At 56.5% G+C, this 115343-nt stretch carries 109 protein-coding genes (2 of these 109 only partly in view); 34 read left to right on the top strand and 75 right to left on the bottom strand.

Going from position 1 to position 115343, the window contains the following annotated elements; all coding sequences use genetic code 11:
* The 4 genes from ACX5K5_RS05100 to ACX5K5_RS05085 all read left to right on the top strand — a co-directional run.
* Nucleotides 1-1233 carry the end of a Pls/PosA family non-ribosomal peptide synthetase gene (locus ACX5K5_RS05100; protein ID WP_443450088.1) on the top strand. It extends 2688 nt beyond the left edge of the window, so only the last 1233 of its 3921 coding nucleotides appear in the window; the start codon falls outside the window, past its left edge; its stop codon occupies nt 1231-1233.
* 13 nt (nt 1234-1246) lie between these two features.
* On the top strand, nt 1247-2548 hold the full coding sequence (locus tag ACX5K5_RS05095; RefSeq protein ID WP_188684841.1) for a M1 family metallopeptidase: 1302 nt from the start codon (nt 1247-1249) through the stop codon (nt 2546-2548).
* 116 nt (nt 2549-2664) lie between these two features.
* Nucleotides 2665-3561, top strand: coding sequence for a polyphosphate kinase 2 (ppk2, locus tag ACX5K5_RS05090; RefSeq protein ID WP_096254535.1), 897 nt, complete (start codon nt 2665-2667; stop codon nt 3559-3561).
* A gap of 150 nt (nt 3562-3711) precedes the next feature.
* Nucleotides 3712-4167, top strand: a complete 456-nt coding sequence (locus tag ACX5K5_RS05085; RefSeq protein ID WP_346059833.1) for a VOC family protein — start codon at nt 3712-3714, stop codon at nt 4165-4167.
* 159 nt (nt 4168-4326) lie between these two features.
* Here ACX5K5_RS05085 and ACX5K5_RS05080 read toward each other — a convergent pair whose 3' ends face one another.
* The 9 genes from ACX5K5_RS05080 to infC form a co-directional block, all read right to left on the bottom strand.
* Nucleotides 4327-4539 (bottom strand): hypothetical protein, encoded by a 213-nt coding sequence (locus ACX5K5_RS05080; protein WP_188684839.1) that lies wholly within the window; start codon nt 4537-4539, stop codon nt 4327-4329.
* A 161-nt stretch (nt 4540-4700) separates the two neighbouring features.
* Complete coding sequence (gene pheT, locus ACX5K5_RS05075; protein WP_459175123.1) at nt 4701-7241, bottom strand: phenylalanine--tRNA ligase subunit beta; 2541 nt, start codon at nt 7239-7241, stop codon at nt 4701-4703.
* A gap of 3 nt (nt 7242-7244) precedes the next feature.
* Entirely contained in the window at nt 7245-8324 is a 1080-nt protein-coding gene (locus tag ACX5K5_RS05070) for a phenylalanine--tRNA ligase subunit alpha (RefSeq protein ID WP_096254468.1), read from the bottom strand.
* Between the two features lie 116 nt (nt 8325-8440).
* A complete protein-coding gene (locus ACX5K5_RS05065) occupies nt 8441-9091 on the bottom strand; it encodes an LppM family (lipo)protein (RefSeq protein WP_096254469.1) in 651 nt (216 codons plus the stop codon).
* Between the two features lie 65 nt (nt 9092-9156).
* On the bottom strand, nt 9157-9600 hold the full coding sequence (locus ACX5K5_RS05060) for a (deoxy)nucleoside triphosphate pyrophosphohydrolase (protein ID WP_096254470.1): 444 nt from the start codon (nt 9598-9600) through the stop codon (nt 9157-9159).
* 10 nt (nt 9601-9610) lie between these two features.
* Nucleotides 9611-10492 (bottom strand): TrmH family RNA methyltransferase, encoded by an 882-nt coding sequence (locus tag ACX5K5_RS05055; protein WP_096254471.1) that lies wholly within the window; start codon nt 10490-10492, stop codon nt 9611-9613.
* A gap of 112 nt (nt 10493-10604) precedes the next feature.
* Complete coding sequence (gene rplT / locus ACX5K5_RS05050) at nt 10605-11261, bottom strand: 50S ribosomal protein L20, sunset domain variant (protein ID WP_096254472.1); 657 nt, start codon at nt 11259-11261, stop codon at nt 10605-10607.
* A 103-nt stretch (nt 11262-11364) separates the two neighbouring features.
* A complete protein-coding gene (rpmI, locus tag ACX5K5_RS05045) occupies nt 11365-11559 on the bottom strand; it encodes a 50S ribosomal protein L35 (RefSeq protein ID WP_096254473.1) in 195 nt (64 codons plus the stop codon).
* Nucleotides 11560-11728: 169 nt separating this feature from the next.
* Nucleotides 11729-12385, bottom strand: a complete 657-nt coding sequence (gene infC, locus ACX5K5_RS05040) for a translation initiation factor IF-3 (protein ID WP_459175122.1) — start codon at nt 12383-12385, stop codon at nt 11729-11731.
* Nucleotides 12386-12712: 327 nt separating this feature from the next.
* Here infC and ACX5K5_RS05035 point away from each other — a divergent pair, with 327 nt between their 5' ends.
* Nucleotides 12713-13078, top strand: coding sequence for a DUF1844 domain-containing protein (locus tag ACX5K5_RS05035; RefSeq protein ID WP_096254475.1), 366 nt, complete (start codon nt 12713-12715; stop codon nt 13076-13078).
* A gap of 140 nt (nt 13079-13218) precedes the next feature.
* Here ACX5K5_RS05035 and ACX5K5_RS05030 read toward each other — a convergent pair whose 3' ends face one another.
* The 8 genes from ACX5K5_RS05030 to ACX5K5_RS04995 all read right to left on the bottom strand — a co-directional run bounded on the left by ACX5K5_RS05030 (nt 13219) and on the right by ACX5K5_RS04995 (nt 19416).
* Nucleotides 13219-14556 (bottom strand): MFS transporter, encoded by a 1338-nt coding sequence (locus ACX5K5_RS05030; RefSeq protein ID WP_459175121.1) that lies wholly within the window; start codon nt 14554-14556, stop codon nt 13219-13221.
* Nucleotides 14557-14577: 21 nt separating this feature from the next.
* Entirely contained in the window at nt 14578-15459 is an 882-nt protein-coding gene (locus ACX5K5_RS05025) for an SseB family protein (protein ID WP_346059829.1), read from the bottom strand.
* Between the two features lie 227 nt (nt 15460-15686).
* On the bottom strand, nt 15687-16424 hold the full coding sequence (priA, locus tag ACX5K5_RS05020) for a bifunctional 1-(5-phosphoribosyl)-5-((5-phosphoribosylamino)methylideneamino)imidazole-4-carboxamide isomerase/phosphoribosylanthranilate isomerase PriA (RefSeq protein ID WP_096254478.1): 738 nt from the start codon (nt 16422-16424) through the stop codon (nt 15687-15689).
* Nucleotides 16425-16446: 22 nt separating this feature from the next.
* Nucleotides 16447-16599, bottom strand: a complete 153-nt coding sequence (locus ACX5K5_RS05015) for a CG2302 family histidine operon protein (protein ID WP_170947736.1) — start codon at nt 16597-16599, stop codon at nt 16447-16449.
* Nucleotides 16600-17235 carry an imidazole glycerol phosphate synthase subunit HisH gene (hisH, locus tag ACX5K5_RS05010; protein ID WP_188684833.1) on the bottom strand — a complete coding sequence of 212 codons (636 nt, stop codon included), beginning with the start codon at nt 17233-17235 and terminating at the stop codon, nt 16600-16602.
* Nucleotides 17236-17856: an imidazoleglycerol-phosphate dehydratase HisB gene (hisB, locus tag ACX5K5_RS05005; protein ID WP_096254480.1), complete on the bottom strand. Its 621-nt coding sequence runs from the start codon at nt 17854-17856 to the stop codon at nt 17236-17238.
* A 25-nt stretch (nt 17857-17881) separates the two neighbouring features.
* The gene (locus tag ACX5K5_RS05000; RefSeq protein ID WP_096254481.1) at nt 17882-18988 is read right to left on the bottom strand and encodes a histidinol-phosphate transaminase; all 1107 of its coding nucleotides are present in this window, start codon (nt 18986-18988) and stop codon (nt 17882-17884) included.
* 74 nt (nt 18989-19062) lie between these two features.
* The gene (locus tag ACX5K5_RS04995; RefSeq protein ID WP_096254482.1) at nt 19063-19416 is read right to left on the bottom strand and encodes a LysM peptidoglycan-binding domain-containing protein; all 354 of its coding nucleotides are present in this window, start codon (nt 19414-19416) and stop codon (nt 19063-19065) included.
* Nucleotides 19417-19671: 255 nt separating this feature from the next.
* On the opposite strand from ACX5K5_RS04995, the gene lexA reads away from it, so the two are divergent.
* On the top strand, nt 19672-20388 hold the full coding sequence (lexA, locus tag ACX5K5_RS04990; RefSeq protein WP_441664481.1) for a transcriptional repressor LexA: 717 nt from the start codon (nt 19672-19674) through the stop codon (nt 20386-20388).
* 88 nt (nt 20389-20476) lie between these two features.
* Here the strand turns inward: lexA and ACX5K5_RS04985 are convergent, their stop codons facing one another.
* The 4 genes from ACX5K5_RS04985 to hflX all read right to left on the bottom strand — a co-directional run bounded on the left by ACX5K5_RS04985 (nt 20477) and on the right by hflX (nt 27008).
* A complete protein-coding gene (locus ACX5K5_RS04985; RefSeq protein ID WP_441664483.1) occupies nt 20477-21595 on the bottom strand; it encodes a glycoside hydrolase family 76 protein in 1119 nt (372 codons plus the stop codon).
* An 89-nt stretch (nt 21596-21684) separates the two neighbouring features.
* Nucleotides 21685-23382, bottom strand: a complete 1698-nt coding sequence (locus tag ACX5K5_RS04980) for a DUF222 domain-containing protein (protein WP_459175120.1) — start codon at nt 23380-23382, stop codon at nt 21685-21687.
* 67 nt (nt 23383-23449) lie between these two features.
* The gene (locus ACX5K5_RS04975) at nt 23450-25447 is read right to left on the bottom strand and encodes an ATP-dependent DNA helicase (RefSeq protein WP_096254486.1); all 1998 of its coding nucleotides are present in this window, start codon (nt 25445-25447) and stop codon (nt 23450-23452) included.
* On the bottom strand, nt 25440-27008 hold the full coding sequence (gene hflX, locus ACX5K5_RS04970) for a GTPase HflX (RefSeq protein WP_096254487.1): 1569 nt from the start codon (nt 27006-27008) through the stop codon (nt 25440-25442). The genes ACX5K5_RS04975 and hflX overlap by 8 nt, the downstream gene beginning before the upstream one ends.
* A gap of 411 nt (nt 27009-27419) precedes the next feature.
* Between hflX and ACX5K5_RS04965 the strand changes: the two genes are divergently transcribed.
* Nucleotides 27420-28025, top strand: coding sequence for a class I SAM-dependent methyltransferase (locus ACX5K5_RS04965; RefSeq protein WP_441664489.1), 606 nt, complete (start codon nt 27420-27422; stop codon nt 28023-28025).
* Between the two features lie 79 nt (nt 28026-28104).
* On the opposite strand, the gene dapF is transcribed toward ACX5K5_RS04965, so the two are convergent.
* From dapF to dapA, 20 genes are all read right to left on the bottom strand, one after another.
* Nucleotides 28105-29037 (bottom strand): diaminopimelate epimerase, encoded by a 933-nt coding sequence (gene dapF, locus ACX5K5_RS04960; RefSeq protein WP_188684823.1) that lies wholly within the window; start codon nt 29035-29037, stop codon nt 28105-28107.
* Between the two features lie 8 nt (nt 29038-29045).
* Nucleotides 29046-29966: a tRNA (adenosine(37)-N6)-dimethylallyltransferase MiaA gene (gene miaA, locus ACX5K5_RS04955; protein WP_188684821.1), complete on the bottom strand. Its 921-nt coding sequence runs from the start codon at nt 29964-29966 to the stop codon at nt 29046-29048.
* A 4-nt stretch (nt 29967-29970) separates the two neighbouring features.
* Nucleotides 29971-31479: a tRNA (N6-isopentenyl adenosine(37)-C2)-methylthiotransferase MiaB gene (gene miaB / locus ACX5K5_RS04950; RefSeq protein ID WP_188684904.1), complete on the bottom strand. Its 1509-nt coding sequence runs from the start codon at nt 31477-31479 to the stop codon at nt 29971-29973.
* Between the two features lie 885 nt (nt 31480-32364).
* The gene (locus tag ACX5K5_RS04945) at nt 32365-33129 is read right to left on the bottom strand and encodes a regulatory protein RecX (protein WP_229677054.1); all 765 of its coding nucleotides are present in this window, start codon (nt 33127-33129) and stop codon (nt 32365-32367) included.
* Nucleotides 33130-33227: 98 nt separating this feature from the next.
* Nucleotides 33228-34271 carry a recombinase RecA gene (gene recA / locus ACX5K5_RS04940; RefSeq protein ID WP_096254492.1) on the bottom strand — a complete coding sequence of 348 codons (1044 nt, stop codon included), beginning with the start codon at nt 34269-34271 and terminating at the stop codon, nt 33228-33230.
* 234 nt (nt 34272-34505) lie between these two features.
* Nucleotides 34506-34730, bottom strand: coding sequence for a DUF3046 domain-containing protein (locus ACX5K5_RS04935; RefSeq protein WP_188684817.1), 225 nt, complete (start codon nt 34728-34730; stop codon nt 34506-34508).
* Between the two features lie 76 nt (nt 34731-34806).
* Nucleotides 34807-35229, bottom strand: coding sequence for a helix-turn-helix domain-containing protein (locus ACX5K5_RS04930; RefSeq protein WP_096254494.1), 423 nt, complete (start codon nt 35227-35229; stop codon nt 34807-34809).
* A gap of 197 nt (nt 35230-35426) precedes the next feature.
* On the bottom strand, nt 35427-35909 hold the full coding sequence (locus ACX5K5_RS04925) for a CinA family protein (RefSeq protein WP_096254495.1): 483 nt from the start codon (nt 35907-35909) through the stop codon (nt 35427-35429).
* Between the two features lie 14 nt (nt 35910-35923).
* The gene (gene pgsA / locus ACX5K5_RS04920; RefSeq protein WP_188684813.1) at nt 35924-36535 is read right to left on the bottom strand and encodes a CDP-diacylglycerol--glycerol-3-phosphate 3-phosphatidyltransferase; all 612 of its coding nucleotides are present in this window, start codon (nt 36533-36535) and stop codon (nt 35924-35926) included.
* A 3-nt stretch (nt 36536-36538) separates the two neighbouring features.
* A complete protein-coding gene (locus ACX5K5_RS04915; protein ID WP_188684811.1) occupies nt 36539-39466 on the bottom strand; it encodes an FtsK/SpoIIIE family DNA translocase in 2928 nt (975 codons plus the stop codon).
* A gap of 257 nt (nt 39467-39723) precedes the next feature.
* The gene (locus ACX5K5_RS04910; protein WP_459175119.1) at nt 39724-40077 is read right to left on the bottom strand and encodes a TM2 domain-containing protein; all 354 of its coding nucleotides are present in this window, start codon (nt 40075-40077) and stop codon (nt 39724-39726) included.
* Nucleotides 40078-40401: 324 nt separating this feature from the next.
* Nucleotides 40402-41304 (bottom strand): ABC transporter substrate-binding protein, encoded by a 903-nt coding sequence (locus ACX5K5_RS04905; RefSeq protein ID WP_096254506.1) that lies wholly within the window; start codon nt 41302-41304, stop codon nt 40402-40404.
* Nucleotides 41301-42071 (bottom strand): ABC transporter permease, encoded by a 771-nt coding sequence (locus tag ACX5K5_RS04900; RefSeq protein ID WP_096254507.1) that lies wholly within the window; start codon nt 42069-42071, stop codon nt 41301-41303. Before ACX5K5_RS04900 ends, ACX5K5_RS04905 begins: the two co-directional genes overlap by 4 nt.
* Entirely contained in the window at nt 42071-42754 is a 684-nt protein-coding gene (locus ACX5K5_RS04895; protein ID WP_096254508.1) for an ABC transporter permease, read from the bottom strand. The genes ACX5K5_RS04900 and ACX5K5_RS04895 overlap by 1 nt, the downstream gene beginning before the upstream one ends.
* Nucleotides 42751-43578: an ABC transporter ATP-binding protein gene (locus ACX5K5_RS04890; RefSeq protein ID WP_096254509.1), complete on the bottom strand. Its 828-nt coding sequence runs from the start codon at nt 43576-43578 to the stop codon at nt 42751-42753. Before ACX5K5_RS04890 ends, ACX5K5_RS04895 begins: the two co-directional genes overlap by 4 nt.
* 438 nt (nt 43579-44016) lie before the next feature.
* Complete coding sequence (locus ACX5K5_RS04885; protein WP_096254510.1) at nt 44017-44508, bottom strand: hypothetical protein; 492 nt, start codon at nt 44506-44508, stop codon at nt 44017-44019.
* Nucleotides 44509-44642: 134 nt separating this feature from the next.
* A complete protein-coding gene (locus tag ACX5K5_RS04880; protein WP_459175118.1) occupies nt 44643-45125 on the bottom strand; it encodes a hypothetical protein in 483 nt (160 codons plus the stop codon).
* A gap of 81 nt (nt 45126-45206) precedes the next feature.
* Nucleotides 45207-45737 (bottom strand): hypothetical protein, encoded by a 531-nt coding sequence (locus tag ACX5K5_RS04875; RefSeq protein ID WP_141392863.1) that lies wholly within the window; start codon nt 45735-45737, stop codon nt 45207-45209.
* Between the two features lie 86 nt (nt 45738-45823).
* Nucleotides 45824-47530, bottom strand: coding sequence for a ribonuclease J (locus tag ACX5K5_RS04870; RefSeq protein ID WP_096254513.1), 1707 nt, complete (start codon nt 47528-47530; stop codon nt 45824-45826).
* 19 nt (nt 47531-47549) lie between these two features.
* Nucleotides 47550-48461 carry a 4-hydroxy-tetrahydrodipicolinate synthase gene (gene dapA / locus ACX5K5_RS04865; protein ID WP_443448348.1) on the bottom strand — a complete coding sequence of 304 codons (912 nt, stop codon included), beginning with the start codon at nt 48459-48461 and terminating at the stop codon, nt 47550-47552.
* A gap of 60 nt (nt 48462-48521) precedes the next feature.
* Here dapA and ACX5K5_RS04860 point away from each other — a divergent pair, with 60 nt between their 5' ends.
* Entirely contained in the window at nt 48522-49700 is a 1179-nt protein-coding gene (locus tag ACX5K5_RS04860) for a heparan-alpha-glucosaminide N-acetyltransferase domain-containing protein (protein ID WP_459175117.1), read from the top strand.
* A 245-nt stretch (nt 49701-49945) separates the two neighbouring features.
* Nucleotides 49946-50665 carry a hypothetical protein gene (locus tag ACX5K5_RS04855; RefSeq protein ID WP_141392864.1) on the top strand — a complete coding sequence of 240 codons (720 nt, stop codon included), beginning with the start codon at nt 49946-49948 and terminating at the stop codon, nt 50663-50665.
* 84 nt (nt 50666-50749) lie between these two features.
* Here the strand turns inward: ACX5K5_RS04855 and ACX5K5_RS04850 are convergent, their stop codons facing one another.
* Complete coding sequence (locus ACX5K5_RS04850) at nt 50750-51214, bottom strand: hypothetical protein (RefSeq protein ID WP_096254517.1); 465 nt, start codon at nt 51212-51214, stop codon at nt 50750-50752.
* Nucleotides 51211-51969, bottom strand: coding sequence for a 4-hydroxy-tetrahydrodipicolinate reductase (dapB, locus tag ACX5K5_RS04845; RefSeq protein ID WP_096254518.1), 759 nt, complete (start codon nt 51967-51969; stop codon nt 51211-51213). The genes ACX5K5_RS04850 and dapB overlap by 4 nt, the downstream gene beginning before the upstream one ends.
* Before the next feature lie 427 nt (nt 51970-52396).
* Here dapB and ACX5K5_RS04840 point away from each other — a divergent pair, with 427 nt between their 5' ends.
* Both ACX5K5_RS04840 and ACX5K5_RS04835 read left to right on the top strand, forming a co-directional pair.
* A complete protein-coding gene (locus ACX5K5_RS04840) occupies nt 52397-52582 on the top strand; it encodes a hypothetical protein (RefSeq protein ID WP_459175116.1) in 186 nt (61 codons plus the stop codon).
* Nucleotides 52583-52655: 73 nt separating this feature from the next.
* On the top strand, nt 52656-53420 hold the full coding sequence (locus tag ACX5K5_RS04835; RefSeq protein WP_459175115.1) for an alpha/beta fold hydrolase: 765 nt from the start codon (nt 52656-52658) through the stop codon (nt 53418-53420).
* 84 nt (nt 53421-53504) lie between these two features.
* Here the strand turns inward: ACX5K5_RS04835 and ACX5K5_RS04830 are convergent, their stop codons facing one another.
* Entirely contained in the window at nt 53505-54875 is a 1371-nt protein-coding gene (locus ACX5K5_RS04830) for a M16 family metallopeptidase (protein ID WP_459175114.1), read from the bottom strand.
* Nucleotides 54876-55945: 1070 nt separating this feature from the next.
* The gene (locus ACX5K5_RS04825) at nt 55946-56437 is read right to left on the bottom strand and encodes an S-ribosylhomocysteine lyase (RefSeq protein WP_459175113.1); all 492 of its coding nucleotides are present in this window, start codon (nt 56435-56437) and stop codon (nt 55946-55948) included.
* Between the two features lie 141 nt (nt 56438-56578).
* Here ACX5K5_RS04825 and ACX5K5_RS04820 point away from each other — a divergent pair, with 141 nt between their 5' ends.
* Both ACX5K5_RS04820 and ACX5K5_RS04815 read left to right on the top strand, forming a co-directional pair.
* Nucleotides 56579-57157 carry a phosphorylase family protein gene (locus ACX5K5_RS04820; protein ID WP_459175112.1) on the top strand — a complete coding sequence of 193 codons (579 nt, stop codon included), beginning with the start codon at nt 56579-56581 and terminating at the stop codon, nt 57155-57157.
* Between the two features lie 537 nt (nt 57158-57694).
* On the top strand, nt 57695-58042 hold the full coding sequence (locus ACX5K5_RS04815; RefSeq protein WP_096254524.1) for a type II toxin-antitoxin system HicB family antitoxin: 348 nt from the start codon (nt 57695-57697) through the stop codon (nt 58040-58042).
* 172 nt (nt 58043-58214) lie between these two features.
* Here the strand turns inward: ACX5K5_RS04815 and ACX5K5_RS04810 are convergent, their stop codons facing one another.
* Nucleotides 58215-60443 (bottom strand): polyribonucleotide nucleotidyltransferase, encoded by a 2229-nt coding sequence (locus ACX5K5_RS04810; protein ID WP_188684786.1) that lies wholly within the window; start codon nt 60441-60443, stop codon nt 58215-58217.
* 901 nt (nt 60444-61344) lie between these two features.
* On the opposite strand from ACX5K5_RS04810, the gene ACX5K5_RS04805 reads away from it, so the two are divergent.
* Nucleotides 61345-63753, top strand: coding sequence for a hypothetical protein (locus ACX5K5_RS04805; protein WP_459175111.1), 2409 nt, complete (start codon nt 61345-61347; stop codon nt 63751-63753).
* Between the two features lie 156 nt (nt 63754-63909).
* Here the strand turns inward: ACX5K5_RS04805 and ACX5K5_RS04800 are convergent, their stop codons facing one another.
* On the bottom strand, nt 63910-65136 hold the full coding sequence (locus ACX5K5_RS04800; protein WP_459175110.1) for a serine hydrolase domain-containing protein: 1227 nt from the start codon (nt 65134-65136) through the stop codon (nt 63910-63912).
* 325 nt (nt 65137-65461) lie between these two features.
* Between ACX5K5_RS04800 and ACX5K5_RS04795 the strand changes: the two genes are divergently transcribed.
* Nucleotides 65462-66505 (top strand): NAD(P)-dependent alcohol dehydrogenase, encoded by a 1044-nt coding sequence (locus ACX5K5_RS04795; RefSeq protein WP_459175109.1) that lies wholly within the window; start codon nt 65462-65464, stop codon nt 66503-66505.
* A gap of 136 nt (nt 66506-66641) precedes the next feature.
* Nucleotides 66642-66947, top strand: a complete 306-nt coding sequence (locus ACX5K5_RS04790) for a DUF1883 domain-containing protein (RefSeq protein WP_459175108.1) — start codon at nt 66642-66644, stop codon at nt 66945-66947.
* Here ACX5K5_RS04790 and ACX5K5_RS04785 read toward each other — a convergent pair.
* The 3 genes from ACX5K5_RS04785 to ACX5K5_RS04775 form a co-directional block, all read right to left on the bottom strand.
* On the bottom strand, nt 66936-67916 hold the full coding sequence (locus ACX5K5_RS04785; RefSeq protein ID WP_459175107.1) for an ADP-ribosylglycohydrolase family protein: 981 nt from the start codon (nt 67914-67916) through the stop codon (nt 66936-66938). The two genes, ACX5K5_RS04790 and ACX5K5_RS04785, sit on opposite strands and share 12 nt — an antisense overlap.
* Before the next feature lie 84 nt (nt 67917-68000).
* On the bottom strand, nt 68001-68516 hold the full coding sequence (locus tag ACX5K5_RS04780; RefSeq protein WP_443458615.1) for a PaaI family thioesterase: 516 nt from the start codon (nt 68514-68516) through the stop codon (nt 68001-68003).
* A 13-nt stretch (nt 68517-68529) separates the two neighbouring features.
* Nucleotides 68530-68946 carry a PaaI family thioesterase gene (locus ACX5K5_RS04775; RefSeq protein WP_443463833.1) on the bottom strand — a complete coding sequence of 139 codons (417 nt, stop codon included), beginning with the start codon at nt 68944-68946 and terminating at the stop codon, nt 68530-68532.
* A 114-nt stretch (nt 68947-69060) separates the two neighbouring features.
* Between ACX5K5_RS04775 and ACX5K5_RS04770 the strand changes: the two genes are divergently transcribed.
* The gene (locus tag ACX5K5_RS04770) at nt 69061-69537 is read left to right on the top strand and encodes a winged helix-turn-helix transcriptional regulator (RefSeq protein WP_459175106.1); all 477 of its coding nucleotides are present in this window, start codon (nt 69061-69063) and stop codon (nt 69535-69537) included.
* A 64-nt stretch (nt 69538-69601) separates the two neighbouring features.
* Here ACX5K5_RS04770 and ACX5K5_RS04765 read toward each other — a convergent pair whose 3' ends face one another.
* Nucleotides 69602-70198: a hypothetical protein gene (locus ACX5K5_RS04765; RefSeq protein WP_346058840.1), complete on the bottom strand. Its 597-nt coding sequence runs from the start codon at nt 70196-70198 to the stop codon at nt 69602-69604.
* 375 nt (nt 70199-70573) lie between these two features.
* On the opposite strand from ACX5K5_RS04765, the gene ACX5K5_RS04760 reads away from it, so the two are divergent.
* Genes ACX5K5_RS04760 through ACX5K5_RS04750 form a run of 3 tightly spaced genes read left to right on the top strand, consistent with a single transcriptional unit; the run spans nt 70574 to nt 75191 of the window.
* Nucleotides 70574-71599 carry a 3-oxoacyl-ACP synthase III gene (locus ACX5K5_RS04760; RefSeq protein WP_459175105.1) on the top strand — a complete coding sequence of 342 codons (1026 nt, stop codon included), beginning with the start codon at nt 70574-70576 and terminating at the stop codon, nt 71597-71599.
* Nucleotides 71596-74184: an alpha/beta fold hydrolase gene (locus ACX5K5_RS04755; RefSeq protein ID WP_459175104.1), complete on the top strand. Its 2589-nt coding sequence runs from the start codon at nt 71596-71598 to the stop codon at nt 74182-74184. Before ACX5K5_RS04760 ends, ACX5K5_RS04755 begins: the two co-directional genes overlap by 4 nt.
* On the top strand, nt 74181-75191 hold the full coding sequence (locus tag ACX5K5_RS04750) for an NAD-dependent epimerase/dehydratase family protein (RefSeq protein WP_188684767.1): 1011 nt from the start codon (nt 74181-74183) through the stop codon (nt 75189-75191). Before ACX5K5_RS04755 ends, ACX5K5_RS04750 begins: the two co-directional genes overlap by 4 nt.
* Nucleotides 75192-75472: 281 nt before the next feature.
* Here ACX5K5_RS04750 and ACX5K5_RS04745 read toward each other — a convergent pair whose 3' ends face one another.
* Nucleotides 75473-76216 (bottom strand): IclR family transcriptional regulator, encoded by a 744-nt coding sequence (locus ACX5K5_RS04745; RefSeq protein ID WP_346059654.1) that lies wholly within the window; start codon nt 76214-76216, stop codon nt 75473-75475.
* 277 nt (nt 76217-76493) lie between these two features.
* On the opposite strand from ACX5K5_RS04745, the gene ACX5K5_RS04740 reads away from it, so the two are divergent.
* Both ACX5K5_RS04740 and ACX5K5_RS04735 read left to right on the top strand, forming a co-directional pair.
* Nucleotides 76494-77354, top strand: coding sequence for a prephenate dehydratase (locus tag ACX5K5_RS04740; RefSeq protein WP_096254540.1), 861 nt, complete (start codon nt 76494-76496; stop codon nt 77352-77354).
* Nucleotides 77355-77700: 346 nt separating this feature from the next.
* The gene (locus tag ACX5K5_RS04735; RefSeq protein ID WP_096257834.1) at nt 77701-79101 is read left to right on the top strand and encodes a trimethylamine monooxygenase; all 1401 of its coding nucleotides are present in this window, start codon (nt 77701-77703) and stop codon (nt 79099-79101) included.
* Between the two features lie 142 nt (nt 79102-79243).
* Here the strand turns inward: ACX5K5_RS04735 and ACX5K5_RS04730 are convergent, their stop codons facing one another.
* Both ACX5K5_RS04730 and ACX5K5_RS04725 read right to left on the bottom strand, forming a co-directional pair.
* Nucleotides 79244-79915 carry a response regulator gene (locus tag ACX5K5_RS04730; protein ID WP_096257835.1) on the bottom strand — a complete coding sequence of 224 codons (672 nt, stop codon included), beginning with the start codon at nt 79913-79915 and terminating at the stop codon, nt 79244-79246.
* Between the two features lie 10 nt (nt 79916-79925).
* On the bottom strand, nt 79926-81503 hold the full coding sequence (locus ACX5K5_RS04725; protein WP_229677052.1) for a sensor histidine kinase: 1578 nt from the start codon (nt 81501-81503) through the stop codon (nt 79926-79928).
* A gap of 250 nt (nt 81504-81753) precedes the next feature.
* Between ACX5K5_RS04725 and ACX5K5_RS04720 the strand changes: the two genes are divergently transcribed.
* From ACX5K5_RS04720 to ACX5K5_RS04705, 4 genes are read left to right on the top strand one after another with little or no spacing between them, the layout of a single operon-like run.
* Nucleotides 81754-82773, top strand: coding sequence for a Bug family tripartite tricarboxylate transporter substrate binding protein (locus ACX5K5_RS04720; protein WP_346059651.1), 1020 nt, complete (start codon nt 81754-81756; stop codon nt 82771-82773).
* Entirely contained in the window at nt 82770-83273 is a 504-nt protein-coding gene (locus ACX5K5_RS04715) for a tripartite tricarboxylate transporter TctB family protein (RefSeq protein ID WP_096257836.1), read from the top strand. The genes ACX5K5_RS04720 and ACX5K5_RS04715 overlap by 4 nt, the downstream gene beginning before the upstream one ends.
* Nucleotides 83274-84896, top strand: a complete 1623-nt coding sequence (locus ACX5K5_RS04710; protein WP_443458619.1) for a tripartite tricarboxylate transporter permease — start codon at nt 83274-83276, stop codon at nt 84894-84896.
* Nucleotides 84893-85294 carry a universal stress protein gene (locus tag ACX5K5_RS04705; protein ID WP_443458620.1) on the top strand — a complete coding sequence of 134 codons (402 nt, stop codon included), beginning with the start codon at nt 84893-84895 and terminating at the stop codon, nt 85292-85294. Before ACX5K5_RS04710 ends, ACX5K5_RS04705 begins: the two co-directional genes overlap by 4 nt.
* Before the next feature lie 84 nt (nt 85295-85378).
* Here ACX5K5_RS04705 and ACX5K5_RS04700 read toward each other — a convergent pair whose 3' ends face one another.
* The 9 genes from ACX5K5_RS04700 to truB all read right to left on the bottom strand — a co-directional run bounded on the left by ACX5K5_RS04700 (nt 85379) and on the right by truB (nt 92770).
* Nucleotides 85379-85819, bottom strand: a complete 441-nt coding sequence (locus ACX5K5_RS04700) for a DUF4282 domain-containing protein (RefSeq protein WP_096257838.1) — start codon at nt 85817-85819, stop codon at nt 85379-85381.
* Between the two features lie 213 nt (nt 85820-86032).
* Nucleotides 86033-87418, bottom strand: coding sequence for a plasmid pRiA4b ORF-3 family protein (locus ACX5K5_RS04695; protein WP_459175103.1), 1386 nt, complete (start codon nt 87416-87418; stop codon nt 86033-86035).
* 76 nt (nt 87419-87494) lie between these two features.
* Complete coding sequence (locus tag ACX5K5_RS04690; protein ID WP_096257845.1) at nt 87495-88592, bottom strand: pyridoxal-phosphate-dependent aminotransferase family protein; 1098 nt, start codon at nt 88590-88592, stop codon at nt 87495-87497.
* A 254-nt stretch (nt 88593-88846) separates the two neighbouring features.
* On the bottom strand, nt 88847-89116 hold the full coding sequence (gene rpsO, locus ACX5K5_RS04685; RefSeq protein ID WP_096257846.1) for a 30S ribosomal protein S15: 270 nt from the start codon (nt 89114-89116) through the stop codon (nt 88847-88849).
* A gap of 107 nt (nt 89117-89223) precedes the next feature.
* Nucleotides 89224-90012: a class I SAM-dependent methyltransferase gene (locus ACX5K5_RS04680; RefSeq protein ID WP_346059646.1), complete on the bottom strand. Its 789-nt coding sequence runs from the start codon at nt 90010-90012 to the stop codon at nt 89224-89226.
* 3 nt (nt 90013-90015) lie between these two features.
* Nucleotides 90016-90969, bottom strand: a complete 954-nt coding sequence (locus ACX5K5_RS04675) for a bifunctional riboflavin kinase/FAD synthetase (protein ID WP_459175102.1) — start codon at nt 90967-90969, stop codon at nt 90016-90018.
* A gap of 62 nt (nt 90970-91031) precedes the next feature.
* Nucleotides 91032-91502 (bottom strand): hypothetical protein, encoded by a 471-nt coding sequence (locus ACX5K5_RS04670; RefSeq protein ID WP_170947951.1) that lies wholly within the window; start codon nt 91500-91502, stop codon nt 91032-91034.
* Nucleotides 91499-91876 (bottom strand): hypothetical protein, encoded by a 378-nt coding sequence (locus tag ACX5K5_RS04665; RefSeq protein WP_188684754.1) that lies wholly within the window; start codon nt 91874-91876, stop codon nt 91499-91501. The genes ACX5K5_RS04670 and ACX5K5_RS04665 overlap by 4 nt, the downstream gene beginning before the upstream one ends.
* A gap of 36 nt (nt 91877-91912) precedes the next feature.
* Nucleotides 91913-92770 (bottom strand): tRNA pseudouridine(55) synthase TruB, encoded by an 858-nt coding sequence (gene truB / locus ACX5K5_RS04660; protein WP_229677060.1) that lies wholly within the window; start codon nt 92768-92770, stop codon nt 91913-91915.
* 389 nt (nt 92771-93159) lie between these two features.
* On the opposite strand from truB, the gene ACX5K5_RS04655 reads away from it, so the two are divergent.
* Nucleotides 93160-93489: a hypothetical protein gene (locus ACX5K5_RS04655; protein ID WP_188684752.1), complete on the top strand. Its 330-nt coding sequence runs from the start codon at nt 93160-93162 to the stop codon at nt 93487-93489.
* Between the two features lie 100 nt (nt 93490-93589).
* Here ACX5K5_RS04655 and ACX5K5_RS04650 read toward each other — a convergent pair whose 3' ends face one another.
* On the bottom strand, nt 93590-94549 hold the full coding sequence (locus ACX5K5_RS04650; RefSeq protein ID WP_459175101.1) for an alpha/beta fold hydrolase: 960 nt from the start codon (nt 94547-94549) through the stop codon (nt 93590-93592).
* Nucleotides 94550-94675: 126 nt separating this feature from the next.
* A complete protein-coding gene (locus ACX5K5_RS04645) occupies nt 94676-95290 on the bottom strand; it encodes a class I SAM-dependent methyltransferase (protein WP_188684749.1) in 615 nt (204 codons plus the stop codon).
* A 368-nt stretch (nt 95291-95658) separates the two neighbouring features.
* Here ACX5K5_RS04645 and ACX5K5_RS04640 point away from each other — a divergent pair, with 368 nt between their 5' ends.
* The 3 genes from ACX5K5_RS04640 (at nt 95659) to ACX5K5_RS04630 (ending at nt 99354) form a co-directional block, all read left to right on the top strand.
* A complete protein-coding gene (locus tag ACX5K5_RS04640) occupies nt 95659-96438 on the top strand; it encodes an electron transfer flavoprotein subunit beta/FixA family protein (protein ID WP_188684747.1) in 780 nt (259 codons plus the stop codon).
* Nucleotides 96439-96506: 68 nt separating this feature from the next.
* Entirely contained in the window at nt 96507-97499 is a 993-nt protein-coding gene (locus ACX5K5_RS04635) for an electron transfer flavoprotein subunit alpha/FixB family protein (RefSeq protein WP_096257854.1), read from the top strand.
* A gap of 79 nt (nt 97500-97578) precedes the next feature.
* Entirely contained in the window at nt 97579-99354 is a 1776-nt protein-coding gene (locus tag ACX5K5_RS04630) for a cytochrome b/b6 domain-containing protein (protein WP_459175100.1), read from the top strand.
* 70 nt (nt 99355-99424) lie between these two features.
* Here the strand turns inward: ACX5K5_RS04630 and ACX5K5_RS04625 are convergent, their stop codons facing one another.
* The 7 genes from ACX5K5_RS04625 to ACX5K5_RS04595 form a co-directional block, all read right to left on the bottom strand.
* Complete coding sequence (locus ACX5K5_RS04625; RefSeq protein WP_459175099.1) at nt 99425-99922, bottom strand: GNAT family N-acetyltransferase; 498 nt, start codon at nt 99920-99922, stop codon at nt 99425-99427.
* Between the two features lie 28 nt (nt 99923-99950).
* A complete protein-coding gene (locus ACX5K5_RS04620) occupies nt 99951-100397 on the bottom strand; it encodes a YdeI/OmpD-associated family protein (protein WP_459175098.1) in 447 nt (148 codons plus the stop codon).
* A gap of 200 nt (nt 100398-100597) precedes the next feature.
* Nucleotides 100598-101032, bottom strand: coding sequence for a 30S ribosome-binding factor RbfA (gene rbfA, locus ACX5K5_RS04615; protein ID WP_188684743.1), 435 nt, complete (start codon nt 101030-101032; stop codon nt 100598-100600).
* Between the two features lie 95 nt (nt 101033-101127).
* On the bottom strand, nt 101128-104118 hold the full coding sequence (infB, locus tag ACX5K5_RS04610) for a translation initiation factor IF-2 (RefSeq protein WP_459175097.1): 2991 nt from the start codon (nt 104116-104118) through the stop codon (nt 101128-101130).
* Between the two features lie 167 nt (nt 104119-104285).
* The gene (locus ACX5K5_RS04605) at nt 104286-104606 is read right to left on the bottom strand and encodes a YlxR family protein (RefSeq protein ID WP_096257859.1); all 321 of its coding nucleotides are present in this window, start codon (nt 104604-104606) and stop codon (nt 104286-104288) included.
* A gap of 172 nt (nt 104607-104778) precedes the next feature.
* Entirely contained in the window at nt 104779-105762 is a 984-nt protein-coding gene (gene nusA, locus ACX5K5_RS04600) for a transcription termination factor NusA (protein ID WP_096257860.1), read from the bottom strand.
* Nucleotides 105763-105764: 2 nt separating this feature from the next.
* The gene (locus ACX5K5_RS04595; RefSeq protein WP_459175096.1) at nt 105765-106331 is read right to left on the bottom strand and encodes a ribosome maturation factor RimP; all 567 of its coding nucleotides are present in this window, start codon (nt 106329-106331) and stop codon (nt 105765-105767) included.
* A gap of 164 nt (nt 106332-106495) precedes the next feature.
* Here ACX5K5_RS04595 and ACX5K5_RS04590 point away from each other — a divergent pair, with 164 nt between their 5' ends.
* The 4 genes from ACX5K5_RS04590 (at nt 106496) to ACX5K5_RS04575 (ending at nt 109994) form a co-directional block, all read left to right on the top strand.
* Entirely contained in the window at nt 106496-107557 is a 1062-nt protein-coding gene (locus ACX5K5_RS04590) for a hypothetical protein (protein ID WP_459175095.1), read from the top strand.
* A 133-nt stretch (nt 107558-107690) separates the two neighbouring features.
* Complete coding sequence (locus tag ACX5K5_RS04585; RefSeq protein ID WP_459175094.1) at nt 107691-108089, top strand: hypothetical protein; 399 nt, start codon at nt 107691-107693, stop codon at nt 108087-108089.
* Nucleotides 108053-109264 (top strand): sensor histidine kinase, encoded by a 1212-nt coding sequence (locus ACX5K5_RS04580; RefSeq protein ID WP_096257864.1) that lies wholly within the window; start codon nt 108053-108055, stop codon nt 109262-109264. Before ACX5K5_RS04585 ends, ACX5K5_RS04580 begins: the two co-directional genes overlap by 37 nt.
* Before the next feature lie 13 nt (nt 109265-109277).
* Nucleotides 109278-109994: a response regulator gene (locus ACX5K5_RS04575; RefSeq protein WP_459175423.1), complete on the top strand. Its 717-nt coding sequence runs from the start codon at nt 109278-109280 to the stop codon at nt 109992-109994.
* 716 nt (nt 109995-110710) lie between these two features.
* Here the strand turns inward: ACX5K5_RS04575 and ACX5K5_RS04570 are convergent.
* The 3 genes from ACX5K5_RS04570 to ACX5K5_RS04560 form a co-directional block, all read right to left on the bottom strand.
* Nucleotides 110711-111538, bottom strand: coding sequence for a sulfite exporter TauE/SafE family protein (locus ACX5K5_RS04570; RefSeq protein WP_096257866.1), 828 nt, complete (start codon nt 111536-111538; stop codon nt 110711-110713).
* 25 nt (nt 111539-111563) lie between these two features.
* The gene (locus tag ACX5K5_RS04565) at nt 111564-113351 is read right to left on the bottom strand and encodes a proline--tRNA ligase (protein ID WP_096257867.1); all 1788 of its coding nucleotides are present in this window, start codon (nt 113349-113351) and stop codon (nt 111564-111566) included.
* Nucleotides 113352-113977: 626 nt separating this feature from the next.
* Nucleotides 113978-115343, bottom strand: partial view of an NAD(P)/FAD-dependent oxidoreductase gene (locus tag ACX5K5_RS04560; RefSeq protein ID WP_096257868.1) — the 3' portion only. It continues 425 nt past the right edge of the window; 1366 of the gene's 1791 nt are visible here — the last part of the coding sequence; its start codon lies beyond the right edge, outside the window — the gene reads right to left on this strand; its stop codon occupies nt 113978-113980.

Here is a 115343-nt window from a genome sequence, read left to right as displayed (position 1 = left end):
TCCATGATGGCGCTGATCGTTATCGAGGTGCGGTTGCTGTCCATCGGTCTCGTCGAGGGCTGGCACCCGGTGACCTCCAGGGTCGGTTGGCAGGCGTGGGCGACCGAACGCGTGCTGGATACCGCCCGCGATGTGCTCTTCCCGCTCTACGCTTCATTGTTCACCCCGGTATGGTTGCGGTTGCTCGGTGCGAAGGTCGGACGCGATGTGGAGATTTCCACGGTGCTGCTGATCCCGAAGATGACTACCATCGCCTCGGGCGCGTTTCTGGCCGATGACACCATGGTCGCCTCCTATGAGCTGGGCGGCGGATGGATGCACATCGCCCCGGTGCGTGTGGGCAAAAAAGCCTTCCTGGGTAACTCCGGCATCTTGCATGCCGGGCGACGAGTGCCTAAGCGCTCGCTGATCGCGGTGCTTTCGGCCACCCCACGCAAGATGAAGGCCGGCACCTCCTGGATCGGTTCTCCCCCACATAAGCTGCGCCGCACCACCGTGGACGCCGAATCTGAGCGCACCTATCAGCCGCCGATGAAGCTAAAAGTCATGCGCGCGCTGTGGGAGCTGACCCGCGCTCTGGCCGTATTCACCACCGTGGGCATCGCCGGCGGTGTGTTGTGGGCGCTGTCCGCGCTGGCCACCCACGTGAACCCGCTTACCGCGGCGCTGCTCTCCGGAGCGGTGCTGGTGGTGGCCGGAGCGGTGGCCGCACTGACCGCGCTGGCCGCCAAATGGCTGGTGGTCGGGGTGATCCGCCCGGGCGAGCACACACTGTGGAGCTCGTTCATCTGGCGCACCGAAATGGTTGACTCATTTGTCGAACTGGTCTGCGCCCAGTGGTTTGCGCGCCTGGCCTCCGGCACCCCGGCGCTGGTCTGGTTCCTGCGTGCCCAGGGCGCCAAGATCGGGCATGGGGTATGGTGCGAAAGTTACTGGTTCCCCGAGGCGGACCTGGTCACCTTGGAGGATCACGCCACGGTGAACCGCGGCTGTGTGTTGCAAACCCACCTCTTCCACGACCGCATCATGTCCATCGACACGGTCACCCTGGGTGCCGGCGGTACGCTTGGCCCGCATAGCGTGATCCTGCCCGCCGCGGTTATTTCCGAGGGCACCACCGCAGGGCCGGCCTCGCTGATCCTGCGCGGTGAACGACTGCCGGCCAATACCTACTGGCGTGGCAATCCGGCGGTACGCTGGAACATCACCACCGATCAGCCCGTGAAAGCCTAGAGGACCGCACCGCATGCCGCAGCAGCTAGATGACTACACCAAACACCACGGTTCCGAGCAGTACACCGTGGAGCACTATGACCTGGAGCTCAAGTGCAAGCTGGCCAGCAACCTGCTCGAAGGCAAGGCCGTGTTGCACATCCGCGCACTGGTCGACCTCGATGTGGTGCGGCTAAACCTGCATGGGTTGCGCGTGCTTAAGGCCACCTGCCAGGGCAAAAAGCTTGCGGCCACCAAAAGACACCACCGTATCGAGGTGAAGCTGCCCGCAATGCTGCCCGCCGGCGAACAGGTGGAACTGGCGCTGCGTTATGCCGGAAACCCGGGGGTGGATAACGGGATGTGGGGAGAGGTCGGCTGGGAGGAACTAACCGACGGGGTGCTGATTTCTGGTCAACCCACCGGGGCGGCCACCTGGTTCCCCTGCAACGATCATCCCAGCCACAAGTCCAGCTACCGTTTTTCGATCACCACCGATGCCGGCTACCGGGCGGTGGCCAATGGCGAACAGGTCAGCTACTCCCGGGCCGCGAGCGCGGACACCTGGGTCTACGAACAGCGTGAACCGATCGCCAGCTACATGGCGACCGTGCAGATCGGACGCTACAGCGAAATCCCGTTTGATACCGAAGGCCACCTGCTGGCCTACGCGGTGCCCGGCATGGATTTGGCGGTGCGTGGCGCCTTTGCCAAGCAGGGCGAGATGGCCGAGGTTTTTGAACGGCATTTTGGCCCCTACCCGTATGCCAGCTACAAGATTGTGGTGGTCGACGACGAGCTGGAAATCCCGTTAGAGGCCGCCGGGCTGAGCATTTTTGGGCGCAACCACCTATCCCTTGACTGGGAGGCACAACGGCTGATCGCGCACGAATTTTCGCACCAATGGTGGGGTAATTCGCTGACCTTAAAACGTTGGACAGACATCTGGTTGCATGAGGGATTCGCCTGCTTCAGCGAATGGTTGTATTCCGAGTCTGCCGGGCTGCTCTCGCTGGCCGATCGGGCCCGAGCGGCTTGGGAAAAGCTCGAGCAGTCCGCGCAGGACCTGGTTATCGGCGCCCCGGGGCCCGAGCTGATGTTCGATGACCGGGTATACAAACGCGGCGCGCTGGCGTTGTTCGCGCTGCTGGGCGAAGTGGGCGCCGAAGCCTTCTACGCGATGCTCAAGGAATGGGTCGCCACCCACGCCCATGGGCATGTGGACACCGCCGCGTTCCTCGCGCACGCCCAAGGGTTCGCGCCAGGCACGCTTGATGTCGCCGCGCTGTTGGAGCCCTGGCTCTACGAACAGGCATTGCCGGCCTTCCCGCGCTAGCGCACCTCCCACCACGGGTGCCACGTGGCGTAGGCTATACGTCATAAACGCCTAAGTCAATGAACGGTTAGCCAATTGTTCATGAGGTGTTCACCTGGCAAAAATACACTGGAGTCATGACGGTTGAACTCCCCCTGCTTGAAGATGCATTTCGCGGCTACCACGTGCTGGACAACGACGACGATGACCCGGTGCTGGTGCGCGCGGACGGCTCCATCGTGGACACCTGGCGCGAGGACTACCCCTACGACGCCAAAATGGAGCGGGCGGCCTACGATACGCAGAAGCGTGCGCTACAGATCGAACTGCTCAAGCTGCAAAAGTGGCTCAAGGCGCACGATCGACGGCTGATGATCGTCTTCGAGGGACGCGACGCGGCCGGCAAAGGCGGCACGATCAAGCGCTTCACCGAACACCTGAACCCGCGTGGGGCACGCGTCGTCGCCCTGGAAAAGCCGACCGAGCGCGAATCCACCCAGTGGTATTACCAGCGCTACATCGAACACTTTCCGGCCGCCGGGGAGATCGTGCTCTTCGACAGGTCCTGGTATAACCGTGCCGGGGTGGAGCGCGCGATGGGGTTCTGCAGCGAAAATCAGGTCGAGCACTTTTTGGAGCAGACCCCGCACTTCGAGCGGCTGCTGGTGGAGGAGGGCATCGACCTGGTGAAATTCTGGTTCTCCGTCTCCGCCGCCGAACAGTTCACCCGCTTCCTCATTCGCCGCATCGACCCGGTGCGCCAGTGGAAGCTCTCCCCCATGGATCTGGCCTCGCTGGACAAGTGGGATGACTACACGGCCGCGAAAAAACAGATGTTCCTGAAGACCGACACCGAGCATGCCCCATGGACGGTAGTGAAGTCCAACGACAAGAAGCGTGCCCGGCTGCAGGCCATGCGCCACGTGCTGAGCCGCTTCGAGTACAAGGGTAAGGACCACGCGCTGGTCGGCACCCCCGATCCGCAGATCGTCGGGCGGGCTGCGAAGGTCATCAGCCACGGCGAAGAGTTCTAGTCCTGCCCTTCACGCCACTCGCCTCTCTTGCAGCTCGGTGGCGCCCGGCACTACGCTGGGGCAACCGATACGCTCCGGCGTTGCCCCTGGGACGGCCTGACCTCTGGCGACGCTACCTCGAAGCGGTGCGCGAATTCTGGAGGAAAAAACATGGCGGAACCAAAGACATCACAATCCGAGGCGCGACCGGCGACAGCGCCCGCGCCCTACATCCTTTTTCCGGGCACCGCCGCCCACGCGTTGGAACACTACCAACATATTTTTGGCGGAACGCTCGCGCTCTTTAGCTATGCAGAATTTGCGCGCACCGACGGGCCTGGCGAGTACATCGCCCACGGCATGCTGCGCGGGAGGCTCACCCTGTACGCGGCCGATGCCGCACCGAGCGAAGAAGCGGTGTCCACACAAGGGTTAATGCTCAGCCTGCTGGGCACGGCGGCACCCGAAATACTGCACACTTGGTTCGACCAGCTCGCCGAGGGCGGCACGGTACTTGATCCGCTGGCGCGCAAACCATGGGGCGCCAGCGACGGGCAGGTGCGTGACCGTTTTGGGGTGCACTGGCTCATCGGCTACGAACCGGAACAGTACAACAAACCAACGTGAGCGCGGTGAGGCCAAGGTCCTGCTGTGGAGCCTAGTTCGGAGTCGAACACCGGGATAAAGTGTTCTACCAGCGGACAAGGATCGGAAAAATGGTGCAGCGCCTGCTTCCAGCGCACCGGCAGGATAGCGTGTTCCACGATCATGGTTTTGCGCTCGCTGCTAGGGTCCGCTCGGGCGCCCGGGCAGCGGGTCCGCGGGCGGTTCGCTGAATTCCACGCTCGGGGTCGGCGGCTCTTCCAGATGTGTGCCGGCGCCGCGCTGGATTAGATTTACCGCGCCCATCGCCAAGAACACCGCCACCGCTACCGCGAGGGCTCCAAGCACCACAATAAGCAGCACCGCGCCAAGTCGCGCGGCGATCCGTGAACCCATGGCAATGCCCCCGAGGTAAGTTGTGTGGAGCTTAATTCTACCGCGCGCCTGCAGGCGCTGGCAGATGCATGCAGGACAAAACCAACGCCCCGGGGTATTCCGCGTGATTGCAGATACCTCGGGGTGTTGGTTGCCCGACGCGAAGCGCCGATTGGCATTGTTTAGCGCTGGGTGGCGCCGAACTTCTCGGTGGCCAGAGCTACCGCGGCGGCCCGCGCCTCGGAGGCTTCATCGGCGGTCAGCGTGCGGTCCGCGGCGCGGAAACGCAAACCGAAGGCCAACGACTTCTTGCCCTCTTCGATGCCCTTGCCCTGATACACATCAAACAAGGTGATGTCTTCGAGCAGTGCGCCGGCACCCTCGCGCAGGGTGTCAAGCACGTGACCGGCAACAACGTGTTGATCAACGACCAAGGCAACATCCTGGGTAGCCAGCGGCTGGGTGGACAGTGACTGCGCCACGACCACCTGCGGAGCGGCAGCCATCAGTGCAGCAGCGTTCAGCTCCATTGCCACGGTGCGCGGCGGCAGATCGGCGTCCTTGAGCAGCGCCGGGTGCAGCTCGCCGGCGTAGCCAACCACTTCGCCAGCAACCTTCAGTGTGGCGGCGCGGCCCGGGTGGAAGGCCTGATGATCGCCCTGAGCAACCTCCAGGTCAACACCAAGGATGTCCGCGACGGTGCCTGCGGCATCCAGTGCGTCGGCCCAGTCCCAGGCACGCGGCGCGAACCCGGCGGCGGCCGAAGCCTCGTGGCCGGTGAAGACCGCGGCTAGCTGCCATGGCTGGTTGGGGACACCGTTGCACAGGTCCGCTAGCACCTCATCGCTTGGCTTAACGCCCAGCGGAGGGAGGAACGCCGAACCGAGCTGATCGTCTGGCAGGAACACCAGACCGCCCTCGTACAAGGCCAGATCGCGGAAGCCACGGCCGATATTGCGTCGTGCGGTGTCCAGCAGACCCGGCAGCAGGCTGGTTCGCAGGAAACGGAATTCCTTGGAGATCGGGTTGGCCAGCGACACGGCCTTCACCGTGGCGCCAGCTTCCGGAGTGCCGAACATGTTGTTCTGCGCTTCGGAAACGAACGGGTAGGTCAAGACCTCGGTCAGGCCAGCATCGGCCAGGCCCTGCAAGAGGCGCCGGCGCTGGGACTGGGTCCGGGTCAGGCCGCGCCCTGGTGGGGCCACCGGCAAGGTGGCCGGGATCTGGTCGTAGCCAACCACGCGGGCTACTTCCTCGACCAGGTCTTCCTTGATCTCTAGGTCCGGGCGCCAGCTTGGTGCGCTAACCAAAAAGCCCTCGGCGTTTTGCGCGACGGTTGCACCAATTCCCTGCAGCGCGGTAATGGTCTGCTCGTCGGTGTACTCCACGCCGATCAGTGCCCCGGCGAAACCGGCTGGCAACTGGATCTGGGTGTCTGCCGGAACAACGCCTGCGTCGGTGACCTTGCTGGTCTCGGTACCACCGGCCAGCTCAACGAGCAGATTCACCGCACGCTGCGCGGCGATGTCCATGATGTGTGGGTCAACCCCACGCTCAAAACGCTTGGAGGCCTCCGAAGGCAGCTTGTGGCGGCGACGGGATCGTCCGACGGACACTGCGTCGAAGTGTGCAGCCTCGATCAGCACGGTGCTGGTGGACTGACCGACCTCGGTCGCCGCGCCACCCATGACGCCAGCAATACCAATAGCGCCTGACTCGTCGGTAATCAGCAGGTCCTCAACCGACAGCTCGCGGCTCTTTTCATCGAGCGTGGTGAGCTTTTCTCCGGCGGCCGCACGACGCACGGTGATCGCACCGGTGAGCTTGTCCGCATCGTAGAAGTGCAGTGGTGCGCCAAGCTCGAGCATCACGTAGTTGGAGATGTCGACAACCAGCGAGATCGAGCGCATGCCTGCCAGCTGCAGGCGCGAGGCCATCCAGCGTGGGGTGGGCAGCGATGGGTTGATGCCGGTGACTTCGCGAGTGACAAAACGCGTGCAACCGGGCACGTCGTAGATGGGTGCGTCGTCGGACAGGATGACCTGGTGTCCGGCTTCGGTTGCCTCGGTGACGGAAATGGTGGTTGCCGGATCGGTGAAGGAGGTGCCGGTGGCCAGCGCGTATTCGCGGGCTACGCCGCGGATCGAGAAGCAGTAGCCGCGGTCCGGGGTCACGTTGATCTCCGCGGCCTGATCGTTCAGTCCGAAAAGCTCAAAGACGTCGGTGCCCACTTCTGGGTCTAGTCCGTAGTTGGAGAGCACCATGATGCCGTCGTGGTCTTCGCCGATGCCCAGCTCGCGGGAGGAGGCGATCATGCCGGCAGAAACATGTCCGTAGGTTTTGCGCGGGGTGATCTTAAAGTCCCCTGGCAGCACGGCGCCGGGCAGGGTGACAACAACCTTGTCACCCTCCACGAAGTTGTGTGCGCCGCAGATGATGCCCTGCACGCCGCCCGGTTCGATGCCCTTACCGGTCAGCGTCTGCTCGGTACCTTCGGGCACCACGCGAACCTGGCACCAGTTGATGGTTTTGCCGTTGGTTTGTTCTTCCTTCACCAACGAGAGCACCTGACCGACGACGATCGGGCCCGAGAGCGTGTCGGAGGGACGGTGCACGTCCTCTTCTTCCAAACCGACCTTCACCAGATCGGCCATCAAGTCTTCGGCGCTCGCATCGGCCGGAAGCTGCGTGTATTCGCGCAGCCATGAAAGTGGAATACGCATAACTTAAATCTCCATCCCGAAGTGCTGGCTGAAACGAATGTCGCCCTCGATCATGTCGTGCATGTCGGGAACGTCGTTGCGGAACATCAGTGTGCGCTCGATGCCCATGCCGAAGGCGAATCCGGAGTATTCTTCCGGGTCGATCCCGGCGGCGCGCAGCACGTTCGGGTTGATCATGCCGCAGCCACCCCACTCGATCCAGCGCGGGCCGCCCTTGGCACCGGGGTGCCAGATGTCCAGCTCGGCGCTTGGCTCGGTGAACGGGAAGTAGGCCGGGCGCAGACGGATCTGTGCATCTTTGCCGAACATCTGGCGGGCGAAGTGCTCCAGTGTGCCGCGCAGATCGGCCATGGTCAGGCCCTTATCCACGGCGAGACCCTCAAACTGGTGGAAGACCGGGGTGTGAGTGGCGTCCAGCTCATCGGTGCGGAAGGTACGGCCCGGGCAGAGCACGTAGACCGGAACCTCACGCTGCAGCATCGAACGCACCTGCACCGGGGAGGTGTGGGTACGCAGCACCAGGTGCGCGTCGGCCGGCTCGATGAAGAAGGTGTCCTGCATTTCGCGGGCCGGGTGGTCCGGCTTAAAGTTCAGTGCGTCGAAGTTGAACCACTCGGATTCGACCTCGGGGCCTTCGGCGATTTCCCAGCCCATGCCGACAAAGATGTCGGACACGCGGTCCTGCAATACCGACAGTGGGTGGCGAGCACCGACGCGGCGACGGCGCGGAGCCGCGGTGACGTCGACGGTCTCTTCTTCCAAGATGCGCGCGGCCTCGGCCTCTTCAAGCACTACCGTGCGGGCGGCCAACGCCTTGTTCACGCGTCCGCGGGCGCCACCGACGAGCTTGCCGGCCACCGCCTTCTCGGACTTGTCCAGCTTGCCGATCTGGCGGTTGGCCAGCGACAGCGCGGACTTCTCGCCGGTGTGGGCGAGTCGTGCATCTTTTAGTTCAGTCAGGTCGCCAGCGGATTCGATGGCTGCCAGTGCAGCTTGAACCGCGGCGTTGATGCCTGCTTCATCTGTCGGATGCGGTGCGTTGAGCTCCGCTTCCGTTGCCTCTTGGATTGTCTGATCAGACATGGGATCGATCGATCCTTCTCTTATCTCGTGGAACTATTAGTCCCTATTCTATTAGCTAAGGCCCGTCAACGTTTCAACGATGACGGGCCCAGGCAGTGAAGAAGCTAACGGTTCCCTTAGTGAGCGGCTGAATCCTTGGCTGACTTCGGTGCAAATGCGAAAACGAGGATCATTGCTAGCACCAGTAGAGCGCCACCAAAAACTAACGAGTAGAACATCGTGTAGTTTGCTGCCCCGGTAGCCTTGTACTCGTTTGCACCGGCAATCATGTCGAAGGTGACGGTGTGGTGATCAACCTCGCCGGCGGAGTGGGTGAGCACCTTACCCGGGAAGCTGACCTGCAAGTTTGCCTCGGTGAACTGTTCGTTGACCGCGACTTCACCTGCGCCTGGCATCGAGAATCCGAATTCGCCGTCCTGATCGGACAGGGTAATTGGGAAGCCGAAGAGCATAAAGGCGTCCTGTAGCTGGACAAAGTTCATCTTGCCGATGGTTTCAAAGCGCAGACCGACGTTTTCCCCATCGTCGATGGTGGTGTAGCTCCACTGTCCGCCCAGAATGTTATCCAGCTCGTCGGTGTTCATCTGCGTAGCCAGCACGTCCTCGAATTTCTGGCCCTGCAGGTTTTCCTGATGAGTGGTGAGCTGCAATGCACCGGTAGCCTGATCGGCACCGGTCACGTTGACCTCAGCGTTCATGTTGACGCAGCCGGATAGGGCCAGCATTGCGGTAAAGACCAGCGCGAGAACGCCAAGAAGTCTCTTCACTCGGATTACTCCTAAAAATTTTGTGGGTTGGTTACGGGTTGCCGATTCCAGGCACTATGACCAGCTTACGCGGTTGAGCAGGTAGACCCCGCATGAGCTTGGGCCAGACAGGCAGTCACAATCGGGGCGTCGGCCTCGATCCACGGCACTACTGTGCCCAAGGAATCATCGAGGCCTAGCCAGGCCAATTGGTCGTGTCCATCGAGCGTGTCGGGCGTTCCCTCGCTGATCGTGGCGAACCAGACGCGCATTGCTGCCCGCTCATTGAGCACCCAGCCCTGGGCATGCGGCCCGATGATTTCTGCGCCGAGATTCAGCTGTACGCCAAGTTCCTCACGCAGTTCGCGGTGTACCGCATCGATCTGCGATTCCCCCGGTTCGACCTTGCCACCGGGAAATTCCCAGAGCCCGGCCAGTTCAACCGGACGATTACGACGGGCTGCCAACATCTTGGTGGGTGATTCAAAACTGTCGATGATCGCTACCGCGACGATTTGTTTGAGCTGCATCGGGCGACACCTATCGCTGGGCGCGAGCCGACGCGTAGAGGCACACCGTCGCGGCGGTGCTCACGTTCAGTGATTCGGCCACCCCGTAGAGCGGTACCGCGACGTTGAACTGTGCCAGCGCCTTCTCTTGTTCGCTCAAGCCCTGGCCCTCATTGCCGAAAAGCCAGATCGTGGGTCGTTCCAGTGCTGGCTCTTCTGCGCTCACGGACTCCAGTGCACCAGCGCGTAATACTGCGCTATCTTGCAGCGTGTCCAGGTTGTGTTCGGCATAGCCATCGGCCGACAAAATTTGGAAGGAAACTTCGGCACTATTAATATCAGCCACAACCTGTGCGAGGTCTACGTCGCTGAGCACTGGCAGGTGGAAGAGTGAGCCGGCGGTGGAGCGGACGGCTTTGGGATTATAGATATCGACGCTGTCCTTGGTGATAATCACCGCGTCGGCTCCGGCGGCATCGGCGGCGCGCAAGATGGTGCCGGCATTACCCGGATCCTGAATGCGGCACAGCACGGCGATCAATTTCGGTTTGGTGGCCAGTACTTCGAAAAGCTGCGGCTGGGACATGGCAACGACGGCGAGGATACCCTGAGGGTTCTTTGTGTCTGCCATGGCGGAAATGACATCGCCAGTGACAAAGAAGGTGTGGATGTTGCCCGCCTCGAGCAAAGTCGAAAATTCCTCATGACTTTCCAAGAATCCGGGCACCACGTAGACCTCTTGAACCAGCTGGTCGTTACTTTGGTGGGCGAGCAGTGCTTCGCGCACAGCTTGCGGACCTTCGGCGAGGAATTCGCCGGTTGCTTCCCGCCCCTTACGGTGGGCTAGCCGGGCTACTGCCTTCACTCGGTCGGCGCGTGGATTGGACATCACATCATTGGAGAAGCTGGTCATATAACGAGAATACCGGTAGAAACACCGAAGGGTGGGCTCCGCACTATGTGCGGTGCCCACCCTTCGGTGTGATCTGTCCTACCTGAGGCTTAGCTCAAAGGGAGAAACGGATTTACTTCATCTGCTGGCGGGATTCTCCACCAGCTGGCTCGAAGCCTGCAGCCTTAGCAGCGTCGGTCGAGTTGAACCAGAACTCGGCTTCGGTCTGCTCGTACCAGGTGGAACCTGGAACGTGGTACTTGTTCGAACCGGCGTTGCCCTTGATGACGAAGCCTTCTGGTGCGTCTTCGCCCTCAACGGCCTTGACTACGCCTTCGCCTTCGACGGACTTAGCTGCTGGTGCAGCAGCCTTAGGAGCCTTAGCTGCCTTTGGAGCAACTGCTACTTCAGCGTTACGTGGTGCGTTGACGTCTGCTGGAAGAGCGTCCTTAGCAACCTTAACCAAGGTAGCGAAAGCGTTCGAATCCGAAACAGCAAGCTCGGAAAGCATACGACGGTCAACCTCGACCTCAGCGGCCTTCAGGCCCTGGATCAAGCGGTTGTAGGTCAGACCGTTAGCGCGGGATGCAGCGTTGATACGCTGGATCCACAGGCGACGGAAGTCACCCTTGCGCTTGCGACGGTCATTGAAGCTGTAAACGTACGAGTGGAGCAACTGCTCCTTGGCCTTACGGTACAGGCGCGAACGCTGACCGCGGTAACCCTTTGCGCGTTCCAGAACGACGCGACGCTTCTTATGGGCGTTTACTGCCCGCTTCACACGTGCCACGTGTGTACTCCTTCAAGTCAGTTCCTCCCACCGGGCTTACCCGATGAAAGTGAAATCTATGGTTGTTGGGGTGGTGCTTCCCCGAATTGCGAAAAGGGAGAGCTTAGATGCCCAACATCCGCTTGATGGTCTTAACATCGGCCTTAGCGACCAACTGGTCAGAAGCCAGGCGGCGAGTAACGCGCGAGGACTTGTGCTCCAGGTAGTGACGACGGTTAGCCTGCTGGCGCTTGAGCTTGCCGCTACCAGTCAGCTTGAAGCGCTTCTTGGCGCCACTGTGAGTCTTGAACTTCGGCATAGCTGCCGTTCTCCTAACGTGCTCCACATAAATCGTTAGATCTGTGGGGATCATCCGAAGCGGACCCTCTTGGCAAGGTGACCGCTGCTGTTCTCTTGATAGTTGGAACTTCTCAAGGAAGCTCCTTCATCGTTTCCGATGACGGGCCCGAAGGCCCAACAGACTTGGGCTAAGCTTCGTCTTCAGCTACGTTGCGAGCCTGCTCCAGCTTGGCACGAGCATCGTCGTCCATCGCAGCTGCGACGTTCTGACCCTCGGTTTCATCTGGGGCGTCGGTGCGGATCTTGCGCTTCGTGCTATCCCGGCCACCGGACTTCTGCTGTTGCTGCTGTTCGCGGCGAGCTTCTGCCTTGTTCTTCAGCGGACCTACCACCATGACCATGTTTCGGCCATCGATGCGAGGCGTGGACTCTACAAGTCCTACCTCAGCGACGTCTGCTGCAAATTTTTCGAGCAAGCGAATGCCCATTTCTGGACGCTGCTGTTCACGACCGCGGAACTGGATCATGGCCTTAACCTTGTCGCCTGCGCCTAAGAAGCGTAGTGCGTGGCCGACCTTGGTCTCGTAGTCGTGAGTATCGATCTTCAGACGGAAGCGAACTTCCTTCAGGATCGTGTTGGTCTGGTTCTTACGAGCTTCACGAGCCTTGACTGCAGCTTCGTACTTAAACTTGCCGAAGTCCATCAGCTTGCATACAGGAGGCTTGGCGGTCGGTGCGACCTCAACCAAGTCCAGATCGGACTCGACAGCTAGACGGAGTGCGTCCTCAATACGGACAATTCCTACTTGCTCACCATTGGGTCCGACGAGACGTACCTCTGGCACGCGAATGCGCTCATTAATGCGTGGATCGCTGATGTGTCACTCCTGATTTTCGTAAGTCACTTACTCGCAAACAAAGAAGGCCTCCGTCTGCGAGGTGCAGGCGAAGGCCAAAACATAGACGACATAATAGTTAAACGAATCTCATCGCAAAACTATTTCGGGATACCGCGAGGCATCCTGCCGAATGACCCGGAAGCCTCAACGGCTACAGCGGGTGGGAGTTGGCCTCCACTTGCATGGCTCAACACTGATCTCTTGTGGACATCATCCGGATACCGGACGCTCTCAAGTACCTGTATTGAGTCGGTCTATGACAAGCTTAGCAGTATGAGTACCGAAGACACCAACTCGCAGCAGGAAGCCGTCGCACAGCAGATGCGCGACATCGCCGAAGTTCCAGCAGTAGAAATCGTCACCACCGCAGCGGTCCACCTAATGAGCGCAGCAGCGGTCAAATGTGGACTGGCAGAGGGCGAAGATGCCAATGAGCTGAAGGATCTTGATGAAGCTCGCAAACTAATTACGGCGCTAGCTGGCCTAGTCACCGCCGGCGCACCGGAGATTGGCTCGCAGCATGCAGCTCCTTTGCGTGATGGTTTGCGTAGCTTGCAGCTAGCCTTCCGCGAAGCCTCGTTGATCCCCGACCAGCCAGGTAAGGGCCCGGGCGAAAAGTACACCGGTCCGGTCAACTAGCCTTTATTACACAAAATTTAAGAGATTAACGTCATGGACTCGCTTCCCTTTGGGAAGCGAGTCCATTGTTCTTTAGCCCACTACTGAGGTGAAATCGCTGCGCGAGAAGCGCGCGGGAACGAATGCCGGGCATCGCGGAGCTATCCGATGGCTTCCAACCTGCGGCGACGGGCGCGGCGTACACGGCGGCGAATCTGTTGGGCGATCAGCGCAATGATCACGATGAACACCGCCAACGCACCGATGCCGATGAAGGCTTGCGCCGGGCCAAGGGTGTCAACGAAGATTCCAGTCAGCGGTGAACCGAGAGCGGTGCCGGTGGTCATCGCCGAACCGTACCAACCCATCGCCTCGCCGCGGCGTTTTTCCGCGACCAGATCGGTGAGCCATTCGGAGGCCGCCGAGAGTGTTGGGGCACAGAGGAATCCGGGGGCCAGTGACAGTAGGGCCAGGGACCAGGTGTCGGTGGCGAAGTACATGGGCACGGTGAGTATGGCCATGGCCAGGAGCAGCATCAGCGGGGAGATCGAACGATTCATCGCTCCATAAAGCAACCCGCCAATGAGCGAGGACCCGCACCAGAAGAGGAACACGATTCCTAGGTCTCCGGAGCGTGATTGGGCTTCAAGCTCCGCGACGATACCCACTTCGGTGCCGGTGAGTAGCGCTCCGGCACCGCCGGCGGCGATGAAGACCGCAAGCACCGAGGCGCTAATCCAGTTAAACCTGCCCTTAAAGGCTCGGCCTCGGCTCTTAATTCTGGCGCGCGCGGATTTCCACCCGGCGGTAATCAGTTCGCCTTCCACCTCGGCTACGCCAACCGGTGCAGCGGCAATGAAGCTGGCTTCCGCGCCGAGACGTTCCTCATGCACGTTGGCACGCATCGCGACCGCTTTCGGATCATCGCTGCGTGTGGGTGGGTTCAAGATGATGAGCGCGAGGCCAGCGAGCGAGGCGGTGATTCCGATGACGCTCAGTCCGATGGTGCTGCTGATCTGCGTGGCGACGATTCCTGCGGAGGCCGGTCCGACGATGAAGACTAGTTCGGTTCCGGTGGCATCGAGCGCAAAAGCCGTGCGGCGTTGGTCTCCGGTGGTCATGATGCCCAGCGCCGTGCGCACCACGGAGAACACCGGTAAGGAAAACAGACCGCCAATGAATGCCAGAGGGTATACCCATTCCAGTGCAACGTGGGGCACCGTGCACCAGACGAGGGTTTCGACAAAAATTGACGGGATCAGCGCCCGGCGTAGACCCCACGCATCAACGCGGGCCCCACGCCACGGTGCGCCAATTGCGATACCCAAGGTCATAAGTGCGGTGACCAGACCGGCAGATACCCAACTCTGATCGAGGTTTGTGACCAGATGCAAAAGCAAGAGCATGCTCAGCGCCGAATGCGGAAGTCGGGCAATCATTCCGATGACCAGTAGCGAGGAGATCTGCGGTTGCCGCAGAATCTGCCAATACCGTTTCATACCCGGGCTTTTCCTTCTCTATTAGTTGGGTGCGCTGTGCAAGCTCACTTCGATCGAATCTACCGCTTCGGCGAATTCTGGGTTTTGGGCTAGTAGCCCATGAATGTTTTGGGTGATGTGCCGGGCTTCGGCCTCCGGAGTGCCGGCGGCAAACACGAACTGCAAATTCAGCTCCGGCCCGGCTCCCCCACCTAGAACTGGGGCGCCTAGCTGGTCACGCGAACCGACTCCGCGGCCCGGAGCAAGCTTCACCGTCCGTAATTTCTGGTGTCCGGTGGTAGCTTCTTCGACCAGCTTGGCCACCTGCTCATTCAAATAACTCGGGGTCCAGTCAACCTGTTTAGCCAGCGTCCACATCCCCGGGCGGCGCAGCACAAAGGTGAAGTCGCTGCCTGGATCGAGCACTAATAGCTGGGCTTCCTCGCTGACCGCGGACAGGGCCGCGCGCGGGGCATACACCGCAACCGGTCGGGCCTGATCGTGCCATGCTTGCAGGCGTTCAACGGTAGTGAACACTGGTAAGGCCATGCGGCCATCGGGTGCCTTAATTTTCACCAAGGCCATATCCGCTTCCTTGTCGGCGGCGAAACCGTGCTCGGTCATCGCTTCCTCACCCAGTTGCGCGACCACAGCTACGAAGATCCGCGCCTGGGAAAGCGCGCGATGGACCCCCGCTTCATCTCCGGTGCCAGCACGCAGTTCGGCCAGAGCTTGGACCACTCCAGCGTCGGCAGATCCATCGTCCTTATCAAATTTGTGCAGGGGGTTTTCTTCGCCACTTAGATCGCGACCATCCCAGCTTTGGCCCGCAGAGTCAGCGTGATTCCCGGCCTGCGCCAAGGCCGCTGCAATGTGGCCTGGCAGGTGTCGGGCGGGTTCTGATTCTGGGTGCAAAGCGCTCATAAAACAATGCTATCTGGCGCGCGCAAATAGAAAAGACCTCAATGCTCCCTCCGCCCATGAGGTTGGCCACCCAATGAGTTTTGCGACAACGATAAATTCGCGTTCCCTCAGCGTCGATGGCGTGCACGGTTCCCGGCTTTGCCACGCGCCCTGTGACACGATGGCGAATTAAAAGCAGGACCCGAGGTAGCACAGGCGCTGCCTCGGGTCCTGCAGATATCGTGTGGTTAGTGGCGGCCGGCCACGTCTAGTGCTTGCGCAAGAGTGAACTGACCTGCGTACAGGGCCTTGCCCATGATCGCTCCTTCGATTCCCTCGGAGACCAATTCGCGCAGTACGCGCAGGTCTTCGAGCGAGGAGATACCACCGGAGGCAATGACCGGTTTGCTGGTCTTCGCGCAGATTTCACGCAGTAGCTCAACGTTCGGGCCACGAAGTGTTCCGTCTTTGGTCACGTCGGTGACCACGTAGCGGGCACAGCCGGCATCTTCCAAACGGGCGAGCACGTCCCACAGATCGCCCCCGTCCTTAGTCCAGCCGTGGCCAGATAGGGTGGTTCCGCGAACGTCCATGCCAACGGCGATTTTGTCACCGAAGCGTTCGATGGCCCGAGCGGTCCATGCTGGATTTTCCAGTGCGGCCGTGCCCAGGTTTACGCGGGTCGCCCCAAATTCTAGGGCGCGTTCCAACGATGCATCGTCGCGGATGCCACCGGAAAGCTCCACCTTGATGTTCAGTTCTTGCGCGATGCGCTGGACCACATCGGTGTTGTTACCACGGCCGAATGCTGCATCGAGGTCCACTAGGTGCAGCCATTGGGCGCCTTCACGCTGCCAAGACAAGGCAGCTTCCAGTGGGTCGCCGTATCCGGTTTCCGATCCGGCTTCGCCCTGGACCAGGCGCACTGCCTGACCGTCGGCGATATCTACCGCCGGAAGCAGTTCAAGAATAGGTAGCTCGCTCATAATTTCCTTCTATCACTAATGTCTAGAGTGTCTGGACCCAACCGGCGACGATTGCCGCGGCGGCTAAGGCCCATAATGCGATGATCCAGGACAGGTGTGCCTTCTGGCGTTGCAGCGAAATCGCGCCACCAGCCAAAAAGGCTCCGAGGGCCATCAGGAGAATTGCCCAAATCATTTAGAGCGTCTCCAACCAGTTACGCAGCAACTTTGCGCCCGCGTCGCCGGATTTCTCCGGGTGGAACTGCACTGCCGAAAGTGGACCATTTTCCACCGCTGCAACAAAGTCGGTTCCGTGAGTAGACCAGGTCACCTGTGGCGGGGTCATCGCCGGTTGAGTGACATCAAATTCCCACTTTTGCACCGCGTAGGAGTGCACAAAATAGAACCGTTCATTCTCGATGCCGGCAAAAAGCTTCGAATTTTCTGGTGGGCGCACGGTATTCCAACCCATATGCGGGATGACCTCGGCCTGTAAACGTTCGACGACACCGGGCCATTCGCCGATCCCTTCGGTTTCCACCCCGTGTTCAACACCCTGCTCGAAGAACACCTGGTGTCCTACGCAGATGCCAAGCACTGGTTTGCCGCCTGCAATGCGTCGGCCAATCCATCGCAGTGCGCCGGTTTTGGCTAGTTGCTCCATTACCGATGCGTAAGCTCCCACGCCGGGAACGACCAGGCCGTCGGCGTCGAGGATGGCTTTAGCATCGGCGGTTAGCTCAACTTCTGCTCCCGCAGCTTCCAACGCGCGCACTGCCGATCGGACATTTCCGGAACCGTAGTCGAGGACAACTACTTTCTTCTTCGCCACTTACAGGGCACCCTTCGTGGATGGGATTTTGTCACCCATGCGCGCGTCTGGCTCGACGGCTTCACGCAAGGCGCGGGCGAAGGACTTGAACTGTGCTTCGACGATGTGGTGCGGGTCGCGGCCCGAAAGCACCTCGATGTGCGCGCAAATCTGTGCGTGGAAGGTGATCGCCTCAAATACGTGGCGCGTCATCGAACCGGTGAAGTGTCCGCCGATCAGGTGGTATTCCTGACCTGCTGGCTCGCCACCGTGCACCAGGTATGGACGGCCTGACACGTCGACCACCGAACGGGCCAGCGCCTCGTCCAGTGGTGCGTAGGAGGTGCCAAAGCGGCGAATGCCTGCCTTGTTACCCAAGGCAACACGAAGTACCTCGCCGATGGTGATTGCCACGTCTTCAACCGTGTGGTGCACGTCGATGTGGATGTCACCGGTGGCACGCACCGTCAAATCGATCAGCGAATGTTTGGATAGGGCGGTGAGCATATGGTCGTAGAACGGCACGGACGTGCTGATCTCCGAGGTTCCGGTCCCATCCAGGTCCAGCTCGACAAAAACTGATGATTCGCTGGTCACGCGTTCCATACGGGCGCGACGAGCGCCAATCAATTCGGCAGACATGTCTTCCTTCGCTTGTGTGTAAGTGCTATTTCTGTGCGCCCAGCAACGTGGCTAGGTGCTCTAAGAAGGCGGTGGTTTCGGATTCGGTTCCGGCGGTAACGCGCAACGTACCTTTGATTCCATTGTCGCGGACGATGATGCCGGCATCCAGCAAACCCTGCCAGATAGTGTGTGGATCTTCCAACCCGCCGAAGAAGACAAAATTCGAATCCGAGACCGATGGCTTCAGGCCGAGCTCAGTCAACCTCGTGACGATTCGATCGCGCTGCGTCTTGATCTCTTCAACTTGGGCCAGCAACAGGTCGATGTTCTTCAACGCAGCGATGGCAGTCGCTTGGGTCACCGCAGACAGGTGGTAGGGCAAACGCACTAGACGAATCGCGTCGGTTACTTCGGGAGCTGCGGCTAGGTACCCTACTCGGGCTCCGGCCAGCCCGAAGGCCTTGGACATCGTGCGCGAGATGATCAGCCGCTGACGGCCGTCAAGTAAGGTAAGCGCCGATTTGGTGTTTGCCAACGAAAATTCCGCGTAGGCTTCATCGACCACCACGATGGCCTTGGTTTCACTGGCTGCCTCGTAGACCGCTTGGATGACGTCTAGCCCCAGCGCCGTGCCGGTGGGATTGTTTGGGGAGCACAAGAAGATCACATTTGGCCGGTGGGTACGCACCTGTGCAGCGGCGGATTCGGCACTGAGTGTGAAGTCCTCGGCGCGGGTGCCAGCGATAAATTGAGTATCGGTGCCGCTGGCTAACAACGGGTACATCGAATACGTGGGGACAAAGCTCAGCAGGCTGCGTCCCGGCCCACCGAAGGCTTGCAGAATTTGCTGGAGAATTTCGTTAGAGCCGTTGGCCGCCCAGATGTTCTCGCGATCCAGGTTGTGTCCCAGGTAGTCGGCGAGCAGTTCACGCAGTTCGGTAAATTCACGATCTGGGTAGCGGTTGAGGGTAGTGGCCGCCTTGGCGACTTCTTGGGCAATGGCGTCGACTACGCTTGTTGGCAGCGGATGCGTGTTCTCGTTGACGTTCAGCTGAATGGGAACGTCGATTTGCGGCGCACCATATGGGGAAAGCCCGCGGAGGTTCTCACGCAAAGGCAGCTGACTCAGAAGTTCACTACGGTCATTCACGCATTAATTCTAATGGTGAGTTGCTCTGCGTGGTGAATCCACGACAAGAGCAGGTAACAATGGTGAGCTAATACCTAGTTCGCGAGTACCGGAATGTTGATGGTGTCCCCCGCGTAAAGCATGCCGGTATCGATCGCGTTCAACTCTTCGATATGGTTCATTGCCGCGTTAACCTCATAGCCCTGCGCATACTCACTAGCCAGACTCCATAGTGTGTCCCCTGGAATGACCGTGACTTCTACGGTTTCCAGACCGGCGGGGAGGTCGGTAGATGCGTTGGCGCTGGAGGTGAGCATCGTGAAGAAGAACGCCGCGGCGATCGTCAACAAGAAGACTGGGATGCCCACTAGGACAGCCCACCCACGACGATTGATGCGGATCTTCAGCGGCGCTTTGTCTTGCTGCGGTACGAGTGCGAGCGTAGTCATGACATTTCTCCTCAACGATTTTAATGATGCGAACTGATATTCGCATACAGACTTCGAACACTTGTTCGATACTAGTACATCTTTTCTAACAGACTCTGATCGAACTTGTCCAGACTCTTTCGAACAAATCTTTGAAAGAAGCGACAAGATCAACTAAGATTTCGAAGTAGAAGATCAGTAAGTACATCACAACATTGGGCACCGACAGTTTGAAGGTTAGAACTGAGGACCGAATGCAAGGGAAGGCAAAACCACATGTCAGCATCACAGCGCACTCCCCGGTCAAATGCCCGATCGCTGACCATACGTCAGAAAAAAATCCTCGAAACCATTCAACGCTCGATCGGCAGAAACGGTTACCCGCCATCGATGCGTGAGATTGGCGACTCTGTAGGACTTAAGAGCTTGTCCAGCGTGACCCACCAACTCGGGCAGCTGGAAAAACTTGGGTACATCCGCCGAGACCCCCGCCGCCCGCGCGCCATGGAAATCCTGCTCCCCTTGCAGCTGGCTGAAGATGGCGACTCAACTGAGGAAACCTCGGCCACACCGGAGCCGGTAGAAGATGCCAAGGTGATCGAGCTAAGCACCTCAGCCGACACCACCATGGTGCCTCTGGTCGGACGGATCGCCGCCGGCGGGCCAATTTTGGCCGAACAAACCGTCGAAGATGTATTCTCGCTACCGCGTCAGTTGGTGGGACACGGCGAATTATTCATGCTCAAGGTCTCTGGTGATTCAATGGTGGACGCCGCAATTTGCGACGGCGACTGGGTGGTTGTTCGTCGCCAACAGACCGCCGAAAACGGCGATATCGTTGCAGCACTGCTCGACGAGGAAGCCACTGTGAAGACCTTCCGGCAGCGCGATGGGCACACCTGGTTGCTTCCACAGAACTCCCGTTACGAACCGATTCTTGGTGATGCAGCGACCGTAATGGGCCGCGTCGTTTCGGTCATGCGCTCGCTCTAATCCGAGAATGTTGAAACGTTTTTAAAGTAGTCAGCCACCGTCCATGCACCGATTAGAAGTGCGTGGACGGTGGTTTTTTCATGCCTACCTAGTCGCGCTGCGCACCGGTACGGCACACGCGTTGAGCCGCTTGCAGGATCGTCCAACGTTGGATCGCCGCCGAAAGCTGCGTCTCAGTCCTGTCGGCAAGCTGCGCTGCCGTGAGGCAAATAAGCCGCGCAGCAGTACGCTGGCTCGCTGCGGGAAGCCGCGGGTCAAGCGCGGCTAGAGCAAGGTAGCGACAGAGAATTCCGGTGAACAGATCCCCGTCGCCACCGGTGTCCAGGCGTAACCCGGTGCCATGATCATCGTTGGACAGCTGCACGTTGATCGACTCAATAAGTGATCGTGCCTGAGCTAGATGTTCGGCGCTCCCGCTGGCCAATAGCGCGCCGAGCACCGTGCCTTGATTGTAGGTATAAATTGCGTGTTCAAGCTGCGGGCCGCTGGCAGTTAGCCGGATGCCGTCAAGGTAGAGTCCGGTGCGTTCATCGTGCAGATTGTGGCGCATCCAGTCCAATAGATGCTTACTGCTCTGAACATCGTTAATCCGTGCAAAGTACAAGGCTGCCGGACCGTTGGAAGGGGTGTTTTTGAAGTCCCGTTTACGTGACCAGTAAAGCCCGCCACCTAGTTTGTCGTCTTGGCCGAGTACCATCTGGCGGCCCAACGCCCGCATTGCGAGGGTGGACAACAGTGCAGGGCGCGCCGAAAGTTGCAGACTCAGCTCGTTCAGCCGGGTCGCTGCGAGAAGTAACCAGGCCATATCGTCGTAGAAGTAATTGGGGAAGCATGCGAAGTTGCGGATGAGGACGCCACGCAGCAACTGTTTAGCGCGCTTCCAGTTCGCACGTGCCTTGCTGCGGTCCCCCGCCTGCAACGCGCTGAACGCCGCATCAATGATCGCATCCAGATAGTGTGCCTGCCACCAATAATGCCATTCGGACCAGGGGCGTGCGCCTGCCTTAGGTAGCGGTTGATCAGGCAGTGCGCGCAACGCGCCGATCCAGGTACCGGGTATCCCCATCAGCCGATGCCCAAAACGTTCATGTATGTCGGCTTCGGCTGACAGGGCCAGACGGTGCCAGTGTTCGGCATCGGTAATATCGTGCGCAGCTGATGGCGAGTCTGCGTGAGGATCGTGCATTGGATCATGCGCTGTGCTCATGGACCGCTCCCAGCTGTCGAAATTCCGTGGCTGGGTACCAGCGTAGTCCGAATTCACCGATGCATTGAGCACTGTTTAGGCGCAGCCGATTAGGCGGCGAGCACCTCGGCGGCCGAGAACCAGTGGGTGTTGCGTCGAGGTTGTTGATCGGGGTCCAAAAATTTGGGCAGTAGCACCGCCGGGGGTTTGCCGTCGGCGACGATCAGGGTAAATAGTCCTGCGTGCCGGGCATGATGGTGCATTGGGCAAAGCAGTGCCCCGCGGTCCACCCGTGTTTCTCCGCCTTCCTCCCACGGATCCACGTGATCCGCTTCGCAACGGCTGGCTGGCATATGGCAGCCCGGGTAGATACAGCCGCGGTCTCGTGCGGCCAACGCACGTTTCATATGGGGTGGGAAGAGCCGTTTGGATCGACCGATATCTAGCGGTTGACTCTTACCGTTGAGTACCGCGGGGTAGATTCCGGCGTTGCACATGAGGGTGCGGGCCGCGGCAGCGGTGAGCGGCAGACCGTTCTCGGTGGTGGCAAAACTTTGCGCACCGGCAAGCATTTTTTCGTAGTTCAGGTGCACGATGACTTGTGGAGCGACCAATGCCGCGCCGGAATCTTTGCTGCCCACACGGTTGGCACGCAAGACTGCCAGCAATGCGGTCATGTGGCGTAGTGCCGGGGAGAGGTCTTCGAAAGGAGGTAGCGCGGTAGGCTCTACCACAGGATCGATGCTCGGCTCCGGTGTTTTAGGTGCGTCTGGTTCCGTGGCCTGTGCCTCGCGAGCCCACTGAGGCATCGTCGGTGCGTCGTCCCATTCCTTCGGGATGCGCGGCGCGCTAGGCGGCTGAGGTGCTGTCTTGGAGGGTCCATCCGGTTCGCTGGCCACCGCTGTCTCGAGGGGATCTGTTGGGTCTGTGGGGTCTGCACCCGGCTGGTTTGCGGCCGCGTAATTTGCCTGCGTCAACTCGTTCAGTAGCACCCGGTTGCCGGCGATGGTGTTGGGGTTATTCGTTTTGGCCCGCAATGATTCGATGAATTCTGCTTCGTGCGGGAAAACCTTGAGCAGGTAGACCATCAGGCCGCGCTGCATACCGCGTGAGAACAGGCCAGCTTCGGCGAAGAGTGCCGCGGTCGGACGCTGAGCTTGAATCTGCTCGGTAATCAACGCGTTGAGGTGCTTGCTCGCGCTCGTTGCATCCTCCGCTTTGATCAGTTCCAGCGCCTGCATTTCCAGTTCCTGGCGAGCCTTCGGCGTGGACAGATCTGGGGTGGCTTTACAGATGGCGCGAGCCGCGCTGATCAGCGGACGCGGATCGGTGCTCTGGTCGGTAAATTTGTTGGCCAGGTGGCGGCAGTTAGGTTCCGTGCGTTGCCCTGACTCGGTGACCGTAGCGATCAGTGATCCGGCGGCATTGAGCCGAGCAACTGCCGCGCCGTGCGGGATGCCCAGCCAGCCGCTGTGCAGATCGGCGGCGTCTTTATAGGCGGCCCGGCCCAGCGTGCAGTGCCCGTGTAGTGCGATGAGTTGTTCATCGCTGGGATCTGTACCGGCTTCGGTGAGCGCATCCAACGATTCGGTGTCCAACTGGTGACTGCCGCTGCGTTGCAGGGCGTCGGCGGCCTGAATTTGTAATCGTGAGAGCGTCTGGGTGGCGCGCTCGGTCAGCCAAGCAAAATAGGCCGCGTGCCCCGGAGCGAGAGCGTCGGAAGTGAACTGGGAACCGGCAGCATCCAGCGCGGTGATGGCTTGGGCCATCGCCAACAGGTGCGACTGGGTGCTGGTAAGTTCTTCCATACCCACCACCTTGCGCCCGGGGTGCGCTGTGCCGCGCTGATCGGGCGCAGGCTGTGGATAAGGCCCGTTATGCTTCCGGTTTCAGCCGCGAGAGCACCCCGGTGATGACCTTTTTGTCGGTCGTCGGCCACATGGGAGGCAACGAGCTTTTCAGGAAGCTGCCGTATCGGGCGGTGGCCATGCGCGAATCAAGCACCGCAACAACACCTTTATCTTGCACCGAGCGGATCAGTCGGCCGGCGCCCTGGGCGAGGCGGATCGCTGCGTGGGTAGCGGAGACCTGCATGAAGCCATTGCCGCCGTGTTTGGCGACGTCCTCGGTGCGGGCCTTAGAGATCGGATCGTCCGGGCGCGGGAAGGGAATTTTGTCGATGATCACCAAGCGGCAGGAATCGCCTGGCACGTCAACACCCTGCCAGAGGGTCATCGTGCCAAACAGGCAGGTGTCGCGTTCGGCGGAGAAGTCTGCAACCAAGGATTTCATGCTCGCATCACCCTGACAAAGGATTTTAACGTCAAGCTTTTCGCGCAGGATCGCGGCGGCTTCCTCCGCCGAGCGCTTGGAGGTGAACAGGGCCAGCGCGCCACCACCTGAGGCGCTAATCAAATCCTCGATCTCGTCCAGCGTTTCGGCTGCCAGCTGGCGCCCGGGCTTGGGCAGGTGCTTGGCCACATAGAGAATGCCCTGTTTCGGGTAGTCGAACGGGCTTCCCACGTCGATGCCGGTCCAGCTTGGGGCCCCTTGGCCCATCAGTCCCAGAGAACCTGCAACCGCATCAAATTGTGAGCCGATGGCCAAGGTCGCGCTGGTGAGCACGACGGTGCGCCCATCAAAGAGGCCCTCGCGAAGTTTGCCGGCTACCGACAGCGGTGCCACATTCAGCGTCGCCGGCTGGGAATCATCGGTTTCCACATAACCGCGGCCCTCCACAAATTCGCGTGGTCGAGAGGTGTAGAGCACCTCGCGGCGCTCCTCGGCTTCGAGCATGCGGATCGCGTCGTCCATAATTGCCTGCATTTGTGAGCGGGCAGTCTGCCGGCCACCGTCGGCTGGGGCGTTGGCCTCCGGTTTGGACAGGGCCAATACCAACCGGGCCTGTTCGACGATGTCGTTCAGGGCAATGCCCATATCTTCGCGCAGTCCCTGTTCGAGCAGCCCGGTAGGCACGCCGGTCAGCGACTTTTCCAATCTTGCCGTGGCCTTGGTCAGTTCATCGACGTTAACACCGCAGTGCCGTTTGGCACCACCGGCAGCGGTAAGCACCGTGCGGGCCGACAACGCTCCGGAGACCGAAGAGGTCACCCGGTCTTGCAGTTCGTGGGCCTCATCGATGATCGCGACCTCAAAGTCCGGCAATACCGAGAGCCCTTCAAAGGCGGAGACCGCAAGTAGCGCGTGGTTGGTGATGACTACGTCTGCCTCGGAGGCGCGGGCCCGAGCCATTTCGGAGAAGCATTCGTCGGCCATCGGACATTTTTGCGAGCCCAGGCATTCCATGGCGGACACCGAGACCTGTTTCCAGGCCTTGTCGCTGACCCCGGGGATCAGCTCGTCGCGGTCCCCGGTGTCGGTTTTATCCGCCCAGTCGCGCAGTTTGAGTACCTCGGCGGCCAGCGGGGAGAACATTTGTCCGGCCGGAGCCGCCGGGGCGTCCATTTCAAACAGGGTGCCCTCGTTATCGTCGGGGTAGCCCCCGCCGAGCTTGTACTGGCACAGGTAGTTGGACCGGCCCTTGAGCAATGCCACATCCATCGGACGCGACAATTTGCCCTTGAGTGATTCAAGCAGCCGCGGCACGTCGCGACCGACGATTTGCGACTGCAAGGCCAGTGTTGCGGTGGAGACGATCACCGGTTTGGCACTGGTTTGTGCGTGCGCGAGCGCCGGGATCAGGTAGCCCATTGATTTGCCGGTGCCGGTGCCGGCTTGGACCAGCAGGTGCGTTTCCTCTTCGAGGGCTTCGACTACATGCTTGACCATTTCCTGCTGGCCGGTACGCATCGAACCTCCCATAGAGGTCACCGCGGTTTCGAGAAGGTCCAAGACCTGCGCTTGCTTATCCATGTAGGTTGAAAGGCTCCAATTGAACTGCCAGAGATTCGCGAACCTTCACGATCATCCGTGTTCCGTGTTCGGTGTGCTCGTTTTCCAGTATTTCCGATTCGCTCTGATGCAGCTTGGCGATCAGATCTCCACGGTTGTACGGCAGCATAATTTCAAGTTGCACCGTCGGGCGTGGGATCGAGGTGCGGACCAGTTCCAGCAGTTCGGTGATGCCGGCTCCGGTGCGTGCGGAGACGACCGCGGTATTTGATTCGCGGTTGCGGATCCGTTCGATGACCATGGGATCGGCCACGTCGGATTTGTTCAGCACGATGATTTCGGGAATGTTCAGCGCGTCGACCTCGCCGAGTACCTGGCGTACCGCGTGAATCTGCCCCTCGGGGTCCGGGTGGGAAGCGTCAACGATGTGCAGGATCAAGTCCGAATCGGCGATTTCTTCCAGCGTCGAACGGAAGGCCTCCACCAGTTGGGTGGGCAGGTTGGAGACGAAGCCGACGGTGTCGGCCAGCGTGTAGGTTAGCCCGTCGGAGGTTTGCGACTGCCGCACGGTGGGGTCCAAGGTGGCGAACAATGCGTTCTCCACTAGCACCCCGGCGTTGGTCAGACGGTTGAGCAACGAGGACTTGCCAGCGTTCGTGTACCCGGCGATGGCTACCGCGGGGACCTGATTGCGCTTGCGGTTTGCGCGTTTGGCCTCACGAGCAGGTTTCATCGCCTTAATTTCGCGGCGTAGCTTGGCCATCCGATCGCGAATGCGTCGGCGGTCCATTTCAATCTTGGTTTCACCCGGGCCACGCGAACCGATACCGCCACCGGCGGCACCTACTCGGCCACCAGCCTGACGGGACATCGACTCGCCCCAGCCACGCAGGCGCGGCAACAGGTATTCAAGCTGTGCCAGCTCAACCTGGGCTTTACCCTCACGGCTAGCGGCGTGCTGAGCGAAAATATCCAGAATCAGCGCGGTTCGGTCGATGACCTTCACCTTGACTACATCTTCTAATGCGCGACGCTGAGAGGGCGCAAGTTCCGCGTCAACGACCACGGTGTCTGCGCCGGTGGAGGCGACGATATCGCGCAGTTCAATGGCCTTGCCCGAACCGAGGTAGGTGGAGGAATCGGGTTTGCTGCGTCGTTGCACGACGCCGTCAAGCACCTCTGAGCCTGCGGTTTCTGCCAGTGCCGCCAGCTCACGTAATGAGTTTTCGGCATCGGTGATGGTGCCAGAGGTCCACACACCGGCGAGCACCACTCGTTCCAGACGTAGCTGGCGGTATTCGACCTCGGTGACATCTTCCAACTCGGTGGATAGACCGGCCACGCGGCGCAGTGCCCGGCGCTCGGCCAGGTCCTCTTGGTCTCCATCGAAGGATGAATGCTCGGCTGAAAAACGGTTCAACGCGGTAGCCTGCCCGGAGAATATACTGTCTTCGGCGGGTTGCTCGGCGTGGAATACCGCTGGCGCTTGGGCGTCGTCGGCCGCAATGATGCGATCGATGGCGGCCTGAATTTGGGCATCGTCCATGGATGCTGGCTGCTGCGGTGACTCGGAGTTAGTCATGGTCTCCTTAGAAGAACTTCTTAATACAGAATAGTGCTGTGTACCCCCACTTTGCGAGGTGGCGCGGTTGGGTGTCGGTGGGTGTTCGCTCATACCGGTCCTTAGATTGAGGGCAAAAAGCCGTCGATGTTCAGATGAAGTGCTGGTTACCGGGAGATGGCGAGGATGCACCGTGGGGTGCGCTGAGCCTAGAAATAGCAATAGACTTTGCCGTCTTCGGGCTTATTGTTCCCCGGCGGCGCATAGAAATAGCGCCGGATGTCGGGGGTAAGCCTAGGTAACCGATGTGGGTTACGTCTTAGACGAAGATCAAAGTCATAGGTAAAACTCTATCAGTGAACGGACCCACGCGTATATCGGCTAGCTCACGTTGTTTGCCCGGCCTCGCGCGCAGACGATAATCTTTTGCTTATGAGCTCCGATCATTACTTCAGTGCCAGCCCCGCCTCGGCCGACGAACGCCGTAGCGTGACCGTCGAATTAAACGGCGCGCGCCATCAGGTGCAGACCGCTCCGGGGATCTTCTCCCCCGCCGGTTTGGACAAAGGCACCGCCATTTTGCTGGAGTACGTGCCGAACCCGCGCGGCCGCATCTTAGACATCGGCTGCGGTTGGGGCCCGATCATGCTTACCGCCGCGTTGCAGAGCCCGGAGTCCGAAGTTTTTGGTGTCGACGTTAATGAGCGTTCCATTGAACTTGCCAAGTTAAATGCGCACAGCTTGGGGTTGAAGAACGTTTCGGTGGGCATCCCCGACTCGATTGATCCGCAGCTGCAGTTCGACACGATTTGGTCCAACCCACCGATTCGCGTCGGTAAGGAAGCTCTCCATGAATTGTTGCTACTTTGGTTGCCTCGGCTGGCTCCGGGTGGCGAGGCCTGGATGGTAGTGCAGAAGAACCTAGGCAGCGACTCGTTACAAAAGTGGATGGGCACCGTACTGCCCAAGGATTGGAAGATCACCCGCGAGGCGACCTCCAATGCCTTCCGCGTGCTGAAGATAGCTCGGCCCGTCTAACGACCGGCATCAGCACTAAACCTCAACGGCCTGCCGGCGAATCATTATTTCGCCGGCAGGCCGTTTTTGATCTGTTGGCCTAGCTTGCGCCGACAACCCCGCGGGCTACCAGGACGGCCGGGCCCGAGAGGATCGTGTCTTCAATTCCGTCCTCGGTGGTCGCAAATTCGACACCCACCAATCCGCCTGGAACCTCCACTGCCCACTGATTGATCAGCGCGGTGCCGCGAGCCCAGTAGCGCATGGCGGCCGCCGCCGCACACGCACCGGTACCGCAGGATAGGGTTTCTCCCACCCCGCGCTCATATACCCGCATCTTGATGTGAGCCACGCCGTCGTTGATCAATGGTTCGGCGGGAACCACAAATTCGACGTTGGTTCCGTGCGGTGGCGTCGGGGAAACTTCTGGGAGGGCGGTGAGGTCCAGGTTTTCGAGCAACTGCGCTTCAGGTAGCGCCACCACGGTGTGTGGGTTGCCCATGGTGATGCTCAGCGCCGGGTGCGGCTGTTCCCAATTACGGGCAAGCACCAGCGAGTCTACGGAGTCCGCACCGGCTTTGGCCTCGTGTACTAGTCCCCACGGGCCAAGGTTCGCCGCGTAACCATCGACTAATCGGGTGACGGTTTTGACACCCGCGCGACTGCCAATCTGCAAACTGGCACCGATCGGGAGATTAACCAGCCCTTCAGCGAGCAGGTAGTGCACAAATGCTCGTACCCCGTTGCCGCACATTTCGGCGATGGACCCGTCGCTGTTGCGGTAGTCCATGAACCAGTAGGCCTTAGGGTGTTCGAGTATCTGTGTTTCAAAACCGGGCACCTTTGAGGTGGGGATGGCGCGAATTAACCCATCACCACCAATGCCAAAACGACGGTGACAGAGCGCGGCGACCTGCTCGGCGGTGATGTTCCGGGTACCTTCAGGATCCGCAAGCAGCACGAAGTCGTTGCCGGTGGCATGCCCCTTAGCGAAGGGTAGCCCTGCAAGCTGGTCTAGTTCAGTGCGGTACATCTCGCTCCTTAGCTGGTGGGGTGAGCCGGGTTCAGTAGTGCTAATGCCTTATCCAACAGGCCAGGTTCTTTGGGGTTAAGCCAGTTCACTCGTGGGTCGGCGTTGAACCAGGTCAGCTGCCGGCGGGCAAACTTCCTGGTGGCGATGATGGTCGCTTCGATGGCGTCTGCGCGACTCATTTTACCGTCCAAATAGTCGGTGTACTGTTGGTAGCCGATCGCCCTTGAAGCCGTTTTTCCTTCGCGCAAACCCTTGCCTAACAGCTCGGCGACTTCCTCGGCAAAACCCATTCGGTCCATTTTGCGTACACGTTCGGCCAACGTCTCATGTAACGCAGCACGCTCGTAATTTAGTCCGATCTGCAACCCCGGTTGGAAGTACTCACGGTTTGGCATAAATGAGCTAAACGCACGACCCGAAATTTCGAACACTTCCAGCGCCCGGATCGCCCGGCGTGTGTCCAGATTACGTGCTGCCGAGATCGGATCAACTTCAGCCAACCGGCGACGTACCTGCCCATCACCGTGTTCCTGCACTTCGGCCTCGAGCCGATCACGCACTTGGCGGTCGGTAGGCGGAAAATCAATGACATCCAAAGCGGCACGGACATATAGCCCAGAACCGCCGACCATCACCGGCACCTTGCCGTGCGCACGAATCTGCTCAAAATGTTCCCGAGCTTGGGCCTGAAATTGTGCCACCGACGCTTCGTCGCGCACGTTCATAATGTCTAGCAGGTGGTGCTCAATGCCACCACGCTCGCCCGGTGCCAATTTGGCCGTGCCGATGTTCATGCCACGGTAAAACTGCAGCGCATCAGAGTTGACGACTTCGCCGCCCAACTTTTGCGCCAGTGCGATCGCCAAATCTGACTTGCCGGTACCAGTCGGGCCAACGATGGTGATCACCGGCAATTGCGAAGAGGTCATCGCCTTAGCCGCGTACCTTCAACGTTGGCATACCGAGATTGGTTTTACCGACAGCGCTCCCACCAGACGTTGGTACGCCACAGCTATCGGCCTGCGAGCGATCCCAGGCGTCACCGGCTCGTGATCGGCGCAGCGAGTACTGCTCCAACGATGGGTCAGAAACCAGGTGGAATGCTGCTGCCTCAGTGATTGGTACGGTCACCACATCTCCCGGACGTGGGGTCTCACCACCTTCAGGCACTGAGAAGTGCACCAGACGCTGATCGCGGGAACGGCCCGAAAGCCGGTGAGTTTCCTCGGCCTTGCGCCCGGATTGTTCGGTCACCAAAACCTCCACGGTGCGCCCGAGTTGCTTGGCATTTTCTTCCTTGGCGATGCGGTCCTGCAGCGCGGTCAGACGTTCGAAGCGTTCTTGGACAACTTCCTTGGGCAGCTGATCGGGCAGCTCGGCGGCTGGGGTTCCCGGGCGTTTGGAGTATTGGAAGGTGAATGCGGTAGCAAAGCGGGAAGCCTCAACCACGTCGAGCGTGGCTTGGAAGTCTTCCTCGGTTTCTCCGGGGAAGCCAACAATAATGTCGGTACTTATCGCCGCGTGCGGCATCCGCTCGCGGACCTTGTCCAAGATACCGAGGAACTTCTTTGAACGGTAGGAACGGCGCATATCTTTGAGCACCTTATCCGAACCGGATTGCAGCGGCATGTGTAGCTGCGGCATTACGTTCGGAGTTTCGGCCATCGCTTCGATGACATCGTCGGTGAATGCGGCCGGGTGAGGGCTGGTGAATCGCACACGTTCCAACCCGTCGATTTCACCACAGGCGCGCAGTAGCTTACCGAAGGCCAGACGGTCACCAAATTCGATGCCGTAGGAATTTACGTTTTGTCCCAGCAGAGTAACTTCGACAGCGCCATCGGCAACTAATGCTTTGATTTCGGCGAGAATTTCACCCGGCCGGCGATCTCGTTCCTTACCGCGCAGGGCGGGAACAATGCAGAAGGTGCAGGTGTTGTTGCAGCCCACGGAGATCGAAACCCAACCTGCATATACCGATTCACGTCGGGTAGGCAAAGTAGAGGGAAAAACATCCAATGATTCAAGGATCTCTAGTTCTGCCTGCTGATTGTGCTCGGCGCGGCTAAGCAGTGCTGGCAGCGAGCCGATATTGTGCGTGCCAAAAACAACGTCCACCCACGGAGCCTTTTGCAGAATGGTTTCGCGGTCCTTTTGCGCCAAGCATCCGCCCACGGCAATCTGCATATCAGGATTTACATCCTTGACGCTTTTAAGCATTCCAAGGTTTCCGTAGAGCTTGTTGTCGGCGTTTTCACGCACCGCGCAAGTATTGAACACGACGACGTCTGCGACAGCATCCGGGTCAGTTTCGTCTTTGCGTGCCAGACCCGCGTCTTCCAAAAGGCCTGATAGGCGTTCGGAATCATGCACGTTCATTTGGCAACCGTAGGTGCGAACCTCATAGGTCCGCGCAGAAATTTCGGTTCTAACTGGGGTCATCTCGTCCAACTCACTCACTCCTCAAGGTTACCCAATTAGGTGACCCGCGACATCTTAGCCATGGCTTAACCGATGGCTTCTCCCAAAATCGATGAAAAACAGTAACCTCATCAATCCGGAAACCGATTCTGAGCACGGCGAAGCAATGTAGGTGTGATCTGCGGATTCCTCGGCGATCTTCTAATTCTTTGTTTGGCGCGAGGGGCACAGCGAATACCGACCGTTTGCCACAGGCAGGTCATAGTCGTCTAAACCTCGTGTTGAATTTATACCGCACGCCTCTGCCACAATGAATATGAGCAGAACTAGCTACCACGCCGCAGTCGATCCGGACAGTTCTAATACTGGCCTGCAGCACGACTGACAAATAGTGCGCCTACGTTGCAGAATCAACCGGAGGTCCCATGAACATTGAATACAATTCTTCCTACCGAGACCATGTGGTAAAGGACTCTGGTGCGACATCGCCACATCTAGAGGAACAATCAACGGAAAAATCTGTTGCCGGTTTGAGCAAGAGTCAAAAATTTCATCTGACAATGTTGCTGTTGACACTCGGGCTACTGATCATACTTCCGTTGTGTTTCGCCGGATTTGCGGTCACTTTTCCACGGGTTGATTCGGTATTATTCGGCTTATTTGGAGCCTCTGCTATTGCAGGTATTCTCACTTTAATATTCTGGATTGCGTATTCACTCAATCGATTCCTGCGTTGAGATCCCTCGCACCATCAAGTTCTCACAAATCAACAATTAAGTGAGCTCGATTTGTTATGGATAAGTTCGCAGTGTGATGATCTTCAGAAGCTTCGAAGCCTTAACGACTGCAATGACATTGTCACCACACGTTGCAATGGGTCATAGCTGACCGATCTTGACTAACGAGTCACTTCTCTCCGTAACGCTCTTCCCACTCTTCACGGGCAACCTTGAATGCCATCGAACCGTGATAGCCCTTGCGTCCGAGCATGCCAACTAGTCGACGTAGGGCCTTGTCCCGATCTAGCCCCATGGATGCCGGGCGAAGTTTGGTGCGCGCCAGTTCTCGGGCTCGCTGTTCTTCGGCTTCATCGTCGATTTGTTCCAGCGCCTCGGAGGCCACCTCGTCGTCGATCCCTTTGGTGCGCAGTTCACGGCGAATAGCGCCGCGAGCAAGTCCTCGGGAACGGGCACGTGCCACAACCCAGGATTTTGCGAATCGTTCGTCATCGACCAAGTTCAACTCGGCGTAACGCTCCAGCACCTCGTCGGCAATGTCTTCGGGACATTCCTTTTCCAGCAATTTATCTTTGAGTTGTTTGTTGGTTTTATCGCTAGCGGTGAGCTGGCGCAAGACGATGCCACGGGCTTTTTCACGCCACTGGTCATCGCTAAATACTTCGGGCTCATCGGATTCGCGGGCGGCACGGCGTTCTGAACGCGCCTGGCGGCGCTCCTTTTTCGTCGGGCTTTCGGCGACGGGCGCCTTGTTGGCCACGATGTTTTCCATCGCTGAGCGGAGCTCGTCGACGGTTTGCGGGGCGGCTGTTTTGGAGCCGCCGGACAGTACCTGGGTGACTTCGCTGCCCTTGACGGCCCGGGGTTCACGGATTGGCTTAGGTTTTTTTAGCTCTTCTAGTTCCTGCTCGCTGGGTTTGGCCCAGTCAGGCATGTCATCTAGGTCGCCATGAAACTCTTTGGAAACGGACGTAGCGTCCGACCCGGATCGAAATCCGGGTCGGACGCTACGTTTATTGAAGCCTGAGGCCACTACTTATCGCCCTCGACGATTCGCAGGTCAGCCTCTCCTTCTTCGCCGTCTTCGAGAATGCCAAGCTTAGTCAGAATCTGGCGTTCCAGCTCATTGGCCAGATCAGGGTTGTCGCGCAGGAAGCGACGCGCGTTTTCCTTGCCCTGGCCCAGCTGGTCACCATCGTAGGTGAACCATGCGCCGGACTTTTTGACCATGCCATGCTCAACACCCATATCGATCAGGCTACCCTCGCGGGAAATACCGTGGCCGTAAAGGATGTCGAATTCAGCCTGCTTGAAAGGAGGCGCCATCTTGTTCTTGACGATCTTGCAACGGGTGCGGTTACCGACTGCGTTGGTTCCCTCTTTGAGAGTCTCAATGCGGCGGATGTCGATACGTACCGAAGCGTAGAACTTCAGAGCCTTGCCACCGGTGGTGGTTTCGGGGCTACCGAAGAAGACACCAATCTTTTCACGTAGCTGGTTAATGAAGATCGCGGTGGTCTTTGAGTTCGACAGGCGTCCGGTAATCTTACGCAGTGCCTGAGACATCAAACGCGCCTGCAGACCAACGTGGCTGTCGCCCATTTCGCCTTCAATTTCGGCACGTGGCACGAGGGCAGCCACGGAGTCAATCACGATGATATCCAGTGCGCCGGAGCCCACCAACATGTCCATGATTTCTAGAGCCTGTTCACCGGTGTCTGGCTGGGAGACCAGCAGTGCGTCGGTGTCCACGCCAAGCTTCTTTGCGTATTCAGGGTCAAGTGCGTGCTCAGCGTCGATGAAAGCTGCAACGCCGCCAGCCTTCTGCGCACTGGCAACTGCGTGCAGAGCCAAAGTGGTCTTACCCGAGGATTCTGGGCCGTAGATCTCCACGACTCGACCACGGGGAAGGCCGCCTATGCCCAGCGCAACGTCCAATGCCACCGAGCCGGTGGGGATGACCTCAACGGCTGCGCGGGTGGTGTCACCCAAACGCATGAGTGAGCCCTTGCCGAAAGCCTTGTCGATTTGGCCCAGAACGGACTCGAGAGCCTTTTCCCGATCATTACTTGCCATGGTTCACCTTTGGTCATGCAGGCCGTTGCGCGACCTGCCAATCAATCTTTGTACTGTATCTAGACAGTATGAGCGCCAACCGACACTTTAGACCGCTTAGGCCCGAGGTGTGGACAAACTCTGTGTGCTGTTGTTAATAGAATAACCTAATCCGAACAGATGTTCGAAATCAAGTAAGCGTGTTTCGAATATTTTTCAGTTCTTCGAAGACTGCACCGCGCGGTAGTCGCGTGCTTAGGGCTCTTTGATTTCCAGATCCATTCCCAACCAACGCTCGGGTGGCAGATCCTGCGCGCGGCAGATCGCTTCCCAAACCTCTCTGGGCTTGATTCCTTTTCCTAGTGCTTCGGTGGCATTCATGCTCTGCAGCTCAGTGAGCGCAAGCGAATCAGCCAGGGTGCGCGAATAGATCGAACCAAATTCATGATCCATATTTCGCCAGAATTCACTATTTTTCACGACTCATATTCTTCCATGCATAACACGAGGGCCCTCGCATTTGCGAGGGCCCTCGAGTCGAAAACTTGGGTTGAGATTAGACCGATGCCAGTGGCTTGCCGTTGCGGCTTTCGACGTCCGCGGCGAATTCATTGGTCAGATCCAATGGAACGGTATCCGGAATAGTTACACCCTCGGCCAATGCGATGCGATCGGAAACTTCACGAAGCATCAGTGAGAGCGGCACCTCCAAGGCGGTGCAGATGGAGGAAAGCAACTCAGAGGATGCTTCCTTCTGGCCACGCTCAACCTCGGATAGGTATCCAAGGGAAACACGGGCGCTATGGGAAACCTCGCGTAGGGTCCTGCCCTGACGTTGACGAACATCGCGCAGGACGTCACCGATTTCATGCCGGAGTACTACCATTTTGCGTTCCTCCTTCTCGGGCTGGACCGAATGGGCTTCTCCCATATCGCGCCAACGGACGACACCATTGACAGTTACGGGTTGCTTCACCATGTGTATAGCCTCTACTCCTAGGTCCTTCTCAAAAGATACAGCTTGCCGAAGAGCCAAACCTTTCGACCCTTCAATTCGTATAACCACACGTTATACGGATTTGTTCCCGACACCTCAGCCTAATCATAAATATGCGACGTACGCCACATATAAGTGAAATATTGTGAAGTTTCTGGGTATTAATAGTATCTCGCGTCTTACTGTGAAGAAGCTTTACCCAAAATGGCAGCTAGCTGATTGATCGCCGCGATGGTGCTTCGTTCTCGGATTTTGGCGCGATCCCCCACAAAGTGGTGGGCAACAAAACCAGATTCTTCCTTGTAGGCCCAGCCAATGAATACTGTGCCTACGGCTTTTCCGTCATGGGGTTGCGGTCCGGCTACCCCGGTGGCCGAGACCGTCAGTTGCGCACCACAGGCACTTTGCGCACCAACTGCCATCTGGCGGGCGACTTCCCCGTCTACCGAACCAGCTTGGGCCAGCAAGGATTGATCCACCCCAAGCAGTGAAGCCTTAACCTCGGAAGAATAGCTGATCACTCCCCCGCGCAAAACGGCCGAAGCGCCGGACACCTCGGCAAGCGTGGCCGCGATCAAACCGGCAGTTAACGATTCGGCGGTAGCGATTTGAACGTTTGCGGCGATCGCCGCCGTGATCACCGGGATGGCCTGGGGTTCCATGCGCTGCACCTAAACTACTTGGCCCTGGCTGCAGAACGCAGCTTGGCGGCCTTGTAGATGTATTCCAAACCGGTCAGCACGGTGACCGCCATGGTCAGCAACATCAAGATGAACGCGATCATGTTCAGCCAGTCGATCGTCTGGGTATATGGCAGCAGGTAAAGGCCGATAACCACCGCCTGCATCACGGTTTTCACCTTGCCGCCCATATTTGCGGCGATAACCCCATAGCGGATCACTGCCAGACGCAGCAGCGTGATACCCCACTCGCGGACCAGGATCACGATGGTGATCCACCAAGCCAGTTCGCCGAGCATGGACAGTACTACCAGCGCGGAGCCGGTGAGCAGTTTGTCCGCGATAGGATCCGCAATTTTACCGAAGTTGGTAATCAGTCCGCGGCTGCGGGCCAGGTCTCCGTCGAGTTTGTCGGTGTACATGGCCACCACGAACAGCGCCAGGGCCACCCAGCGCCACAGGCCTTGTTCGCTGTTATCAGCCAGCAAGGCCCAGACAAAGAACGGCACCATGATGATGCGGACGGTGGTCAGGACGTTAGCAATGTTCAGGTTCGGGACCGGGGCGTGCGCCGGGGAGTCCTCGGGCTGCGGGGCGTGCGCGCTCATGGTTTAGTTTCTTCCTGTCAGGTCCCAGGCGTCCTCGCCCGGTTCGTCGGCTTCATCAAAGTATTCGGTGGCGGGTTCGCGCTTAGCCAGGTCCTGGGCAACCAGATCCACCGGTTCGGCGTGATTCACATTGGCCTCGTTAACCAGTGCTGCTTCGGCGGCGGTGGCCTGATGGTTGGTGGCGTCATCGTCCCCACGCATGGCGGCGAGCACCATTGGCAGGTCATCAGGCTGGATCAGCACATCGCGGGCCTTGGAACCCTCCGAAGGTCCCACCACGCCGCGCGATTCCATCAGGTCCATCAGGCGTCCGGCCTTGGCGAAGCCAACACGTAGCTTACGCTGCAACATCGAGGTGGAACCGAACTGGCTGGTGACCACAAGCTCGGTGGCCTGCAACAGCAAGTCCAAATCGTCGCCGATATCCTCATCGATGGTCTTCTTTTTCTCAGCCACCGGGGTGACATCATCACGGTATTCGGGCTTGAGCTGACCGCGCACGTGGTTGACCACGCGCTGGATTTCCGATTCGGTCACCCAGGCACCCTGAACACGCATGGGTTTGGAGGTACCCATGGGCAAGAAGAGCGCGTCACCCTGGCCGAGCAACTTCTCGGCTCCGGGCTGATCGAGCACCACACGTGAGTCGGTGACCGAGGAAGTTGCGAAGGCCATGCGCGATGGCACGTTGGCCTTGATCAGGCCGGTCACCACATCCACCGAGGGACGCTGCGTAGCGAGCACCAGATGAATGCCGGCGGCACGCGCTAGCTGGGTGATGCGCACGATGGAATCTTCCACATCTCGTGGGGCAACCATCATCAGGTCGGCGAGCTCATCGACGATGACCAGCAGGTATGGGTAGGGTTTCATCACGCGCTTGGACCCCTCGGGCGGGATCACCTTGCCGGCACGCACGCCCTTGTTGAAGTCGTCGATGTGCTTGTAACCGAAGTTCGCCAGGTCATCGTAGCGAGTGTCCATTTCACGGACCACCCACTGCAGTGCCTCGGCGGCCTTCTTCGGGTTGGTGATGATCGGGGTGATCAGGTGTGGCACGCCCTCGTAGGCGGTGAGCTCCACACGCTTAGGGTCAACCATCACCATGCGCACCTCGTCCGGGGTGGAACGCATCAAGATCGAAGTGATCATGGAATTCACGAACGAAGATTTACCGGCACCGGTAGCACCGGCGACCAAGAGGTGAGGCATCTTAGCCAGGTTCGCCACGACGAAGCCGCCCTCGACGTCCTTGCCTACTCCCATCACCATTGGGTGTTCGGTCTTTCGTGCGTTGTTGGAACGCAGCACATCACCGAGTGCAACAATTTCCTTGTCGGTATTGGGAATCTCGATACCGATGGCGGACTTGCCGGGGATCGGCGACAGGATGCGCACGTCCGAGGAGGCAACCGCGTAAGAGATGTTCTTGGACAGCGCGGTGACCTTTTCCACCTTGGTGCCCGGAGAGAGCTCAATTTCGTAGCGGGTCACCGTTGGGCCACGCGAGAATCCGGTGACGTGCGCGTCGACCTTAAACTGTTGCAGGGTGTTGGTCAGCGCGGCCACGATGGCCTCGTTGGCCTCGGAAGCTTCCTTAGCTGGCGGGCCAGCGGGCAGGAAGTCATCTTGTGGCAGCGTATAGGTGACATCGCCGGAAAGCTGAAGCTGTTCGGTACGCTGCGGGATTGGTTCCAGTGCGGGAGCCGGTCGGGTGTGGTTCACCGCGACGGTCGGCATCGCATCGGTGTCTGGCTCGGGTTCGCTGACACTGTTTAGGCCAACTTGTTCCATGATCGCAGCCATCTCGGCCTCGGCCTTGGTGGGGCGTTTGACGCCCGGTGGCGGGACAGCAGGAGCGGCAGCAGCCGCGGATTTAGCGGCCAGGTCTGGACGCGCAATTGCCTCGGTGGCGGTGGAATCCGCGTCGTAGATCTCGGAAAGGGGCAGCGCGTTGGTTGCGGGCTCCGCGGGGTCAATGACGGCTTTATCGTAGGCGACATCACCGGGGCGCTCGTCGTGTCCGTCGCCATCTACGTTGTATACCTCGGAGACGCGTTTAGCCTCCGCACGGCGTTCGAAGAAATTCTTCTTCTTCGGCTTCGCCGCTGGCTCATGCTCAGCATCCGGGTATAGATAGGTCTGGTCGTGTGTTTCGGCGTGGGGGTCCAGTACCGCAGACTGCGCCACCGTGGGCGCGGTACGTTCGCGGTGTGGGTCCTGACCGAGCAACCGGTTGTAACCAATGCGCACGCGCGAGGCGATCTGCAATGGCGGGGTCGCGGTCATCACGAGCACCGAAAGAATAAGGAAGAAGATGTGTACTGCCATCGCGCCGGGGACCGAGATCATCAGTCCTAACGGGGTGCCCAGGATCGAACCGACCATGCCGCCGGCAGCCCAGAGGGCAGAGAAATCGTCACTGACCGACGGTGATCCGTTGGCCAAGGCGGCCACAGAGGCCCCTGCCAGGGTCATCATCAACAGGCCAATTCCGATGCGGTTATTTGATGCGTCTGCTTCCGGGTAGCGGAAGAGTCGGAAGGCACCGATGAACAGTATCACCGGCAACAGTACCGCCATGAAGCCCACTGAGCCTCCGGCCACCGCGTGCACGCCGCGTCCGAACCAGCCCACATCGCGTAGGCCCCACCACTCGACGATGGCAATGGTGATCGCGATCAGCGTGAGAAAGAGTCCGGTGCCGTCACGGCGTAGCTCAAAGTCGGGTTTGACCGTCGCGCCGATGCGGCGGAAGGCGCCACCAAAAATCCGGGCGATGCCCATCCACATACTGCGAATTGCGCGCAGTGGAAGAGCGAGATCCTGTTCCGGGTTCTCGGGCGTTTTTTTGGCAGGCGAAGAGCTCGACGTTCGCGGTTTGCGCGTCGTCGGCTTCCTCTCCCCCTGCGACTGAGTGCGTGAGGCCATAGTTCTAGGGTATCGCCACCTACTGAATACCAGCCGAATTTACACGTCTGGCCGGGGATTGGTACTACCCGCTATTGGTCACAGTGCCGTATTCTCTGCGTGATTCCGACAGCGCTAGTGTGTGACCGGCGGTCAGGCTAGGTGGTAAACGCCGAACCAGCGGACGGCTAAGTACGGGGTAGATGGGCTGTCTGAGCAAAAACTCCCAAGAAAGAATCGTGCGACGTACTTGGTCACCTCGCTGAGCACTGTTCGGGTTAGTAGCTGAAGTTTTCCCAGCTAGTGCCGATACCGAGAACCATGAAGATGACCGTGACTATCAGCGCCACCTTCTTGTGCTGCTCGTAGCCGGCCAGGGAATAACCTGACTTGTCGCGCATGGTGCCGCACAGGATGAGAATGATATCTATCAAGGCCCAAATTCCGAAGCCTCCCAGCGTGACAAGCTTTAGGATACCTGTGCCAATTTTCCCTAGGTAAAATCGGTCGACTCCCAGAACGCCTAGGAACCACGACAGCAGCCAGGTAACGATGAAGTTCTTCTTGCCTTCACCGTTATACGCACCATTCTCAGATGCGGTGTATTGATAGTTGTTCGGAGATACCGACATTTTTCTCCTGCTGTTGTTCAACGACATCGCTAAACGAAAAATACTACTTGGCAGACCAGCAAGCTATTTAGTGAAACACTCGTGGCGAAGGTTGCGGACAGATCACATACGAATCTGCTCGTGCCGACTTCTAAGGCTCGAGCAGATTACGGTGTTTTAGTTGAATCGACGCACAGGATCCGAAGCGACAAACCCTCAGCTCTGTGTACAGTGCGCAAACCTACTTCGCGACTGAAATTCGGCAGACCACAGTTCAAAGATTCAGGTATCGAAACTAGACACAATACCTATGAACGCTCCGTAGGCCTTGTTGGTTCACGGCGCTTACAGTCCCTCGGAAGCTAACCATGCCGAAGCAATGTCTGCAGCCGATTTTTTATCAACGGTACTCTGCACGTTTAGTTCCACCAGCGTGCCTGCATCCAGCTTTTCGCTGACTGGATTCAGCACGGTAGCCAGGTCCGAAGACAAGTCAGCAGATACTACTGGCACAACGTTCGAGGCAAGGAACATAGACTTCGGGTCTTCAAGTACCACTAGATTCTCGGTCTTGATGCGCGGGTCAGCGGTAAATACGTTGGCCACGTTCACGGTACCGGCGACCAACTCTTCTACTGTGGTGTCGCCTGTTCCGGAGAAGTCAGCAGTGACTCCGTAGACGCTTTCAAGCCCCTTGGGACCGTATGGACGTTCAGCAAGTTCCGGGGGCCCACCCAACGTTAGTTTCGTTGAAACGCCAGCCAAATCTTCAATGGACTTCAGCTTATTTTCATCAGCGAACTTTCGAGTCACAGTGTATGAGTCTTGGTCCGAAGCATTCGCTTGCTCAAGAACTGCTAACGAATCTGGCAACTCAGTTTCGAGCTCTTTGTACACTTCGTCCGAAGCGCGGGCCTTAGTATCGTCCTTAAAGAATTGCAACAGGTTACCGGTGTACTCGGGGAACACATTGATGGCACCATCTTCGAGCTGTGGCATGTAAGCGTCGCGCTGACCGATGTTGAACTTTCGTTCAACTTCTTTGCCGGCGCCTTCTAGCGCTTGGGCGTAAATTTCCGCAACGATTTCATTGGAGTAGTAAGCCTGTGAGCCGACAACAATTTTCTCACCACTTGCCGGAGCGGAGTTGCTCTCGGTTGCCAGAGGATCTCCCCCACCGCAGCTAGTCAAGGCGAGGCTTCCAGCCATGACTGCGGCTGACGTAGCGATGATGCGTTTTAGCTTCATGACATTTCCTTTTCGTTGGACTGCAAATAGTTAGGGCTCTTCTTTGTATCTTTATCGGCTTCGCTGACCGGCGCAACTTTGCCAGGCATTTTTGTATTTATGCGTCCCACCCCAGCCGGTACCGCGAGTTTTTGCGCTAAGGCAAAAATCAAGTCCAAAAGCAGCGCGAGCACGGCAACCATAAGTGCTCCCCCAAGCACCATGTCGAAGCGGCGCAAGTTCAGCCCGGTGATAATGGGCAGTCCCAGTCCACCAAGGTTGACGTAGGCTGCGATGGTCACCGTCGCAACTACCTGCAAGACAGCTGACCTGATTCCGCCTACGAGCAACGGTAAACCTAACGGGATTTCTACCTTGAAGAGGATTTGCCATTCGGTCATGCCCATGGCGCGGGCCGCATCGATGGTTTTCCTGTCGATCGCTTCAAAGCCCGTGTATGCACCGGCAAGGAGCGAGGGAATGGCTAACAACACGAAGGTAAGCACCGCGGCCTCAGGCTTGTGCAGTACACCAAAAATCAATACCAACAAGATCAAAAGACCAAAAGATGGCACGGCTCGGGCGATCCCTGCGGCACCCACTGCAATCTCGCGTCCCTTACCTGTATGCCCAATGGCCCATCCGGCCGGAATTGCAATCAGCCCAGCGATGGCTACTGTCACCACGGTGAATAGTAGATGCTGTCCGAGCAAAGTCTGCAGTCCCCCGCTGCCTTCCCATTGCTCCGGAGCGAAAAGCCACTGAATTGCTTTGTTAATAAGATCCATTAGGACACCTGCTGCCGAGTAGCGTTCTTGACGGCTTGCTGTGACTTCTTAGGTTCTCGTGTCCATGGCATCAGCCAGCGGCCAACAAGGATGAGCAATAGATCCACAGCCAAGGCAATCAATGCGACGGCGAGAATTCCTGCAAATACCTCTTCAATGATGCGACGTTGTAATCCGTTGGTAAATAGGTAACCCAGGTTGGTGACTCCCACCAAAATTCCTACCGTTGCCAAAGAAATGCTGCTGACTGCGGTCACTCTAAGACCTGCCAGGATCACAGGTCCTGCAAGTGGCAGGTCTACCGCAAAAAACCTGCGTGCTGAGCCATAGCCCAGCGCAGTCGCCGCTGAGCGCGCTGCTGGGTCAACTGAATCCAGTCCATCAACAACCCCACGAACCATAATTGCCACAGCATAGAGGGTTAACGCGACGATGAGGTTCGCTTCGCTGATTGCGCTCATGCCGGTGAGCACAGGCAGGATCATCAGCAGGGCCAGCGAAGGAATGGTGTAGAGCAGCCCGGTCAACGTCACAACAGGCCCTCTAACGAGTCGATATCTCCAAGCCACCCAGCCCAACGGAATCGACAATAAGAATCCCACTAAGATCGCAATCAGACTCTGTCGCAGGTGTTCTAGCGACAGTGAACCGATGAGGCTTATGTTCTCAGATATCCAGTTCACGAGCTGGAGCCGTCTTCGATGAGTCGTCCTTGAGTACGCCCCTGCGAATCAACGAGGACCATGCCGTGTGGCGTGTGTTTGACGCTCAGCGCTCTGGCACCCCTATCGGTACCGATGAATGAGGCAACAAAGTCATTGGCAGGGTTTTCGATGATTTCGCTCGGACTGCCCACTTGTAGCTTTTGCGCTCCGGCTGCGAGGATCACAACTTGGTCGCCGAGCAAAAATGCTTCATCAATATCGTGGGTAACAAAAACTATGGTCTTGCCAAGGTCCTGTTGAAGGCGGATGAGCTCTTGTTGAAGCTCTGCGCGGACGATTGGGTCCACCGCACCAAAAGGTTCATCCATAAGTAAAATGTTCGGGTCTGAAGCTAGGCCCCGAGCTACGCCCACACGTTGCTGTTGCCCACCCGATAGCTGATGAGGGTACCGATCTGCCATGGATGCGGGCAGGCCCACGGTTTCCATAAGTTCCAAGGCGCGGACTCGTGAGGCTTTGCGGGATTGACCTTCAAGCCTGGGTACGGTGGCAATATTCTCCGCGACGGTAAAGTGTGGCAGCAGTCCGGAATTCTGCATGACGTAACCAATGCTACGGCGCAAGGCCACGGCGGGCTTCGTAGAGATTTCTTGTTCGTCAATGCGAATCGACCCCGAGCTTGGATCAACCATGCGGTTGATCATGCGCAACAAGGTGGTTTTGCCGCATCCCGAGGAACCAACAAAAACCGTGGTCTTGCGAGCAGGGATAGTCAGGCTGAAATTCTCGACGGCCATCGTTCCGTCGGCATAGTGCTTGGAAACATTCTCGAACTCGATCATGCGTTGTACCCGAGCATCGTTGACTCCTTGTCATGTCGTTGCGCCTAATTCTGCCTTAAAACGGCTCCACGATCACAGCAGTTCAGGATTTACTCATTTAATGGAATCCGTGTCGACACGCTAGGTCCATACAGGCCAGCCTTAGGAGGGTATCTGATTCAAAGTTATCGTGGAGGACTGCTTCGCCGATCCCTCCGTCCGAATCGCTTCAGCCGTGATGATCACAGGCTTGAGTGGAATGCCTCTGGCTCAGGCCGAAGACGCGGTTACAAGCGGGTTTTCTAACGCGTTGGGTTCAGCGATACTCGCGGAAGTTTAGACTGGCAAGGTTTTGCTGGAATATTCCAGAGACGTGCAGGGCGTGCAGATCCTCCTGCCGATGCCGTTTTCTTCTTCGTCACTTGAAAAACAGCTGGGATGGAGATCTACCCGCATAATTTATTGGTCAGGTTGGCCTTCAGACCCATTATTAAACGCACTCGTTGGCACCCTAGCTTTCTTTCGTCGGGCCACAAATGTCCTTGCGAGCACGATCAACGACAGGGGTACCGCTATTGTTCCCGCAGCGAGGGAGACACTGAGCGTAAGCGGCAAAGAACTTGCCCCATCAAAAACGTCACTTAACAGCAACGTCCAGACAATGCCGGGGATAATTCCCATCGCTAAAGCGGTCAGGCTAAGTAGCAAACTGCTCAGCCGAGAAGAGACGGCCACACCCAGGATCGCCATGAGAGATGCGATTCCGAGCCAAGGAATTAGTGGGATGGCCAGAGCAAACCAAAAGCTGAAGTCAAAGTAACTCCACCACGGTGCGTCAACCAATAGTGGGTCCACTACGAGCAACAAGAACATCCAGACCATGCTGGAGATCAGCGGAAGCAGCTGCCACGAAGTTTTTTGCAGAAGGCAGCGCTTTTTCTCGCCAACCATATCGTTCATTCTTGTTAAAGACCGTTCTAACCAAGGAGAGAATTGCGGGCCGGAATAGATTCATGCGAACCTAATTTTGAATCTTTCAGTTGACCTAGCCTGCGACTCATGCGAGTACGTCGGCCGATTTTCAGCTAAAAGTTCCTCTTTGACGCGCGTCGTTGCTCTAACGAACCAATAGTTTTCCATGCAACGGCGAAGCACAGCCCGAGAAAGATGACAGCGGTGGCAAGAAAAACAGCTGGCCCAAGGCTCACGTAAAGAAACAAGGACAGCCCTACGACGACCAATAGTCCGCCAACCAGCGCTCCGATTACACCAACCTTGGCCTGTTGGCTGACGTCAGCGCTGGCGTTCTTCTTGTCACCGATTGCGAAGCCAATCACCGCACCGGTGGCTGGGAAGATTGCGATGACACCACCAATCCAGGCACCGTTAAACGCCGCAAGCAAAAGTCCGCCGATAAAATTAACCGATGTATTCGAAGACCCGTGAGTTAGCACCGGCCAGAAAATGACTGTGCTCAGTGCGGCCCCGAAGAGCACCCCTAGTACTATCGCCACACCAAAGATCGGTAGCGTGAACGAGTCATTGGCTTGTTTTGCAGGATTTGCCATGGGTTGATCGTATGCGAGTCGAAGTCGACTTGTCGATATTTAATACGTTGCAGTGATATCGATAAAACCTGATATCACCAATTAGGAGATTTGAGCCTGCAAACTATTCTTGACGGTCCGGTGATCTCTTCGTTGCAAATAGCCCAGCAACATATAAATGAGCACGTAAGTCAGCGCAAAACAGAGAAGAACAAAGCCTGCGGCCACATACAAGATGCTGTGATCCGATGGATCCGAGAGGTAGAAAACAAGCAAAACCAGCGCGGGTAGCAGTGAACCAATGCTAGCTCCCCATCCGGCCCACAGTGCTTGACGTTGTCCCGAGGCATCCGGGTTATTGAGCTCTTGAATGAAGACTGCAACATAAGCTCCCAGCCCCGGAAATAATGCAATTCCCCCACCGATGAGCGCCGCATAAACCGCAAATACTCCATATTCGAGCCAAAATCCGCCCGTCGCTGAGACGGAGCCCGGCTCCATAACCGCCTCATCGCGGGACGAAAACCACATCAGCACTACCACGAGTAGGCCACAGATCACGCCCGCGATCAGCGCTAGTGCTCCCATCGGGAGCAACAATCTATTTGAACTCTGCGCCGAAATCTTTCTCATGAGCACATCATAAGCCTGAGATACTTCCGCAGATATAAGTAATGCCTCAAACCAGAATTGGTTTGAGGCAATACTTATTTTGTTCTTTAGGCTTCGAGCACGACCGGCACGATCATCGGACGGCGGCGCAGCTTGCGCGACACCCACGAACCGATGACGCGACGGACAATCTGCTGCAGCTGGTGGGTGGAGTGGTTCGGGTTATTCGCCACTGCCTCCAGGATTGCTGCTGCGATCTTCGGCTTGATCTCGTTGAATACCGCATCGTCCTCGGCAACGCCGCGGGCGTGGATATCCGGTCCGGAGATCAAGGTGCCGTTCTGGCGGTTGATCACGGTGATGACCGAGATGAAACCTTCTTCACCCAAGGTGACGCGGTCTTTGAGATCTTCGTCGGTAATGGTGCCAACCTTGGAACCATCAACGTAGACATAACCGCATTCAACCTGACCAACAAGTTCGGCTACGCCGCCCTTGAGGTCGATGACCGAGCCGTCTTCGGCCAAGATCACGTTCTCTTCAGGAACACCGGACAGCGCGGCCAGACGGCCGTTGGCGATCAGGTGACGGGTTTCGCCGTGTACCGGCAGTACGTTCTTAGGGCGGACGATGTTGTAGCAGTACAACAGCTCGCCGGCCGAGGCGTGTCCGGAGACGTGCACCTTGGCCATGCCCTTGTGGATGACCTCTGCGCCCAAACGCATCAGACCATTGATCACGCGGAAGACTGCATTCTCGTTACCTGGGATAAGGCTCGAAGCCAGGATGACGGTGTCACCCGGGTTGATCTGAACCTTGTGCTCGCCGTTGGCCATACGGGACAGTGCTGCCATTGGCTCGCCCTGCGAACCGGTGGACATCAGCACGACCTTGTCATCGGGCAACTGATCGATCTGCTTGAGGTCTACAACGACACCCTGCGGGATGTGCAGGTAACCCAGACGCTCAGCGATACCCATATTGCGTACCATCGAACGGCCAATGAACGCGACCTTGCGGCCGTGCATCGCTGCGGCATCGAGCACCTGCTGCACGCGGTGAACGTGCGAGGAGAAGGAGGCCACGATAATACGGCGACGGGCACGAGCGAACTTTGCTTCGAGCACCGGACCAATTTCGCGTTCGGCCACGGTGAATCCCGGTACCTCGGCGTTGGTGGAGTCGGTGAGGAACAAGTCCACACCTTCTTCACCCAGCTTGGCGAAGTGGCGCAGGTCGGTGATGCGGCCATCCAGTGGCAACTGATCCATTTTGAAGTCACCGGTGTGCAGCACGGTACCGGCTTCGGTACGTACAAACACTGCCAACGCGTCAGGGATCGAGTGGTTCACAGCGACGAATTCGCATTCAAATTCACTGATCTGAGCGATCTCGTTCTCGGCAACTACGTTGGTGATCGCCTTGATACGGTGTTCAGCCAATTTAGCTTCGATAAACGCCAGGGTCAGCTTCGAACCGTACAGCGGGATATCTTCGCGCAGACGCAGCAGGTACGGAACGGCACCGATGTGGTCTTCGTGACCGTGAGTCAGCACCACACCAACGATGTCCTCGAGGCGATCCTTGATGTAGGAGAAGTCAGGTAGGATCAAGTCCACGCCTGGCTGGTGCTCTTCTGGGAAGAGCACTCCGCAGTCGATGATCAACAGCTTGCCGTTGATTTCGAATACGGTCATATTGCGGCCAACTTCGCCCAATCCGCCCAGCGGAACGGTACGTAAAGTCCCCTTCTTCAGCTTGGATGGTTTCTGCATACGCGCAGTATCGGCCTTGCCTACCGAACTTTCAGTCATAAGCGGTTAAGCCCTTTCGTTAAAGATCCCATCCACCTTCACGTAGATCCGCGCGGATGGCATCGAGTTCTGCGTCCGATGGTGCCAGTAGTGGCAATCGAACGACGGTGTTCGGCAGGACACCCTGCCAGTGAAGTCCATATTTTGCAGCAACTGCGCCCTGAATGTGGCCCATGATGCCGCGCTGGATCGGATCCAGCTCGAAGTGTGTAGCGCGTGCAGTGGCCAAATCGCCAGCATGCATCGCATCAACAAGCGTACGGTATTTAGCCGCCGCAACGTGAGCCGTCACAGAGACGACTCCTGCGGCGCCTGCTGCCATAAGCGGCAAGGTCAACCCGTCATCGCCTGAATAAACGTGCAAATCGGTGTTCGCCAACACGGTGGTGGTCGACTGGTAGTCGGCCTTGGCATCCTTGAGCGCGATCACCTGTGGGATCTGCGCTAATTCAATGATAGTTTCTGGGCTCAGCGCGATTCCGGTGCGTCCAGGAATGTCATACATCATCACTGGAAGATCCACGGCCTCGACAATCGCCTTAACGTGGGCGATAACACCGGCCTGGCTTGGCTTGTTGTAGTACGGAGCGGTAATCAGGATGCCGTGTACTCCGGCTTCCTTGGCGCGCAAAGACAGGCGGATAGAGTGGCGAGTGTCATTAGTCGTGGACCCCGCAAGTACCGCTGCACGGTCTCCCACGGCGTTAACGACGGTGCGGAACATTTCAATATTCTCGTCATCGGTCAGCGTGGAAGTCTCGCCGGTGGTGCCGGTAACGACCAATCCGTCACAGCCTTCATCAACGAGTTTGATAGCCAGCTTCGCGGCGACATCATAGTCAACCTCACCTGCATCGGTGAAAGGGGTGACCATCGCGGTCAGTACGGTGCCGAAGGGGAATGACTGATTATCAATTTCACTAGTTGCCATGGCTTAAATCTACACGCGGAAGTGTCACGATGGCATATTCATGTAGTTACGTGATGCGATATGTCTATGCACGTGCAAACGAAGTCGCGCAGACTAACCGGATTAGACGCTACTCGGGCGTTGGCGATCTTGGGAATGTTCGCCGCCCACATCTTTGATCTCTTAGCCCTCGACAATTCCGGGATCTTATCCCCGACCTTCACTGGAGCGACCGCCAATGGCCGCGCTTCGGTACTCTTTATGGTGCTGGCAGGCGTTTCACTAACTCTCTTTGCCCGTTCCTTACAGCGCAAGGGGCTATCCCGGAAGGCTTCTGTGGGCGTGTTAGTGCGCAGAGCTTTGGTCATCGCGGTATTAGGTTTACTCATTGGCCCAGTCAATGAATCGATAGCAAACATCCTGGTGCACTACGGCTTACTATTTCTGCTGCTAATTCCAGCGCTCTACCTGCCTGCGCGGGCACTATGGGTTCTGTCCGTCTTCTGGCTGGTCATCGCACCGTTGGCTTGGCGGCCGCTTGCTGCAGCCGGAGCTGCGCAATCTTTAGGACATAACCCCACATTTACCGACTTCGCGCATCCCGGTCTGCTTCTGGCTGATCTGCTAGTTACCGGCTATTACCCGTTGTTGATTTGGATAGGTTTTGGCTTATTGGGGGTTGCTGTCGGAAAGCTCCCCCTTTCACAGAAGAAAACCGTCGCTTGGATGGGCGCCGGCGCAGTAGTCCTCGCGGCACTAAGTCTGCTCATTGGTTGGCTCAAAATCTTGCCGTGGATAACCGCAGTAGGTACCGTCGCTGGCATCCCACGATCACAGATTTTCACCGCAATGGTCACTGGACGTTCTCCGTCCGGCAATCTTGACCGTTTTTTGAGCGAATCGTCCTACATCTGGTTGCCAACCGCGCATTCGGGTTCGATGATCTTCACGATTCATGCCGCAGCATGCGCACTGTCACTGTTGGCAATGCTGCTCTTAGTGACTCCCCACCTAGGGTATGCCGGAGCGCTGCTGGCAGCAGCTGGACGTGCACCACTCACGTTATACATTGGGCATTTGGTCTTACTGCCGCTGTTGCAGGTGGGCCTTTCTGCCTGGGTTCAATGGTGGACGCTGTGTGTTCTCATGTTGCTGGCTGCGTTGATACTGCACCATTCGGGCAAGGCCGGGCCGCTTGAGGCTGGCGTACGTTATCTGAGCATCCTGCCAACTGACGAAAAGAATAGTGACCCGAAATAGCCTACCGGCGTCATTCAAGAACGAAATAAAAGTTAGGCGTTTTGAACGACTGACAAGTGTGTAGTTACACTTTCCTTATGAGAAAACATGGACGTGGCAGAAGTAAAACCGATACCCTCTCGGTAAAAATTTCAGCTATTGCACTTCTACTTACCCTCGTAGGGTGCTATTCTGCCCCAGCAGAACAGCCCAGCGCGCCGACGCTTTCTCCCTCACCGACAGTTTTAAGCCTTCGAGATTTTGACTTGGGCAACACAGATTGGAAGTTGGGCGAAGGGTATGAGAACAAGCCACGTCCCATCGTAAAACTACAGGACGGAAAGTCCGTCAACAAGGATGACGAGAAGCTTTCACCATCCTACAAACTCGGCGACGTAGTGTACTCAGACTTGAACGACGATGGCATTGAAGACGCCGCAGCCACCTTGGAATATTCAGATGGAAATGCCTATGCAACCTTCATGTATCTTTGGCTGGCTGATGAACAGAAGCCGAAACAGCTGCTAGAGCCAATTGCTGTGGAACGTAGCTGCGGGGACTCGGTGAACAAGGTCACCGCAGTACCAGGTGGAATCAAAATCATGGAAACACGACGAACCATGTTTGATACAGACCGGTCATGTGCCCAAGGAGGAACTTGGAAAGAAACTAGAACCATCTCCGTAGAGCAGATCGGCAAAAACAAGACTTGGCTCCCGGTACAGACCGCCCCAAAGCGCGGTTATGGCGGCATCTGTAACGAAGCCATTCCTGGAGATATCCTCCCCTTTGACGAGCCATACTATTTGGCACCAAACAAAGCAACGAAGCAAGAGTTCGCGGCCCATGATCAAATTCGCGGCATTAGCATCGCAGGCAACGGGATGAGCACTACCGAAGACTCAGAACCCGAGGGATGGAAGCTTTATAACGTGGTTGAGAAAGATGATTCTGTTGAACGGTGCATCTGGCTACCGGTGACCTAGTCCGACGAGATTCTGCAGCGAAAACTAAAGGGAGTACCAAAACCCAAGCGGGTTTAGGTACTCCCTTATCAGTGCTCTGAAGCTCTATTTGTCGCTAGATGCCGAAGCTTTTTTATCGGCAACAAAGAAGTTCACCGCTGTACGCATCGAAGAACGTGCACGCTTGCGGTCCCCGCTGGCGTCATAAGCCAAAGCCAAACGGTACCAAGACTTCCACGACTCCGGATTCGCTTCGACATCTTCCTTATGACGTGGGAAGTCAGCATCCGCGGCTTCACGAATGAACCGCCCCGAGGGCATCCGAGGAAGATCTTCGGGAAGCTCCCCAAGCTCGGCAAGGGTCTTGCCCATTTTTTCCGTACGAAGCCCAAAGAGCACCTCGCGAATCAAGATCCACACACCCAAAGCGGGAATCACGAAGACCGCTACTCCCATGGCGATAGCGATCGGTTCGCCGGTGCTCATGAAACGCACCGCTTGGGTGAAGGACATAAAAATATACAAGGCAAATACAAGCAGAATTACGCCTACCCAGAGTTTCGTTTTCACTGGCCCAACTCCAAATATCCGTCTAGTCCATAAGTCAGGCCGGCATGTGCCGAAACCTTTCGCAGACCCAAGAGCACACCTGGCATAAACGAGGCGCGGTCATAGGAATCGTGGCGCAAGGTGAACTGCTCGCCCGGCCCGCCAAAGAGGACTTCCTGGTGGGCTACCAAGCCACGTAAACGCACCGAGTGCACATGCACATCGTCTACGAGGGCACCTCGAGCACCATCGAGCTGTGTATCGGTGGCGTCTGGGCTTTTCGCAACACCTGCAGCCTTACGAGCGGCAGCGATCAGCTCGGCGGTGCGTACCGCAGTTCCGCTGGGAGCATCCACTTTATTCGGATGGTGCAGTTCGATAATCTCTACCGATTCAAAGTATTTAGCAGCGGTGGCCGCAAATGCACTGGCAAGCACGGAGCCGAGGGCAAAGTTTGGCGCGATCAACACACCAACTTCCGGGTGCTGCGCGAGTAACCCTTCAAGGTTGGAGCGGCGTTCCTCATCCCATCCAGTGGTTCCCACCACGGCGTGCAGTCCGTTTTCCACGGCAAAACGCACGTTAGCTTCGGTAGCTGCCGGGACCGACAGGTCAACGATGTGGGTTGCTCCGGCCTCCAGAATCTCGTTGAGGTCCGCGCCGCGTCCGAGGCTGGCCACGAGTTCCATATCGGCGGCCGCGGAAACAGCTTTAACAGCTTCCTCGCCCATTCGTCCTGCGGCACCAAGCACCGCAACCTTAATTTGTGCACTCATGTCTTTAAGCGTATCGCTTGCAGACGGTCGCGATTGGCATCGATGACGTGACTTCTACCCGTTCGAGTCCTCACCGCAATGCGTTGAACACGCATCAGATTTTTTGCGAACAGCTTGAGATATACGGTGCCCAGCTTGTATTGCTGGGCAACTCAAGGAAAAATAAGCTTCACGATCTTCCAAGGAGTTGGCAAGTAAAATGGGGACTGTCCTGAAGCGATGGTGCGCTGGCACTTTTTTAGTAGCCGTCGTCACGTTCGGTACCATCGCGTGTAGTTCTGGCGATGTACCGCCGACCTTGAGCGATGATGAACGCGCTCGACTCGTCGATAGAGTCGAAGAGCAAAGCTCGTGGATTGAATCACCTTCCTGCCAAGTTGAGGTATTTCGGCAAGACGGCGATACAACCTATGGCTGGGCCGATTGCATGACGTCAGCTTCTGCTTCAACTTCTGAGCAAGAACTACTACAGGGTGAGTCCTATCCTTTTCGCATTGATGGCGATCAGATCCGTGTCCCTGGCGACGGAGGTGCCTATGAAGAGGAGCTCAAGGAAATCTTCCCAGAAGATTTGCGGGCAGCCATCGAGGAACATTCCGTAGGGCTGCCCTAAAGCTGATCTGCATCTGCTCGGCGCAGATCTTGGCTAGAGTAGAGCCTTCAGCAAATAAATACTAAGTTTTTTCGTGGAATCGTCCGCGGACGGAAGGGTACGTGTGCGGCACGGCTATTTTGGACAGATCCCGGAGACGTTACGTACCCGATTATCGGTACGCGTGGCAGGAACTGGCCCTGATGTGGTGCTCATTCATGGACTTGGAGCCTCCAGCCGGTATTTCACTCCCCTAGCTCAAGAGTTGTCCCGTGACCATCGAGTGATCGTTCCTGAGTTGCCTGGCCACGGTAAGAACATGGATGACGGCAGGCCGGTCAGCGTGGCACGCTTTGCTCACGAGGTCTCCCTCGCCTTACGCACATTAAATGTGAAAGACGCAGTCATTTTGGGACATTCGATGGGAGCTCAGGTGTCCATCGAGATTGCTCGTAGTCGTCCTGAGCTATTCAAACACCTGATCATTGCTGCGCCAGCGGTTAATGACCGAGAAGATACGCTCTTCCGGCAGGCTCGCAGGCTCTTGCAGGACTTTCCCCATGAGTTAAATGCGGTCAAGGCTATCTTGCTCGTTGACTATCTGCGATGCGGTATTCCGTGGTGGGCTAAGAGTTGCGCGCAGATGCTCGATTACCCGACCATTGACTATTTAGGATCGGTGCCTGTTCCTGTCGATGTAGTTTGTGGCACGAAGGATTCACTGTCGCCACCGGACTTTGGGTTACGCCTTGTGGCTGACGCTCCGAATGCAAAGTTGTCGGTATTCGAAGATGCAGCGCACGGTTTCAACTACTCGCATTTTGAACAACTAGCCCAGCTGGTCCGTGCAGCGGGCTAAGCGCAAAGACTCCACCGTCAAAAAGTAAGGGACGCCCCACACTGTTGAAGTGGTGAGCGTCCCTTATGTTTTTTGTTGAAGTATTTAGCGCCCCAGCGCCGCTGCAGATTCGAATGGACCGACCACGGTGATGGTGCGTTCCTTGGCAGCAAGCTCTTGAGCCAACCCTTGCACATCGTCCTTGGTGACCGCATTTACACGGCTCAGTGCCTCGTCAATGTCTTGGAATTCTCCGGTGACCATCTCAGCTCGTCCCAGGCGCGACATGCGACTTCCTGGATCTTCCAGAGCCAACACGGTACCGCCCGCGAGCTGGCCCTTGGCCTGGGATAATTCAGCGTCGGTAATGCCGTCCGCAGCCAATCGATCCAGCTCGGATTCAAGTAGACCGATCACTTCGCTTGCCTTAGCTGGAGAACAACCGGCATACATGCCGAAATATCCGGCATCGGTATACGCAGCCGAGAATGAATACGTGGAGTACGCAAGTCCACGCTTTTCACGGATCTCTTGGAACAGACGCGAGCTCATGCCACCACCGAGAACCGCGTTGAGTACGGCAAGTACCTGCCGCCTCTCATCTTGTCCACTGATGCCAGGGCAACCGATGATGATACTGGCTTGTTCAACCGGGCGGTTGATCACTTCAATGCCGGGCACCGAAACAATAGTTGCCGGTTCCGAGGAACGACGCGGTTCCGGAACCGCCATCGGGTCAAGATCCCAGCCTGCCTCGGAGAGCGAGGTGAGAACCATTGCGCATAGTTCCTCGTGGTTTAACGAGCCTGCCGCGGTGATGATCACTTCGCTCGGGCGGTAATGCGCCCGGTAGTGCTCCATGACTGCCTCGCGGGAGATTTCCATGATCTCGGCGGGTGTGCCACCAATGGGTCGCGCCAACGGGTGATCACCAAGGACCTTAGCGACAAAGTGTTCGTGGGCTACCTCGGTGGCATCGTCAGCGTCCATTGCTAGTTCTTCGATGATCACCCCACGCTCTTGCTCCAATTCCAGGGGGTCGATGACAGCGGAGGTCACCATGTCTGCGATGACGTCCATGGCCATTGGCAAATCGGAGTCAAGCACTCGCGCGTAGTAACAGGTGGATTCTTTCGCGGTCGCAGCATTTGATTCGCCGCCCACTGCGTCAAAAGCCTGAGCGATTTCAAGCGCAGTGCGCTTCTTAGTTCCCTTGAACAATAGGTGCTCAAGAAAATGCGTCGAACCGTAGTGCCCAGCTTCTTCATCGCGGGATCCAACGGGTACCCAGAATCCAACGGTGGTTGAACGCTGGCCGGGCATTGCCTCGGTCAGTACACGAACACCGCCGGGAAGAATACTTCGACGTACTTCCGCCCCGCCCTCGCCGCGGTGGACCAACGATGGGTCAGCCGGATCAATCGGAGAGAACTGGTATGCCTCAACCGAGTGCAACGGCAACGGAATCATGACCACAGAGAAACATCCTTAAACATCGGGTCCCGGCAATTCAAGCCGGGCGGAACACTGTCCCTATTCTCCCACAGGGGGTTGTGGACGGCGTTCAGCTTCGTTGCAGCTCACTGCCGCAGCATGAACACGCCGGAATCACCTTCCGGGTCCTGCTGTGGAAGGTGTTCCCGGCTTAGCATCAGCGGCTCAGCGACCTTAAGGGCATCTGCGTTCACGTCTGATTCGTTCTCCTACTCCGGTGCCTTACCCGAAAGGCTCGTTCGGGATCTCAGGAGGCGGCATTGGTGCACCGGGTGGGGATGCAGGATCCTGAGGCGCGCCAGGGGCAGACGGTTGGTGCTCGGGACTGCTGGGACTGCCTGGACTCGTCGGATCCGGGCTAGTGGGCTCCGCCGGCGGAGGTGGCGGTTCCGGAGCGGGCGCGTGGGTCGGATCGATGGTGTTCTCCATGATGCTCTCCTAGTCTCCTGACTTCACGCCAGGTTCCTTCCATTCAAGGACAGAATGCTCTGGCAGACAACCCCTTAGGGAACTCTGAGGCAGTCTGCTTTGATGGCCCAAGCGCTGCCTCGGTCGGTTTTGCCGCCCGGAATATTAGGGTCTGAAGGCTAATGGAGGTCTTCCGATCCTGGTTCCTGCACTGCAGTCGTTGGATCTGCCGGCCGATCTGGCGTGGCCGGAGCTGTTGGGTCAAATGGCGGAGGTCCAATTGGTCCATCGGGATCTGGACGATTTGGTGGATTCGTCGGATCGGGCGGGTCAATCGGTGTCGTCGGTTCCTCAGGAATACTCGGCCGGGCTGGATCTGGCGGCAACGTGCGGCCTGAGTCTTCTGCCGAATGCGGATTTGTCGACTCCATGATCAGTCCTCTGCTTTCGATCGGCGCTCGCTTAGCAATACGAGTGAGACCATTCAAGATCCAGCGACTTGGTAAAGCAAGAGGCTTCAGGCAATACTCAGCAGAAAATAAGTGCAGCGAGGCCCAGCGCCATCTGACGGCAAGCGCTGGGCCTCGCTGGATGCTCATGGGCGCGGGCGGGCATTACTGGTGCCACCGGCCCATTACTTTCGCTCAGGCAATATTGCTGCGGTCAAACGCGTCCAGACTGATGCCTTGTTCCAGAATCAGCTTGGCCCATTCCTTTGCCGAGTGCAGGCTGTGATCGCGGTAGTTACCGCAGCTCACCGCTTCGGTGCCCGGAACGTCATCCCAGGTGACTCGCTCTGCCAGATCTTCAACTGAAGACTTGATCGCTTTGGCAACTTCTTCAGGAGTTGGCTCGCCCCAAACAATCATGTGGAACCCGGTACGGCAACCGAAAGGCGAGAAATCAATGAGACCTTCGAAGCGGGTACGGATCAGACCCGCCATGGTGTGCTCGATGGTGTGCAGGCCAGCGGTAGGGATCTCACCGTGGTTTGGCTGCACAAAACGAATGTCGTAGTTCGTGATGGCGTCACCCTTGGGGCCACGCTCAACGCCGATCTTACGCACGTAGGGAGCCTTGACCTTGGTGTGGTCCAGGGCAAAACTTTCAACAGCTGCAAGTTCAATTTCACTCATGGTTTCAGTCTATCCGCTCCCCCATTAGCAAAATTGAAAAACTTCATAGCCCGTAACCGATAAACTCGAGTGAGCATGCTGGCCGTCGAATCTGTTTCCGGTCAGAATCAAAAAGACTTATTTGTTGTTGAGAGGAACCGAATGTCGGACCAGAAGACCCTGCTCGTATTCGCGCACAGTGATGAAGCATCTGCCTTCGCAGACGTGCCACACATCTTATCCGGAGTAGGGAAGGTCAACGCTTCGGTAGCACTTGCCGGTGCGCTTGCCGACGGCGGCATAGAGCGAGTTATCGTTTTGGGCACCGCAGGGGTAGTCGGTAATGCCGACGAAGACCGTCCGAGCTTGGATACAATTTACCAGGTGACTCGTTTGATCCAGCACGATTTCCCATTGGCCTCAGATGATGTGGTGCCAACCGGCGAGATCCTACTGCCTGATACTCAAGCCACTATGGCTACCGGAGATGTGTTTGTCAGCAACGACGAGCAGCGCGCCCACATTTCCGGCTTGAATGCGCAGCTGGTAGATATGGAAGGTTACGCCTACGCGAGCATGTGCCAGCGTTTTGACGTTCCACTGCAGATCTTCAAGGTTCCTTCGGACTACGCCGATAGCTCCACCAGCATGGACGATTGGGATGCGATTGTCATCGCCAAGAGCGTTCAGCTACGTGAGTTCTATGATGCGCACCTGATTCCGGCTAGCCCAATTAGCTAGAACTACCCTATATTCGGTCTCTGAGCTGTAGGTTCCTAACGGAATCGACGGCGAGGATACCCTAATCACGCAGAACCCCGGCTTCGCAGATTAGCCGGGGTTTTATCGTCCTAGACGATCTTGCATTGACTATTTTCAGGACAAGAGTCCCGAGATCAAACGTGTTCCGTGAGCAAGTTTTCCACAGCCCTAGTCGCATTCTCGAATATTCAATATGATTCATCTATGATCCAACATACATCGAGCACCTCTTGCCAAAGTGGTGCCAATAGTGGAACCATAGAGATATGTCGGGAATAGACGACATAGAAGTTAAAATGAGGGAGAGCCCAAAGAACGTTAAGTTCGCTGACATTCGCAAAGTTTGCGATGCGCACTTTGGACTACCCAGAAATCGGGCAGGAAGCCACTTAGTATATAAGACTCCTTAGCCCGGTGATCCTCGAGTTAATATTCAAAATAAAGACGGAATGGCTAAGCCTTACCAGGTAAGGCAAGTTCTCGAGGCAATCGAGAAAATGAAGGAGATGAGCGGAGTTGACTAATTTGCCTACACCGGCAGTCGCAGCTCACTATAAATACAACGTGTCTTGGTCTCCGGAAGATGATGAGTTTATTGCAACCGTTGCAGAATTCCCATCATTGTCATGGATAGATGAAAACCAGATCTTGGCCCTGACTGGTCTGCGCGATCTTATCGCCGAAGTTATTCAGGATATGAGAGATTCCGGCGAAGAGGTGCCTGTCCCTTTTTCGGTTCGGAAATTCAGCGGGAGCATCCGTGTACGCGTTAGCCCGGAAAAGCATCGAGACCTAACCATCGCTGCTGCCGACCAGAGAGTTTCACTGAATCGGTATCTTACAGAACGCTTAGCTTCCTGCTAAAGGTATGCGCCAACGTAGTACATCTACATTTTAATTTAGTCGTTGCAACTTTGCGCGTTGCAGTGGCTAATTTGTGCCCCTCTCCGATTGCCTTCAGTTAACAATCGCGTCTGGGCAGTAGAAAACCCCGGCTCACAAATGTGAACCGGGGTTTTCAAACTAGAGGAGAGTATTACTCTGCTGCTTCTTCCGAAGCCTCGTCCTCTTCAACAACTGGAGACAGCGACAGCTTTCCGCGGTCATCGATCTTGGTGATCTCAACCTGGATCTTCTGGCCGACCGAGACTACGTCCTCAACATCATCGACGCGCTTGCCGTCGTTGATCTTGCGCAGCTCGGAGATGTGCAACAGTCCGTCCTTGCCTGGGGTCAGCGAGATGAACGCACCGAAGGTGGTCAGCTTCACTACGGTACCCAAGTAACGCTCGCCAATCTCAGGAACCTGAGGGTTGGCGATGGCGTTGATGGCCGAACGTGCGGCTTCAGCGGACTCACCGTTGGTGGCGCCGATCAGCACGGTGCCGTCATCTTCAATCGAGATGTCAGCTCCGGTGTCTTCCTGAATGGTGTTGATCATCTTGCCCTTCGGGCCGATGACCTCGCCGATCTTATCCACTGGGATCTTCACCGAGATGATGCGTGGCGCGTAGGTGGACAGCTCATCCGGGGTGTCGATGGCCTGGTTGACCACGTTCAGGATGTGCAGGCGAGCCTCGCGAGCCTGAGTCAGCGCTGCGGCGAGCACCGATGCAGGAATACCATCAAGCTTGGTATCAAGCTGGATCGCGGTGATGAACTCAGGAGTACCAGCCACCTTGAAGTCCATATCACCCATGGCATCCTCGGCACCGAGGATATCGGTCAGGGCAGCGTAACGGGTTTCGCCGTCAACGGTGTCCGAAACCAGACCCATAGCGATACCTGCAACCGGTGCGCGCAGTGGCACGCCGGCGTTCAGCAGCGACAGGGTCGAGGCGCAAACCGAGCCCATCGAGGTCGAGCCGTTGGAGCTCAATGCCTCAGAGACCTGACGGATTGCGTATGGGAATTCTTCACGCGTTGGAAGAACAGGCACGATGGCGCGTTCTGCCAGGGCACCGTGGCCGATTTCGCGGCGCTTAGGTGAACCCACACGGCCGGTTTCACCGGTCGAGTATGGCGGGAAGTTGTAGTTGTGCATGTAACGCTTGCGGGTTACCGGGCTCAACGAGTCGATCTGCTGTTCCATCTTGAGCATGTTCAAGGTGGTGACGCCCATGATCTGGGTTTCGCCACGCTCGAAGATTGCCGAACCGTGGACGCGAGGCAGAACCTCAACCTCGGCGGAAAGCTGACGGATGTCAGCTAGACCACGGCCGTCGATACGGATCTGCTCGGTCAGGATGCGCTGACGCACGATGTGCTTGGTCACGGCACCGAAAGCCTTGGAGATTTCGCCTGCACGCTCGGCGAAGGCTGAGCCTTCACCGGTAAGCGATGCAACGATCTCGTCCTTGAATTCGCCGGCGGCGTTGTCGCGATCCTGCTTGTCTGCGATGGCGTAGATTTCTGCCAGGCGGGTGGAAGCTGCTGCTTCAACCGCTGCGTAGGCGTCATCTTCGTAGTCGCGGAAGATTGGGAACTCAACGGTTTCCTTCGCTGCACGCGAAGCCAAATCGGCCTGCGCTTCGCAAAGTACCTTGATGAATGGCTTAGCAGCTTCCAGACCCTCGGCAACGACCTCTTCGGTTGGCGCGGTAGCGCCGCCCTGGATCAGTTCCCAAGCGTTGTCGGTAGCATCGGCTTCAACCATCATGATGGCTACGTCGTCGCCTGCAACACGGCCGGCAACGACCATGTTGAACACTGCGTTCTTCAGCTGGCTGTGCTTAGGGAATGCAACCCACTGGGCGCCTTCTCCATCGTCAACCAAGGCAACGCGAACCCCACCGATTGGGCCGGAGAATGGCAGACCCGAAAGCTGAGTGGACATCGAGGAAGCGTTGATTGCGACAACGTCGTACAGCTCATCTGGATCGATAGCTAGGACGGTTACAACAACCTGAACCTCGTTGCGCAGGCCCTTGACGAAGGCCGGGCGCAACGGGCGGTCCATCAGACGGCAAGCCAAGATGGCTTCGGTCGATGGGCGGCCTTCGCGGCGGAAGAAGCTGCCCGGAATACGGCCAGCTGCATACATACGCTCTTCAACGTCCACGGTCAGTGGGAAGAAGTCGAAGCCTTCGCGTGGGTGCTTACCGGCCGAGGTGGCCGAGAGCAGTACGGTCTCTTCGTCGATGTAAACCATTGCAGCGCCAGCGGCCTGCTTAGCCAAACGGCCGGTCTCAAAACGAATGGTGCGGGTACCGAAGCGACCGTTGTCGATCTGTGCTTCGGCGAATTGAATTTCTGGACCCTCCATTAAGGGGGTTCTCCTTTCGATCGCTCCCATAGCTGACGAGCGATCCGTGACGCCCTACCCAGATCTGGTCTTCGATCGAGACCCGCGCTTCAGCCATCAATAGGCTAAAGCGAAAGCCACTACCGAGGACCGCGATACTGGCGGTCAGGACTCACGGTGACGCGGTCAAGGGAGTGTTTTTATCGTTGAGGTCTTGGCCAGCGGCCAAGTCCTACTCTAAGCCTACCGGGAATTGGCAAAAGGTGCAGTTCCACGCGATTTTCGCGGGTGTCTGACCGCGACGGCAGGTGCCTGAATTCAACTCTGCCAAAGTTCTTGTTTGATTCCCGATTGGGTTCAGCGAACCCACCAACTGGCGAGTGCAATATATAGGTCAAGTATTTTCGGCTCTTTCCACTGCCCTGGTTCGCGCCTTTGGCGGACACCTCCACTGCTCAGCCACTACCATTTGGCGCTCATCACCTCTTCCTGGAGCTTCCAACTCATTGGCATGAGCCACCACGCCATCGGTTGATGATTCCACTATGTCGACACCGAACTTGGAATTTGGATTGAGGTGAGACTCCGCCTATGAATGGATGACGTTGGCAAAAGACGGGAAGATGTTGTTATGGACAATAAGGCGTGTTCTGACCTTTGGACCTGATGTCCGATGGGAGGTTCACGCACACACAAATAGAGGCTGGCTATATTCGCTAGCTCGACATATGGACTAGCCCTCTAAATGAAAACCTTATGAATAAAGGCAAACACGAGGTCAAAGCCCGTTGGGAAGATCGTAAAATCCATTTGGTGGTTGAATCCGTTACCGATTCGTGATCTACTGGCGTGAGCTCCGAGTACCTTGACGGTACTGGGTTCACACTTGCCCGCATCTTTTTGAAGCTAAAGGTTTTCATTCATGAACCAGACCCCAAAAAACCACGCTCGCAAAGCGCGACTTCCTCTTGCAGTCATCGCAGCCGGTTCACTGGCCTTAGGCGGTATCACCGGTGGAACGATGCTTGCTGCCCCCGCCATGGCGGCCCAAACAGCGGAAGTCAGCGCAGCTTCGCCAGCAGCTGATGTACCCCCAGTCTTCCAGTATGGCCCCTTCAAAGTTGGCAACCCTGGAGAAGAGCTCATCTCCTTTGACTACGAGAAGAGTGATCCGGAAAATGGTGTCATCTATCTGACTGACAACGCTGGTTCAGCCAGTGAAGGTGACGAAGTTTCGATGGGTGCATCTTCGCTGCCCCAAACTGGGGTTACCTTTGCCGCCAAGTATGAAGACGGTCAATTTGCCTACAATGGCCCTCGCGATACACCAAATAGTTATCTGACTTGGTCCGGTATGGATAGTGGGCGACAAGTAAGCTTCGGAGCATACATCGGAGCCGACTCTGACAATTATCAAGGTGGAACACACTACATTCCGGCTAATTCTCCGACGCTAGTCGCTGACAAAATCGAGAAAAATAGCAACACGCCGATTCTTCCGGTTGGGACTGAGTCTTGGACCTTCAATATCCCCGCGGGCCAAAGTTGGATTGCGGATTCGAAAGTCACAGTTTCGTACTGGAGCGATGCCCCAGATGCCCCCGATAAGGGGTTTATGTACTACGACTTGAACGTTGATTCATTCTCCGACGGCCAGCTCGTAGTATCGGACGCAGTATTGCCGAAGCTCTCTGAAGGCGACGGCTATTTCGTTACTTTTAGAGGCGCTTCGGAAGAAGAAAGCGCCTCGGTCTATATGGGACTCTATGGGCAGCTCCCCAGTCCCACCCCGGAACCCACTACCGAGCCGACTGTAGAACCAACTGCTACGCCAACCACGGAACCTACTGCTGATCCAACGACCGAGCCTACCGAGGAACCAACCACCGAACCCACGGAAGAGCCAACGGCTACGCCAACATCCGAACCAACTTCGGAACCGACTGCGGAGCCGACAACTGACCCAACCACGGAACCTACGGTAGAACCAACGGCTACGCCAACATCCGAACCAACTTCGGAACCGACCACGGAGCCAACGGCTGAACCGACAGTAGAACCGACGGCGACTCCAACGTCCGACCCTACCGAGGAACCAACAGCTGAACCGACCACGGAGCCAACGGCTGAACCGACAGTAGAACCGACGGCGACTCCAACGTCCGACCCTACCGAGGAACCAACAGCTGAACCGACCACGGAGCCAACGGCTGAACCGACAGTAGAACCGACGGCGACTCCCACGTCCGACCCTACCGAGGAACCAACAGCTGAACCGACCACGGAGCCAACGGCTGAACCAACGCAAGAACCTACCTCAGAACCGAGTGCACCGACTGAAGTCCCCGAAGCGCAGGACCCAGAGTCAGGCGATCAGGTAGCTCCCGGCGAGGAAAATCTCTCCCACGACAGTGATTCCTCCGCGCCAGAGACAGGTAAGTACGTCTTTAACACCAATGGAGATGTAGAAGATGGGTCAGTTACCGTCACCTACCGCACCTCACCGGATGCCAAGCCACAGACCGTAGAAGGCTCTGTAAAGGACGGCAAGCTCACCGTGCAAGGTGATAAGACCTTCACCGATAACGTCAAGGACTTCAACCAGTTGCTCATCACTGTCAAGGACGCGGAAGGAAAAACCATCTCTGCGCTCTTGTCGGGCAAGAGTGTTCTTGCGCTGCAGTCAGACATTGTCGATAACCGACTAGGTCTTCCACTCGCCGAAGCCGGTTCGAAAGAACTAATCTTCGACGTGCCAACGGGTTTCCCGACTTTGACCGCTGAGAACTTCCACTTCGATCTCAAGTTCACCGATACCAAGGGCGAACCTGCCACCGTCGCGAACGTGGAATACACCGTGGATGGCAACAAGCTGAGAGTCAGCGACCCACGAGTCGCGAAGCTCACCGCAGGAACCTACTACCTCACTGGTACTCAGCAGAACGAGGAAAACAACGCCGCAGCGATCGAGAATCCTGCAGCTGAGTCTGTAGTTACTGTTTCTACTTGGTTCGGCCTGTTCGATCCGGCAGTCGAAGAATCACCAGTTCCCACTGACGAACCAACCGAGAAACCAACTTCGGAGCCCACGGAAGATCCAACCACGGAACCATCTGCCACGGAACCATCTGCCACGGTGATGCCAACCCAGGACGCACCAGAACAGGAAAATCCGAAGGATGAGGAATCCAGGAACAAGGACTCCAACAATGATGAGCTTGCCGACACCGGTGCCAACGACGGTTTGCTCATCGCAGGCAGCGTAGCACTCGGCTTGATTATCCTAGGTGGAATTGCCCTCGCGCTCCGTCGCCGAGGACGCCACAGCTAACCTGGGCGCTTAGCAAAGCTAGCAGGGTTCATAGACCGGTGGGCCGACATAGAAATATGTCGGCCCACCGGTCAGTTTTTAACCACAACGATCCATCGAGCTAACTGCCCTTAGAAAACGAGGGCAGTTCCTTTGAGCCAAGATGTTTTTGCGGGGCTACTGCGAGTCCTGCGGTGCAGTCTGCATCTCCACGAGCAGGGCAGCTGCAATCGAGTCGAAAGCCCCCAACGTGGCATAAAGCTTGATGGGATCCTGCGGCAATGGCCAACTGGAGAGTTTCACGGCAACCATCTGAGCTGGACGGTTGATGTAGATCATCTGTCCATGGATGCCCATGCACAGCACCACATCATTTCCGGGATATGGAAACCACATTTGGTTCCGGTACATCCCGCCGGGCATACGGTAGTCCCCCGGGCTAGCAGCAAAAGCATCTCGCGAATCCGGAGCGCCTTCCAACGTTTGTGCAATCCATTCTTCAGAGAGCACACGTTCCCCAGTCAATGAAAGTCCGTCATTGAGGAATACTGCACCGAATCGGGCCATATCTCGTAGCGTGGCGTTGATCCCGCCGTCGAAAGTCCCGGTCCCGTACTGATCGATGCAAATCGTCGCGTCAGCTCCGCTACCGAGTTTGCTCCATAGGACTTCAGACATCAGCTGTGGCATTGCGGTTCCTGAAGCGGCCTCGCACACCCAGCCAAGCATGTCAGTTTCGCAGGAGCGATATTCGAATACTCCGCCATGAGCCGTTTTGCGTTGCAGTGTTTTCAGGAATGGGTACATTCCAGTCGGTCCGGGCGTATTGGTTGGCGCCCATCCGATGGCTTCCGACATCCGGCGGATCCCGGATAACGGATCCAAATAATTTTCGGAGAAATCAATTCCTGAACGCATATCGAGCAAGTGGCGCACCCTCGCGCCGGCATAACCTGCGTCAGCCAGCTCGGGGATATAGTCCGTGATCTGGGCGTCGGGATCTAGAACTCCCGAATCGCATAGGGAACCGGCAACGGCACCAATCAGGGATTTACTCATCGACATCAAAAGGTGCGAAGAATCTTCATTCATCTGCCCCAAGTATTGTTCTGTGATCGTTGTGCCTCGATGCGAAACCATCCATGCATCGGTATGTGTCGTAGCCATAATCGATCCAACCGTCACCGGCGGAGCACCCGGAATGCTGGACGGCGCTAGTACTAAATCCAGGTTGCGAATCGCACCGGGGAGTTCAGAAGGCGACGCTGAACCGCGAGGAATTTCGGCGGTGGGCAAGAAGTCAGCCATATGCTGAAAAGACCAGTGCAGGTTCTCAGGCAATTTCCAATTCAAGGCGTTGATTGTGCCAGCGCCAGTACCAGCGTCTATTTGAGTGCCATCCATGAGAGATCCTTTCACCGCCACACCAGTTAGTAAATGGGAGACTACCATTGAGTAACCGGGATGTGGCTCTTGGACTGTCACGTATCAGTTACTTAGGTTCATAAGGTGCCGGCAATGAATGACAGCTTGGCTTCTTCCCGGTACTTCTGACCCTTGTTCCTTGGATTTATCCGAGCTAGCTGGGAATTGGCAAGCAATCAGGCTCGTCGGGATTATTCTGGCTGTTTGCGCTGTTGTTAATTTCCGGAACACACGCTTTGCCCGATCCGATCTACCCGATTCTTTTGGGATAAAGCGCATTCACTGAGTACGAGGAAAGAGAACTATGACAACCATGGTCAATGCATACGCTGCACCTTCGGCTACCGAAGGATTAATTCCAACTCAGATCGAGCGACGCGAGGTAGGCCCGCGCGACGTCCTGATCGACATCAAGTACTCGGGCATCTGCCACTCGGATATTCACACCGTGCGCGGCGAATGGGGACCTCGGTCCTACCCATTGGCTCCAGGCCATGAAATCGCCGGCATCGTGACCGAAGTCGGATCCGAAGTCACCAAACACAAGATCGGTGACCGCGTGGGCGTGGGATGCATGGTTAACTCCTGCATGGAATGTGAAAACTGCCTCGCTGGCGACCAGCAATTCTGCGACAGCTCCATCGGAACCTATGGTTCAGTCGATCGAGATGGGACCATCACCCAGGGTGGGTATTCCACCCATGTTGTGGTCACCGAAAACTTCGTATTGAGCATCCCAGAAGGTATCGAGCTTGATGTGGCCGCTCCGCTACTCTGCGCCGGCATCACCACTTTCTCCCCACTGAAGCGCTGGGGTGCAGGCCCTGGCAAGAAGGTGGCAGTGGTGGGCCTTGGCGGTCTGGGCCATATGGCCGTGAAGATTGCTAGCGCTATGGGAGCCGAAGTTACCGTGCTATCCCAGTCGTTGAAGAAGAAGGACGAAGGACTGAGCATGGGTGCCAGCGATTATCGCGCCACCAGCGATGAGAGCACCTTCAAGGATCTGCACAAGAACTTCGACCTGATCATTAACACGGTCAGCGCCTCGATCAATATCAGCGATTACCTTGAGCTGTTGCGTGTAAACGGCACCATGGTCAATGTGGGTGCCCCAGCGGAACCATTGCCAGTGAATGCCTTCGCATTGATTGGTGGACGTCGTTCGTTCGCCGGTTCACAGATTGGCGGCATCGAAGAAACCCAAGAGATGTTGGATTTCTGTGCCGAGCACGGCATTGGTGCTGAAATTGAGGTCATTGGCGCCGAGCAGATCAACGAAGCTTATGAGCGCGTGATGAAGTCTGACGTTCGCTACCGCTTCGTGATTGACACAGCAACTTTGGTCTAAAAGTAGTATCCATCGTCCTGCGGACGGCGTTCGAACGATTAACTTACAGTTGATTGTTCGAACGCCGTTTCCGCCTATGGCATCGGGGCGCAGCGAAGAACTACGCATAGCGTGACTCGATTACAGAGGATTCTCAATGACCGCTCCTGATTTCACCGAATACTCTTGGGATCATCTTGAACGTGGCAGCATCTTGGTGGTCACGCTCAGCGGACCGGCCTATCTCAGGCTCATGGACCCGGAAAATTTCGCCGCGTTCCAAGATTCAGATGATTATGATTTTCGAGGTGGCTTAGCGCGTAAAGCACCGTATCGAATCAAGGTTCCACGTTCAGGCCCCTGGTATTTAGCGGTTGATCTTAGCGGATTGGGAGTCCGCGGGGTGCGCCATGCAGTGAGCGTGGAACCGCCACAGCGGCTCGACGGTCCACTAACCGACTAGTTTGAGTGAAAGTTCAACTAGATTTTTTGCGTTCAAACCTGGCCAGCCATGCAGTATTTCCAGCCACTGCTTCGGAATAGCTCGTAGCCCGTAAGCGGCACCGACCAACGATCCAGCAATTGCGGCCACGGTGTCGGTATCGACCCCGCCGCGTACCGCAGCTTCGACGGATGCGACGAGGTGCTCGGCGCTCCCACCGTCAGCAGCTTTGGAAACCATGATGGAACTCCAAGCTCCTTGGAAAGCTTCAACCACCCAGCCATTATGTGAGAAATCGCGTGGGCGTTTTTCTTCAGCCTGCTGGATACGCCGTTCCCAAACTAAGGCGCGTTCAGGATCTAGCAGTGGTAGCCCTACGCGGATATTTAGTTCTGCGGTGAGTAAGGCGTGACGCACTGCTAGTGTCCATAATGCGCAGGCTTCGGCGGCCTCATCATCGAAGTGAGTCAGTTTACTAATCTTGACTGCCGCCTGGTAAGTATCGTCCGGCGTACGGTCTAGATAGGCCAAGGCGATGGGAGCAGTGCGCATTAGGCTTCCGTTGCCTCCCGAGCGACCTGTTTGCCGGTGAATCGCAGTCGCGGCCGCGACTGCATCCGCCGTGTTCGGAGCATCCCGCTTATCAACCCGCGCGGTTTGTTCAGCCGCACGGAGAACAGCCCGCGTCTGGGTACCCACGTCCGGCGCATCTTTCGCCCAGATAGCCCACTGGCGCACCATGTAATCAGATGCGCCTGTGTCGAGTTGACCTTCGGAGTTCGCTAGCGCGCGTGCAATCACGATTGCCATCGAGGTATCGTCTGTCCACTCTCCGGGGGCAAAGTCACCAAGCCCGCCACCGATCATGGCTACCGGTTTGTTAGCCGGCATAGGGGAATCAAATTCGTACCCCGCGCCAAGAGCATCTCCCGCGGCCATACCTGTAAGAACTCCACAGATACGGTCTTTCACATCAGACGAAAACTTCATACTATCCCCATCAGAAAACTTGCACTTTGCCAACGTATTGGCGGTAAATCCAAGTTATCCCGTGTAACCGACACTTTTCAGCATTCAGTTTTTAGGGTTGCCAAGTGGAAACACAAGAAGTGATCCCGACGCGGTTGCTACCGTCTTCCCGTTTTTATCTACAACTTCTCCTTCGGCGAAGATCACCCGTCGTCCCGGCTTGGTAACAGTTCCGGTGCAACGCAGCGGTCCGCTATCGGCCAACACCGGACGCAGGTAGTTCACTTTGATTTCAATGGAGGTGTATCCCATTCCTGCCGGAAGCGTCGAGTGTGCGGCGCAGCCAAGTGCAGAGTCCAACACTGCGCAAACTAGTCCTCCATGCACGGTCCCAATCGGGTTATACAAAGACTCATCCGGTGTACTTGTGAAAGTTACCGACCCTTCGATGACTTCAACTAGATCCATGTTGAGATGCGACGCGATTGGTGCACCAGGAAGTTCACCGGACGCCATCTTTTTCAGATATTCCAGTCCGGAAAGTAAAGGGAGCTGTTCCATGGCGCCAGCAGGATCTCGCCACTTCACAAGTTTTTCACGTGCGTCAGTGCTAGCTTCCATTGATATGACTCCTTTAGCCTTGAACTTCGGTTGATTTTTCGGGCAACGGCACATTTTGTAAGCGCAGTTGCCCGCGGGCCAGCACCTTGGAACTAGCGTCATCGGTGATGATGACTTCCCATAATTGCTGGGTACGGCCTTGATGCAAAGCAGTGGCCTTCACTAAAGCCAATCCGGAACTGCCTGACCGTAAAAAATCTGTGGCATTGTGAACACCGACAGCAAATTGTCCATACTCGTTGACTGCGAAGCTCGCCCCAATACTGGCGGCACTTTCTACGATTGTGGTGAACAGTCCTCCATGCACCACTCCCCACGGCGTGTGATGATTTGTTCCTAATTGCACGTGTCCGCGCAAGGACGTGGCGTTGAGTTCATCAACGACAAAGCCGGTAGCAGCCACAAACTCGCTGGACTCAGTCCGTTTCATACCTGGCAGAAGTTCTTCATTCGTATTCAATCGCTTGCCCTTCAAAAGCTGGCTGTTATATTTGAAGCTAGCTAGATCGTCAGGATCTGTCAACGGTAAGGGGCCGCTTTGAACATGCAGTGGCTGGACTACGACACCGAGAACTGCTCTATTCAGCGCACCTTGGAAATCGTCGGTGAAAAGTGGAGTTTGTTGATACTCCGAGAAGCATTTAATGGAGTGCGTCGATTTGATGCGATCCGCAGTCACCTCGGGGCTTCCGAAGCGGTTATCTCCGCCCGGCTAAATTCCCTCATAACCAGTGGAATACTCGTAGCCACACCATACAAGGAACCTGGCCACCGTACGCGTAACGAATATCGCCTCACCCCGAAAGGCTTGGATCTTTATCCAATAATAATTTCGCTGCTTCGTTGGGGCGACAGATACGAGGCAGATCCCGCCGGACCACCGATACTCATCAAGCACCGCGATTGTGGCGAGCAGGTTTCTACCGTGGTGCAGTGCGCGCTCGGGCACGTTCTAGACTCGCCACGAGAGTCTCAGGTATCCCCCGGGCCCGGGGCGAAACTGCGCGGATCAGTTCACTAAAGTTACGGTCTTACAGGCAATCAATTTCGCAGTTTCCAGTGAATTTTCTTCAGCGCTGCATCTCTTATCGCTGATCTCTGCGCGACGCTTGCGGTGGACCTGCCGTTGGCTCTCCAAGGCTTGACGCCCCGTCCAACATTGTGAGCCGGGCCTTAACTTGCTCTAAATCAATCTTGAGTTGGTCAACAGTCGCACGGTAATTATTGAGCTCTCGCTTTCGACGTCTAGCAGCTCTGTAACTCATAACCACGACGAGAAGCATCAGTGGAACAGCGATGAGTAGCGCCCAGCCGCTCTTCGTGAAGAAATCCAGTGCTACCGGAAGCGCCTGTTGGAACGCCACAAGCGAGTTCACACTTCCAACCATTGATTGGAGTGCGGAATTTAATGGGTCCAAATATTGCCCGACGAGAGGTGTTTCGCTCAGAGAAGGTGCGCTGAGCGGGACGGTTCCCTCCTGCGCCCACCTAGAATCCCCAACGGTCCGCAAAACATAGATCCCCGTGCCGGCGTTAAGCACTGCAAAGAGCACCACAGAACTAAGAGCTACCCATTGCAGTTGTCGCCGTTGCCAGATGCCCATCACCGCAGCGAAAACTGCGACGCATACCCAAATCGCGACCGACAGGTCTTCTAGGCTTAAACCGCGCAGTAGATCCATAAAATTTCCCGCCTATTCACTGTACGAGCACCATCGGGCCTTTAGCTCAAGGCAAGCCTACCGGAGGAGAAATTAGTGCCACAGGTCTCAGAACTTACTTCTGAGCACTCCCAAAGTTATCAACCCATCACTGGGCCCATTCCGCGAAAATGTTACTGTGCAGTAACTCACTGTGGTTCAGATGAACGAAATATAGCCAAAAAGACTGTGAGTTTCTTGCTAACCGCTGAAAATAGCGTGCCCGTGTACGCACTGTGCGCCAACAAGGAATACGGTAGAGATAGACGTTTTTTATTATGGCTCATAAAGCATCAAACTACTTCTACTTCGTTGCGTCCGAGCACGGCGCGACAGCCCCGACACAAAGGCTACATTTTGAACGGCAACGCCACTTTTAAACACCACAACGTGGCCCTCTTAGCGGTAAATAGCGTACTTGCACCAGAGGTCATGAGTTCAGCAGAATTCGACGAGCGACTGGCTCCAAGCCTCAAGCGTCTGCGTCTATCTAAGAAGTTGCTTGAACGGGTGTCGGGCGTAAAAGAACGCCGGTGGTGGTCGGAGGGTGTCGAGTTTGACGACGCTGCAATCGTTGCTGGTAAAAATGCGCTTACGCAGGCAGGTGTGGAACCGGGCGAGATTGGTCTCCTGATTAATACCTCAGTCACCCGCCGCAACCTAGAGCCTTCGGTAGCTTCCAAGATCCATAATGGTTTGGGTTTACCATCCTCCGCTATGAATTTTGACATAACAAATGCCTGCCTAGGATTCGTCAATGGTATGAGCTTGGCAGCAAACATGATTGATTCCGGGCAGATCAAGTACGCATTGATCGTGGCTGGCGAAGATTCCCGCCCGACTCAAGAAACGACATTCCAGCGCCTGAATCATGAGAGCTCTACTCGTGAAGATTACATGCGCGAGTTTGCGACTTTGACCCTTGGTTCGGGCGCAGCTGCAGCCGTCATCGGCCCCGCAGATCTGCATCCGGATGGACACCGCATCGTTGGTGGCGTCTCCCGCGCTGGTACCGAACATCATGAACTGTGCGTAGGTGGCCCGGCAGGAATGTACACCGACACCAAGGGATTGTTGGACAACGGCCTTGAACTAGTGGTAAATGCTTGGGATGAAGCCCAGGAATCCGGATGGAATTGGAAGTCCATGGATAGGTATGTCACCCACCAAGTTTCCAAGTCGTACACCAACGCCATCATCAAGGCTGTGGGTCTGGTCAAGGATCGCGTTCCGATTACCTTCTCCAAGTGGGGAAACGTTGGCCCAGCCTCTTTGCCGATGACCCTGTCGCAGGAAGCTGACACCTTAAAGCCAGGCGACCGTGTTCTGTGCATGGGCGTTGGTTCAGGATTGAATACCGCGATGATGGAGATTGCCTGGTGACCGAGCTTTTCCCCGGTGTAGATGGAATTTATTCGAATTATCTAGAGGTTCCTTCCACTTCAAAAGTGGATGATCCAGGGACGCTGCACATGTGGCATCTGCTCGATAACGAAGACGAACTTCTAGCACGAGGAATTGAGCCCATCGGCACCCTCGTGTGTGTCCATGGCAACCCAACTTGGTCTTACCTCTGGCGCAGCCTGTTGAACCATGTCTCGGCTAATGCCCTGCCGTGGCGCGTCGTCGCAGTGGACCAGCTAGATATGGGATTCTCCGCACGTACCGGCAAGTTCCGTCGGTTAGCTGACAGAGTTAATGATTTGGGAGACCTAATCGACTCGCTCGGACTCAGTGGCAAGGTCACCACTGTGGGTCATGACTGGGGTGGTGTCATTTCTCTGGGATGGGCCATCAGCCACCAGGATCAGCTGGCCAACGTCATTTTAACTAACACCGCGATTCATCCTGCTGGCTTTGAACTCCCCGCGGCCTTGAAGCTCGCTTCGCATCCTGCGGTTCATGGCTGGGGCACCAAGACCACCAGCGCATTCTTACAAGTAACCCACTCACTGGCCCAGCCTGCGCTGGATCCAGAAGTCCGCAAAGCATTCATGGCACCTTACACAAGTGCTGCCAAACGCGATGGCGTAGCGAACTTTGTGGCAGATATTCCTTTTGCCGAAGACCATCCCAGCCGCTCAACGCTGAACGAAATTGCGCAGGCCGTACGCACGCTCACCGTTCCGGTCTTGATGTTGTGGGGTCCCAAAGATCCAGTCTTCTCAGACCGCTACCTACGCGATCTAATGGGTCGACTCCCGCACGCGCAGGTGCACCGCTTCGAGGGCGCCAGTCATTTGGTAGGCGAAGACAAAGATATCGCCACCCCAATGTTTGACTGGTTGTCCAGCAATCAGAACTCCACAAATTCTTCACGAGCAGACAGCCTCGGTGACTACCGGCCAATGCTCGCAGAGTTGGATTCACGCACCACAGATCACAGCGTCGCTGTGGTAGATATTAATCCTCCACGCTCCCTTTCCTGGTCAGAGTTGGGCCAGCGAGTCAACGCTTTGGCCGCAGGTCTCCAGGAAATTGGTGTTAAGGCCGGAGACCGCGTTAATTTACTAGTTCCTCCGGGCATTGAGCTAACAACTTTGATCTATGCTTGCCTGCGTTTAGGGGCTGTCATAGTAGTGGCCGATGCTGGACTCGGCACCAAGGGTTTGGGACGCGCCATCAAGGGCGCTGGGCCAAGCTATCTTATTGGTATTGACCGGGCACTCACCGGGGCACGACTATTCAACTGGCCAGGTACCAAAATTTCAGTGGAAACCTTGCCTGCCGCCAAGCGCAAACTATTAGGCGTTGAGCATTCTCTTCCCGAGCTTTTCGAAGTAGGAAACAAGCTCTCATCGAAGGCTTCAAATTTTGTGTCGGCCGAACCAGATGCTGACGCCGCGGTGCTTTTCACCTCGGGTTCGACCGGCCCTGCTAAGGGTGTTGTTTATACACACCGTCAGTTGGGCGCAATGCGCGACACCCTGCGCGAAACTTACAATCTCAAAGCCGGTTCTGCCCTTGTTGCTGGCTTTGCACCATTTGCCTTGCTTGGTCCAGCATTGGGCGCTACCTCGGTCACTCCAGATATGGATGTCACCGCACCACGTACGCTGACTGCCTCCGCCCTAGCAGACGCTGCGGTGGCCGTAGATGCAACGACGGTATTCGCCTCGCCCGCAGCACTGGCCAACGTTTTGAAAACCAAGAATTCCTTGGATGCAACCCACCGGGAGACTCTCGCGAACGTTTCGGTGATGCTCTCGGCTGGTGCGCCCATTCCAGAACCATTGTTAGCCAAAGTCCAAGAGCTTGTACCTAACGCACAGGTACACACGCCTTATGGCATGACCGAGGCACTTCCCGTCACAGATATCGACCTTGCGGGTATTCGCGCTGCAGGCCAGGGCAACGGTGTATGCGTTGGTACGGCCGTCGCTGGCGCAAAAGTAGCCATTGCCCCCATAGATTCAATGGGCATCGCGGGAGACCAACCGGAATACACGCCTCACGTCACAGGTGAAATTCTGGTGCGCGCCCCACATATCAAGGATCGTTATGACCGGCTTTGGATTACCGAGCAGGTAAGCATTTCAATCCCGGGCTGGCATAGGACCGGAGATGTTGGACATCTCGATGATGACGGACGGCTTTGGGTAGAGGGCCGGCTTGGGCATGTATTGAGTACCGCTAAAGGTGCAATTACCCCGGTAGCCGCTGAACACGCAGTTGAGTCTGTGGCCGGCGCTGGTCGCGCCGCATTGGTGGGCGTAGGACCGGCCGGCACGCAAGCTGCCGTAGTCGTAATGGAAACTATTCCGCCAGCGCGCAAAGCAGGCCCCGCAAGCAACGAGTTATCGCAAAAAGTTCGTAGTGCCGTCGCCGAAACCGGCGTGGACGTGGCTGCAGTTTTGATTGTTTCATCGCTGCCAACTGACATTCGTCATAACTCCAAAATCGATCGTGCCGCACTAGCTACTTGGGCAACTGCCACGCTCGCCGGCGGAAAGGTCCGCCAGCCATGAGCACAGCAGCAAATAATACAAAACCTCGTCGTGTCTTGGTTACCGGAGCCAGTGGCATGCTCGGTGGGGCGGTAGCTCAGCTATTGCGCGACAAAGGGCACCAGGTTCGAACTTTCCAGCGCGGTGCTTCAAGCCAAGCAACGGACGAGATCCGTGGTTCACTCACCGATCAGGATGTCGTGGCCACAGCCGTAGAATCCATGGATGCGGTGATTCATCTGGCCGCGAAGGTCTCCTTTACCGGCCATTGGAACGAATTTGTCGCCACTAACATCGATGGAACAGCAAATTTGTTAGCGGCTGCGAAAAGCGCCGGCATTAAGGATTTTGTTTTTGTTTCCTCGCCGTCGGTCGCTCATTTCGGCAATTCGTTGGCGGGCGCGTCAGCAGGTGTTGCGAACCCGAATTTGGCTCGCGGAAACTATGCTCGCTCTAAGGCAGCTGCTGAGCTAAGTGCACTGGCCGAGGACTCCCCCGAATTCCGGGTGGCTGCTATTCGACCACATGTGGTGTGGGGCCCTGGCGATACTCAACTGGTTGAGCGCGTGGTTGACCGTGCCAAGAGCGGCCGGCTTCCTCTGCTAGACAGTGGTGTGGCACTTATTGATACTACGTACATTGATAATGCTGCCTCGGCGATTGTTCGCGGGCTGGAACGCATGGATTACGCCCACGGACGTGCACTTGTTGTCACCAATGGTGAACCTCGCCCGGTGGGGGAACTCATTGCTGGAATCTGCAAGGCTGGTGGAGCTCCGGCTCCGAAACTCAATGTTCCCGGTTGGTTAGCGCGTGGTGCTGGTTCGGTCATCGAGAAGGTCTGGCTGGCCGCAGGTTCTCGCAACCTAGTGCATGATGAGCCGCCGATGACTCGGTTCTTGGCCGAGCAGCTTTCAACCGCACACTGGTTTGACCAACGCGAGACGCACGAAGTGTTGGATTGGAAGCCAACGGTAAGTATTGACGAAGGCTTGGCAAAACTTACAACCTACTATGGGCAGTTATAACTCAAAAGTACGTAGCCGTTAGACCTCTGGCGGTGGCCGTTCCAGGTAGCGCGACCCCGAAGCCTTGGGGGAATCTTCGGGGTCGCTATCCTGAACGTTGGTTTTCCGAGTCTTGGGGGTACCCAGGAAATACTGCGCAGGAGGTTTAGAGGCTGTTTGGAACGCTAGATATCGTAGTTGGTCCGTAGCACTCGCGCTACATCCTGGATTTCTAGATTCCTGCTGAACTTCTATGTCTCCATCATCGCTGGTGGGCCAATTGGTCAACAAGAGACAAGATTTCAAATACTGATAAGAGATGGCCCCATCGCAAGACCGAGACGTCTTGCAGCCCTCTTAAGGCTTGCTTCTTCGCTTTCCAGCATCTTGCGTTGCGAAGGTAGAGAAACTGCAATCGCGCCAACCATCCCGCTATTCTGAATGGGAGCCGCGTGACAGGAAATACCTAGTAGATATTCTTCTTTATCTGACCAAATATTGGAACCGACGGACAAGTTGCGCTCCAGACCGCCCCGGCTAGTAATGGTGTTAGGCGTTAGATCATACAGATCGTGTCGGTTGATGTAATCATCACGCAGTTCGTCGCTGAGGTTTGCCAAAATCGCCTTGCCGAATGCCGTTGCATGCCCGGATTCATGCACTCCTACCCACAAATCTACGCTTCGCCCTTCGGGACCTTCGACCATTGCTAGGAGATGGATCTCGTCATCCTGGTAAGTGGTTAAATACGTGGCTGCGCCAAGCTCATCACTCAACGACCGAAGCACTGGGCGAACCCGTGGCACCAGTTCTTGTATCGCATCATTTTGCACCGTAAGTGACGATGCACCGAGCGCATATCCACCATCAATTTTGCACAGGTAACCCTCAAATTCGAGGGTCCGCAGCAAGTGATAGGTCGTTGGTAAGGGAAATTCGGTGACTCGTGCAAGCTTCTTCGCCGAAACGGCAGTACCGCTCGCCGCAACAGCCTCCAAAAGGCGCAATGCCTTCTGCACAGACCCAATCAAAGTTGGTTGTGCCACTTCACACCCCCATGAAAAGCTGAGATCCCAGAGACAGCAGTGACCTACATCATAACCTAAGCTGATTAGAACCGTTGGGGGCTCTAAATTCTGTCAAATTTTGCACCCACATAAATCGACACTCACCGCAGTATCTGGCTTACCGCGAACGACCAGACAGAAATTATTTGGGGGAATTTTACTCTCTGAGATTGTAAGCAACATTCATAGATCGGCCGCTTCGAAACATCCTTGCTAGCATTCATCGGTGGCGAGCACTCTGCGCTAAATTGAACTAATGAGCAAAAAGATTTCGTATCAGGGCGAAGCCGGATCCAATTCGAATATGGCCTGCACCGAGCAGTTCCCCGATATGGAAGCCATACCTTGTGCGAGCTTTGAAGACGCCTTCGCCATGGTGGAAAGCGGCGAAGCCGATCTTGCCATGATCCCGATTGAGAACTCGATTGCGGGACGAGTTGCCGACATTCACGTTTTACTCCCCGAATCTGGACTACAGATTGTCGGCGAGCACTATTTACGTATCCGTTTTGACCTGTTGGGACTTCCTGGAAGCAGCATTGAAGAAGCTACCGAAGTCCATAGTCATATCCATGCACTAGGACAGTGCCGCAAGATCATCCGTGAGAACAAGCTGATACCAGTGATCGCTGGAGACACCGCAGGTTCCGCGCGCGAGGTCCGAGACTGGAACGACCCGACCAAACTATCTCTGGCACCACCACTTGCTGCCGAACTGTATGGACTAGAAGTACTAGCTTCTTCGGTAGAAGACGACGAAACGAACACCACTCGTTTCGTGGTTCTTGCGCGGAAGCAAGAGCTCCCCGCGCGCGCTAAACTACCCGAATCTGTGATCACCACCTTGGTCTTCCACGCTCGCAACGTGCCTAGCGCACTGTACAAAGCATTAGGCGGATTTGCTACCAACGGGGTAAACCTGACCCGCATGGAAAGTTACATGCTCGACTCAAGTTTCGCTGCCACAATTTTCATGGTTGACATCGAGGGCCATCCCGAAGATCTACCGGTACGCCTTGCCCTAGAAGAATTGGACTTCTTCACTTGGGAAATCAAGATCCTAGGCACCTACGCAGCAAGTGAGCATCGCCAAAAAATCTCTGCCTCCTTCGTGTAAAGGTTGGCAGCTCAATAGTCTCCGATTCCTCGGTACTCACTCCTAGGTGTTGGCGTTATTTGCTGTGCCTCAAGGTGAAATACCGAGCACGAATTTCTCTGAAACGACATCAAACCTCCCCCTCAATAGATGCTTTAAAATTCCAAAAAATGAATAACTGATAAACTCAAGGGTGGAGTCCCTTGAACAGGACAAGTTTTCCCTCGGCATGTGAACGTTTTCTATGCGTGACTGGTCGACTGGTTTAGAGCATTTTTGTTGAATTGCGCGACGCTGACGAACTCGATTGTTGGTTCGATTCTCGGCGCGCAACTGATATAAGGCTTAGATAGCCGGAGAGGTACGTTTGACTCAACGCGTCGCCATCATTGGAGCAGGACCCAGCGGCATTGCCCAGCTGCGGGCATTCGATTCTGCCAAGAAATCCGGGCGAGAGATCCCTGAGATCGTCTGCTTTGAAAAGCAAGACGACTGGGGAGGCCAGTGGAATTACAACTGGCGTAGCGGCATCGACAAGTACGGCGAACCAGTACATTCGAGCATGTACCGCAACCTTTGGTCTAACGGCCCCAAAGAAGCCCTAGAATTCGCCGAGTACACATTTGATGAGCATTTTGGCCGCCCAATTTCTTCCTACCCACCACGTGCAGTGCTGTGGGATTACATCAATGGTCGCGCCGAGAAGTCCGATGTTAAAAAGCACGTTCGCTTCGCTACTGTGGTGCGTTGGGTTGATTTTGACGAGAGCACCAACCTATTTACTGTCACCACCGAAGATCTCAAGACCGGGCAAACGGAAACTTCCGAATTCGATCACGTCATTGTGGGCTCCGGACACTTCAGTTTCCCTAACGTCCCAGATTTTAAGGGCATTGAAACGTTCCCTGGCGAGCTTATGCATGCCCACGATTTCCGCGGAGCTGAACGCTTAGCAGATAAAGATGTTCTGCTGATCGGAGCAAGTTATTCGGCTGAAGACATTGGTGTCCAATCATTCAAAATGGGCGCACGCTCAGTCACGTATAGCTACCGCTCAGGTCCTATGGGGTTCGACTGGCCAGAAGGCATTGAGGAACTCCCCCTCATTGACCGCTTCGAAGGTTCAACCGCGTACTTCAGCAACGGCATGTCCCGCTCATTTGATACGGTCATCCTGTGCACCGGATACTTGCACCACTATCCATTCTTGCCCTCTGACCTGGCATTGGATTCACCAAACAACGTTTACCCGGATACTTTGTACCGCGGTGTTGTTTCTGAAAACAACGACAGCCTGTACTACCTTGGTGCTCAAGATCAGTGGTTCACCTTTAATATGTTTGATGCCCAGGCTTGGTACGTTCGCGATCTAATTTTGGGTGAGCTAACCATCCCTTCGCCGAGCGAACAACGCGAAAGCATCGATGCATGGCTTGAACGTTTTAACGCTATCGAAACAGCAGAAGACGAAGTGAAATTCCAGGCCGACTACATACGAGATCTCATTGAACTGACGGACTACCCGATGTTTGATTTGGATGAGGTCACCCGAACCTTTATGGCTTGGAAAACGGATAAGAAGAAAAATATCCTGACCTACCGCGACAAGGTTTATCGTTCAGTGATGACCGGTACGATGGCAGACAAGCACCACACTCCATGGCTCAGCGAACTGGATGACAGCATGGAACGCTACGTTTCCGCTGCCCCGCGAGAAAAACTCGAAGATCTCGCCTCCAACGAGCACTCCAAGTCGAGCAAGGCATAGCTAAATCTTGACCTTGCAGCTTTAGCCTTGACCGCATAGTGGCCTTGCACCGAGTACCTAGTGCAAGGCCACAGCCATGTCTAGAACTTTATTCGCCTCAGATACACCGAGCCTGCTTTAGCCCTGATGACGTGTTTAATGGCTAGTTACTCCACGAGTACCGGCGTTCAGGCCGGCCTACTCCTCCATAACGCAGATTGACCTGTGCCAGATTTTCATCGGCCAGGTACTCCAGATACCGGCGAGCGCTCACCCGTGAGGTGCCGAGTTTTTCTGCAGTTTCTGTGGCGGAAATGGGTTGTACCGCCTCTTTGACGATGTTTTCTACCAGTGTCATAGTCTCGGCGCTGCATCCCTTGGGCAGTGGACGGCGATTTTGTCCGCTGAGTCCAAAGAGCCGATTGACGTCTGCTTGTTGCAGTTCTTGATCGGCTTGATGCAATGGCTGATATGTTTTCAGATAATGTTCGAGTCGTTCATGTAGGTCTTCGCGGGAGAACGGCTTCATCAGGTAGTGCACGATTCCGCCACGCAGCGCCCGTCGCACGGTGTCCATTTCGCGTGCCGCGCTGATGACTAGAACGTCGAGGTCTGGCTGAATGTCGCGCAAGCGTTGCAACAGGTCTAGGCCGTTCATGTCTGGCAGGTGGATATCGAGCAAGACGAGGTCCGGTGACAACGCAGTGGCTGCTATTAGTGCGTCTTTGGCCGAGTGAGCTACTCCCACCACGGAGAATCCTGGCTCGTTGTTGACGAACCCGGAGTGAACCTTGGCGACCATGAAGTCATCATCAATCACCAGTACTTTGATCACGAGTTGTTTCCTACTTCCTGAGTGTGGCGGTGAATTGCGCGCCACCAGCGTTGATGGCTTGCACGTCCCCTGCGCGCCGCCGGCAGACTAGCCTGGTTAGCGCCAGTCCAAAACCTCTTCCGCCGGATACTGTGGTGTCTTTGGTTGAGAATCCTTGAGTAAAGATCTCATTGATTGCCGCGTCATCTATCCCGGATCCATTATCGCTTACCTGAACGATTACGTGGGTTTCGGATTCTTCGATGCGTAGCTCGATGTGCGGTTGAGTCACTGCTGATACCGCATCCATCGCGTTATCTACGAGGTTGCCGATGACCGTGGTGAGGTCTCGTGCTAGTTGCTCATCATTACGTCCAAGATGTGAATTCTCGGCGACGCTTAGCTTGATCCCCCGTTCCGTCGCCACACTGGCCTTGGCGATCAATAGCGCAGCAATGGTCGGCTCGTTGATCCTGGCCGCAACATCTTCAAATAGTTTGCTTCGGCTGAAGCTCACCCCATCAATGAAACCCACTACTTCATCATATTCACCTAGCTGGATCAGCCCCGAGATGGCATGTAGCTGGTTGGCAAATTCGTGGGTCTGTGCCCGCAACATGTCCGAGGTTGCCTTACTGTCGCCTAATTCTTGTTCTAGGAGAGTTAGCTCGGTTCGGTCACGAAAGGTGGTGACCGATCCGAGGTCGCGTCCGGCGACAGCCACCGGCATTCGATTGAAGACAAGGACTTTCTCGGCCACGAGGAATTGACGATCGGGGTGATTCTGCTTGGTGGTTAGTGCACGGGTCACCTGCGGTGCGACCTTTAGCTGTTCCAGTGTTTGGCCTACACAGTCATTGGGTAGCTGCAGTAGTTCAATAGCAATGTCGTTGGCCAGCATCACTCGTTGGTCGGGGGAAACGGAGACGATTCCTTCTTTGACCCCGTGTAGCAGGGCTTCGCGGTGCTCAAAGAGTTCTGAGATTTCCCGAGGTTCCATGCCACGAGTTTGACGTTTAACTCGTCTGGAGAGAAGTACGGAGCCGACCGTTCCCAAAAGCACGGACACCAAGAGCGTAAATAGGGCGCTGGGTGCGATCTCGCGGATCACCGCTTGCGTTGAAGGATATTTTTGTCCGGCACTGACAATGCCCACCATTATCCCCTCATCGTCTAGAACCGGAACTTGTGCGATCAGCACATGATTTCCGTTGCGCCAGATATCTCCGGTCCACCCTCGACCTTCTATTACCTGAGATTGCGGATGAAGAATTGAGGTTCCTACATCGTCAGGGAAACTAGAGGTGATCACTTCGCCTTGCGGGTCAGCAACGGTGACGAATTGCAGTCCAGAGGTGCTTCGTACCGATTCCGCCATGGCTGGCAGCGCTGAGCCCATTTCTGGTTCGGCGCCCGGAAGCATGATGCGCATCAGTGGATTAGCGGCCAGTGATTCTGCTGCTGCAAGACTGCGTCTACCTTCTTCTTGCTCAAAATTATTTGTTGCTTGAGTTGTGGAAACCACTACGACACCGGTAAGTACCACGGCAATGATCAGCAGCTGTAGGACGAGGTACTGCGCTGCCAGCGAGATTCGATTGGGAAACATTTTGCCGAACCATGCCTTGATCGCCCGCACTGCCCCACCTCTTGCCTACCGTTTTGTTATCACCGAACATTTCATTGTCACGGGTGCACCCATGCAACTGGCAACTTTACCGACAATTTACATGAAGCAGATCACGTTTTTTGGTTACACAATGAACAGTATTTTCTTTGCGTACGCAAGAGTGACCTGCTTCACTCTTGCACTTAGGGTTGAACTATTCGCACCCGATGAAAGCAAAGAGGCTGAATCAATGAAAACCTTCAAATCCATGCGTGTCATGGCAGCAGTTGCCGCTGCAGCAGCGCTGGCCCTAACCGGCTGTGGCGTCACAAGCTCCGGTTCCGACTCCGATTCCAGCACTTCCCCCAGCGCCGAGAGCGGCCCGCTGAAGGATCTGCGCATCATGGTTCCTAATACTCCCGGCGGCGGTTACGACACCACCGCTCGTGTGGCGGCCAAGGTCATGGACGATGCTGACATCGCAGCAAACCTGGAAGTCTTCAACCTTGCCGGTGCTGGCGGCACCGTAGGTCTTGCACGACTGGTCAATGAAAAGGGCAATGGAGATCTGGCCATGTTGATGGGGCTTGGCGTAGTGGGCGCTAGCTACACCAATGAATCAGATGCCAAACTCACCGAGACCACCCCGATTGCCAAGCTCATCGAAGAGCCAGGCGCCATCATGGTCTCCAAGGATTCCCCATACAAGACCATTGATGACCTAGTAGCTGCCTGGAAGAAAGATCCAGGAAAGCTCTCGGTCGGTGGCGGCTCCTCACCAGGCGGTCCGGATCACCTGTTGCCAATGCAGCTAGCAGAAGCAGTGGGCATCGATCCTAAGCAGGTGAACTTCGTTTCCTACGACGGCGGTGGCGATCTTCTTCCAGCCATCTTGGGCAACAAGCTCGCATTCGCAGCCTCCGGCGCTGGCGAATACATGCAGCAGATCGAAGAGGGCTCGGTTCGCGTGCTGGCTACCAGTGGCGACAAGCGTCTCGAAGGTGTGGATTCTCCAACTCTGAAGGAATCCAACATTGATCTAATCTTCTCCAACTGGCGCGGACTAGTAGCCCCACCGGAGATCTCAGATGCTGATAAGGCGAAGTGGACCGACGCCATCACCAAGATGCACGAGTCCGCGGAGTGGAAGGAAGCATTGAAGACCAACGGTTGGACCGATGCGTTCATGACCGGTGACGATTTCTCAGCATTCCTTACCGAGCAGGATGAGCGCGTAGCAAACGTACTCAAGACCCTGGGTCTGGCGTGAGCGAAGTAACCACAGTGAAGAAGAAGCGCGTCGAACTCCTGTTCGCCGCGTTTCTTTTTCTGGTGGGAATCATTGTGTTCGTTGATGCGTCGCAACTTCATGTGACGTACTCCCAAGCCGATGTGGTGGGCCCTAAGGCTCTGCCCTACGCGGTCTCTGGGATTCTGGTTCTGTCATCTATTGCCCTGGCCATCACCGTTCTCCGCGGAAACCTGGCGGAGGGCGAAGAAGGCGAAGACGTTGATCTGAGCCAGCCCTCAGACTGGAAGGTTCTTCTCCCACTGCTGGCAGCATTTGTGATCAATATTTTATTGATCAACACCGCCGGCTGGGTTATCTCGGGAACGATCTTGTTCTTTGGCTCAGCAGTGGCATTGGGAAGTCGCCGATATGTACTGACGGCCCTGATCTCCATAGCTATGGCTTTTGGTACGTTCTACGGCTTCTATCTAGGTTTGGGAATCAAACTTCCAGCCGGAATTCTCTCGGGGGTGCTGTAAATGGAAACTCTTAGTCTCCTCATGGATGGCTTCGCCTCAGCACTAACACCTATCAACTTGTTGTTCGCGCTCGTTGGCGTGATCCTCGGTACCGCGGTGGGTGTCTTGCCAGGTATTGGCCCGGCTATGGCAGTTGCGCTGTTGCTTCCTGTCACCTACGGCATGGAAACTTCCAGTGCCCTGATCATGTTTGCCGGTATTTACTACGGTGGCATGTACGGTGGCTCGACCACCTCGATCCTGCTCAACACTCCGGGTGAGTCTTCAACGGTGATCACCGCCATAGAGGGCCACAAGATGGCCAAGAACGGTCGCGCAGCCCAAGCGCTAGCTACCGCCGCCATTGGGTCATTCGTTGCAGGCACCATCGGCACCGCGCTGTTGGTCGGTTTCGCACCGATCGTGGTGAAGTTTGCAGTTAGCCTTGGCGCACCAAGTTACTTCGCCATCATGGTCCTCGCATTGATTACCGTGACCGCAGTGCTCGGTTCCTCAAAAATCCGTGGTTTCGCTGCCCTGGGTCTTGGTCTGGCCATTGGTTTGGTTGGCATGGATCCGGTTTCCGGACAGAGCCGTCTGACTTTCGGCTTTGCGCCTTTAGTTGATGGTTTAGACATCGTAGTGGTCGCCGTAGCTATTTTTGCCATTGGCGAGGCACTCTGGATTGCCGCTCATCTACGTAGCAATCCATCACGCACCATTCCAGTAGGCCGTCCTTGGATGGGCAAGGAAGACTGGAAGCGTTCGTGGAAGCCTTGGCTGCGCGGTACCGCGTATGGATTCCCATTCGGCGCACTTCCTGCCGGTGGCGCAGAGGTACCCACCTTCTTGTCCTACGTGACGGAAAAGAAGCTTTCAAAGCATCCTGAAGAATTCGGTCATGGTGCTATCGAAGGAGTTGCAGGTCCTGAAGCTGCCAACAACGCTTCAGCTGCCGGTACGCTCACTCCGATGCTTGCACTTGGTCTACCAACCAACGCTACTGCTGCGGTGATGCTGGCCTTCTTAACCATGAAGGGTATTCAGCCAGGTCCGTTGCTCTTTGAAAATGAGCCGGCCTTGGTTTGGACACTGATTGCCAGCCTGTTTATTGGCAACACCTTGCTACTGCTGATCAACCTGCCTTTGGCGCCAGTCTGGGCCAAGCTGTTGAAAATCCCGCGTCCATTCTTGTACGCAGGAATCTTGTTCTTCGCCACCTTGGGCGCGTTCTCTGTCAACATGCAGACCGCAGACCTATGGCTATTGCTGTTGATCGGTATTCTCGGCTTTGCACTTCGCCGTTTCGGTCTGCCGATTCTTCCACTGATCCTCGGTGTGATTATTGGCCCAATGGCCGAGCAGCAACTACGTAAATCATTCCAGCTCAGTGCCGGTGAGATTTCAGGTCTGTGGAGCGAACCAGTAGCAGTCACGGTGTACATCATTATTGCCATTCTGTTGCTCGTCCCATTGGTTCTTTCGATCCTTCGCAAATCACGTGGTGGCTCTTCAGAGCTCACCGCAGGCCTCGCAGCAGGTGGAATGATCAGCGAAGACGAACTGGACAAAGTCGATTCTCGGCAGCCATCGAGCGGACGCCATTCGACCGAAGATGATCTGGATGGAAAGGACAAGCCATGACAGTTGTTGTTGGATATCTGCCCACTCCACAAGGAGAAGCAGCGTTAGAGCAGGCAATCGTCGAAGCGCAACGTGCGAAGGTAAAGCTTGTGGTGGTGAACTCCTCCAAAGGTGATGCACTAGTTGATGATCGTCTGATCGATGCCCGAGAATTTCACCTCCTCGAAGAACGGCTTACCTCGGCGGGGTTAGATTTCTGGATCGAACGCTCCGCACAAGGTCACGATGCTGCAGACGAGGTATTACGAGTTGCCCAAGCACAACGAGCCCAACTCATCGTGATTGGTTTGCGAAAACGAACCACGGTAGGAAAATTCATCATGGGTAGCACCGCGCAACGCATCCTGATGCAGGCAGGTTGTCCGGTCCTCTCAGTGAAGGCCGACGGCACCTGGTAGGGATAATTAAAACTGAAGCCGGGTGTGCAAGAGATTCTCTTGCACACCCGGCTTCAGCATTTTATTGCTAAATACCGCTTACCACTATTGCTTGTAAGGGTTCTCAGGTGGGGTTTGGCCACCTTCTGGATTCTGACGATTCACCGGACGTGTCGGATCCGCCTGAGCCGCGGGGCGAACCTGTGGGTTCGTTGGTCCGGCTGGGTGTGGAGGGACTTCGCCGAATTGCTGTTCACTCGGAGGAGTGCCACCCGCCAAACGCACAAGCTCAGAGGTGTTCTCTGCAGTTCGGATCTGCGCGATAAGCGATTCCAAGCTTGCACGTGCCAACGCGAGGTAAATCAGCGTAAATAGTGGGCCAAGAATGAGTAGCACCAAGATGCCAAACATGACGCTCTCGGTGAAGGCCAAGACCGTGAAACTGATGTAGCCCACTGCCAACATGATCATGATCAGGATGTAGACAATCTTGATGATGGACGGCGTGACAAATTTGCGGAAACCAAAATCGAATAGTGCTTTCAATGTTCAATCCTCTTTCTCTTGGGGATGCGACTGATCTGTTCGAGGCTATCGTTAACCAAGGAGAATATCCTGAAACATGACAAACTATTTTCAGTTGAACCGAAAGAACGGAAATTTAACTACAAGGTTCAATCAACTACTGGAATGATCCTCTACATATCTCAGTACCCAAGTAAACTTGCCGCAACATGAAAGCATTGCATACAAGAGGAATTAGGCTTCCAGAATGAATCGCGAAATTTCCTGACGCTTGTCGTAAATCGCCTGACGATTATCGGCGTTCGAGTACTTGAAGTCCATGATTCGTCCGATCACATGCCACAGTTCCGTTGTAGGGATATAGCTGTCTGTGGAAATAGGGGCTCGAAGGTTTGGGTCCCAGTAGCCAAAGTTTTTAAGAACCTCAGATACATGAACGAACTCTTTCGCCTCCGTTGTAGCTTTCGTATATCTGTCCAAGTTATAGCCACCGGCGCAGAGTACCCACTCCGAAAATGTCGCATCAACTTCTACGTCCTTCGTTACCACAGAGCGCAGTTCATTGAGGATATAGCGAACCATCGCCAGTGGATCTTGGAGCAGCGAAGAGCCAAGCTTTGTAGCGATGAGTTTACCCTTGTACTTTCGGATCAATCGAAGCTTAATAACTACGTCGCGCATGATTGAAATGGTGGGCAGATCAACTTCCCGTTTCACCTTGCCTCGTTCGTAATCGATCCCGTTCAATTCGCAATGAGTCATCAACTCGGCAATCATTGCTGGGGGCATCCAACCGGCTTTGGTCAGGGTGATACCTTGATCCGTGCACATTTCAACCAGGGCAGTAAAAGGCTGGAGAAGCTCAACAAACCATTCCGGAATTTGTTCGCCGGTAGGCTCGAGTCCAATGTGGCAATGCGCGAATACTAAGGACAAATACTGCCGAATTCCCTCGTGAAATCGGGCGGTCCATTGCCCGGCCGCGTTAGCGCCGGTGAAACCGTTAGCAAGAAGTTTCAGGCGCGCGTTAGCAAAATCGATATCGAAGGTATCTGGATCAAACGCTTTCCAGGGTCCCCCTCTCCACTCCATCCAATCCACGGTGTCTTCGTCTTCGTCGCTACGTTCTGTGGAGCGATATATCTCTAGCTTGTTAGACCAGCCGCCAAGTCCCCCACTGTCTTCCAAAGGAGCGCGCAACTGACCTTCCAGAACTCTATATTTAGAGTCTTCAGGCTTCGTCTCGCGTCGAGACTCAACAGTGATTCGATGGATCCAGTCATCACCAAAATCGTATTCAAAATAGAGTTCGTCATTTGCGACCCGCAGAGCCTGACCTAGTGTGGTGTCTTCTAAAGACTCTCCGTCGCCGCTCTCAGCGCGCATCTGTTCGTCATACCATTTGATGGCCGACTTCGAACCGAGTTCAGTGTATGGACTGAGGTTCGTAAAAGCCTGCAGATGAGCATGTTCCCACCCCATAGCAATTTGCACCGCTAACCCGACTTCGTCAAGTGCAACGCTGTCTTCGATCTCAAGTCTGCGCCAAATTACTGGTTCTGAGCCGACCAACTCAATTCGAAGGGTCAATATTTTGTGAAGGGTAAGAACACTACTCATGAAACGAGTCTAGAGGCCGTGGCGGCCTAATACATAGGTACTCGCCACGACCTCTAGAAACTACTTCCTTGCCTGCCTAGGCCTTGTTAATAGCTTCCTTCAGCGAAGCAAGGATCAGCGCCACCGAGGAAGGGTTAGCGTTTGGTCCCATCAGACCGATACGCCATACGGTGTTCGCATACTGTCCAACGCCACCACCGATTTCGATGTTGAAACGCTCCAGCAAGTAAGCGCGGACCTTCGCCGAGTCCACACCTTCGGGAACCTTCACTGTAGTCAGCTGTGGCAGGCGGTAACCCTCGGCTGCAAACAGCTCCAAGCCCATCGCTTCGATACCGTCCTGCAATGATTTGCCCGCTTCTTGGTGCCGCTTGGTAACCGCATCCAATCCTTCGGCGAGAATTCGATCGATACCGGCTTCAAGCGAAGCCACCATGGCCACTGGTGCAGTGTGGTGATAGGTTCGTCCACCACCGGTAGTACCGGTGGTGTAACCGCCGAGTAGTCCAAGATCTAAGTACCAGGATTGTGGTTTCTGCACACGACGTTCGAAGGCACGGTCCGAAATGGTGAATGGTGCAAGCCCCGGGGCCACACCAATGCATTTCTGTGTTCCGGCATAACCAATGTCAATGCCCCACTCGTCGGCCAACACTGGCATACCACCAATGGAAGTCACAGCGTCAGTGATCAGCAGCGCGTCACCCTTGATGGCTCCCAGCGCCGCAATGTCTGAAACTACGCCCGTGCTGGTTTCGGCGTGCACGCCGGCAATAACGGTTGGGTTCGGGTGCGCCGCGGCAACGCGCTCGGCGTCGATTGGAGTTCCGTATTCGTGATCCACCCGAACGATTTCTGCACCGACTCGCGAGGCAACCTCGCACATGCGCTCGCCGAACAGTCCGTTGATCGCAATAACCGCGACGTCGCCTGGGTTGATGGTGTTAACGAAGGCGGCTTCCATGCCTGCCGAACCGGTAGCACTGAGCGGCAGGGTGCGGGAGTTCTTGGTTCCCCACAAGGTGCGTAGTCCATCGCCCACACGATCCATGCGTGCGATGAATTCAGGGTCCAAGTGTCCCAGCAATGGCAAACCCAGTGCGGCAGTTGCTTCTGGGTAAGGGTTACATGGACCAGGGCCGAACAAATGACGTTGCAGAACAGTCGCGCTCATGACTACTCGCTCTCCTTGTAGGTACTGAAATCTCCTTCAGCCTAACCTCAATTCAGATAAAAACGAAAGTAGAATTTCACACAGCAGAATTATTTGTCATTCGAGGAAGGCAGATAATATTTGCGCCCGCTTCCAGAATCTGCGTAATGCGCAGTTCCTATGCCCATAGCGTTGCACCAGTTTTGTCCATTAGACCCAAAAAATCCCCGTCTCCCAATGAAGGGAAACGGGGATTTTCACACCGAAGCGTGAGACTACTTGCGTAGGCCCAAACGCTCGATCAGCGCACGGTAGCGCTCGATGTCGGTGTTCTTGAGGTAGCCGAGCATACGACGACGACGACCAACCAGAGCCATCAGGCCACGGCGGGTGTGGTGGTCATGCTTGTGCTCTTTCAGGTGCTCGGTCAGGTCCTTGATACGACGGGACATGACTGCAACCTGAACCTCAGGCGAACCGGTGTCACCCTCGTGGGTGGCGTAAGCCTTGATGATTTCATTCTTTACTGCGGCATCTAATGCCATAACAAACTCCTGGAGTTGGACCGCGTTAATAAGTCAGTGTGTACGCCGGAGCGTTCACGGTGGTTCTTCGCAACCGCGGACTGCAGCGTGAACCATCGTCAATCATATCACCGACGTACCCGTCGGCGCGCCCTCCAAGCATGGGTGAGATAGGGCACTTCAACAATTTGTTCGGCCGCGTAGCCCAAGTGTTCACACCAATACCAGCGAAGATTGTTTTCCACCTTGGTCCGGGTTTCTTCTTTAGAACGCCGATAGTAGCTTCGCGAACGAGTCAGCTCCAAGATTCCGTGAAGGTCTAATTTCATGAACCAATGCCAAACCCCGGATTCTGGGGTGCTGAAGTCTTTGCCTAGCGGCGGAGCCAGCTCCGGGCGGTGCACATCGCCGGCATGCATGATGCGTGCTAGCCGGTGAACCCAAGGGACCTGAACGTCTAATTGATTCCAGAGCAACACCAACGAGCCCTCATCATGAAGCAAACGTGCGGCCTCGGCGCTAGCAAGCGGCGGATCCACCCAGTGCCAAGCTTGAGCGTAGGTGATTAGATCTGCACTATCTTCGGGTAACCCGGTCGACTCCCCCGAAGCGCATACGGTGTGCACTTGGGGAGTGCGTTCTTTGAGTACGCTCAACATATCGGCTGATGGGTCCACTGCCCAAACCACAAGCCCTGCTTCGATTAGTTGGGCGGTGAAAATCCCCGAACCGCAGCCTATATCGATGGCCAGTTTGGCCGTACGTCCGGCCAAAGAGAACTCGAGTGCTTCGCGCGGGTAAGCGGGACGAATGCTGTCGTAGTCTTTGGCTCCTGCTTCATACGCGGAAGCTAGATCAGTGCGACGCTCGGCCTTCATGGTGAATGCACGCTTAGGTAGTGCAGGAATTTCTGGCATAACCTAGTGTGACTCGGTGGCCAATACGCTTCGCGCCTGCACCACGTCATCATTCATCTGCTCAATCAGTGCTTCGATACCGCGGTAGGCAACCATCGGGCGCAGGTGCGCGGTGAACTCCACGACGATCTGCTGACCGTAAAGGTCAAAGTCTTCAAAACCTTCTTCGGGGCGGTCAATGACGTGGGATTCAACCACGCGAGATACACCCTCGAATGTTGGGTTGGAGCCGACGGAGATTGCAGCTGGCCAGCGCACGCCGGCCTCGTCAATAACCCATCCGGCGTAGACCCCATCGGCAGGGATAATCCCGGCTGCGTCCGGAGCAAGGTTAGCGGTAGGGAAACCGAGCTCGCGTCCCCGTGCAGCGCCGTGCACGACTTCGCCACGCATCCGATGCGGACGACCAAGAATTGCCGCGGCGGCTTCTACCTTGCCGGCAGCGAGTTCTTCACGAACCCAGGTGGAAGACAAGCGTCGTTTGTCACCCACATCTTGTACACCGATCACTTCAAAACCGTATTTGGTTCCAAGCTCACACATGTAGTCAAAATCGCCGGAGTTGTCTTTGCCGAAACGTACGTCGTGGCCAACCACCACGGCTACGGCATTGAGCTTCTCCACAATGATTGAACGCACGAATTCTTCGGCGCTCTGGTCCGCAAATTCAAGTGTGTAGTGAATCATCAGTGTGGCGTCTAAGCCAACACTGGCCAGTGTGTCGACGCGGTCTTCGATCCCCATGATGAGTTCAGGTGCAGAACCCGGGCGGTGCACCTGCGCCGGGTGTGGATCGAAGGAGATGGCAACCGATTTAGCCGAACGTTTTTTAGCCTGCGTGACTGCCGAGTCGAGGACTTCGCAGTGCCCCAGATGGACGCCGTCGAAGTTGCCGATGGTGACAACAGTGGGAGCCATGTCCGCGGGGACTGAGTCGAGGCCCTTCCAATAGTGCACTTTGCTCCTTTTGACTCTGCAACGAAAGTTAAATTGTTTACCGAGGTAATTCTTGCACGTCTTTAGGCGTGACGCTCATTACGATTACGGAAGAGCCACCACAGGCCGACTATCGGTAGCAACAACGGAATGTAACCGTAGCCCTTGCCAAAGTAGCTCCATACGGAGTCGTGACCAAAATGAGCTGGCATGGTGAAGGACAGCAAGCCGACTACAAGTACACCAAGAAGTTCAAAGCTGACGGCAAATACCGAAACCTTCCAAGCTCCCGGCTTCTTCGAAGCCAGGGTGAACGTGGCCAAGATATAAACCAGCCCAGACAACAATGACAGTGTGTACGCTAGCGGTGCTTCAGAGAAGTCACGAAAGAACATTTGATACAGCGCTCGGACGGTCGCCGATAGCGCCAGCACCCCGTAAACCGCAATAATAATGCGACCTAACCCGGAGGTACGCCCGGGGCGGGGAGCCTTATTTACGCCGCGAGCCTGTGCGGCTTGAACGATACGTGAATTGCGTGGTTTTTCGCTCATGCGATTACTCCTACATGCCAGATTTGTTCCATACGGAACAGCATCACAAAGGTGATGGCTCCCGAAACAGCTAAGACGGTATTGGCCCAACGACTCTTGTCGCTAACCGCCCAGAAGAAAGCAATGGGTGGCATGATCAATGCGGTCAGTAGATAACCCCAGAATTCCCAAGGCTCACCGAGGACCATTTCTCCCCCGACCTGACGTATGCCGGCGGCTACCGCATAAACAATCAGAAATAACTCGGTACCAGCGGTGGCTACTAACGCCCAATCATCCGGGTATCGCCGAATGACGGTAGCGATAAGGCCAAGCAGTACGGCGAGCGCACAAATAATTGTGCCGGCAATGAAAAAGCCGTTAAGGACGAACAAGGCTGAGCCTTTCTGAAAGTCTCAAATAAAAGTGAGTTACTGCTTTCCGGTGAAGACTATTTGCCCTCGGGCTTTTTCGCCCTTATCGGCAATGAGGGCAACCAATGCACCATCTGGCGCGAAAGCCGCGACGAGGTCATCTGCCGGTTCATCCATAACGTTCTTAGATGCGGTGATGGTTCGCCCGAAGGACAGCTCTGATGCTTCTTCTTCGGTCAGCTGGCGGTTAGCAAAAAGTGCTCCGGCTGCTTTTTCCAAGGGAAGTACCTCGAACTCTTCGGCGAGCTCTTCAAGTCGCTTAGATTTTTCGATGGAGTATGGACCCACTTCGGTGCGGCGCAATGCAGTGAGGTGCCCACCGACGTGGAGCGCTTCGCCGAGGTCTCGGGCCAGAGCACGAATGTAGGTTCCTGAGGTGCAAGAAACTGTTACGTCAACATCTAGCACCTTGCCACCAACTTCGCGGCGGATCTTGTGGATGTCAAAGCGTGAAATGGTCACCGGGCGTGCCTTCAGCTCTACCTGCTCACCAGCGCGAACGCGGGCGTAGGAACGCTTACCGTCTACCTTGATGGCGGAAACCTGGCTCGGGATTTGTTCGATATCTCCGCGAAGCTTCGAGATCTCGCGTTCAATATCTTCATCTGTTACCGCAGCGGCGATGCGCTCAGAGATGATGTCACCTTCGGCGTCGTCGGTGACGGTGTTCTGTCCCAGACGGATGGTGGCGGTGTAAGTCTTGTCGTGTCCCACGATATAGGTGAGTAAGCGTGTGGCTTTGTTAACCCCGATCACCAGCACACCGGTGGCCATCGGATCAAGGGTGCCAGCATGGCCCACCTTGCGGGTTCCCGCGAGACGGCGGATGCGACCCACTACATCATGGGAGGTCATTCCCTGGTCTTTGTCGACTAATACGAGGCCTGAGGCCTGCTCTTCAGTATTCTGCCCGGCTTTACTCACGCCTACCAGTATAGGCGTTATATAGACGGTGCCTGCGGTGATGCGTGTCATGCAGTTGTCGCGTTGATTTTGGAAGCATCCCATTGCCCGATCCCCCAGAAAGCATCCAGTAATTTCGAAGTAAGCTCTGTTCACTGACTATTTAGGCTCCGCCTTGACCAGAGTTTCTCAAGTAGATAGGTTCGGATAACCCGATTTCCCCGACAACTTCCTAGGACAATTTGCAAGACAACAAACCAAAACCACACGAATTGCTCATCTTCGTTCTTTTCTTGTTGGGATGTGTGTTGTTTGCGGGTCTGCCCGTAGCACTTGGTTTCTTGACTCCACTGGCACTGCCCGTGCTAGGTGAACTCAAAGCTGGGCTGTGGGGTTGGGTTCCGATACTAACTATTGGATTCACACTGGTTGTAATGCTCTCCGGTGAGATTACCGACCGAATTGTTCTTCACTCTTTTAAGGGCGCGGGCAAATGGGGAATCGAGACTCTGCAGTCCCTACTGACTTTTGCAGTGCTGGTATTGCTTTTCAATTTGGTGATGGACACCTACACTTTGGCCCTGACGAGTGCAGCCGTGGCGGTCGTGCTGTATCTACTTTTTGCACCATTGATCAGCAAGATGTACAAGAAAGTGCCACACGGTTCTTGAGAATCTCATCTACTCTTTCTTGACAGTCCGTGCAAGACCTATTTTTGTAGATAGGCACCCACCATTCAGCAAACTGTCGATTCGCCGAGAGGGCAGCAACCTAGCTTTCGGTGCTAAGCCTGGCGTTCGCTGCAGTCCAGTGCTCAACCATGCTTGCGCCTCCATGCCGGTCACCTTCATCAATAATGAGTGTGCTGTTCGGCCATAACCGGTGCAGTTTCCACGCAGTTGCAGCTGGGCTAGAAATATCTCGGCGTCCGTGAATCAAAGTTGCCGGTATGTGCTGAATCCGATTCATGCGTTTAAGGATCTCGGACTCGTCTGTAGCAACTATTGACCAGTAGTGCGTGGTTAGCCGGACAAAGGCAAGTCGAAATGCCTCGTTGTCCCACCGAGCGTCGCGAACGAATCCATCAGTCCCTATGGAGACGTGAGTATCTTCCCACAAGGCCCATTCCTTAGAAGCTTCATTACGGATTTTAATATCTTCAGAGTTCATCAGTTGCCTGTATGCCTCGATTAAGCGCCTCGACCCACGCTTATATCCGGTGACATTATTTTCCGCATATGAGGCAAGTCGTTCCCACGCTTCAGGAAAAATCTTCCCCACGCCCTCGGTAATCCATCGAATTTCGTCCTGGCTGGTTGTAGTCACCGCAAATAAGACGATGCCACGCACCCGCTCGGGGTGAGCCTGGGCGTAGGCAAGAGCTAGCGTGGAACCCCACGAGACACCATTGAGGATCCACGTATCAATCCTCATCGATTCGCGCAGCCGTTCGATGTCGTCAATGAGCCGCTCTAGCGTATTTGAGCTCAGGGAAGTATCAGCTACCGAAGCGTGCGGCTTTGAACGGCCGCAACCACGTTGTTCAAAGCCAATAACTCTTGTTCTGTCCAAGTCGAAACGATGACGATAGCCACTTTTGCCCAGCGTTCCACCAGGACCTCCATGAATAAACAAGGCGGGCAAGCCGTCGGGGTTTCCCCATTGTTCCCAATAGATACTCTGCTCGTCACTCACATCGAGTATCCCGTGCACTGGCTCAAAATCGGTCATTGGTGCGCTTTACCTTTCAGTTACTAGTACTTGCTACGATCACGAGCGCACATGGTGCTGAGAAACCAATAATTGCCAATGTAAGACGTCACAGGTTCCGAACGAACCTCGTCGGCACAACCGCTTTCACCTATTGATATTGGAACATCGAGTCGCCAACAACGCGCCATGAGTACGCGTAGGGCTAATGGCGCGTTGCACTGTATCGCTCACCGCGAAGCCTGCGTCCTCGACCCGGGAAACAAATAGTTCCATAGGCCAGCTATAGGCAGTAGTAACAGCATGATCAAACGAGACTAGCTCGGGGCCAGTAAAAAACCCGAGGGCCAAACCACCGCCTGGCCGAATACACCGCGCAAATTCAGCCAGTGGCGTCTTGAGCTGTTCGGGATCGGTATGAATCAGCGAATACCAAGCCAACACCCCGCCTAAGCTTTGCGCTGGCACATCCAGCGCTTCGGCTCGACCTGGCCGAAACTTCACGTCCGGGTAAGTCTGCTTGGCGATTGACAGGAATTCCGGCACCGGTTCAATGCCTTCGATATCATTTCCGGATCCCGTAAGAAACTGTGTCCATTGCCCCGGGCCACTTCCCACATCAAGTATTTTTCCCTTGACCTTGCGGGCCCACCCCTGAACCAGACTTAGATCTTCATCCGCGATATGCTCTAGCCCGCCAACCGCGTCAGCGTATTCCAAAGCTCTGGCACCGTAGGCCGATCTGACAGCTTCAAAAGTCATGGCCTCACTCTAATCGCTCAGAGAAATGTGGCGGAGTCTGGACTTTCTCGATGCTTCGCCTGATTTTCAGGCCCCGGGGGTGAAGTTCGTCCACAGATCACAGGATGTGTTGATCTGACTAGATTAAGAAAAGGTACGTCTAAACCTGACAAATGTCGTGTAACCTGCGTGTTTGCTACTGAAATTCATCTTCTATGTGAGCCCCACCCCACGAGAGCCAAATAGACATGTAGAGTTTTTCCTAGTCGGTGACGTTGCTTAATTGCACCCACCATTCGAGAAAATTTCATTTGAAGCGTTGCGCCAGAACAACGGATAATCTCCGAATTGTTTGGCAATCACCAGAACCCCCTCAGAAGGAGACCAGCGTGAAAATCGCCGTCCTGACCAAACAGGTACCCGATACGTGGTCGAGCCGTCGCTTGGACCTGCAAACCGGAATGCTCGATCGCGAAGCAGCGGATCTCGTTGCCGACGAGATCTGTGAGCGTGCATGCGAGGTGGCTTTGCAAGCCGAAAAAGCACTTGGCGAGGTCGAGGTGATTGCGGTAGCCATGGGCGGGGACAAAGCAGCCCTTGCACTACGTCGGTTACTGTCCATGGGGGCACATTCAGCGGTGCACATCTCTGACCCGGCGCTCGCCGGCTCAGACATGATCTCTACCGCCCGAGTTTTAGCCGCTGCCCTTGAAAAACTCGACGTTGATCTTGTCCTGGCTGGAAATGAATCCACCGACGGCAAGGGTGGCATGGTTCCGGCGATGATCGCCGAACTAATGGACCGCCCGTTCCTGCCCTACGCAGATGAGCTTGAGATCAGCGCAACCGAGGTGACAGGTTCAAGCCAGCTTTCCGAGGCAACCATGAAGCTCAGCGTGGCTTATCCTGCGGTAGTTTCCGTTACCGAGAAATCGGCCGAACCTCGCTTCCCGAACTTTAAGGGCATCCGCGCAGCGAAAACCAAGCCGTTGGAAACCTGGACTCTGGCAGATCTAGGCATCGAAGCGGGACCAGAGTCCGCCTTCTACCGTTCGGTGATGGTGTCCGCAGAAGATCGTCCAGAGCGCGTGGCCGGTCCAAAGATTACCGATGACGGAACGGCAGCAAAGCAGCTGGCCGATTTCTTGGCTGAGAAGCACTTTATCTAAGTCCCCCTCTCAGTTTTCCGTAATCTTTAGTCCCCCACGACTTATCCTTGCTCAGGAGAATTCACCTCATGTCAGTAAATAATCAGCCGGTTGTTGTCCACGTTCAGGTCGCAACCGATGGAACACCTCAAAACACCACCGCAGGCCTGCTTGGCACGGCAGCTCAGTTCGGCAGTCCGGTAGCGGTTGCTGTCTGTGCCACCGGTCAAGAACAGCAACTAGCGACCAAGCTCGGCGAACTGGGTGCAGCCGAAGTACAGGTTCTGCCCATCGATTTAGATGCGCTCGCACTCGGCTCCGCAGACGTCGCCGCTTTGGCTTCAGTCATCAAGACGACTTCACCGGCCGCCGTTCTCATCTCCAATACCGCCATTGGACGCACCATTGCAGGTCGTTTGGCGATCCGTGTTGAAGGCGCAGTAAGCGTTGATGCAGTATCGGTGCGTTGGGCAGATGATGAGCCGATCGCTTTGCACTCAATCTTTGGCGGCGACGTCACCTCGGAGTCCACCGTTGAAGGCGGGCCGCGAATTATTACCATCCGTCCAGGTGCCTCCGATCTCAAGGCGGAAGCAGTTGCTTCTCCGAAGATCACCGTCATTGAGCCTTCGGCACTACCTAAGGTTTCTAAAGGTGCGCAGATCCGCTCGGTTGAGTCGGTACAAACCGATGCCAGCCGCCCAGACTTGCGTAGCGCCAAGATTGTCGTTTCCGGTGGACGCGGCGTGGGCTCGGCCGAGAAGTTCGAGATTGTCGAACAGCTCGCAGATCACTTCGGTGCGGCGGTTGGCGCCTCGCGTGCGGCCGTCGATTCGGGCTATGTTTCCCCGAAGTTGCAGGTTGGCCAGACCGGCGTCATTGTCTCTCCCGAGCTGTACATTTCCTTGGGTATCTCCGGAGCTATTCAGCACCGTGCAGGCATGCAGACCGCCAAGACTATTGTTGCCATTGATAAGGACGAAAACGCCCCAATCTTTGACCACGCCGACTTTGGCGTAGTGGGCGACTTGTTCACCATAGTTCCGCAGTTGCTCGAAGAAATTCGTACCCGCAAAGGATAATCGTGGGCATTGTCCACTCAGGTAGGTTCCGGCCCCGCAAGATCCGCCGGATACGACGACGCGATGAGGTTCAACGATCATGACCAAGCAACGGATGGCAGGCTACACCCCCCTGCGTTCCAAGGGCGGTGTGCAACCCGAAGCACCTGCCAATGCCAAAGAAATACACACGACGCAACCGGTGACTGCCGAGCCAATTGAGGCTCCCGTACCAATGCAGGCCACGCCAGCTGCGGTGACCCCACCAGAACAGAAAGCTGTGCCAGCTGAAGCACCTGTGCCAGTAGTTCCAGCGGTAACCCCAGCGGAAGCTAGCCCCGCCGCAGCGGCGAGCGAAGTTTCATGCCCGGAGACTACGTCAACACGTCAGCGTATGGCCGGTTACACCCCCTTGCGGTTGCGCGACGGGGTTGCAGCCAGCGTAGCGGCAACGACGCCAGTCGGCGCGGCTACCGCCTCTCCAACAGCGGTTCCAACCGATGAGCCACCCACTGATGTGGCTCCGGACGCCGTTCAGGCGCAGGTGGCCCCATCCGTTGAATCGGAAAGCACACCAGTCACCGCTGTGGCTGCAACGCCCGTTGCCGAGGCACCTGCAATCCCAGCTTCCGTACCGTCGACGATTCCAGCAAACCGGATGAAGGGCTACACGCCGTTGCGTCCACGCGATGGCTCAACCGGATCTGAGGCTGTCTCAGCAGACCTTGCAGCCGAGGAATCCTTCAAGGGACAGCCTGTCGCAGAACCGGTATCCGAACCGGTAGCCGTTGCGTCGGCAGCCACCGACCAGCCCGAGGCTTCGCAAGAAGCCGTGGCAAGCAAACCGGTGGCAGAAGAAGTTCTTGCGCCCCAGACACCCGCCGCGGCTGCAAAAATCACGCCTCCAGTGACGGACTCCGAGTCCCAGGCCCCAGCGACGCCAGCAAAGCAGGATGCTTCGTCGATCAAGATGAAGCCTTGGGTCAAGCCGGCAGTCATCATCCTTGGCGCAGTAGTACTGGCCCTGCTAGTAGTACTGGCGGCCCGTGGCCTGCGCCTACTTAGCCCGGTCCAGGATTTCATTGGCACCTATGACGGTCACTCGACCATGCCTGACTCGGCGCCCACGGGTATTCCTGGATGGCTCGGTTGGCAGCACTTCCTGAATATGTTCTTTATAGTGCTGATCATCCGCACGGGCTTGCAGGTGCGTCATGAAAAACGTCCGGCGGCTATGTGGACTCCGAAGCCGAACTCGTGGTTCTCCCCGAAGGGTAATAGTCCAAAGAAATACTCGCTGAGCATCTGGACCCACCAGGTTTTGGATGTGTTGTGGGTAGTGAACGGCGTGATCTTCGTGATTCTTTTGGCCGTCACCGGTCAGTGGATGCGCGTGGTTCCAACCAGTTGGGATATTTTCCCGAATATGCTCTCTGGTGCGCTGCAGTACGCTTCGCTCAATTGGCCTGTGGAGAACGGCTGGATCCACTACAACGCCTTGCAGATGGTCTCCTACTTCTTGGTGATCTACATTGCCGCACCGCTCGCAATCCTGACCGGCGTGCGCATGTCCAGTTGGTGGCCAACACAGCCGAAGGCACTGAATAAGTTCTACCCGGTTGAAGTGGCACGCAAGATTCACTTCCCGGTCATGCTCTTCTTCTCGGCATTCATCGTGGTTCACGTGTTCTTGGTACTGACCACCGGTGCATTAAAGAATCTGAACCACATGTATAGCTCTCGTGATGCGACCGATGCATGGGGACTAGTGATCTTCTTAGCTTCCGTAGCGGTTATTACCGCTGCTTGGATCTTCATGAAGCCAATGTTCTTGCTACCGGTAGCCTCAGCGACGGGCAAGATTTCCAAAAACTAGGTTCCACTTCACAAGGCGCCTGCCAAACTTTCCCTTGAAAGTTCGGCAGGCGCCTTGTGTTTTTCGCTAGCTAACCAAGTTCCGCCTCGAACAGCAACAGCTTGGAAGCCCCGTCATCTGCGCGCACTGAATGGATTTCTTCGGCTTCTGCGAGCCGTTCAAACCCGAGGCTCGCGTGTAGCGCTCTGGAGGCCTGATTCTGTTCGTTGGTGAAGTAGTACGCGTACTTGGCGCGTTGGCCTATCCACCGAAGCCGTGCGGCCGTGAGCTCCGCCCCTATCCCCTGCCGTCGCCAGCCCGGATGCACGATGATGCCTCCAAGATAGTGTCCTGCCGGAGCAATCCCGTCGGCTTGTGCATGCCAATGAGTCTTGGCTAATCCAACAATCTGTGAATTGTGCACGGCCACTTGGACGGTCTTGGTTTCACCGGACGCTAATGATGCTGGCGCCCAGGGAAGCAGTCCGCCGGCCCGGCATAGTTCGGCAATCGGCTCAAAATCTGCCTCTTCTGCCTGGCGTAGTTCAAACCATCGCTGGTCATTGCTTGCCGCATTGATGGCACTCACCTCCAGACTTGTACGTGACTAAAGGAAATTATTCGCTGCGCAGCGCCTTGATGACTTTTTCTACCCTACGGGTCCGGGTATCTTCGCCGCGCGCCGTGATGATCAGATCAACGTGGCCGCGTTGCTTGCTGTAGGAGAGCTTGTTCCAGGCATCGGCGAGCTCTGGTTCAGCCGATAGCAGCACGGCCAGCGGTTCGGGTACCTCAACGGTGCGTGGTTCTTCGTCAAGCTCCAACTGCACCGTAATCTCATCTCCCGCACCTTTGCCAGTAGCTTCGCGAGTCTCCGAATTGAAAGAGATGAGAAACTGCCCTGCCATCGAGGCAATGGTATTTCGGTAGGTATAGTCCCCATTGATTTGCACCGTCACCGGGACGCGTTTTCCGCGGCCAAATCCAAACACGATGTCATCGGGCACAACGATTCCCACGTTGTTACCGCTAGCTGCTACGAGGGTCGTGGTGAATTCTGGCATGAGTTTTACCTTTGATCGGAGCCTACGGTGTGAGCCCACGCTATCCCAGGACCTCCGAGGTGACTAGTCATAAACAACAAATTCAGCTTCGCTGTGAGGGTAATTCGCTCGCCGACTGAAACCAACAAACGCCCCGGGTAGCACGCACACTGTGCGCACCGCCCGAGGCGTTGGTGTTCAGACTAAACGTTCACAAGCCTTTAGGCTTCTTCTTCGTCTTCGTCCTTCTTGTATGGATCTGCGTCACCGGCGAAGGACTTGCCTTCACGCAGCGAGGCGACCTCGGCGTCCTTTTCCCGGGCCACGGCCAGCAGTTCATCCAGCTGCGAAGCATTCTCTGGAATCTCATCTGCCACGAAGGTCAGGGTGGGGGTCAACCGGATGGTCAGGTTACGTCCAAGTTCCTTGCGCAGTGCGCCGGTTCGCTTAGCCAAGATCTCGGCAATTTCAGCCTTGATCTCACCCTCGCCGAACACCGTGTAGTACACGGTGGCGTGCTGCAGGTCGTTGGTGACGCGTGCGTCGGTCACGGTCACGTTGTCGATGCGCTCATCTTTGATGACGGTGCGTAGCGACTGGGCCATGAGGACCTGCACGCGCTTGGCCAGGCGGGCCGCGCGGGCTGAATCAGCCATGGTTCTCTCCTAATGAAAATTGTGGTGAAACTGAGCAACGTGGGCGCCAGCCGGTCAGCTGACCGGCAAGCGCCCACGTGATACTTAGTTAAGGATTAAGCTCGTGGCTTTTCGCGCATCTCGAAGGTTTCGATGATGTCGCCTTCCTTGACGTCGTTGAACGAGCCCAGGCCGATACCACATTCGAAGCCCTCGCGGACCTCTGTGACGTCGTCCTTTTCGCGGCGCAGCGAATCGATATTCAGGTTGTCTCCCACGACCTTGCCATCGCGAACCAGGCGTGCCTTGGTGTTTCGCTTGATGGTGCCGGAGCGGATGATCGAACCTGCGATGTTGCCGAACTTCGAGGAGCGGAAGACCATACGAATCTCGGCGCTGCCCAGGGCAACTTCCTCGTATTCTGGCTTCAGCATACCGGTGAGGGCTGCCTCGATGTCGTCGATTGCGGAGTAGATGACCGAGTAGAAGCGCATGTCGACGCCTTCCTTGTCGGCCAGGTCTGCCACGCGCTCTGCCGGACGCACGTTGAAGCCAATGATGATGGCGTTATCAACGGTTGCCAGGTTGACGTCGTTCTGGGTGATCGCGCCGACGCCGCGGTGGATCACGCGCAGCTGCACGTCATCGCCCACGTCAATCTTCATCAACGAGTCTTCCAGTGCTTCAACAGCACCGGAGGCATCGCCCTTGAGGATCAGGTTCAGCGTATCGATCTTGCCGTCTGCCACAGCCTGGTCGAAGTCTTCCAGGGTGATGCGCTTACGACGCTTGGCCAGCATTGCGTTACGCTCTGCGGTCTCGCGCTTGTCAGCGATCTGGCGGGCGGTACGCTCGTCATCGGTGATCAAGAAGCCGTCACCGGCGCGAGGCACCGAGGACATGCCCAAGACCTGGACCGGGCGCGAAGGCAAGGCCACGTCGAGGTTCTCGCCGTTTTCGTTGAACATTGCACGCACACGGCCGTGGGCGGTGCCCACCACCATGGTGTCGCCAACTGCCAAGGTACCGGACTGAACCAGCACGGTGACAACCGAACCGCGACCCTTATCAAGGTTCGCTTCAATGGCCACACCGCGGGCTGACTTGTCAGGGTTTGCCTGCAGTTCGAGCACGTCAGAGGTCAACAGCACCGCGTCAAGCAGTTCGTTGATACCTTCACGCTGCAGCGCGGAGACGTGGATGAACATGGTGTCGCCACCGTATTCTTCGGGAACCAGACCGTATTCGGCGAGCTGGCCCTTGACCTTGTCAGGGTTTGCAGCTGGCTTATCGATCTTGTTGACCGCGACGATGATTGGCACGCCAGCGGACTGTGCGTGGTTCAGCGCCTCAACGGTCTGTGGCATGACGCCGTCATCTGCTGCGACAACCAGTACGGCAACGTCGGTGACCTTGGCACCACGAGCACGCATGGCGGTGAACGCCTCGTGACCCGGGGTGTCAATGAAGGTCATCGCGCGCTCGCGGTCCTCGTGCGCGTGGACGATCTGGTATGCACCGATGTGCTGGGTGATACCACCGTGCTCGCCTTCGATAACGTTGGACTGGCGGATCGCGTCAAGCAGACGGGTCTTACCGTGGTCAACGTGACCCATGATGGTGATGACCGGAGCGCGCTCTTCGAGCTCGTCCTCGCCTTCAGCCTCAAGTTCGGCGTCAAGGTCAAGGCCGAAGCCTTCGAGCAGTTCCTTGTCTTCGTCCTCTGGGGAGACCACTGCAACTTTGTAGCCCAGCTCTGCGCCGAGGACCTCAAAGGTTGCCTCGTCCAGGGACTGGGTGGCGGTAGCCATTTCACCAAGGTGGAACAGTACGGTGACAAGCGCTGCCGGGTTGGCACCAATCTTGTCTGCGAAGTCGGTGATCGATGCGCCACGGCGCATACGGATCTCGGTTGCCCCGTTGCCGCGTGGAACGTTTACGCCGCCCAGCGACGGAGCACTCATCTGCTCCAATTCCTGGCGCTTAGCGCGCTTGGACTTGCGCTGCTTGCCGCGTCCTGCGCCGCCCTTACCGAAGGCACCGCCAACGCCGCCACGGCCACGTGGTGCGCCTGGACGGAATCCGCCACCGGCACCTGGTGCGCCACCGGTACCGCCTGGACCGCCGCCGCCTGGGCGACCGCGTCCGCCGGCACCCGGACGACCGCCGGCTGCTGGAGCCGGACGATCGGTGCGGTTAGGCATCATGCGTGGGGTTGCGCCGCCTGCTGCGGCACCCGGACGTGGGCCACCTGCGCCAGCGCCTGCTGGACGAGGTGCTCCTGCGCCTGCTGGGCGTGGACCGCCCGCGCCGGCACCGGCTGGACGCTGTCCGCCGGCACCCTGTGGGCGTGGTCCGCGACCTGGTGCGCCACCTTCACGTGGTGGGCGTGGACCGCCGGTACCCTGACCGCCTGCGCCCTGTGGGCGTGGGCCGCGACCTGGTGCGCCACCTTCGCGTGGTGGGCGTGGTCCGCCAGTTCCGCCTTCGCCGCGCATGCCCTGCTGAGCAGAGAATGGCGAGTTGCCCGGACGTGGACCGCCTGGACGTGGGCCACCGGCTCCGGCGCCCTGTGGGCGTGGTGCACGGTTGCCGCCTTCGCGGTTTCCACGGCGTTCGTCGCCGGCTGAGCGCATTCCCTGCTGTGAGGAGAATGGGCTGTTGCCCGGACGTGGGGTGCCTGCTGGCTTAGGTGCTGGCTTTGGACCGGGGCGTGGACCGCCTGGAGCCGGAGCCGAAGGAGCCTTAGCTGCGGGGGCTTCAGGGGCTGCTGCCTCTGGAGCCTTAGCTGCTGGGGTCGCTGGAGCGGCCGGAGCAGCTGGCGCAGCCGGGGCAACTGGTGCCTTAGCAGCAGGTGCTTCGGCGGCCTTCGGAGCTGGCTTCATACCTGGCTTTGGGCCACCGGTACGTGGTGCTGGCGTTGCGCCTGCTGGCTTTGCAGCCGGTGCCGAACCTGGGAAGGCTTCGCGCAGTTTGCGCGCTACCGGAGGCTCGACTGTTGAGGATGCCGAACGAACGAATTCGCCCATATCCTGCAATTTAGTCAATGCTTCTTTTGAAGTAATTCCGAGCTCTTTAGCGAGCTCGTGAACGCGGGGTTTAGCCACATCTCTCCTGTATCGATGTGATCGGCTAGAACCCCGGGTTCAATAAGACTTGGGTGTTCTGGCTGATCAACGTTGTAATTCGTGAAATTCTTCCGTCGCACGGTTAATCACGCAAAACTGATTGTTCATCGTTGTGCGCTCAACTTAGCGGACTCATCGGGTTGCCATCAGATTTCTGACCCGCTTTCATCATGATTGCCAGATAGCCGGCCTTTTGCCGACTGATCTTCGTATGCAGCGAACTGCTGTGCCACGCAAGAATCATTCACCGAGCTTCTAAAAGCTCGAGAAAACGCCTTGCGTCGCACAGCATGCTGCACACACTTTTCTGTTCCATGGGTCCAGGCTCCCCGCCCTGAGGCGGCGGCCGAAAGATCCAGTTGCACACCGCGTAGCGGCGCTTCCTGGTTTAATACCCAACGGAGTAGCTCATCTTGAGATGTGATGGTTCGACAGCCAATGCACGTACGTTGCTGATGCAGTTTCATGCGAGCGCCATCCTCACCTTCCACAACTTGTCAACGAGCCAACTACTAGTCTAGCGCGTTTGAGCCTCGGTGCGTGCGTGAGGTTCAGATCACAGGCACACCGAGGCTGAAAAACGTGCTAGGCAAATCTTTCTTCCAAGCAGCGTTCTTTGCTGTCCGGAAGAGCAGCTATTTAAAGCTGCGGTTCCTTGCCACCGGAGACGGCAATGATGTCAATACGCCAGCCGGTGAGCTTGGCGGCCAGACGCGCGTTCTGACCTTCCTTGCCAATGGCCAGAGACAACTGGCTATCCGGAACCACAACACGAGCCCGACGCTCATCTTCATCGAGGATCTCTACCGAGACAACCTTCGATGGGGACAATGCAGCCGCGATGAATCTCGCTGGATCTTCGTTGTAGTCAACGATGTCGATCTTTTCGTCATTAAGTTCGTTCATCACCGAGCGCACGCGGGTACCCATTTCACCGATGCAAGCGCCCTTGGCGTTCACTCCGGCCTGAGTGGCATGCACCGCGATCTTGGTGCGGTGCCCGGCTTCGCGAGCCAGCGCCTCAACCACGACGGTGCCGTCTGCGATTTCTGGAACTTCCATTTCGAAGAGCAGACGAACCAGATTTGGGTGTGAACGGGACAAGGTGATAGCCGGACCCTTGGTACCGCGCTCGGCGGACACCACGTAGGAACGCAGTCGCGCACCGTGGACGTAACGCTCGCCAGGAGCTTGTTCAACCGGTGGCAACAGTGCTTCGACGTCACCGATTTTGACCTGCACCATGTGCGAGGAATGACCCTGCTGGATCACACCGGAAATCAGGGTACCCACACGTGAGGAGTATTCCCCGACAACTACTGCGTCTTCGGCTTCGCGCAGACGCTGCATGATGACCTGGCGTGCGGTCGAGGCAGCAATGCGGCCAAAACCGTGCGGGGTGTCATCAAATTCGCCCAACAGCACGCCGGCATTGTCGCGGTCCTCTACGAGGATCGCTACGTGTCCGGTGCTTGGCTCGATGTGAGCGCGAGCACCTGGCATAGCGCCTTCGGTCTTGTTGTAAGCCAGCAACAGTGCCGACTCAATGGTAGGGATCAGCACATCCATAGGGATGTCGCGGTCTTTTTCCAGGATGCGCAGCGCATCGAGATCTATATCCACGCTTAGCCCTCCAAATCTTCGTTATTAATATTTTCAAACAGCGCGTCGTCGAAATTGATTTCCGGGTCTACGACTGCCTTGCGGATGTCAGACAGGGCAAAGGTCTTAGGATCATCAATCTTGACCTTCATACCCTTCTTAGCAGGCTCGTGGTGTACGGAAATCACGACTTCGGTGTCTATTACCTCAGTCAGTCGGCCGCGCAGCTTGGTGCCATCGCTCAGGGTGAATTTCACCATCCGGTTCTTCGCGCGAACCCAATGACGGTTCAGGCTCAGCGGACGGGAAAGACCTGGGGAGCTTACTTCGAGTTCATAAGGATCTGCGGACGCAAATTTAGCGTCCTTGTCCAGTGCATTTGAAATGGTGGTGGTAACTTCGCCCAGTTCGTCCAAGATCACCGATTCGGTGCCTTCGGCTTTGTCGACGAGGACTTGGACAAGTAGCTGCTTGCCCGAGGGGCGCACAGAGACCTCTTCCAGGACCAGCCCGTGGGATTCCACTTCCTTCTGAAGCACAGTCGTCAACCGTAGCGCTTCTTGTTCGGTATCGGCCGGCTTAGCGGTCATGGATATCCTCCCACATTATTCGATGTTGTTCTTTAAGGGTATATGCACCCGCGCAAGATGAGAACTGCTTAATGGCCTCAGGTGAAAGAACTCACGCCCAATTCGCACCGATGGCGAGTTTGAGCCGGGTTCTGCACCGTGTTTCGTGGCATGATCGATACGCCATGACTGAGAATTCCACGCCGCCAGCATCTAACCGCAGTACACGAGTCAAACGTGCGCCGGGGTGGATTGCGCCGGTTATTGCCGCAGTGCTCTGCATAGGACTCACCTGGGGCATAGGGATGAGCCTATTTCGCGGAAGTCTAGAAAATCGTGGACTGCCCGAAGAGATCCGTGACAGTTCTGCCGAACAACGGCAGTTATGGCAGTACGGCTCGACGCTGGCGAATCTCGGCTCTCAAGCTAAAGCCCTGGCCGCGGTGGCCGATAAGAAGACCGCCCCGGCACTCAACGATCTAGGTTCCACCCTGAGTTATGGTGCGCAACTGACCGGACAACTGAGCTTTGACGACCAACCCGAGGTTGAATTGGCGCAAGCTTTCACTCCGGCAGCGCTCTCCGAGCTCACAGCGAAGGTCACACAACTCAGTACCGTGCTCCCAACTCTGCCTGCGGACCAAAGTCACTTGGGCGGAGCACTAACCGAATTGGCATACCAATCAAATCTTCAGGCGCGCAGCGCGCTGCGCACGGTGCAGTCGCAAAAGAAGGTTAATCAGCTTCCCACCCCACTGGTTGTCGGCGCCGGTGATACCGAAGGAGAGCCAGTTGGCTGCCTGTCAGATCTGACACTGTTACCCATTACTTCCGAGATTACCGATCCTGCTTTAACCGATGACGTGTTGGTGGCCCGGGCGTTAGATCGTGGTTATGCCTTGGACTACGCCTTGCAGCTGCAGGCGGCACGCGGCTCCAGGGAACAAGCACCCGAAATTGAAGAGCGCCGCACCAAACTCAGCGCGGAACTTCGCGCGGTACGCTCCGTGCTGCCTGCTGACTGCGCGGACCTGAGGCAACCAGCTTACGTCTTGCCTCAAGAAGGTCTTAAGGATTTGGCAGCCGTTGCAGAGGGCGCCGAAGAAGACTTCGCCGGCGCACTGGCGCTGGCCTCCGGTGCAGCCAGCGAGCGGGCACAGGACACCTTGGCGAATACCACCTGGCAGGTCCTGCTGGGTCAGCGTCAACGCGGGCTGGACCCGCAGCTTATTAAACCCGGCGCCTAGGATCCCAAATCCCCTCAGGATTTCCGCTCCTGGTTTTCCTCTGGACGAACACAAGTACCGTCCCAGCATGATGTATCTGGGCAATGACTCGTGAGACGATACAGTCAGTTTTAAAGATCCCGAGGAGCACACCGTGCCAGATTCACCCGACGACGAACGCGGCAGCGATTCATCAAGTCAGCCCGCGGGCCAGCGCAACGCCCCCGAGGCCAAACCATATCCTTTGCTTCTCGAGTCTGGCCTGCTTCTCACCGTATGGGGCATCCGTAGCGATACAGTGCTGGTTTTTGCCGGAGGGCTCAGCCCACGGCAGATCACCGAGTTCAATGGGCAGCCAGTGCAGATCCTGGCGTGCTATGAGAACACCTCAGCCATCGATCAGTGGCAACCGCTGACCGCATTGGTGCTCCCCGACGGAACCCTTCCGGTCACAGCTCAGGCCTACCCGCCAGGCTTCCACCAGCTTCTTGGGGACGGAGAAGTCGCACTTCCCCCATGGTGCGTCCTCTTTCCTTTCCTGCCCGGATGTTAAACAAATACTTTTACCGGCGTCTGCTCATCGCCCTGGTGGCTTTGGGCATCGACATGATGATCTGGGCCGGAGAAAACGCTACGGTCTTTGAAGGCTACGTTCCGCATTGGATTATCATCACCATCGGGGTATTAGGTTACTCGTCCTTGGTCATCACGCGTTCCCCCATTCCTGGTTATCTGGTCCTGCTGGTACTCAGTGTGGGATGCCTCTACGTTCCGGCAGCGCCGACCATGGTGGGGTTTTGCGTCGCATTGTTTAATATGGCTCGACTCCTTCCGCGCCGTCAGGCGGCATATGCGCTGCTTGGCGCGGTGGTTCCCATCCTTGCGTGCTCGTCCGCCGCGGCGAAGCTGGAACTGATGAAGAACCAGCACCTCTTCCTCTACGGTGTGTTGTTTTGGACGGTTCTCATGCTGGCCACGTGGGCCGCCGGTGTGGCAATGTACCGCTACGAGCACCGCATCCGCACCGAACGGGTATGGGCTAAAAGTGCGCGCGAGGAAGCCACCGCCATGGAGCGCCTGCGCATCAGCCGCGACCTGCACGACAGCGTCGCCCATTCGCTGACAGCCATCGTGCTGCAAACCGCCGGGGTACGCGCCGTGCAACGCACCGGGTCACGCGACATCGATATCGATGCCGTCCTTGGAGACATCCAATCCACGGCCGAGCAGAGCGTGCGCGAACTGCATCGCCTCTTAGGGATTCTTCGCAGCGAAAACGACGAAGCCAAAATGCGGCCCCAAGGCGTGGAAGACATTCAGGAGCTGATAGACCCGGTCCGCGCAGCGGGATTTGAGGTACGTTTACGCAGCACCGGATCACAGCGCCCGCTGGACCCAAGTATCGCTCACGCGGCGTACCGGGTAGTGCAGGAAGGACTATCAAATGTGATGCGCCATGCTGGCCAAGGAGCGCGTGCTGCGGTGGAGTTGGATTGGAGCGAGCAAAAACTCACCGTCGAGGTTTGTTCGGTCTCAGGTATCGCCCAGGAGCCTGCAGAGTCGGGCGGATTCGGGCTTCTGGGATTGCGCGAACGAATCACCGTAAGCGGTGGCATCCTGCAAAGCGGCCCGACGAAGAATGGCTTCCTGCTCAAGGCGGTCCTGCCGGTGAGCAATGACAGCAGCATGAACGTGAACCGTCCAGCAGTTGAATTCGAAGAGGAGTAGATTCACCGTGAGCATGCTCGCCGAATCCGCCGCGTCCGCTGGCGACCCCCTGCGCAAGACCCGGGTTTTGATTGTCGATGATCAGCCCATGGTTCGCGCGGGAATTTCCATGCTGCTCGCTTCCGAAGCAGATCTTGAGATTATCGGCGATGCCGGCTCGGGAGACGAAGCCATCAAGCTGAGCCGGCGTTACAGCCCGGATGTGGTCCTGATGGACGTCCGGATGCCGGGAATGGACGGAATCACCGCGACCAAGAGACTGATTGCTGAGACCCGTGAGAACGAGGACCGGCTGGTACGCGTGCTGATCATGACGACCTTTGACGACGAGGACATTGTGATCCGAGCGCTCCAGGCCGGCGCCAGCGGATACTTACTCAAGCATGCATCCCCTACCGAGATCGCCGTGGCGATCCGTCGGGTCTCCGCGGGAGAGACCTGGCTTGATGCCACGGCTGCCACCAGGCTCGTCCAGCGTCTGCACGCCGTCAGCACGGACCTTCCCAACCCGGCGCTCATGCTTACTCCTCGTGAGCAGGAAGTGCTTCGTTTGGTAGCGACCGGCATGTCCAACCAAGAGATCCGAGATTATCTGGTGCTCAGCGAAGCCACGGTGAAGACCCATGTGGCGCGGATACTATTCAAGACCGGTTCCCGCGATCGAGCGGCCGCGGTGGCGATGGCCTACCGTTCGGGTTTCGCCAAGCCTGACGACCGCATCCCAGGATGAACCTGCGAGGTTGCTTCGGAAACATACCATCCTGGTATGACGACGGTCCGGCAGTTACTTGAGAGGCTTAATCCAACACCACATCAATTCATTTTTCCTGAAGAGATATGGTGGCGTGGATACGAAAGTTGCCACCACAACGTCCTAGAAGACGTTCGCCTCTAAGCAAACCAAGTCGGCGGGAACAGCCCATTGCGGCAATGCGATGGGTTCGGACTTCTGTACTCTTCTGGCCTATGGGGATGGGTCAAGGTTGATTAGTAGCAATTCTAGGTAAGGCAGCATGGGGACGCTGCCTCCACATTTTGCCGGTTCGCCCACTGCGCGAACCGGCAATTTTTGGTTAACCAACAAAGTCGATTGCGCTTCTGCAATACTGCCGGACAAACATCCAGGCCATCGTGAATATCCATGCCATTCGGATACCACAGGACGACAACAATTCACGTTTCGGGCAATTCAGAGCGGTACCGGTCTCAAGGACCGTTCACAGCCTCCGCGCCGGTCACGCAGCGCTTACTCACTGGATGTCAGGCGAGCCGCAGAAGTGCAGAGAGGTGTCGAGCCTCGCGCGCCGAGTCCCAGAAGAATTGACTCACCGGGGTTACCGGCAGAACTAGGTAAACCACGAATACCAGCTGATCAGGCGCTGAGCAGTGGGTAAACTCGTACACGGTCACATACCAGGTTCAGGTCTTGCGCCGTAGACGCCGATCCTAGGCGAAGATCATGTCGGAGCCCAATTTGAGAATTAATGCGGACACCACGATCACGAAGATGATTCGGATGAATTTACTGCCCTTAGAAATCGCCATCCGCGCACCGAGGTAACCGCCGGCCATATTCATCACGCCCAGTGCCAAGCCGAGTCCGAAAACGACATGCCCCGCCGGAATGAACAACACCAAGGCGCCGAAGTTGGTGGCTAGATTGACGATTTTTGCTTTGGCGGAAGACTGCAAGAAGTTGTAGCCGAGCACCGTAACCATGGCAATGATCAAGAAGGAACCGGTTCCCGGGCCAACCATGCCGTCATAACCGCCAATAATCAAGCCGATCAGAATAGCTCGCAAATAGTGTCCGCTGCCGCGGTATCGCAGCTTACTCAGCTCGCCGGCCGCGGGTTTGAAGATAGTGAAGGCCAACACCGCGACGAGGGCGGCAATAATAATCGGCTGGATCCACTGTTCCGGAAGGACCGTTGCAATGGCTGCTCCCCCGAAAGCACCAAGCATCGCCATCAACGCCATGGGGATAGCGGTCTTTAGATCAGGACTAGTTCGCCGGTAATACGTAATGGCGCTGGTTGTTGTGCCAAAAATTGAGCCCAACTTATTCGTAGCTAAGGCCTGTACCGGGCTCATTCCGGGAAAAAGCAGCAGCGCGGGCAACTGGATCAACCCACCACCACCGACAACCGCATCAATCCAACCGGCCGCAAATCCCGCTAGCAAAAGCAGGATCAGCGACGTCCAGTTGAATTCAAGACCGTCAAGTGACAAAAAGGAAAGAATCTCCGGCACCGCGCTGCTACCTCTATTCATTTATTGCTGATGAAACGCACCGGTGTTAAGCGGTCAATTCCTCCACGACATCGGTCACTGCCACGTCGCGGCGTTCGCCGGTCGCACGGTCCTTGACCTCAACAACTCCGTCGGCAAGTCCGCGGCCAACCACCACGATGGTTGGCACACCGATGAGCTCTGCATCAGAGAACTTCACACCAGCGGAGACCTTCGGACGGTCATCAAAGATGACCTCCATACCCTTAGCTTCGAATTCCTTGGCGAGCTTGTCGGCTGCTGCCAAAAGCTCTTCGCCCTTACCTGTCACCACAATATGGATGTCAGCCGGAGCAACCTGCTTAGGCCATGCCAGACCATTCTCATCATGATAAGCCTCTGCCAGCGCCGCCACCGCACGGGTGACACCGATTCCGTAGGAACCCATGGTGACTACGGAAAGCTTGCCATTCTTGTCCAGGACCTTCAGGTCCAGGGATGCAGCGTACTTACGGCCGAGCTGGAAGATATGTCCCATTTCGATACCGCGTTCGGTACGTAGCGGTCCAGAACCGTCCGGCGCTGGGTCGCCTTCGCGGACCTTGACTGACTCGATGGTGCCGTCAAAGGAGAAGTCACGTTCAGCCACAAGCCCGAAGACATGCTTGCCCTTTTCATTGGCGCCGGTAATCCAGGTGGTTCCGGAAACAACGCGTGGATCTACTAGGTAGATGATGCCACTGGAAGCTTCGGTACCAAGTACCTGCTGATCTAGTCCGTTGCCTGGGCCAATGTAGCCTGCGATCAGTTCCGGGTGCTTCGCAAGGTCTTCGGCGTTAGCCGCTTCGACAGCTACTTCTCCGTTGATCTCCAACGCAAGGCCGATGGTTGCTTCGGCACGCTTAAAGTCGACCTGACGGTCACCTGGTATACCGATAACAACCACGTGACGGTTGCCTTCTGGATCAATGACAGCGACAACAACGTTTTTCAGGGTGTCAGCTGCGGTCCATTGGCCTTCGGCGCGCGGGCGCAGCTGGTTAGCCACCTCAACCAAGGTCTCGATGGTTGGAGTATCTGGGGTGTCCAGCACTTCGAAGGCCGCTGCATCGCTGAAATCAATTGCTTCTGGAACCACGGTGGTCACTGCCTCGACGTTCGCGGCATAACCGCCTGGCGAACGCACGAAGGTATCTTCGCCAACAGCTGTTGGGTGCAAGAATTCTTCAGACTTGGACCCACCCATGGCACCGGCCTGCGCGAAGACAGGAACAACTTCAAGGCCCAAACGTTCGAAGATTCGGACGTAGGCGCCTCGGTGCGCAACATAAGCTTCGTCTAGGCCCTCATCATCAATGTTGAAGGAGTAAGAATCCTTCATGATGAATTCGCGACCACGCAACAGACCGGCACGTGGACGAGCTTCGTCACGGTACTTATTCTGAATCTGGTACAGGTACGCCGGAAGGTCCTTGTAGGAGGAGTACAAGTCCTTGACCAACAAGGTGAACATTTCCTCGTGGGTTGGAGCCAGTAGGTAATCGGCTCCCTTACGGTCCTTCAGACGGAACAGGCCTTCGCCGTATTCGGTCCAGCGACCGGTCTGCTCATAAGGTTCACGCGGTAACAATGCCGGGAAGTGAACTTCTTGAGCGCCAATGGCGTTCATTTCTTCACGAACAATGGCCTCTACCCGAGCAAGCACCTTCAAGCCCAGTGGCAGCCAGGTGTAAATGCCCGGTGCTGCGCGGCGAATATACCCGGCACGAACTAGCAGCTTATGGCTGTCTACTTCTGCTTCAACGGGATCTTCGCGCAAGGTGCGCAGGAACAGGGTGGAAAGCTTCAAAACCACGCGGGGGCGTCCTTTTCCGTCCGTCGACTCCCGAGGCGTTTTCGGGTGCCGACCAGCTATGCAAAATCAAATGGGTTTCGGCCACAATCTCGACCATCTTCAATCCTACCGCTTCCCGCCACTTGCCAATAAATTCAAGGGATATGCGAGATCGGGTTTCGCCGACAACGGCCTATAAATGACCTCGGCGGAGCCGTTTTCTACATGCTAATAACCTCGTTCTTCGGTTCCATCTTATTGATCCTTGCTACTAGAACCTGTTTTAGCGTTTCTTCGGTCACTTTTTGGTGTGAGTTTGAAAAGACTTTGATGCTCGGATGACAAAATCCCGGAGTCATTGGGTGAGAGGAACCCAACAGCCCTAATTCTCTGAAAAACGACTTGCGGCCATTTTAAGTTGCCTAAGCTCTCACTACCTTGAAGAGGACGTCTGCCCGTCCAGTTAGCACTTCTTTGACGACATATTCATTGATTCTGAAAATAGTATTCAGCCCACTCTATTTCAAATGAAATTCAGGATAAAGACCCTCAGCACGAATTCAGCGCATGCACAGCGGGCCCGGAGAAAGTACACAGTGCGTAATTTCTCCGGGCCCGCCTTAACCGAGGTTCAGAAGGAGCAGAACTCAGGATCGGTGATACGTCTCGGCGAGCGCATATACCGGGGTGGAAATGCCCTCGTATCTAGCCTTGAGTTGCAAGCCCAAATATTTGGAGTAGTGCCGTGACTGGTGCAGATTCCCACCGTGGAACCACAGGTTTTTGACCTTGGTGGGTTTCCACATATTGCGCAATTCTCCCTGCCATGGTCCGGGATCTTTAGCAGTGTCTGAGCCAAGTCCCCAGCATTTGCCGACTTCGTCAGCAACTTCTTGCGAGATCAGTCGAGCTGCCCAACCGTTCATCGAACCGTAACCGGTGGCGTAGACGACAGCGTCAGCTGGCAGTTCAGTTCCATCGACCAGCGCTACACTGTTTTCCGTCAGGTGAGACACTTCCCCTTTGGCCAGTGCAATAGAGCCGTCGGCAACCAGCTCGCTGGCACCGATGTTGATGTAATAGCCAGAGCCACGACGCAAGTACTTCAAAAACAGTCCCGAGTCGTCATCTCCGAAGTCGAGGTCAAACCCTGCGTCCTCTAGGGATTGGTAGAAATCTGCGTCTTGCTCGCGAATCTGGGCGAAGGCCGGCTTATGGAACTCGGGAAGAACCTTATATGGGATAGAGGCAAAGATCAGGTCTGCTTGATTATGGTCAATTCCCGCAGCTAAAGCTTCCTCAGAATATAGTGGGCCGAGTACGTTGTTCATCAGCGACTCCGATCGAACAATGTGCGTGCTCGAACGCTGCACCATGGTGGGGTGCGCACCGTTTTGAACTAGATCCGCGCAGATGTCATGCGCGGAATTATTAGCACCAATCACCACCACGTTCTTACCTGCAAATCGTTCACCGCCGGCATGTTGTGATGAGTGGTTCTGCTCGCCGGTAAATACTTCAGTTCCAGGATATTGCGGGACATTAGGAATACCCGACATTCCCGTGGCGATTACCAACTGCGTGGGGCGTAAAGTCAGAGGCACGCCATCACGTTCAACCTCTACGATCCACCCTTCCCCTTCTGGATCTTGCCTGGCGCTGGTTGCTTCGGTCAGTGACCAATAATTCAGTTCCATGAGCTTTGTGTAGCTTTCCAACCAGTCGCCCATTTTGTCTTTGGGAGTGAATACTGGCCAGTGATCGGGGAACTGGATGTAAGGCATATGGTCATACCAGACTGGGTCATGCAGGGCCAGTGAATGGTACCGCGAACGCCATTGGTCACCTGGTCGCGCCAGCTTGTCGATAACCAGTGCTGGAACGCCCATCCGTTTGAGCCGGGCGGCCAAACCAATGCCTCCTTGTCCCCCACCGATAATGAGCGTGTAGGGCTGCTCGGTGATTCCTAGCGATTGCTGTTCAGCGATACGGCGGTCCAACCAATTTTCTTTG

The organism is Glutamicibacter bergerei, from assembly GCF_054495185.1.
This window is presented reverse-complemented; position numbering and strand designations above follow the sequence as displayed.

Coding starts and splice junctions, on each gene's coding strand:
- ACX5K5_RS04710 (WP_443458619.1), top strand. CDS start 83,274: ATGGAAACTCTTAGTCTCCTCATGGATGGCTTCGCCTCAGCACTAACA.
- ACX5K5_RS04725 (WP_229677052.1), bottom strand. CDS start 81,503: ATGTTTCCCAATCGAATCTCGCTGGCAGCGCAGTACCTCGTCCTACAG.
- ACX5K5_RS05025 (WP_346059829.1), bottom strand. CDS start 15,459: ATGAGCGCTTTGCACCCAGAATCAGAACCCGCCCGACACCTGCCAGGC.
- ACX5K5_RS04775 (WP_443463833.1), bottom strand. CDS start 68,946: ATGAAACGGACTGAGTCCAGCGAGTTTGTGGCTGCTACCGGCTTTGTC.
- lexA (WP_441664481.1), top strand. CDS start 19,672: ATGTCAGCATCACAGCGCACTCCCCGGTCAAATGCCCGATCGCTGACC.
- ACX5K5_RS04820 (WP_459175112.1), top strand. CDS start 56,579: ATGTCGGACCAGAAGACCCTGCTCGTATTCGCGCACAGTGATGAAGCA.
- ACX5K5_RS04995 (WP_096254482.1), bottom strand. CDS start 19,416: ATGACTACGCTCGCACTCGTACCGCAGCAAGACAAAGCGCCGCTGAAG.
- ACX5K5_RS04910 (WP_459175119.1), bottom strand. CDS start 40,077: ATGTCGGTATCTCCGAACAACTATCAATACACCGCATCTGAGAATGGT.
- ACX5K5_RS04930 (WP_096254494.1), bottom strand. CDS start 35,229: ATGGTGAAGCAACCCGTAACTGTCAATGGTGTCGTCCGTTGGCGCGAT.
- ACX5K5_RS04980 (WP_459175120.1), bottom strand. CDS start 23,382: ATGGAAGAACTTACCAGCACCCAGTCGCACCTGTTGGCGATGGCCCAA.
- ACX5K5_RS04840 (WP_459175116.1), top strand. CDS start 52,397: ATGACGTCAGCTTCTGCTTCAACTTCTGAGCAAGAACTACTACAGGGT.
- ACX5K5_RS04875 (WP_141392863.1), bottom strand. CDS start 45,737: ATGAGAAAGATTTCGGCGCAGAGTTCAAATAGATTGTTGCTCCCGATG.
- ACX5K5_RS04645 (WP_188684749.1), bottom strand. CDS start 95,290: ATGACTTTTGAAGCTGTCAGATCGGCCTACGGTGCCAGAGCTTTGGAA.
- ACX5K5_RS04770 (WP_459175106.1), top strand. CDS start 69,061: ATGCAGTGGCTGGACTACGACACCGAGAACTGCTCTATTCAGCGCACC.
- dapF (WP_188684823.1), bottom strand. CDS start 29,037: ATGTACCGCACTGAACTAGACCAGCTTGCAGGGCTACCCTTCGCTAAG.
- rbfA (WP_188684743.1), bottom strand. CDS start 101,032: ATGGCTGATTCAGCCCGCGCGGCCCGCCTGGCCAAGCGCGTGCAGGTC.
- ACX5K5_RS05055 (WP_096254471.1), bottom strand. CDS start 10,492: ATGACCAGCTTCTCCAATGATGTGATGTCCAATCCACGCGCCGACCGA.
- ACX5K5_RS04890 (WP_096254509.1), bottom strand. CDS start 43,578: ATGATCGAGTTCGAGAATGTTTCCAAGCACTATGCCGACGGAACGATG.
- ACX5K5_RS04985 (WP_441664483.1), bottom strand. CDS start 21,595: ATGAGCACAGCGCATGATCCAATGCACGATCCTCACGCAGACTCGCCA.
- dapA (WP_443448348.1), bottom strand. CDS start 48,461: ATGGCAACTAGTGAAATTGATAATCAGTCATTCCCCTTCGGCACCGTA.
- ppk2 (WP_096254535.1), top strand. CDS start 2,665: ATGACGGTTGAACTCCCCCTGCTTGAAGATGCATTTCGCGGCTACCAC.
- ACX5K5_RS05015 (WP_170947736.1), bottom strand. CDS start 16,599: ATGATTTGGGCAATTCTCCTGATGGCCCTCGGAGCCTTTTTGGCTGGT.
- ACX5K5_RS04880 (WP_459175118.1), bottom strand. CDS start 45,125: ATGGCAAATCCTGCAAAACAAGCCAATGACTCGTTCACGCTACCGATC.
- pheT (WP_459175123.1), bottom strand. CDS start 7,241: ATGCGTATTCCACTTTCATGGCTGCGCGAATACACGCAGCTTCCGGCC.
- miaA (WP_188684821.1), bottom strand. CDS start 29,966: ATGACCTCTTCGCAATTGCCGGTGATCACCATCGTTGGCCCGACTGGT.
- ACX5K5_RS04695 (WP_459175103.1), bottom strand. CDS start 87,418: ATGAGTAGTGTTCTTACCCTTCACAAAATATTGACCCTTCGAATTGAG.
- ACX5K5_RS04690 (WP_096257845.1), bottom strand. CDS start 88,592: ATGAGCGCGACTGTTCTGCAACGTCATTTGTTCGGCCCTGGTCCATGT.
- truB (WP_229677060.1), bottom strand. CDS start 92,770: ATGACCTCCCATGATGTAGTGGGTCGCATCCGCCGTCTCGCGGGAACC.
- ACX5K5_RS04795 (WP_459175109.1), top strand. CDS start 65,462: ATGACAACCATGGTCAATGCATACGCTGCACCTTCGGCTACCGAAGGA.
- ACX5K5_RS04650 (WP_459175101.1), bottom strand. CDS start 94,549: ATGACCGATTTTGAGCCAGTGCACGGGATACTCGATGTGAGTGACGAG.
- ACX5K5_RS04800 (WP_459175110.1), bottom strand. CDS start 65,136: ATGGATGGCACTCAAATAGACGCTGGTACTGGCGCTGGCACAATCAAC.
- hisB (WP_096254480.1), bottom strand. CDS start 17,856: ATGTCTGCCGAATTGATTGGCGCTCGTCGCGCCCGTATGGAACGCGTG.
- ACX5K5_RS04975 (WP_096254486.1), bottom strand. CDS start 25,447: ATGGATAAGCAAGCGCAGGTCTTGGACCTTCTCGAAACCGCGGTGACC.
- ACX5K5_RS04765 (WP_346058840.1), bottom strand. CDS start 70,198: ATGGATCTACTGCGCGGTTTAAGCCTAGAAGACCTGTCGGTCGCGATT.
- ACX5K5_RS04570 (WP_096257866.1), bottom strand. CDS start 111,538: ATGAATAGAGGTAGCAGCGCGGTGCCGGAGATTCTTTCCTTTTTGTCA.
- ACX5K5_RS05035 (WP_096254475.1), top strand. CDS start 12,713: ATGAGTACCGAAGACACCAACTCGCAGCAGGAAGCCGTCGCACAGCAG.
- ACX5K5_RS04590 (WP_459175095.1), top strand. CDS start 106,496: ATGACTGAGAATTCCACGCCGCCAGCATCTAACCGCAGTACACGAGTC.
- ACX5K5_RS04900 (WP_096254507.1), bottom strand. CDS start 42,071: ATGGATCTTATTAACAAAGCAATTCAGTGGCTTTTCGCTCCGGAGCAA.
- ACX5K5_RS04705 (WP_443458620.1), top strand. CDS start 84,893: ATGACAGTTGTTGTTGGATATCTGCCCACTCCACAAGGAGAAGCAGCG.
- ACX5K5_RS04790 (WP_459175108.1), top strand. CDS start 66,642: ATGACCGCTCCTGATTTCACCGAATACTCTTGGGATCATCTTGAACGT.
- ACX5K5_RS04825 (WP_459175113.1), bottom strand. CDS start 56,437: ATGAGTGAAATTGAACTTGCAGCTGTTGAAAGTTTTGCCCTGGACCAC.
- ACX5K5_RS04945 (WP_229677054.1), bottom strand. CDS start 33,129: ATGCCTGACTGGGCCAAACCCAGCGAGCAGGAACTAGAAGAGCTAAAA.
- recA (WP_096254492.1), bottom strand. CDS start 34,271: ATGGCAAGTAATGATCGGGAAAAGGCTCTCGAGTCCGTTCTGGGCCAA.
- ACX5K5_RS04785 (WP_459175107.1), bottom strand. CDS start 67,916: ATGAAGTTTTCGTCTGATGTGAAAGACCGTATCTGTGGAGTTCTTACA.
- ACX5K5_RS04630 (WP_459175100.1), top strand. CDS start 97,579: ATGACCAAGCAACGGATGGCAGGCTACACCCCCCTGCGTTCCAAGGGC.
- miaB (WP_188684904.1), bottom strand. CDS start 31,479: ATGACCCCAGTTAGAACCGAAATTTCTGCGCGGACCTATGAGGTTCGC.
- ACX5K5_RS04870 (WP_096254513.1), bottom strand. CDS start 47,530: ATGACTGAAAGTTCGGTAGGCAAGGCCGATACTGCGCGTATGCAGAAA.
- ACX5K5_RS04860 (WP_459175117.1), top strand. CDS start 48,522: ATGTCTATGCACGTGCAAACGAAGTCGCGCAGACTAACCGGATTAGAC.
- dapB (WP_096254518.1), bottom strand. CDS start 51,969: ATGAGTGCACAAATTAAGGTTGCGGTGCTTGGTGCCGCAGGACGAATG.
- ACX5K5_RS04670 (WP_170947951.1), bottom strand. CDS start 91,502: ATGAGCGAAAAACCACGCAATTCACGTATCGTTCAAGCCGCACAGGCT.
- ACX5K5_RS05095 (WP_188684841.1), top strand. CDS start 1,247: ATGCCGCAGCAGCTAGATGACTACACCAAACACCACGGTTCCGAGCAG.
- ACX5K5_RS04915 (WP_188684811.1), bottom strand. CDS start 39,466: ATGGCCTCACGCACTCAGTCGCAGGGGGAGAGGAAGCCGACGACGCGC.
- ACX5K5_RS05060 (WP_096254470.1), bottom strand. CDS start 9,600: ATGCAGCTCAAACAAATCGTCGCGGTAGCGATCATCGACAGTTTTGAA.
- ACX5K5_RS05085 (WP_346059833.1), top strand. CDS start 3,712: ATGGCGGAACCAAAGACATCACAATCCGAGGCGCGACCGGCGACAGCG.
- ACX5K5_RS05070 (WP_096254468.1), bottom strand. CDS start 8,324: ATGTCTGATCAGACAATCCAAGAGGCAACGGAAGCGGAGCTCAACGCA.
- ACX5K5_RS04810 (WP_188684786.1), bottom strand. CDS start 60,443: ATGGAGGGTCCAGAAATTCAATTCGCCGAAGCACAGATCGACAACGGT.
- ACX5K5_RS04620 (WP_459175098.1), bottom strand. CDS start 100,397: ATGCCAGAATTCACCACGACCCTCGTAGCAGCTAGCGGTAACAACGTG.
- pgsA (WP_188684813.1), bottom strand. CDS start 36,535: ATGAGCGCGCACGCCCCGCAGCCCGAGGACTCCCCGGCGCACGCCCCG.
- ACX5K5_RS05030 (WP_459175121.1), bottom strand. CDS start 14,556: ATGAAACGGTATTGGCAGATTCTGCGGCAACCGCAGATCTCCTCGCTA.
- ACX5K5_RS04925 (WP_096254495.1), bottom strand. CDS start 35,909: ATGGAACCCCAGGCCATCCCGGTGATCACGGCGGCGATCGCCGCAAAC.
- ACX5K5_RS04635 (WP_096257854.1), top strand. CDS start 96,507: ATGTCAGTAAATAATCAGCCGGTTGTTGTCCACGTTCAGGTCGCAACC.
- ACX5K5_RS04885 (WP_096254510.1), bottom strand. CDS start 44,508: ATGGTTGGCGAGAAAAAGCGCTGCCTTCTGCAAAAAACTTCGTGGCAG.
- ACX5K5_RS04750 (WP_188684767.1), top strand. CDS start 74,181: ATGAGCACAGCAGCAAATAATACAAAACCTCGTCGTGTCTTGGTTACC.
- ACX5K5_RS05080 (WP_188684839.1), bottom strand. CDS start 4,539: ATGGGTTCACGGATCGCCGCGCGACTTGGCGCGGTGCTGCTTATTGTG.
- ACX5K5_RS04605 (WP_096257859.1), bottom strand. CDS start 104,606: ATGAAACTGCATCAGCAACGTACGTGCATTGGCTGTCGAACCATCACA.
- ACX5K5_RS04805 (WP_459175111.1), top strand. CDS start 61,345: ATGAACCAGACCCCAAAAAACCACGCTCGCAAAGCGCGACTTCCTCTT.
- ACX5K5_RS04720 (WP_346059651.1), top strand. CDS start 81,754: ATGAAAACCTTCAAATCCATGCGTGTCATGGCAGCAGTTGCCGCTGCA.
- ACX5K5_RS04965 (WP_441664489.1), top strand. CDS start 27,420: ATGAGCTCCGATCATTACTTCAGTGCCAGCCCCGCCTCGGCCGACGAA.
- ACX5K5_RS04780 (WP_443458615.1), bottom strand. CDS start 68,516: ATGGAAGCTAGCACTGACGCACGTGAAAAACTTGTGAAGTGGCGAGAT.
- rpmI (WP_096254473.1), bottom strand. CDS start 11,559: ATGCCGAAGTTCAAGACTCACAGTGGCGCCAAGAAGCGCTTCAAGCTG.
- ACX5K5_RS04575 (WP_459175423.1), top strand. CDS start 109,278: ATGCTCGCCGAATCCGCCGCGTCCGCTGGCGACCCCCTGCGCAAGACC.
- ACX5K5_RS04680 (WP_346059646.1), bottom strand. CDS start 90,012: ATGCCAGAAATTCCTGCACTACCTAAGCGTGCATTCACCATGAAGGCC.
- ACX5K5_RS04905 (WP_096254506.1), bottom strand. CDS start 41,304: ATGAAGCTAAAACGCATCATCGCTACGTCAGCCGCAGTCATGGCTGGA.
- ACX5K5_RS04740 (WP_096254540.1), top strand. CDS start 76,494: ATGAGCAAAAAGATTTCGTATCAGGGCGAAGCCGGATCCAATTCGAAT.
- ACX5K5_RS04580 (WP_096257864.1), top strand. CDS start 108,053: ATGGTGCGTCCTCTTTCCTTTCCTGCCCGGATGTTAAACAAATACTTT.
- ACX5K5_RS04595 (WP_459175096.1), bottom strand. CDS start 106,331: ATGACCGCTAAGCCGGCCGATACCGAACAAGAAGCGCTACGGTTGACG.
- rpsO (WP_096257846.1), bottom strand. CDS start 89,116: ATGGCATTAGATGCCGCAGTAAAGAATGAAATCATCAAGGCTTACGCC.
- priA (WP_096254478.1), bottom strand. CDS start 16,424: ATGAGCGAGCTACCTATTCTTGAACTGCTTCCGGCGGTAGATATCGCC.
- hflX (WP_096254487.1), bottom strand. CDS start 27,008: ATGACTAACTCCGAGTCACCGCAGCAGCCAGCATCCATGGACGATGCC.